Origin of the sequence: Enterobacter cloacae complex sp. 2024EL-00711, assembly GCF_047529885.1 — a bacterium.
GTDB lineage: Bacteria > Pseudomonadota > Gammaproteobacteria > Enterobacterales > Enterobacteriaceae > Enterobacter > Enterobacter ludwigii.
The window spans coordinates 1-104,619 of the sequence record NZ_JBLIZC010000011.1 but is presented as its reverse complement, the minus strand read 5'-3'; the positions used below and the strand labels follow the sequence as shown (position 1 = coordinate 104,619).

The 104,619-nt window shown below is 55.4% G+C and carries 95 protein-coding genes and 1 riboswitch; of the genes, 50 read left to right on the top strand and 45 right to left on the bottom strand.

Annotated elements, in window-relative coordinates:
• Positions 1-290: 290 nt before the first annotated feature.
• A complete protein-coding gene (gene murI, locus ACMVME_RS21410; RefSeq protein WP_014172170.1) occupies positions 291-1,142 on the bottom strand; it encodes a glutamate racemase in 852 nt (283 codons plus the stop codon).
• Positions 1,087-2,937 carry a TonB-dependent vitamin B12 receptor BtuB gene (gene btuB / locus ACMVME_RS21405; protein ID WP_414743494.1) on the bottom strand — a complete coding sequence of 617 codons (1,851 nt, stop codon included), beginning with the start codon at positions 2,935-2,937 and terminating at the stop codon, positions 1,087-1,089. The genes murI and btuB overlap by 56 nt, the downstream gene beginning before the upstream one ends.
• Positions 2,938-3,002: 65 nt before the next feature.
• Positions 3,003-3,179, bottom strand: a riboswitch (cobalamin riboswitch).
• A 104-nt stretch (positions 3,180-3,283) separates the two neighbouring features.
• On the opposite strand from btuB, the gene trmA reads away from it, so the two are divergent.
• The gene (trmA, locus tag ACMVME_RS21400; protein ID WP_032679233.1) at positions 3,284-4,384 is read left to right on the top strand and encodes a tRNA (uridine(54)-C5)-methyltransferase TrmA; all 1,101 of its coding nucleotides are present in this window, start codon (positions 3,284-3,286) and stop codon (positions 4,382-4,384) included.
• A gap of 41 nt (positions 4,385-4,425) precedes the next feature.
• On the opposite strand, the gene ACMVME_RS21395 is transcribed toward trmA, so the two are convergent.
• Both ACMVME_RS21395 and fabR read right to left on the bottom strand, forming a co-directional pair.
• Complete coding sequence (locus tag ACMVME_RS21395; RefSeq protein WP_014172173.1) at positions 4,426-4,785, bottom strand: YijD family membrane protein; 360 nt, start codon at positions 4,783-4,785, stop codon at positions 4,426-4,428.
• Between the two features lie 9 nt (positions 4,786-4,794).
• Complete coding sequence (gene fabR / locus ACMVME_RS21390; protein WP_008501784.1) at positions 4,795-5,433, bottom strand: HTH-type transcriptional repressor FabR; 639 nt, start codon at positions 5,431-5,433, stop codon at positions 4,795-4,797.
• A gap of 196 nt (positions 5,434-5,629) precedes the next feature.
• Between fabR and sthA the strand changes: the two genes are divergently transcribed.
• Positions 5,630-7,030 carry a Si-specific NAD(P)(+) transhydrogenase gene (gene sthA, locus ACMVME_RS21385; RefSeq protein ID WP_014172175.1) on the top strand — a complete coding sequence of 467 codons (1,401 nt, stop codon included), beginning with the start codon at positions 5,630-5,632 and terminating at the stop codon, positions 7,028-7,030.
• Here the strand turns inward: sthA and oxyR are convergent.
• The 4 genes from oxyR to argC form a co-directional block, all read right to left on the bottom strand.
• A complete protein-coding gene (oxyR, locus tag ACMVME_RS21380; RefSeq protein ID WP_014172176.1) occupies positions 7,013-7,930 on the bottom strand; it encodes a DNA-binding transcriptional regulator OxyR in 918 nt (305 codons plus the stop codon). The two genes, sthA and oxyR, sit on opposite strands and share 18 nt — an antisense overlap.
• A 326-nt stretch (positions 7,931-8,256) precedes the next feature.
• Positions 8,257-9,630, bottom strand: coding sequence for an argininosuccinate lyase (gene argH, locus ACMVME_RS21375; protein ID WP_014172177.1), 1,374 nt, complete (start codon positions 9,628-9,630; stop codon positions 8,257-8,259).
• A gap of 78 nt (positions 9,631-9,708) precedes the next feature.
• Entirely contained in the window at positions 9,709-10,485 is a 777-nt protein-coding gene (argB, locus tag ACMVME_RS21370) for an acetylglutamate kinase (protein ID WP_086462987.1), read from the bottom strand.
• 6 nt (positions 10,486-10,491) lie between these two features.
• On the bottom strand, positions 10,492-11,496 hold the full coding sequence (gene argC / locus ACMVME_RS21365) for an N-acetyl-gamma-glutamyl-phosphate reductase (protein ID WP_040018278.1): 1,005 nt from the start codon (positions 11,494-11,496) through the stop codon (positions 10,492-10,494).
• A gap of 88 nt (positions 11,497-11,584) precedes the next feature.
• Here argC and argE point away from each other — a divergent pair, with 88 nt between their 5' ends.
• From argE to gldA, 5 genes are all read left to right on the top strand, one after another.
• Entirely contained in the window at positions 11,585-12,736 is a 1,152-nt protein-coding gene (gene argE, locus ACMVME_RS21360) for an acetylornithine deacetylase (protein ID WP_020883942.1), read from the top strand.
• A 270-nt stretch (positions 12,737-13,006) separates the two neighbouring features.
• On the top strand, positions 13,007-15,658 hold the full coding sequence (gene ppc / locus ACMVME_RS21355; protein ID WP_014172182.1) for a phosphoenolpyruvate carboxylase: 2,652 nt from the start codon (positions 13,007-13,009) through the stop codon (positions 15,656-15,658).
• 63 nt (positions 15,659-15,721) lie between these two features.
• Complete coding sequence (locus tag ACMVME_RS21350; RefSeq protein WP_050737737.1) at positions 15,722-16,486, top strand: helix-turn-helix transcriptional regulator; 765 nt, start codon at positions 15,722-15,724, stop codon at positions 16,484-16,486.
• A 128-nt stretch (positions 16,487-16,614) separates the two neighbouring features.
• On the top strand, positions 16,615-17,277 hold the full coding sequence (fsa, locus tag ACMVME_RS21345) for a fructose-6-phosphate aldolase (RefSeq protein WP_020883944.1): 663 nt from the start codon (positions 16,615-16,617) through the stop codon (positions 17,275-17,277).
• 12 nt (positions 17,278-17,289) lie between these two features.
• The gene (gene gldA, locus ACMVME_RS21340) at positions 17,290-18,393 is read left to right on the top strand and encodes a bifunctional L-1,2-propanediol dehydrogenase/glycerol dehydrogenase (protein ID WP_032679239.1); all 1,104 of its coding nucleotides are present in this window, start codon (positions 17,290-17,292) and stop codon (positions 18,391-18,393) included.
• Positions 18,394-18,442: 49 nt separating this feature from the next.
• Here gldA and katG read toward each other — a convergent pair whose 3' ends face one another.
• From katG to metB, 4 genes are all read right to left on the bottom strand, one after another.
• Positions 18,443-20,623 carry a catalase/peroxidase HPI gene (katG, locus tag ACMVME_RS21335; RefSeq protein WP_068795440.1) on the bottom strand — a complete coding sequence of 727 codons (2,181 nt, stop codon included), beginning with the start codon at positions 20,621-20,623 and terminating at the stop codon, positions 18,443-18,445.
• 209 nt (positions 20,624-20,832) lie between these two features.
• Positions 20,833-21,723 carry a methylenetetrahydrofolate reductase gene (gene metF, locus ACMVME_RS21330; RefSeq protein ID WP_014172187.1) on the bottom strand — a complete coding sequence of 297 codons (891 nt, stop codon included), beginning with the start codon at positions 21,721-21,723 and terminating at the stop codon, positions 20,833-20,835.
• 226 nt (positions 21,724-21,949) lie between these two features.
• The gene (locus tag ACMVME_RS21325) at positions 21,950-24,382 is read right to left on the bottom strand and encodes a bifunctional aspartate kinase/homoserine dehydrogenase II (RefSeq protein ID WP_020883947.1); all 2,433 of its coding nucleotides are present in this window, start codon (positions 24,380-24,382) and stop codon (positions 21,950-21,952) included.
• A gap of 2 nt (positions 24,383-24,384) precedes the next feature.
• The gene (gene metB, locus ACMVME_RS21320; protein ID WP_014172189.1) at positions 24,385-25,545 is read right to left on the bottom strand and encodes a cystathionine gamma-synthase; all 1,161 of its coding nucleotides are present in this window, start codon (positions 25,543-25,545) and stop codon (positions 24,385-24,387) included.
• 276 nt (positions 25,546-25,821) lie between these two features.
• Between metB and metJ the strand changes: the two genes are divergently transcribed.
• Complete coding sequence (gene metJ, locus ACMVME_RS21315; RefSeq protein WP_007369220.1) at positions 25,822-26,139, top strand: met regulon transcriptional regulator MetJ; 318 nt, start codon at positions 25,822-25,824, stop codon at positions 26,137-26,139.
• A 48-nt stretch (positions 26,140-26,187) separates the two neighbouring features.
• On the opposite strand, the gene rpmE is transcribed toward metJ, so the two are convergent.
• Entirely contained in the window at positions 26,188-26,400 is a 213-nt protein-coding gene (gene rpmE / locus ACMVME_RS21310; protein WP_003862040.1) for a 50S ribosomal protein L31, read from the bottom strand.
• A 200-nt stretch (positions 26,401-26,600) separates the two neighbouring features.
• On the opposite strand from rpmE, the gene priA reads away from it, so the two are divergent.
• The 7 genes from priA (at position 26,601) to rraA (ending at position 34,569) form a co-directional block, all read left to right on the top strand.
• Positions 26,601-28,796, top strand: a complete 2,196-nt coding sequence (priA, locus tag ACMVME_RS21305; protein ID WP_047742291.1) for a primosomal protein N' — start codon at positions 26,601-26,603, stop codon at positions 28,794-28,796.
• A gap of 119 nt (positions 28,797-28,915) precedes the next feature.
• Positions 28,916-29,941, top strand: a complete 1,026-nt coding sequence (gene cytR, locus ACMVME_RS21300; protein ID WP_020883949.1) for a DNA-binding transcriptional regulator CytR — start codon at positions 28,916-28,918, stop codon at positions 29,939-29,941.
• A gap of 93 nt (positions 29,942-30,034) precedes the next feature.
• Complete coding sequence (gene ftsN, locus ACMVME_RS21295; RefSeq protein ID WP_014172193.1) at positions 30,035-31,036, top strand: cell division protein FtsN; 1,002 nt, start codon at positions 30,035-30,037, stop codon at positions 31,034-31,036.
• A 94-nt stretch (positions 31,037-31,130) separates the two neighbouring features.
• Entirely contained in the window at positions 31,131-31,661 is a 531-nt protein-coding gene (gene hslV / locus ACMVME_RS21290; RefSeq protein WP_014172194.1) for an ATP-dependent protease subunit HslV, read from the top strand.
• 9 nt (positions 31,662-31,670) lie between these two features.
• Positions 31,671-33,002, top strand: coding sequence for an HslU--HslV peptidase ATPase subunit (hslU, locus tag ACMVME_RS21285; RefSeq protein WP_014172195.1), 1,332 nt, complete (start codon positions 31,671-31,673; stop codon positions 33,000-33,002).
• A gap of 68 nt (positions 33,003-33,070) precedes the next feature.
• Positions 33,071-33,991 carry a 1,4-dihydroxy-2-naphthoate polyprenyltransferase gene (menA, locus tag ACMVME_RS21280; RefSeq protein WP_014172196.1) on the top strand — a complete coding sequence of 307 codons (921 nt, stop codon included), beginning with the start codon at positions 33,071-33,073 and terminating at the stop codon, positions 33,989-33,991.
• A gap of 92 nt (positions 33,992-34,083) precedes the next feature.
• Positions 34,084-34,569 carry a ribonuclease E activity regulator RraA gene (rraA, locus tag ACMVME_RS21275; RefSeq protein WP_014172197.1) on the top strand — a complete coding sequence of 162 codons (486 nt, stop codon included), beginning with the start codon at positions 34,084-34,086 and terminating at the stop codon, positions 34,567-34,569.
• A gap of 59 nt (positions 34,570-34,628) precedes the next feature.
• On the opposite strand, the gene zapB is transcribed toward rraA, so the two are convergent.
• A complete protein-coding gene (gene zapB / locus ACMVME_RS21270; protein WP_008501806.1) occupies positions 34,629-34,868 on the bottom strand; it encodes a septal ring assembly protein ZapB in 240 nt (79 codons plus the stop codon).
• Between the two features lie 398 nt (positions 34,869-35,266).
• On the opposite strand from zapB, the gene ACMVME_RS21265 reads away from it, so the two are divergent.
• From ACMVME_RS21265 to fpr, 4 genes are all read left to right on the top strand, one after another.
• Positions 35,267-36,112: an MIP/aquaporin family protein gene (locus ACMVME_RS21265; protein WP_014885705.1), complete on the top strand. Its 846-nt coding sequence runs from the start codon at positions 35,267-35,269 to the stop codon at positions 36,110-36,112.
• A gap of 21 nt (positions 36,113-36,133) precedes the next feature.
• Complete coding sequence (gene glpK / locus ACMVME_RS21260; protein ID WP_014172201.1) at positions 36,134-37,642, top strand: glycerol kinase GlpK; 1,509 nt, start codon at positions 36,134-36,136, stop codon at positions 37,640-37,642.
• 109 nt (positions 37,643-37,751) lie between these two features.
• Positions 37,752-38,762, top strand: a complete 1,011-nt coding sequence (gene glpX, locus ACMVME_RS21255) for a class II fructose-bisphosphatase (RefSeq protein WP_040018287.1) — start codon at positions 37,752-37,754, stop codon at positions 38,760-38,762.
• A gap of 96 nt (positions 38,763-38,858) precedes the next feature.
• Positions 38,859-39,605 (top strand): ferredoxin--NADP(+) reductase, encoded by a 747-nt coding sequence (gene fpr, locus ACMVME_RS21250; RefSeq protein WP_068795441.1) that lies wholly within the window; start codon positions 38,859-38,861, stop codon positions 39,603-39,605.
• Here the strand turns inward: fpr and ACMVME_RS21245 are convergent, their stop codons facing one another.
• A complete protein-coding gene (locus ACMVME_RS21245; protein ID WP_025202755.1) occupies positions 39,606-40,025 on the bottom strand; it encodes a DUF805 domain-containing protein in 420 nt (139 codons plus the stop codon).
• Positions 40,026-40,137: 112 nt separating this feature from the next.
• Between ACMVME_RS21245 and ACMVME_RS21240 the strand changes: the two genes are divergently transcribed.
• Both ACMVME_RS21240 and tpiA read left to right on the top strand, forming a co-directional pair.
• Positions 40,138-40,734, top strand: coding sequence for a DUF1454 family protein (locus tag ACMVME_RS21240; RefSeq protein ID WP_032680074.1), 597 nt, complete (start codon positions 40,138-40,140; stop codon positions 40,732-40,734).
• 111 nt (positions 40,735-40,845) lie between these two features.
• Positions 40,846-41,613, top strand: coding sequence for a triose-phosphate isomerase (tpiA, locus tag ACMVME_RS21235; RefSeq protein WP_014172206.1), 768 nt, complete (start codon positions 40,846-40,848; stop codon positions 41,611-41,613).
• A 33-nt stretch (positions 41,614-41,646) separates the two neighbouring features.
• Here tpiA and ACMVME_RS21230 read toward each other — a convergent pair whose 3' ends face one another.
• The 6 genes from ACMVME_RS21230 to cpxP form a co-directional block, all read right to left on the bottom strand.
• Positions 41,647-42,951 carry an SLC13 family permease gene (locus ACMVME_RS21230; protein WP_068795442.1) on the bottom strand — a complete coding sequence of 435 codons (1,305 nt, stop codon included), beginning with the start codon at positions 42,949-42,951 and terminating at the stop codon, positions 41,647-41,649.
• 73 nt (positions 42,952-43,024) lie between these two features.
• Positions 43,025-43,768, bottom strand: coding sequence for a CDP-diacylglycerol diphosphatase (locus ACMVME_RS21225; RefSeq protein WP_025202751.1), 744 nt, complete (start codon positions 43,766-43,768; stop codon positions 43,025-43,027).
• A gap of 109 nt (positions 43,769-43,877) precedes the next feature.
• Positions 43,878-44,867 carry a sulfate ABC transporter substrate-binding protein gene (locus ACMVME_RS21220; RefSeq protein WP_032680073.1) on the bottom strand — a complete coding sequence of 330 codons (990 nt, stop codon included), beginning with the start codon at positions 44,865-44,867 and terminating at the stop codon, positions 43,878-43,880.
• A gap of 208 nt (positions 44,868-45,075) precedes the next feature.
• Positions 45,076-46,038, bottom strand: coding sequence for a 6-phosphofructokinase (gene pfkA / locus ACMVME_RS21215; protein WP_014172210.1), 963 nt, complete (start codon positions 46,036-46,038; stop codon positions 45,076-45,078).
• Positions 46,039-46,211: 173 nt separating this feature from the next.
• A complete protein-coding gene (fieF, locus tag ACMVME_RS21210) occupies positions 46,212-47,105 on the bottom strand; it encodes a CDF family cation-efflux transporter FieF (protein WP_020883958.1) in 894 nt (297 codons plus the stop codon).
• Between the two features lie 153 nt (positions 47,106-47,258).
• Positions 47,259-47,765 (bottom strand): cell-envelope stress modulator CpxP, encoded by a 507-nt coding sequence (gene cpxP, locus ACMVME_RS21205; RefSeq protein WP_020883960.1) that lies wholly within the window; start codon positions 47,763-47,765, stop codon positions 47,259-47,261.
• A 150-nt stretch (positions 47,766-47,915) separates the two neighbouring features.
• Here cpxP and cpxR point away from each other — a divergent pair, with 150 nt between their 5' ends.
• Complete coding sequence (gene cpxR, locus ACMVME_RS21200; protein ID WP_014172213.1) at positions 47,916-48,614, top strand: envelope stress response regulator transcription factor CpxR; 699 nt, start codon at positions 47,916-47,918, stop codon at positions 48,612-48,614.
• A complete protein-coding gene (gene cpxA, locus ACMVME_RS21195) occupies positions 48,611-49,984 on the top strand; it encodes an envelope stress sensor histidine kinase CpxA (RefSeq protein WP_010436910.1) in 1,374 nt (457 codons plus the stop codon). The genes cpxR and cpxA overlap by 4 nt, the downstream gene beginning before the upstream one ends.
• A 54-nt stretch (positions 49,985-50,038) precedes the next feature.
• Here the strand turns inward: cpxA and yiiM are convergent, their stop codons facing one another.
• Complete coding sequence (gene yiiM / locus ACMVME_RS21190) at positions 50,039-50,713, bottom strand: 6-hydroxyaminopurine reductase (protein WP_068795443.1); 675 nt, start codon at positions 50,711-50,713, stop codon at positions 50,039-50,041.
• A gap of 70 nt (positions 50,714-50,783) precedes the next feature.
• Positions 50,784-51,404, bottom strand: coding sequence for a superoxide dismutase [Mn] (gene sodA, locus ACMVME_RS21185; RefSeq protein ID WP_014833772.1), 621 nt, complete (start codon positions 51,402-51,404; stop codon positions 50,784-50,786).
• 289 nt (positions 51,405-51,693) lie between these two features.
• Here sodA and rhaT point away from each other — a divergent pair, with 289 nt between their 5' ends.
• The gene (gene rhaT, locus ACMVME_RS21180) at positions 51,694-52,728 is read left to right on the top strand and encodes an L-rhamnose/proton symporter RhaT (protein WP_020883962.1); all 1,035 of its coding nucleotides are present in this window, start codon (positions 51,694-51,696) and stop codon (positions 52,726-52,728) included.
• On the opposite strand, the gene rhaR is transcribed toward rhaT, so the two are convergent.
• Positions 52,729-53,577, bottom strand: coding sequence for an HTH-type transcriptional activator RhaR (rhaR, locus tag ACMVME_RS21175; protein ID WP_014172216.1), 849 nt, complete (start codon positions 53,575-53,577; stop codon positions 52,729-52,731).
• 73 nt (positions 53,578-53,650) lie between these two features.
• Positions 53,651-54,487: an HTH-type transcriptional activator RhaS gene (gene rhaS, locus ACMVME_RS21170; RefSeq protein WP_025202747.1), complete on the bottom strand. Its 837-nt coding sequence runs from the start codon at positions 54,485-54,487 to the stop codon at positions 53,651-53,653.
• A gap of 301 nt (positions 54,488-54,788) precedes the next feature.
• Here rhaS and rhaB point away from each other — a divergent pair, with 301 nt between their 5' ends.
• The 4 genes from rhaB to rhaM all read left to right on the top strand — a co-directional run bounded on the left by rhaB (position 54,789) and on the right by rhaM (position 58,796).
• Positions 54,789-56,258 carry a rhamnulokinase gene (gene rhaB, locus ACMVME_RS21165; protein ID WP_068795444.1) on the top strand — a complete coding sequence of 490 codons (1,470 nt, stop codon included), beginning with the start codon at positions 54,789-54,791 and terminating at the stop codon, positions 56,256-56,258.
• Complete coding sequence (rhaA, locus tag ACMVME_RS21160) at positions 56,255-57,514, top strand: L-rhamnose isomerase (protein WP_068795445.1); 1,260 nt, start codon at positions 56,255-56,257, stop codon at positions 57,512-57,514. Before rhaB ends, rhaA begins: the two co-directional genes overlap by 4 nt.
• Before the next feature lie 109 nt (positions 57,515-57,623).
• Positions 57,624-58,454, top strand: coding sequence for a rhamnulose-1-phosphate aldolase (rhaD, locus tag ACMVME_RS21155; RefSeq protein ID WP_014172220.1), 831 nt, complete (start codon positions 57,624-57,626; stop codon positions 58,452-58,454).
• Positions 58,455-58,481: 27 nt separating this feature from the next.
• Positions 58,482-58,796 carry an L-rhamnose mutarotase gene (gene rhaM / locus ACMVME_RS21150; RefSeq protein WP_063157185.1) on the top strand — a complete coding sequence of 105 codons (315 nt, stop codon included), beginning with the start codon at positions 58,482-58,484 and terminating at the stop codon, positions 58,794-58,796.
• Between the two features lie 36 nt (positions 58,797-58,832).
• Here rhaM and ACMVME_RS21145 read toward each other — a convergent pair whose 3' ends face one another.
• The 4 genes from ACMVME_RS21145 to ACMVME_RS21130 all read right to left on the bottom strand — a co-directional run bounded on the left by ACMVME_RS21145 (position 58,833) and on the right by ACMVME_RS21130 (position 63,932).
• On the bottom strand, positions 58,833-60,098 hold the full coding sequence (locus ACMVME_RS21145; RefSeq protein WP_068795446.1) for an MFS transporter: 1,266 nt from the start codon (positions 60,096-60,098) through the stop codon (positions 58,833-58,835).
• A 44-nt stretch (positions 60,099-60,142) separates the two neighbouring features.
• Positions 60,143-62,266 (bottom strand): alpha-galactosidase, encoded by a 2,124-nt coding sequence (locus tag ACMVME_RS21140; RefSeq protein WP_068795447.1) that lies wholly within the window; start codon positions 62,264-62,266, stop codon positions 60,143-60,145.
• A gap of 104 nt (positions 62,267-62,370) precedes the next feature.
• Positions 62,371-63,366, bottom strand: a complete 996-nt coding sequence (locus ACMVME_RS21135) for a substrate-binding domain-containing protein (protein WP_014172224.1) — start codon at positions 63,364-63,366, stop codon at positions 62,371-62,373.
• Between the two features lie 17 nt (positions 63,367-63,383).
• Positions 63,384-63,932 (bottom strand): helix-turn-helix domain-containing protein, encoded by a 549-nt coding sequence (locus ACMVME_RS21130; protein ID WP_014172225.1) that lies wholly within the window; start codon positions 63,930-63,932, stop codon positions 63,384-63,386.
• A 104-nt stretch (positions 63,933-64,036) separates the two neighbouring features.
• Here ACMVME_RS21130 and ACMVME_RS21125 point away from each other — a divergent pair, with 104 nt between their 5' ends.
• Entirely contained in the window at positions 64,037-64,696 is a 660-nt protein-coding gene (locus ACMVME_RS21125; RefSeq protein ID WP_047742324.1) for an AzlC family ABC transporter permease, read from the top strand.
• The gene (locus ACMVME_RS21120) at positions 64,696-65,019 is read left to right on the top strand and encodes an AzlD domain-containing protein (RefSeq protein ID WP_032680064.1); all 324 of its coding nucleotides are present in this window, start codon (positions 64,696-64,698) and stop codon (positions 65,017-65,019) included. The genes ACMVME_RS21125 and ACMVME_RS21120 overlap by 1 nt, the downstream gene beginning before the upstream one ends.
• 40 nt (positions 65,020-65,059) lie before the next feature.
• On the opposite strand, the gene ACMVME_RS21115 is transcribed toward ACMVME_RS21120, so the two are convergent.
• On the bottom strand, positions 65,060-65,272 hold the full coding sequence (locus tag ACMVME_RS21115) for a DUF1471 domain-containing protein (RefSeq protein WP_020883972.1): 213 nt from the start codon (positions 65,270-65,272) through the stop codon (positions 65,060-65,062).
• Between the two features lie 114 nt (positions 65,273-65,386).
• Positions 65,387-66,223 carry a formate dehydrogenase accessory sulfurtransferase FdhD gene (gene fdhD, locus ACMVME_RS21110; protein ID WP_252070275.1) on the bottom strand — a complete coding sequence of 279 codons (837 nt, stop codon included), beginning with the start codon at positions 66,221-66,223 and terminating at the stop codon, positions 65,387-65,389.
• Between the two features lie 383 nt (positions 66,224-66,606).
• Here fdhD and fdnG point away from each other — a divergent pair, with 383 nt between their 5' ends.
• From fdnG to ACMVME_RS21085, 5 genes are all read left to right on the top strand, one after another.
• Entirely contained in the window at positions 66,607-69,657 is a 3,051-nt protein-coding gene (gene fdnG, locus ACMVME_RS21105; RefSeq protein WP_088202997.1) for a formate dehydrogenase-N subunit alpha, read from the top strand.
• Between the two features lie 12 nt (positions 69,658-69,669).
• On the top strand, positions 69,670-70,572 hold the full coding sequence (gene fdxH, locus ACMVME_RS21100; protein ID WP_014172231.1) for a formate dehydrogenase subunit beta: 903 nt from the start codon (positions 69,670-69,672) through the stop codon (positions 70,570-70,572).
• Complete coding sequence (gene fdoI, locus ACMVME_RS21095) at positions 70,569-71,204, top strand: formate dehydrogenase cytochrome b556 subunit (RefSeq protein ID WP_113657036.1); 636 nt, start codon at positions 70,569-70,571, stop codon at positions 71,202-71,204. Before fdxH ends, fdoI begins: the two co-directional genes overlap by 4 nt.
• Complete coding sequence (gene fdhE, locus ACMVME_RS21090; RefSeq protein ID WP_040018302.1) at positions 71,201-72,130, top strand: formate dehydrogenase accessory protein FdhE; 930 nt, start codon at positions 71,201-71,203, stop codon at positions 72,128-72,130. Before fdoI ends, fdhE begins: the two co-directional genes overlap by 4 nt.
• A 265-nt stretch (positions 72,131-72,395) precedes the next feature.
• Entirely contained in the window at positions 72,396-73,310 is a 915-nt protein-coding gene (locus ACMVME_RS21085) for an alpha/beta hydrolase (protein ID WP_014172234.1), read from the top strand.
• Between the two features lie 28 nt (positions 73,311-73,338).
• Here the strand turns inward: ACMVME_RS21085 and fabY are convergent, their stop codons facing one another.
• The 6 genes from fabY to ACMVME_RS21055 form a co-directional block, all read right to left on the bottom strand.
• Entirely contained in the window at positions 73,339-74,280 is a 942-nt protein-coding gene (gene fabY / locus ACMVME_RS21080; protein ID WP_020883976.1) for a fatty acid biosynthesis protein FabY, read from the bottom strand.
• Between the two features lie 44 nt (positions 74,281-74,324).
• On the bottom strand, positions 74,325-74,762 hold the full coding sequence (dtd, locus tag ACMVME_RS21075; protein ID WP_014172236.1) for a D-aminoacyl-tRNA deacylase: 438 nt from the start codon (positions 74,760-74,762) through the stop codon (positions 74,325-74,327).
• Positions 74,759-75,640 (bottom strand): virulence factor BrkB family protein, encoded by an 882-nt coding sequence (locus ACMVME_RS21070; RefSeq protein ID WP_014172237.1) that lies wholly within the window; start codon positions 75,638-75,640, stop codon positions 74,759-74,761. The genes dtd and ACMVME_RS21070 overlap by 4 nt, the downstream gene beginning before the upstream one ends.
• Positions 75,634-76,233 (bottom strand): glucose-1-phosphatase, encoded by a 600-nt coding sequence (gene yihX, locus ACMVME_RS21065; RefSeq protein ID WP_014172238.1) that lies wholly within the window; start codon positions 76,231-76,233, stop codon positions 75,634-75,636. Before yihX ends, ACMVME_RS21070 begins: the two co-directional genes overlap by 7 nt.
• Before the next feature lie 122 nt (positions 76,234-76,355).
• On the bottom strand, positions 76,356-77,156 hold the full coding sequence (locus ACMVME_RS21060) for a DeoR/GlpR family DNA-binding transcription regulator (RefSeq protein WP_020883978.1): 801 nt from the start codon (positions 77,154-77,156) through the stop codon (positions 76,356-76,358).
• Between the two features lie 34 nt (positions 77,157-77,190).
• Complete coding sequence (locus ACMVME_RS21055; RefSeq protein WP_068795450.1) at positions 77,191-78,087, bottom strand: sugar kinase; 897 nt, start codon at positions 78,085-78,087, stop codon at positions 77,191-77,193.
• Positions 78,088-78,242: 155 nt separating this feature from the next.
• Between ACMVME_RS21055 and yihU the strand changes: the two genes are divergently transcribed.
• The 7 genes from yihU to ompL all read left to right on the top strand — a co-directional run bounded on the left by yihU (position 78,243) and on the right by ompL (position 86,980).
• The gene (yihU, locus tag ACMVME_RS21050) at positions 78,243-79,133 is read left to right on the top strand and encodes a sulfolactaldehyde 3-reductase (protein ID WP_068795451.1); all 891 of its coding nucleotides are present in this window, start codon (positions 78,243-78,245) and stop codon (positions 79,131-79,133) included.
• A gap of 17 nt (positions 79,134-79,150) precedes the next feature.
• The gene (gene yihT, locus ACMVME_RS21045) at positions 79,151-80,026 is read left to right on the top strand and encodes a sulfofructosephosphate aldolase (protein ID WP_025202734.1); all 876 of its coding nucleotides are present in this window, start codon (positions 79,151-79,153) and stop codon (positions 80,024-80,026) included.
• A 14-nt stretch (positions 80,027-80,040) separates the two neighbouring features.
• The gene (gene yihS / locus ACMVME_RS21040) at positions 80,041-81,282 is read left to right on the top strand and encodes a sulfoquinovose isomerase (protein ID WP_014172243.1); all 1,242 of its coding nucleotides are present in this window, start codon (positions 80,041-80,043) and stop codon (positions 81,280-81,282) included.
• Positions 81,283-81,298: 16 nt separating this feature from the next.
• Positions 81,299-83,323, top strand: a complete 2,025-nt coding sequence (locus ACMVME_RS21035; protein WP_068795452.1) for an alpha-glucosidase — start codon at positions 81,299-81,301, stop codon at positions 83,321-83,323.
• Positions 83,324-83,368: 45 nt separating this feature from the next.
• Positions 83,369-84,751, top strand: coding sequence for an MFS transporter (locus ACMVME_RS21030; RefSeq protein ID WP_014172245.1), 1,383 nt, complete (start codon positions 83,369-83,371; stop codon positions 84,749-84,751).
• A 43-nt stretch (positions 84,752-84,794) separates the two neighbouring features.
• Complete coding sequence (locus ACMVME_RS21025; RefSeq protein ID WP_414743493.1) at positions 84,795-86,219, top strand: MFS transporter; 1,425 nt, start codon at positions 84,795-84,797, stop codon at positions 86,217-86,219.
• A 74-nt stretch (positions 86,220-86,293) separates the two neighbouring features.
• The gene (gene ompL, locus ACMVME_RS21020; protein WP_020883984.1) at positions 86,294-86,980 is read left to right on the top strand and encodes a porin OmpL; all 687 of its coding nucleotides are present in this window, start codon (positions 86,294-86,296) and stop codon (positions 86,978-86,980) included.
• Between the two features lie 83 nt (positions 86,981-87,063).
• Here ompL and typA read toward each other — a convergent pair whose 3' ends face one another.
• Positions 87,064-88,887, bottom strand: a complete 1,824-nt coding sequence (gene typA, locus ACMVME_RS21015) for a ribosome-dependent GTPase TypA (RefSeq protein ID WP_014172248.1) — start codon at positions 88,885-88,887, stop codon at positions 87,064-87,066.
• Positions 88,888-89,274: 387 nt separating this feature from the next.
• Here typA and glnA point away from each other — a divergent pair, with 387 nt between their 5' ends.
• The 4 genes from glnA to ACMVME_RS20995 all read left to right on the top strand — a co-directional run bounded on the left by glnA (position 89,275) and on the right by ACMVME_RS20995 (position 93,564).
• Positions 89,275-90,684 (top strand): glutamate--ammonia ligase, encoded by a 1,410-nt coding sequence (gene glnA, locus ACMVME_RS21010; protein WP_014172249.1) that lies wholly within the window; start codon positions 89,275-89,277, stop codon positions 90,682-90,684.
• A 185-nt stretch (positions 90,685-90,869) separates the two neighbouring features.
• Positions 90,870-91,919: a nitrogen regulation protein NR(II) gene (gene glnL / locus ACMVME_RS21005; protein WP_014172250.1), complete on the top strand. Its 1,050-nt coding sequence runs from the start codon at positions 90,870-90,872 to the stop codon at positions 91,917-91,919.
• Between the two features lie 11 nt (positions 91,920-91,930).
• A complete protein-coding gene (gene glnG, locus ACMVME_RS21000; protein ID WP_328705052.1) occupies positions 91,931-93,343 on the top strand; it encodes a nitrogen regulation protein NR(I) in 1,413 nt (470 codons plus the stop codon).
• Between the two features lie 110 nt (positions 93,344-93,453).
• Positions 93,454-93,564: a YshB family small membrane protein gene (locus tag ACMVME_RS20995; RefSeq protein ID WP_032670298.1), complete on the top strand. Its 111-nt coding sequence runs from the start codon at positions 93,454-93,456 to the stop codon at positions 93,562-93,564.
• A gap of 64 nt (positions 93,565-93,628) precedes the next feature.
• On the opposite strand, the gene hemN is transcribed toward ACMVME_RS20995, so the two are convergent.
• Complete coding sequence (gene hemN / locus ACMVME_RS20990; RefSeq protein WP_049021822.1) at positions 93,629-95,002, bottom strand: oxygen-independent coproporphyrinogen III oxidase; 1,374 nt, start codon at positions 95,000-95,002, stop codon at positions 93,629-93,631.
• Positions 95,003-95,190: 188 nt separating this feature from the next.
• Positions 95,191-95,706 carry a Der GTPase-activating protein YihI gene (yihI, locus tag ACMVME_RS20985; protein WP_014172254.1) on the bottom strand — a complete coding sequence of 172 codons (516 nt, stop codon included), beginning with the start codon at positions 95,704-95,706 and terminating at the stop codon, positions 95,191-95,193.
• Between the two features lie 578 nt (positions 95,707-96,284).
• On the opposite strand from yihI, the gene yihA reads away from it, so the two are divergent.
• A complete protein-coding gene (gene yihA, locus ACMVME_RS20980; RefSeq protein ID WP_014172255.1) occupies positions 96,285-96,914 on the top strand; it encodes a ribosome biogenesis GTP-binding protein YihA/YsxC in 630 nt (209 codons plus the stop codon).
• A 312-nt stretch (positions 96,915-97,226) separates the two neighbouring features.
• Here the strand turns inward: yihA and polA are convergent, their stop codons facing one another.
• Positions 97,227-100,019, bottom strand: coding sequence for a DNA polymerase I (gene polA / locus ACMVME_RS20975; protein WP_032679270.1), 2,793 nt, complete (start codon positions 100,017-100,019; stop codon positions 97,227-97,229).
• A 322-nt stretch (positions 100,020-100,341) separates the two neighbouring features.
• Complete coding sequence (locus ACMVME_RS20970; RefSeq protein ID WP_370978182.1) at positions 100,342-100,620, bottom strand: hypothetical protein; 279 nt, start codon at positions 100,618-100,620, stop codon at positions 100,342-100,344.
• On the opposite strand from ACMVME_RS20970, the gene ACMVME_RS20965 reads away from it, so the two are divergent.
• A complete protein-coding gene (locus tag ACMVME_RS20965; protein WP_232937915.1) occupies positions 100,517-101,368 on the top strand; it encodes an acyltransferase in 852 nt (283 codons plus the stop codon). The two genes, ACMVME_RS20970 and ACMVME_RS20965, sit on opposite strands and share 104 nt — an antisense overlap.
• A gap of 24 nt (positions 101,369-101,392) precedes the next feature.
• Here ACMVME_RS20965 and dsbA read toward each other — a convergent pair whose 3' ends face one another.
• The 3 genes from dsbA to ACMVME_RS20950 all read right to left on the bottom strand — a co-directional run bounded on the left by dsbA (position 101,393) and on the right by ACMVME_RS20950 (position 103,375).
• Positions 101,393-102,016: a thiol:disulfide interchange protein DsbA gene (gene dsbA, locus ACMVME_RS20960; RefSeq protein WP_020883990.1), complete on the bottom strand. Its 624-nt coding sequence runs from the start codon at positions 102,014-102,016 to the stop codon at positions 101,393-101,395.
• Positions 102,017-102,043: 27 nt separating this feature from the next.
• The gene (locus ACMVME_RS20955) at positions 102,044-103,030 is read right to left on the bottom strand and encodes a serine/threonine protein kinase (protein ID WP_014172260.1); all 987 of its coding nucleotides are present in this window, start codon (positions 103,028-103,030) and stop codon (positions 102,044-102,046) included.
• Between the two features lie 75 nt (positions 103,031-103,105).
• The gene (locus ACMVME_RS20950) at positions 103,106-103,375 is read right to left on the bottom strand and encodes a YihD family protein (protein ID WP_010436801.1); all 270 of its coding nucleotides are present in this window, start codon (positions 103,373-103,375) and stop codon (positions 103,106-103,108) included.
• Positions 103,376-103,443: 68 nt separating this feature from the next.
• On the opposite strand from ACMVME_RS20950, the gene mobA reads away from it, so the two are divergent.
• Together mobA and mobB are read left to right on the top strand one after the other, a co-directional pair.
• The gene (gene mobA, locus ACMVME_RS20945) at positions 103,444-104,028 is read left to right on the top strand and encodes a molybdenum cofactor guanylyltransferase MobA (protein ID WP_068795455.1); all 585 of its coding nucleotides are present in this window, start codon (positions 103,444-103,446) and stop codon (positions 104,026-104,028) included.
• Positions 104,025-104,528 carry a molybdopterin-guanine dinucleotide biosynthesis protein MobB gene (gene mobB, locus ACMVME_RS20940; RefSeq protein WP_014172262.1) on the top strand — a complete coding sequence of 168 codons (504 nt, stop codon included), beginning with the start codon at positions 104,025-104,027 and terminating at the stop codon, positions 104,526-104,528. The genes mobA and mobB overlap by 4 nt, the downstream gene beginning before the upstream one ends.
• Positions 104,529-104,619 lie beyond the last annotated feature (91 nt).

Below are 104,619 nucleotides of genomic sequence, written 5' to 3'. Positions count from 1 at the left end.
CATGTCACTTTGAGTGCCCACACAGATTGTCTGATAAATTGTTAAAGAGCAGTTGCGACGCGGCTTACAGCTCACCGCCGCGAGGTCACGTATATTACGTTTTCCTCATTCAGAGTCAAGCATTTATTTTTGCTTTTCTCTGTTGGTGTTCATCTCTGAACCCCGCTAACCCGGCGGCTTGTAAGCCGTTGTTCCGTGTCAGTGGAGGCGCATTATAGGGAGTTCTCAGACGTTGACAACCCCTCTTTTAAAAAAAACGTTCAACCGTCTCTTTTTTGCTCAAAATCGTGCTACAGCGCCAGTTTTTCGAGCGTTTCAAAGCCATAACGGCGTAAAACGGGCAAAAGTTGCTCGGTCTCGTTGGTGATGGCCATACAAAAAGCGATGTTTGCATCGGCAGATTTTGCATCCGGGGCTTCATGTTCCAGCAACCAGGCCGTACGTCGGGCTATAGCCGCCCCCGAATCCACCAGCCGCGTGCCCTCAGGCAGAACTTCTAATAACTCTTCCTGTAATAGAGGGAAATGGGTGCACCCCAGCACAACGGTGTCCGGTGGCTCCGGCATCCGCAGCCACGGGCGGAGAATACGGCGCAACTCTTCGAGCGGCACTGCCTTTCCGTGTAGCTTCGCTTCGGCGATCTCGACCAGTTCCGCCGAACCGAGCATCGCAATCTGGCATTCGTTGGCAAAGCGGTCGATTAACTCGCGCGTATAAGGTCGCTTCACCGTGCCTCGCGTTGCCAGTAAACCAACAATGCCGTTTGCCGTCAGACGCGCGGCAGGCTTTATTGCAGGAACAACGCCCACAACCGGGAACTGGAATTTTTCGCGCAATGCAGGAAGCGATACTGTACTGGCCGTGTTACAGGCGATGACCGCCAGCGAGAGGGGATAACGCTTTTGTACCGCGCTGACGATTTCAACCACACGCTCAACAATAAAGTCTTCACTCTTTTCCCCATACGGGAACGCGACGTTATCAAAGGCGTAAATGTAATGGAGATCCGGCAGGAGATGTCGGATCTCATCATAGACCGAAAGCCCACCGACGCCGGAATCAAATACCAGCACGGTGGGACGCGGATTAGAAGGTGTAGCTGCCAGACAAGGTGTATTCCCGTCCTGCAGTTTGGTAGCCATAAACTGTCTCGTAATCTTTATCGAACAGGTTGGCTATTTTACCACGAACTGTAAGGTGAGAGGTGACAGGATATGAAACTGCGACATCCCACAGGCTTACGCCGCCCATTTTCACACGTTCTGCAGAATAGGTATTGGGATCGACCGCAACGTCATAGCGTGTACCCAAATAACGATAGGAAACGTTCCAGTCAAGATCCCATACCTGCCAATCAAGCTGATACTTAACCTGTTGCTTAGAACGGCGAGCCAGAACTTCATTGGTTTTGGTGTTACGTGGGTCAACATAGTCATAGGAAATCTGGTGCCCTATCGGACCTGTTTCAAACTGCGCCGTGGCTTCAATACCTTTGATACGGGCTTCGTCCACATTGTAGTAACGGTAGTTTGCGTCGTAGCCAATGAGGTTATCAATGTCGTTACGATAACCTGTTACGCGCCAGTTAACCGGCCCCGTCAAACCTTCAAAGCCCCCTTCCCACTGTTTACTCTCTTCAGGCTTAAGGTCAGGATTGCCATATTTCTCACTGTGAATCTGGCTCATTGTCGGTGCTTTATAAGCCGTGCCATATGAACCAATAATCCGGTAACCATCGATAAACTCCCACGCAGCACTGGTTTGCCACGTAGCATGATTGCCAAAATTCGAGTTATCATCGTTACGTGCCGCAGCTTCTAGCGTGAGGCTATCAAATTGCTGCATCGCCGAGAGGAAGACGCCCGTATTGCGCTGCTCATAGCCGTTATCCATAGTACTAGAACCAGCCTGAGTTTTTTGTTTCTGCCAGTCCAGGCCCGCACCTATATTACCATGACCTACTTCAAGGGAATTTAACCACTGTGTGGTGTACTGCTTCACATCGTCCGTCGTTGCGGAATCTGAATAACGCCCTTTCTTCGGGTCATAGTTCTGATCTTTGCTGCGACCATAACCTATGGCCAACTGCGATTTAAATATCCCCTGACTGTAGCGCAGGCCCGTATCCCAGTTTTGACTGTAGAGTTGGCGCGTATCCGGTCGTCCATCAACGTTAAAGTTAGCATCGTAATGGTCATAGCCGTCATACGCAGTGCGATTGTCGTAACCAAAGCCGCGGAAAAAACCACTTACGCTATCGGTAATTTGCTGTTCCACAGAACCGTAAAGTGACTTACTCATAAAACCGTCACGATCCGGTTGACGCGGAGCATCTTTCGCACCGATATCGAAACCACGGGTATAAGTGTAATTACCCGCCATGGTGATTTTGGTTTTTTCCAGTACTTGCTGGAAAGAACCATCATAGGTCTGATACCCCTTAGAACCTACGCCTGCAGAAATTTCTGCACCCGGTTTATCTCGCCCTGTGATGATATTAATCACGCCACCAATCGCGTCAGAGCCATACAGCGCAGAACGCGGACCGCGAATATATTCGATGCGTTGAATCAGCGATGTTGGAATTTGGCTAAGGTCAGGAACATTGCTGATCCCTGCATTGTTTAGAGGAATACCATCAATCAACACCAGAACATGGCGGGATTCCGTACCGCGAATAAATGTTGAAGAGGTTGCGCCCAGGCCGCCACTTTGCGCGATATCTACCCCGGGTAAACGCGACATCACTTCAACAACACTCTTTGCCTGCCAGCGATCAATATCCTCGCGCGTCACCACAGACGTTGGTGCAAGAACGGTATTAACAGGTTGCTCAAAACGGTTTGCTGTCACCACCAACGAGTCGGCGCTATCCTGCGCCCAGCCCGAAAATGCCGTGACGGACAACGCCGTCAACAGCGATACTTTTTTAATCATTGTTAAAGCATCCACAATATAAGAAGGATGCCGCAGGCTTCATCTATAGCACGCGATGACGAAACCAAATGCGACGTGATCCCGGCAGGTCTTCGGGCTAGGTGGCGTTTTGCGGATGAAGACTTCCCATTTTCACAGTGTCTACAATTCTCATCCCGCCAGTCTTTACCGCTGCGCGTCAGCTCCAGATTTTCACTGGATTCCCTTTTCACTCTCAGGAGACCGGAAACAGAATGCTACAATTAGACACGTATAGATGTCCAGATAGCTATTGGCCATTAAATCTGGACATCCACTGCACAATCCCTACAATCCCCGCGTAATTCTTTATCACTCAGGACGCATCATGACCCCCGAACACCTCCCAACAGAACAGTACGACGCACAGCTGGCAGAGAAAGTTGTCCGCCTGCAAAGTATGATGACGCCTTTCAACGCGCCCGTTCCTGAGGTGTTCCGCTCGCCCGTTAGCCACTACCGCATGCGTGCGGAGTTCCGCATCTGGCACGACGGTGACGACCTGTACCACATCATTTTCGATCAGCAGACGAAGTCCCGCATTCGGGTCGACAGCTTCCCGGCGGCGAGTGAACTCATCAACCAGCTCATGACGCTGATGATCGACGGCGTACGCAACAACCCTGTGCTGCGCCACAAGCTGTTCCAGATTGATTATCTGACCACACAAAGCAACCAGGCGATTGTCTCTCTGCTGTATCACAAAGCGCTGAATGACGAATGGCGCGAGCAGGCAGAAGCGCTGCGCGATGCCCTGCGCGCGCAGAACATCAACGTTCACCTGATTGGTCGTGCGACAAAAACCAAAATCATGCTGGATCAGGATTTCATCGACGAACGTCTGTCGGTGGCGGGAAAAGAGATGGTGTACCGCCAGGTTGAGAACAGCTTTACCCAGCCAAACGCGGCAATGAACGTACAGATGCTGGACTGGGCGCTGAAGGCGACCGAAGGGTCAAAGGGCGATCTGCTAGAGCTGTACTGCGGGAACGGCAACTTCTCCCTGGCGCTGGCGCGTAACTTTGAGCGCGTCCTGGCGACGGAGATTGCCAAGCCGTCCGTTGCCGCTGCACAGTACAACATTGCCGCCAATCACATCGACAATGTGCAGATCATTCGTATGTCTGCAGAAGAGTTCACGCAGGCCATGAATGGCGTACGCCAGTTTAATCGCCTGGAGGGGATCGATCTGAAGAGCTACCAGTGTGAGACGATTTTTGTCGATCCGCCGCGCAGTGGCCTGGACAGCGAAACCGAGAAGATGGTGCAGGCGTACCCGCGTATTTTGTACATTTCCTGTAACCCGGAAACGCTGTGCAAGAATCTCGAAACATTAAGCCAGACGCACAATGTTGAACGTCTGGCTCTCTTCGATCAGTTCCCGTATACGCACCATATGGAGTGCGGCGTACTTCTTACCGCGAAGTAACGTGATAGCAGGCAGGTCAACCTGCCTGCAACCCCACTCTCTTACTCCGGCAGCCCGTGCTTGCGGCTACGCATGCGCGAGCCAATCCAGAACACCAGTGCCACAGAAAGTACCGCAGGCAGGAAGTTAGAACCGATATCCGGATACTCTGCACGCACCACGGTGCTATACAGCAACACGCCAAGAATAAAACAGGCCGCGGCCAGCCCAGGCAACCCGACCGGCATGGTGCGGTTCAGGTAACGCTGATGCAGACAGTACACCGTCAGCACCAGTGCAATGAGCGGGAAAATAGAAAATGGAACGATCGAGCTGAACACAGCCGCAAACGTGCCATTAATTGATAAGCCAGCGATCAATGCCAGCAACAGCGTACCCTTATCCTGACCTGACTGTTTCATTACTCACCTTCACTCTTCGGTTTGATGTGCCAGTTTCTCTTGTTCACGGCGATACCAGTAGTACGCGCCTTTGGAGATCATCCTGAGCTGTAATACCAGTCGCTCTTCGAGCTGCTTGCGTTGTTCGATGCTGACATCCAGCGCTTCGGCACCCGCGCTGAAAACAATCGTCACCATCGCCTCAGCCTGTGCTTCAGTGAACGCACGCGGCATATGGTTTTCGAGTTCAAGATAGTCGGCAAGTTCCGCGATAAAATGCTGAATTTCACGCGCCACAGCGGCACGGAACGCGGCTGATGTTCCGGAACGTTCCCGCAACAGCAGGCGAAACGCGTTGGGGTTATTGCCAATAAATTCCATAAAGGTCGACACAGAGGTGCGGATCACGCTCCCCCCTTTAGCGATACGCTGCCGCGCCTGGCGCATAAGCTGACGCAGCATCAGCCCGCTCTCGTCGACCATGGTCAGACCCAGTTCATCCACATCACGGAAATGACGATAGAAGGACGTTGGCGCAATCCCGGCCTCGCGCGCAACTTCACGCAGGCTTAAACTGGCAAAACTACGCTCGGCACTCAGTTGACTGAATGCGGCTTCCACCAGCGAACGCCGGGTTTTCTCTTTTTGTTGTGCTCTTACGCCCATCACGATAGTTGAATCCTTCCAAAGGCCTGATGGCACTATACCAGAGAATAAAATTAATCTGTTTGCCTGGCTTTGTGAATGATTGTTTACGTACGGTTTGTGCTCCACTGCCGGAAAAAAGCACAACGATAATTGGGTTACTCGGGCAATGATGTTATGATTCTGTTGCTTTTATGTATAAGAACAGGTAAGCCTTACCATGCCACATTCCTACGATTACGACGCAATTGTGATAGGTTCCGGCCCCGGCGGCGAAGGCGCTGCTATGGGACTGGTGAAACAGGGAGCCAGAGTAGCGGTGATAGAGCGCTACCATAACGTTGGCGGCGGTTGCACCCATTGGGGCACCATCCCTTCCAAAGCCCTCCGCCATGCCGTTAGCCGCATTATTGAATTTAACCAGAACCCTCTTTACAGCGACCACTCCCGACTTCTTCGTTCCTCCTTTGCTGACATCCTGAATCATGCGGATACCGTTATTAACCAGCAGACACGGATGCGCCAGGGGTTTTATGAGCGTAACCACTGTGAAATTTTGCAGGGCAATGCGCACTTTGTTGATGAACACACCCTGGCACTCGAATGCCACGACGGGTCAGTCGAAACCATCACGGCGGAAAAATTTGTCATCGCCTGTGGTTCACGCCCGTACCATCCGGCAGACGTGGACTTCTCCCACCCGCGCATTTACGACAGCGATTCCATCCTGAGCCTGCACCACGAACCCCGTCATGTGATTATCTATGGCGCAGGGGTGATTGGCTGCGAATATGCGTCGATCTTCCGGGGTATGGACGTGAAAGTTGATCTGATCAACACCCGCGACCGCCTGCTGGCCTTCCTCGATCAGGAAATGTCAGACTCGCTCTCTTACCACTTCTGGAACAGTGGCGTGGTGATTCGCCACAACGAAGAGTACGAGAAAATTGAAGGCTGCGACGATGGTGTGATCATGCATCTGAAATCGGGCAAGAAGCTGAAAGCAGACTGCCTGCTGTACGCCAACGGCCGTACCGGTAACACTGATTCTCTGGCTCTGGAAAATATCGGACTCGAAACCGACAGCCGCGGTCAGCTGAAGGTGAACAGCATGTACCAGACAGCCCTGCCGCATGTGTATGCCGTCGGTGATGTTATCGGTTATCCAAGCCTGGCTTCTGCAGCATACGATCAGGGACGCATCGCGGCGCAGGCGCTGGTGAAAGGCGAAGCGACGGCACATCTGATCGAAGATATTCCGACAGGTATTTATACCATCCCGGAAATCAGCTCCGTCGGGAAAACCGAGCAGCAGCTGACGTCAATGAAGGTGCCTTACGAGGTGGGTCGCGCACAGTTTAAACATCTGGCGAGGGCGCAAATCGTGGGAATGAGCGTGGGTACGCTGAAGATCCTGTTCCATCGCGAGACGAAAGAGATCCTCGGTATTCACTGCTTTGGTGAACGCGCGGCGGAGATTATTCATATCGGCCAGGCGATCATGGAGCAAAAAGGTGGTGGTAACACCATCGAGTACTTCGTTAACACCACCTTCAACTACCCGACCATGGCGGAAGCCTATCGGGTCGCGGCACTGAACGGCTTAAACCGCCTGTTTTAACGCATTGTCAAAATGGCCATCCATCGAACCACGGATGGCCTCTGCCAGCTGCTCATAGCGGCTGCGCAGCGGTGAACCCGGACGATAAACCAGACCAATGGTACGACGTGGCTCTGGTTTAATGCATGGCAGATAAACCACGCCGTCACGTTTACGTTCGCGCGGCACGGCCAGTGCCGGAAGCAATGTGATCCCACTGCCCGCCGCCACCATATTACGCAACGTTTCAAGGCTGGTTGCGCGGAAATGGGTATCCTCGTCAGCACCCGCTTCGAAGCAGAAGCCCATCGCCTGATCGCGCAGGCAGTGACCATCTTCCAGCATCAGCAGTTTTTCACCGGCCAGATCGGCCATCGGCACGCGATCGCGGTTCGCCCACGGGTGATCTTCATAGATCGCCAGCATCATGGGCTCATCAAACAGCGGCACTTCGATAAAAGCTTCGCTCTCTTTGACCAGCGCCAGAATGGCACAGTCGAGCTTGCCGCTGTCTAACTGCGCCAGCAGCTGATGGGTTTGCGCTTCATGCAGATACATTTCGAGTTTCGGGAACGTCTGATGCAGCATTGGAATGATGTGCGGCAACAGGTACGGGCCAACGGTTGGGATCAGGCCAATATGCAACGGGCCGGACATCGCCTCCCCCTGCTGGCTTGCCATTTCCTTGAGCACTTTGACCTCGCGCAGCACGGTGCGCGCCTGATCCACCAGCAGCAGACCTGCCTGGGTGAACAGTACCTTACGACTGGTGCGCTCCAGCAGCATCACGCCCAGCTCGTCTTCCAGCTTGCGGATCTGGCCGCTCAGGGTAGGCTGGCTGACGTGGCAGGAATCTGCCGCGCGGCGAAAATGGCGGTGCTCGGCTAGTGCTACCAGGTATTCAAGATCACGAATATTCATTATTCATCCTCCGTCGCCACGATAGTTCATGGCGATAGATAGCATAGCAACGAACGATTATCCCTATCAAGCATTCTGTTGAATAATACACCACATAGACGAGGCGGCACGTGTTTGACCCTTGACGTCCCCGCACCGTCAGCGAGTTTCTCTCAAAACTCGAACAACTAAAGCCAACGTGAACTTTTGCGGACCCCGTGGTCCGCTTTTTTTTTGCGTAAAAAAGGCCGGGGATAAAAGCAAAATGGCAACCGAAGTTGCCATTTATAGTGTTTACGCCCTCTCCCCGTGGGAGAGGGCGGGGTGAGGGCACCAGCCCGCACTCATCAAACCAGCCGGTTTTTCGCATCCGCAATCGCCTGCGCGACCTGCTTCGGTGACACGCCGCCTTTCGCTGCACGCTTATCCAGACAAGACTGCAACGCCAGAATCGGATACACATCATCACCGATAACCGCACTGAATTTCTGCAGGTCGGTCAGCGGCAACGCTTCCAGTGCCTTACCCTGACGAATGGCTTCAACCACCGCTTCACCGACAATATGGTGCGCTTCACGGAACGGTACGCCTTTCGCCACCAGGTAATCGGCAAGCTCGGTCGAGTTTGCATAGCCCTGCTGCGCCGCTTCCTGACAACGCGGGCGTTTCACCTGAATGCCATCCAGCACCAGCGCGCCCATATGCAGGCAGTCCAGCCAGGTATCGAGCGCGTCGAACAGCCCTTCTTTGTCTTCCTGCATATCTTTGTTATACGCCAGCGGCAGCCCTTTCAGGGTCATCATCATGCCGGTCAGCGCGCCCTGCACACGGCCACACTTACCGCGGATAAGCTCCAGCGCATCCGGGTTTTTCTTCTGTGGCATCAGGGAGGAGCCTGACGTCACGCGGTCAGACAGCTCAACAAACCCGGCTTCACCGGAGTTAAAGAAAATCAGGTCTTCGGCGAAGCGCGACAGATGCACCATGCCGATAGACGCATTGGAAAGCAGCTCCAGCACGTGATCACGGTCAGAGACGCTGTCCAGGCTGTTACGGGTGGCTGAAGCAAAGCCCAGCCAGCCTGCCAGCTGGTCACGGTCGATTTCATAGGCCGTCCCTGCCAGCGCACCGCTGCCCAGCGGGCTCACGTCCAGACGCTTCAGGGTATCCTGCAGACGGCTTTCATCACGCGCCAGCATCTCAACGTAGGCCAGACACCAGTGCGCAAAGGTTACCGGCTGCGCGCGCTGCAGGTGGGTATAACCCGGCATCACCGCATCCTGGTTGTTCTGCGCGGTTTCCACCAGCGCGCCCTGCAGCTGACGGTTGGCTGCCAGCAGTTCACCAACGGTATCTTTACACCACAATTTCAGATCAGTCGCGACCTGGTCGTTACGGCTACGCCCGGTATGCAGTTTTTTACCCAGTTGGCCGACTTTATCGATGAGTTTCCCTTCCACCCAGCTGTGAATATCTTCCGCATCGCTGGCGAGGATCTGCTGCGGGTCAAGACGCACCTCTTCCAGCAGGTTATTCAGCGCCTCTTCCAGCTGCAGCTGTTCGTCTGCGGTCAGAACGCCCACGGTGACCAGCGCTTTGGACCAGGCCACAGAGCCGACGATATCCTGCTCGGCCAGGCGGTAGTCGAAGCGCAAAGAGTCGTTGAACTGTTTGAACCGTTGATCCGCTGCCTGTGTAAAACGCCCACCCCAAAGTGCCATAACATGCTTCCTTAATATCTTTGAATTTCATTGCCCGGCTGCGCTGCGCTGACCGGGCCTGCAGAATCGGTAAATTGCTTACGCCAGAATACGCGTGCCAATCGGCGTGCCGTTAAACAACGCCGGGAGTTGCTCCGCGTGGCGCCAGGAGGCGATGTCCACCGGACGTCCGAGCGTACGCGCAGCATCCAGCGCCGCATTGACTTTGACGATCATGCCGTCGGTAATAATGCCCTGCTCGATAAGCTGTTCGGCTTTCGCTGCGGTCATTTCCGCAATACGCTGGCCTTTGCCGTCGAGAATACCGCTTACGTCAGAGAGCAGAATCAGGTCCGCGCCCAGCGTAGCCGCCAGAGCCGTTGCCGCCTGGTCTGCATTGACGTTCATCAGTTCGCCCTCTTCGGTCACCCCGATAGAGCTCACCACCGGCAGGAATCCTCCTTCCAGCAGCATGTTAATCAGCTTAGGCGAACCAGGCTGTGCCAGTCCAACGTGTCCGAGCTCTTCGTCGAGCTGGGTCACTTTTACGCTGTCACCATCGCCCAGGCACAGGCCGACAGAGGCGATATGGTGTTTCTTCGCCCACGCCAGCAGCGTTTTGTTCGCCGTCCCCGCCAGGGCACCGGTTATAATGTCAATCTGGTCAGCAGGCGTGACGCGCAGGCCATTTTTCTTTTTCACCGGCAGGTTGAGCCCTTTCATCAGCTCATCAACCACGCAGCCGCCACCGTGCACAATCACCAGCGGACGTTGGTGTGATTCGCGATAGTTCACCAGCGCGGTAAAAAGACGCTCCAGCGCTTCTTCGCTGTCCAGCAGTACACCACCGAGTTTGATAATTAATGGGTTCATCATCACACCTTAAATAAGAGCCTGGGTTTCCGGGAAACCGAAACGAATATTTGCACACTGCATTGCCTGTGCGGCAGCGCCTTTGAGTAAGTTATCTTCCGCAGCCACCACAATCAGGTGCTCACCCTGCACGGCAAAACCGATGTCGCAGAATGGCAGGCCAACCACGTTTTTCAGCGCCGGCACGCCTTTGTCGTACAGACGCACCAGCGGTTTGTCCGCATAGGCCTGCGTAAAGGCTTCGCTCACCTGTTCGTGGGTCACGCCGGGTTTCAGGCGGCAGGTGATGGTTTCGAGGATCCCACGCGGGAAGCTGCCCAGATGCGGCGTGAAGATAACATCCGCACCCAGATGCGTCGTGATTTCAGGGTGATGGCGGTGATTGAACACGCCATACGGCTGAAGGCTCACTTCGCAGAAGCTGTTGGCAATAGCGGCTTTACGCCCCGCGCCGCTGACACCACTGGTGGCGTTGATCACCGGCCACTGGTTCAGATCCAGCAGGTCTGCGTCGATCAGCGGCTTCAGAGAAAGCTGTGCCGCCGTCGGATAACAGCCCGGCACGGCAACCAGATCCGCTTCTTTCAGTTTATCTGTGCTCCACTCCGCCAGGCCGTAAACCGCTTTTTCCAGCAGTTCAGGGTGTTGATGGGTGAAACCGTAATATTTTTCGTAGAACGCGCAGTCATTCACACGGAAGGCGCCGGAGAGGTCGAACACCACACAGCCGGCCGCCAGACAGTGCGGAACCAGGTCGTGGCTGACTTCGTGCGCGGTAGCTAAAAACACCACGTCAACGCCGTCGGTGAACGCGCGGATGTCAGACATTGGCTGCAGCGGCAGATCAACAATGCCTTTAAGTTGCGGATGCAAATCGGAAATTAACTTTCCTGCATCATTGCTTTGCGCTGACACGGTCAAAGCGGTTATGGTCATATGAGGATGGCGATTCACGTAGCTTACAAGCTCTGCGCCCGCATAACCGCTAGCGCCTACAATCAGCGTATTCAACATCGGGTTCCTTTATGCTCAACGTTAATGTATTTTTATTCACATTTATTGCATGAATATTGATACTATCACGACCTAAGGTGTGTCAACAATGAAAATGAACTTACCGCCATTTATCGAGATTTACCGCGCCCTGATTGCCACACCCTCCATCAGTGCGACCGAAGAAGCGCTGGATCAGAGCAATGAGTCTTTAATCAATCTGCTGGCAGGTTGGTTTAGCGATATTGGGTTTAACGTTGAGGTTCAGCCCGTCCCCGGAACACGCCATAAATTTAACCTGCTCGCCAGTACCGGACAGGGTGCCGGCGGCCTGCTGCTGGCCGGTCATACCGATACCGTACCCTTTGACGATGGCCGCTGGACACGCGATCCGTTCACCCTGACCGAGCATGACAACAAGCTTTACGGTCTGGGCACCGCCGACATGAAAGGCTTTTTTGCTTTTATCCTCGATGCACTGCGTGACGTGGACGTGACAACGCTGAAGAAACCGCTCTACATTCTGGCCACTGCCGATGAAGAGACCAGCATGGCCGGCGCACGCTACTTCTCTGAAAACACCTCGATTCGCCCGGATTGCGCCATTATTGGTGAACCAACGTCACTGCAGCCAATCCGCGCCCACAAAGGCCATATCTCCACGGCGGTGCGCGTGCTGGGCCAGTCTGGCCACTCCAGCGATCCGGCGCGCGGCGTCAACGCCATCGAACTGATGCACGACGCCATCGGCCGCATCATGCAGTTGCGCGACTCGCTGAAAGAGCGTTATCACTACGACGCATTCACCGTGCCTTATCCGACGCTGAACCTCGGCAGCCTGCACGGTGGTGATGCATCCAACCGTATCTGCGCCTGCTGCGAACTGCATATGGATATCCGTCCGCTGCCGGGCATGACGCTGAGCGATCTCGACGGCCTGTTGACCGAAGCGCTGGCGCCGGTCAGCGAGCGCTGGCCGGGCCGCCTGACGGTCTCCGAGCTTCATCCGCCGATCCCTGGCTACGAATGTCCGCCGGATCATCAACTGGTTGAAGTCGTGGAAAAGCTGCTCGGCGAGAAAACCGACGTGGTGAACTATTGTACCGAAGCACCCTTTATTCAGACCCTGTGTCCTACGCTGGTGCTTGGCCCGGGTTCCATCAACCAGGCTCACCAGCCGGATGAATATCTGGAAACGCGCTTTATCAAACCGACCCGTGAACTGATTACTCAGGTCGTGCATCACTTCTGCTGGCATTAAAATGCCCCTGAGGGTTCCCTCTCCCGGTGGGAGAGGGTCAGGGTAAGGGCAACAAATCCCGCGATCTTCGTCACATTCCCATAAGCATCTCTTATCTGACGCAAAGCGAATTAAATTTCGTAAATTACCCACATTTATTCGTTTGCTGAACCGTTTTCGCAGCAATTGACGACGGGGGTTTTACGTGGCTTTATAAAGGGAGATGACAAAATATTGTCCAAAAGATTTTCGATTGGGCATAAACAAAAATGATGGGGTGACTGGGTTTTTATGAACGAACAATATTCCGCGTTGCGTAGTAATGTCAGTATGCTCGGCAAAGTGCTTGGAGATACCATCAAAGATGCGTTGGGGGAAAACATCCTCGACCGCGTTGAAACCATCCGCAAGCTGTCAAAATCTTCCCGTGCAGGTAACGAGGCCAGTCGTCAGGAGCTGCTCACCACCTTGCAGAACCTTTCTAACGATGAGCTGCTGCCCGTTGCCCGCGCCTTCAGCCAGTTTCTGAACCTGGCAAACACCGCTGAGCAATACCACAGCATTTCGCCGAATGGCGAAGCTGCCAGCAACCCGGAAGTCATTGCCCGTACGCTTCGTAAACTGAAAGACCAGCCAGACCTCAACGAAGACATCATCAAAAAAGCGGTGGAGTCCCTTTCGCTGGAGCTGGTTCTGACCGCTCACCCAACCGAAATCACTCGCCGCACCCTGATCCACAAAATGGTGGAAGTGAACAACTGCCTCAAGCAGCTGGATAACAAAGACATTGCTGACTACGAGCGCAACCAGCTGATGCGCCGTCTGCGCCAGCTGATTGCCCAGTCCTGGCACACCGATGAAATTCGTAAGCATCGTCCAAGCCCGGTCGACGAAGCCAAATGGGGCTTTGCGGTGGTGGAAAATAGCCTGTGGGAAGGGGTGCCGAACTACCTGCGTGAGCTGAACGAGCAGCTGGAAGCGAATCTGGATTACCGCCTGCCGGTCGATTTTGTGCCGGTACGCTTCACCTCCTGGATGGGCGGCGACCGTGACGGCAACCCGAACGTCACCGCGGAAATTACCCGCCACGTGCTCCTGTTGAGCCGCTGGAAAGCAACCGACCTGTTCCTGAAAGATATTCAGGTATTGATCTCCGAGCTGTCGATGGTAGAGGCCACGCCTGAACTGCGCGCGCTGGCCGGCGAAGAAGGTGCCAGCGAGCCGTATCGTTTCCTGATGAAAAAACTGCGTGGCCAACTGATGGCGACGCAGGCCTGGCTGGAAGCGCGTCTGAAAGGCCAGCGCCTGCCAAAGCCGGAAGGCCTGCTGAGCCAGAACGAGCAGCTCTGGGAGCCGCTGTATGCCTGCTATAAATCGCTGCAGGCCTGCGGAATGGGCATCATCGCGAATGGCGAACTGCTCGACACCCTGCGCCGCGTGAAGTGTTTCGGCGTGCCGCTGGTGCGTATTGACGTCCGTCAGGAAAGCACCCGTCATACCGAAGCGCTGGGCGAACTGACCCGCTATCTCGGCATCGGCGACTATGAAAGCTGGTCTGAAGCGGACAAACAAGCCTTCCTGATCCGCGAACTGAACTCCAAGCGCCCCCTGCTGCCACGTAACTGGGAGCCAAGCAACGAAACCCGCGAGGTGCTCAACACCTGTAAAGCGATCGTTGATGCGCCGAAAGGATCGGTGGCTGCCTATGTGATCTCCATGGCGAAAACGCCGTCTGACGTGCTGGGCGTTCACCTTCTGCTCAAAGAAGCCGGTATCGACTATGCCCTTCCGGTTGCACCGCTGTTTGAAACCCTTGATGACCTGAACAACGCCAACGACGTCATGACGCAGCTGCTGAATATCGACTGGTACCGCGGCTTTATTCAGGGCAAACAGATGGTGATGATTGGCTATTCCGACTCCGCAAAAGACGCGGGCGTCATGGCGGCATCCTGGGCGCAGTATCAGGCACAGGATGCGTTGATCAAAACCTGTGAAAAAGCGGGCATCGAACTGACGCTGTTCCACGGACGCGGCGGCTCGATTGGCCGTGGTGGCGCGCCAGCGCATGCGGCACTGCTGTCACAACCGCCGGGAAGCCTGAAAGGCGGCCTGCGTGTGACCGAACAGGGCGAAATGATCCGCTTCAAGTACGGCCTGCCGGAAGTGACCATCAGCAGCCTGTCGCTCTATACCAGTGCAATTCTGGAAGCGAACCTGCTGCCACCACCAGAGCCGAAAGAGTCCTGGTGCCATATCATGGACGAGCTGTCAGATATCTCCTGCGATCTGTACCGCGGCTACGTGCGTGAAAACAAAGATTTTGTGCCTTACTTCCGTTCAGCTACCCCTGAGCAGGAGCTGGGTAAACTGCCGCTGGGTTCACGCCCGGCTAAACGCCGCCCGACCGGTGGTGTAGAGTCTCTGCGTGCCATCCCGTGGATCTTCGCCTGGACCCAAAACCGTCTGATGCTGCCCGCCTGGCTGGGCGCAGGTGCGGCGCTGCAGAAAGTGGTGGAAGATGGCAAACAGAACGAACTGGAAACCATGTGCCGCGACTGGCCATTCTTCTCCACCCGTCTGGGTATGCTGGAGATGGTCTTCTCGAAAGCAGACCTGTGGCTGGCGGAATACTACGATCAGCGTCTGGTGAAGCCTGAGCTGTGGACGCTGGGTAAAGAGCTGCGCGAACTGCTGGAAGACGACATCAAAGTGGTGCTGGACATTGCTAACGACTCGCACCTGATGGCGGATCTGCCGTGGATTGCCGAGTCCATCCAGCTGCGTAACATCTACACCGACCCCCTGAACGTCCTGCAGGCGGAGCTGCTGCACCGTTCACGTCTGGCGGAAGAAGAAGGTAAAGAGCCGGATCCACGCGTCGAACAGGCGTTGATGGTGACGATTGCAGGCGTTGCGGCAGGTATGCGTAACACAGGCTAATCCATTGGCTTCATACAGGCCCGGCAGCGCTAACGCTGCCGGGCGATATCCGGTATTCACGCCATGCACCACGACATCAGCACCCTTCTGACCGACCTCATTAATGGCACCGTCGCGCTACGTGACGTACGGTTTTTCACCCCGCCCGACCCACACTCCCGCACAACGCCTTGCCTGGTCATTAACCTCGATAATGCCTGCGAAGCGTGGTTTTCTTCCTCTGCGGAGGGGTTACTTCATACCGGTCACGCGCTCAGCATCAGCTTCGGTAAACAGCAGCTGTCGCTTCGTCTTTATCGGGATAACGTGCTTATACAGCACCAGCAGGTTGCCCGGCGCGGCCCCCGAACCGGAGCGTTTCTCCTGCAAACGCTGGCCGAACTGCAGATGCAGCCTGATGAACAGGAAACGGCCAGACTGGTGGTACTGAGTATGCTCAGCCACTGTCGCGATCTTCTTGGCAGCGACATTCATACTGACAGCCGCAGTCGTGCTTTGTTTGAAGCCATCCGGCGCTATCTCGATGAACATCACGCCTCACCGCTGACCCGCGATTCCGTGGCGCGGGCGTTTTATATTTCACCCAACTACCTTTCACATCTGTTTCAGAAGACCGGGAACGTGGGGTTCAATGAATACCTGACCCAAACGCGTCTGGAACACGCGCGCCAGTTGCTCAAGGGTTATGATCTAAAAATCAAAGACATTGCCGCCCGCTGCGGCTTTACAGACAGCAACTACTTCTGCCGCCTCTTTCGTAAACATACCGAACGCTCCCCTTCCGAGTACCGCCGCCAGTATCACAGCCAGCTGACTGCCAAAAACTAGCATTGTGATCGCCCTCTCACTTCACTAAGCACATTACATTTGTCCAGTATTTGGCAAAATTGACCTGTATCCCCGGCCAGCAGCCCCACCTTATCCTTAAGTTAACCTTTCTGACTTAAGGAAAAATAATGGAACTGTATCTGGATACCGCCAACGTGGCAGAGGTTGAGCGCCTGGCGCGCATTTTTCCGATTGCCGGCGTCACCACCAACCCGAGCATTGTAGCCGCCAGCGGCGAAACCCTCTGGAACGTACTGCCGCGTCTGCAAAACGCCATCGGGCCACAGGGTACGCTGTTTGCCCAGACCATGAGCCGTGAAGCCGAAGGGATGGTGGCAGAAGCCAAGCGCCTGAGTAACGCCATTCCTGACATCGTGGTGAAAATCCCGGTGACCGCGCAGGGCCTTATAGCGATAAAAATGCTGAAAAAAGAGGGCATAACCACGTTGGGCACGGCCGTTTACAGCGCCGCCCAGGGTTTACTGGCCGCGCTGGCGGGAGCGAAATATGTCGCACCGTATGTTAATCGCGTCGACGCTCAGGGCGGGGACGGCATTCGTATGGTACAGGAGCTGCAATCCCTGCTCGAACGCCACGCGCCCGAAAGCAACGTGCTGGCCGCCAGCTTCAAAACACCACGTCAGGCGCTGGACTGCCTGCTCGCCGGATGTGAAGCAATCACGCTTCCTTTAGATGTAGCGCAACAAATGCTCGGCACCCCGGCGGTAGAGTCAGCCATAGAGAAGTTTGAGCACGACTGGAAAAACGCGTTTGGTAACCTCAACCTCTAAGGGAGATCTGTTATGGACCGTATCATTCAATCGCCGGGGAAATATATCCAGGGCGCTGATGTTCTCACCCGTCTCGGCGACTATCTGAAACCACTGGCAACACGCTGGTTGGTTGTGGGCGATAAGTTTGTGCTGGGTTTTGCACAAGAGACCTTGCTTGAGAGTTTCAAAAAAGCGGAAATTCATGCTGAAATCGCGCCCTTCGGTGGCGAATGTTCGCAAAACGAAATCGATCGCCTGAAAAAACGGGCCGACGGCGCCGACTGTATGGCGGTGCTCGGTATCGGCGGCGGGAAAACGCTGGATACCGCCAAAGCGCTGGCGCATTTTATGGACGTGCCTGTTGCCATCGCCCCGACTATCGCTTCCACCGACGCCCCGTGCAGCGCCCTTTCTGTCATTTATACCGACAGCGGTGAATTCGATCGCTACCTGATGCTGCCGCATAACCCGAACATGGTGATTGTCGACACCCGGGTGGTGGCTGGCGCTCCGCCGCGTCTGCTGGCCGCCGGGATAGGCGATGCCCTTGCCACCTGGTTTGAAGCGCGCGCCTGTTCCCGTAGCGGCGCGATCACCATGGCGGGCGGAAAATGTACCCAGGCTGCGCTAGCCCTCGCCGAGCTGTGCTACAACACGTTAATTGAAGAGGGTGAGAAAGCGATGCTCGCGGCCGGGCAGCACGTGGTCACACCGGCGCTGGAGCGCATCATTGAAGCCAATACCTATCTGAGCGGCGTTGGATTTGAAAGCGGTGGACTGGCGGCCGCGCACGCCATTCACAACGGAATGACCGCCGTGCCGGAGGCACATTCGTTCTATCACGGTGAAAAAGTGGCGTTTGGGACGCTGACGCAACTGGTGCTGGAAAATGCCCCGGTAGAGGAAATTGAAACCGTCGCGGCGCTGTGTCACAGCGTAGGTTTGCCCATCACGCTGGCACAACTGAACATTAAAGAGGATATTCCGCTTAAAATGCGGTTGATTGCCGAGGCAGCCTGCGCAGAGGGTGAAACCATTCACAACATGCCAGGCGGGGTGTCACCGGATCAGGTTTACGCGGCGCTGCTGGTGGCCGATCAGTACGGGCAACGGTTCCTGCGGGAGTGGGCGTAACCGGTATTGCCGGATGGTAAAAAAATCCCCGCCGAAGCGGGGATTGTATTTACTGCAGATCAAACCGATCCAAATCCATCACCTTCGCCCAAGCGGCAACAAAGTCGCGGACGAATTTCTCATGGGCGTCGCTGCTGGCGTAAACCTCGGCCAGCGCGCGCAGCACGGCGTTCGAACCGAATACCAGATCGGCACGCGTGGCGGTGTATTTCACTTCACCGCTGGCGCGATCGCTGCCGGCAAACAGCTCGTTTGATTCATCGGTCGCTTTCCACTGGGTATTCATGTCCAGCAGGTTCACGAAGAAATCATTGCTCAGCACGCCTTCACGATGGGTGAACACGCCGTTCTGACTGCCATCGAAGTTCGCCCCCAGTACGCGCAGACCGCCAATCAGCACCGTCAGTTCTGGTGCAGTGAGCGTCAGCTGCTGGGCCTTATCAATCAACAGAGACTCGGTAGTGGAGGCATCAACCTGTGCACGGTAGTTACGGAAGCCATCGGCAATCGGTTCGAGCAGGTTAAACATCTCGATATCCGTCTGATCCTGGCGCGCATCAACGCGGCCCGGCGTGAACGGTACATTGACGTAAACGCCGGCCTCTTTCGCCGCCTGTTCAACACCCACCACACCTGCCAGCACGATGATATCGGCCAGTGACGCTTTGTTGGTGGTACGCTGAATAGCTTCCAGGGCGGGTAACGCGCGAACCGCTGCGGCGTTAACTTCCCAGTCGCGCTGGGGTGCCAGTGCCAGACGCGCACCGTTGGCGCCGCCACGCTTATCGCCACCGCGGAAGGTCGATGCAGACGCCCAGGCAACGGAAACCAGGTCGCTCACGGACAGACCCGAGGCAATGATTTCCGCTTTCAGACTCTCGATGTCCTCATTGGTCGGGTTGAACACCGCCTGCGGCAGTGGATCCTGCCAGATGAGATCTTCTTTCGGCACTTCCGGACCAATGTAACGCGCTTTTGGCCCCATATCACGGTGGGTCAGCTTGAACCACGCGCGCGCAAAGGCTTCGTTAAAGGCCTGCGGATCGTTCAGGAAGCGGCGGGAGATTTTCTCGAACTCGGGGTCAAAACGCAGCGTCAGATCGGTGACCAGCATCGTCGGTTTGCGCTTTTTCGACGGGTCGAACGGATCAGGCATAATGTCTGGTGCATCCACGGCTTCGAACTGAATCGCACCCGCCGGGCTGCGGGTCTGCACCCACTCGTATTTGAACAGGTTCTCGAAGAAGTAGTTACTCCACTGGGTCGGCGTTTGTGACCAGATGACTTCCAGCCCGGAGGTGATCGCATCTGCGCCAACGCCGGTACCGTGCGTACTGGTCCAGCCCAGACCCTGCGCTTCAATTGGCGCGGCTTCCGGGTCGGCGCCGACATGGGTCGCCTCACCTGCACCGTGGGTTTTACCGAGGGTATGACCGCCTGCAATCAACGCAACGGTCTCTTCGTCGTTCATCCCCATGTTGCCAAAGGTGGCACGGATCGCCGCGGCCGCTGACAGTGGTTCACCGCTGGCGTTTGGCCCTTCCGGGTTAACGTAAATCAGCCCCATTTCGGTGGCTGCCAGTGGGCGCTTCGCCAGTGCTTCCGGGTCACGGTGGGTGAGCCAGGCTTTTTCATCACCCCAGTTCACGTCCATATCCGGTTCCCAGACATCTTCTCGCCCGGCCCCAAAACCAAAGGTACGGAAGCCAGAGTTCTCCAGCGCCACGTTACCGGCAAGGATGAAGAGGTCAGCCCAGGAAATTTTTTGACCGTATTTTTGCTTGATAGGCCACAGGAGACGGCGCGCTTTATCCAGACTTACGTTATCTGGCCAGGAATTCAGGGGGGCAAAGCGCTGTTGACCGCGCCCTGCGCCACCGCGACCGTCAACGGAGCGATAGGTACCTGCGCCGTGCCAGGCCATACGGATAAACAGGCCCGCATAGCTGCCCCAGTCGGCTGGCCACCACGGCTGAGAGTCGGTCAGAAGTGCTTTGAGATCGCCCTTGAGCGCTGAGTAATCGAGTTTGCTGAATTCTTTGCGGTAGTCAAAGTCTTCACCCAGAGGGTTAGAACGGTTGGAATGTTGATTAAGAAGATCGACGCGGAGTTGTTTTGGCCACCAGTCGCGGCTGCCTGTGCCTGCCCCCGCGCTGTGATCGACGCTGCCCTGATGGAACGGGCACTTGCCGATTGATGCCACATTATTGCTGTCGTCTGACGTGCTCATCGCTATGCTCCCTTTTACAGTGTTACGGTTACGATATACGCCCTTGTTGATAAGGTATAGTTGAGATAACCCACAGATTCGATAGTTAATTCCGTTTAATTTCCCATTGAAAGTATGTGCGTTCTGTACGTCAAAGGCAGCATTGCTGATATGGCGGGGAAATAAAACCCTTATAAATCAAAAAACCCTCCGAAGAGGGCTTCTATTTGTTATGCGCCAGGCCGAACACCCAGCGTATGGCAAATGGCGTAACTCATTTCCGCGCGGTTGAGCGTATAGAAGTGGAAATCCTTCACCCCTTCACGACTCAAGATCTTCACCATGTCCATCGCGATGTTTGCGCCCACCAGCTTGCGTGTTTCCGGGTCATCGTCCAGCCCTTCGTACATTTTAGACATCCAGTGCGGAATGCGCACATTGGTCATATCGGCAAATTTCTTCGCCTGTTTGAAGTTAGAGACCGGCAAAATTCCCGGGATAATTTCGACGTCGATGCCCGCGGACACACAGCGGTCACGAAAGCGCAGGTAGCTTTCCACATCAAAGAAGAACTGGGTAATGGCGCGGTTCGCACCGGCGTCCACTTTACGCTTCAGGTTAAGCAGATCCGCCTGGGCGCTTTTCGCTTCCGGGTGAACTTCAGGGTAAGCGGCAACGGAAATGTCGAAGTCTGCGACCTCTTTCAGCAGCGCGACCAGATCGGTGGCGTACATGTCCGGTTTACCGCTCCCCGGCGGCAGGTCACCGCGCAGGGCGACGATATGGCGAATACCGTTGTTCCAGTAGTCCTGGGCAATGGCACGCAACTCATCGCGCGTCGCGTCGATACAGGTCAGGTGCGGAGCCGCTTCCAGACCCGTACGGTCCTTAATACCTTTAATGATGCTGTGCGTACGGTCACGCTCACCGGAGTTGGCACCGTAGGTGACGGAGACAAACTTCGGTTTCAGGCTGCTCAGGCGATCGATAGAGCTCCAGAGGGTTTGCTCCATTTCACTGGTGCGCGGCGGGAAAAATTCAAAAGAGACGTTAATCTGACCATTTACTTCGGCCAGGCTCTGATTCAGGGCTTCCCGCTGGTTGGCGTGAAAAAAGCTCATACCTTACCTCATCAATCGCGTGTCATTGTGTGTTGTGTTTCGAACTTCTATACGTTTAGACGTCCAGATGTAAAAATGACGGAAAAGCGGAGGGACGTCAACAGAAATAATCGCCAGGAATGGTGAGGAATGCTCAGGGAAGATGAAGGGAGTTCATGATGGCGGGTGAGTGCGGTCTGATGCCCTCACCCTGTCCCTCTCCCACCGGGAGAGGGAACAAGAAGGATTACAGCAGTTTAGCCAGACGGTTGATGTCAGACTGGATGGCCCCGGCGGTCACATCGCGCCCCGCACCCGGGCCACGGATCACCAGTGGGTTATCACGGTACCAGCGGCTTTCAATGGCGAAAACATTATCGCACGGCAGCAGTGCCGCCAGCGGATGTTCAGGACGAACCGCCTCGACACCCACACGTGCTTTTCCGTTCGCTTCGAAACGCGCCACGTAGCGCAGCACTAGCCCCATCTCGTTTGCCGCTTCCAGACGTTGCACCATCTGCTCGTTCAGCTCTTCGCCGTTCTCGAAGAAGTGGTCGACAGAGTCGTCCTCACAGCCAGCAGGCACCAGCGACTCAACGCGGACGGCATCAGGTTCGATGTCATAACCGGCTTCGCGCGCCAGGATCACCAGCTTACGCATAACGTCTTTACCGGAGAGGTCAACGCGTGGATCAGGTTCAGTTAAGCCCTGCTGCCATGCCTGATCCACCAGGTCAGTGAACGGCACGGTGCCATCAAACTGCAGGAACAGCCAGGAGAGCGTGCCGGAGAAGATGCCACTTAGCGCCAGAATGCTGTCGCCGCTTTCAATCAAATCACGCACGGTATGGTTAACCGGCAAGCCAGCGCCCACCGTGGCGTTATACAGCCAGTGACGGCCTGTCTTTTCAAACGCGTCGTGGATTTGACGGTACTTGTCCGTGCTGCTCGCCCCCGCCAGCTTATTGGCGCTAATAACATGGAAACCGTGGCTGGCGAAATCAAGATACTGATCGGCAAGCTGTTCACTGGCGGTCACGTCCAGCACCACCAGATCGTCATACGGGTGCGCGCGCATCCAGAGGAACAGCGACTCTTCGTCCTGTTCAACCGCTTCATCGTTAAAGAAGGCCAGCGCCCGGCTGGCATCCAGCCCTTCGTAGTTCAGCAGGCTGCGGCGGCTGTCCACCACGCCCGCGAGAATAAATTCAAACCCGGTACGCGCTGAGAGGGTCACCTGCTCACGAGCGAACAGCTCCAGCCAGCGTGAGCCGATGTTTCCTTTGCCAAACAGCACCAGTCCAATACGTTTCTCCGCACGGAACAGAGAGGTATGCAGCCCCTGAATCAGACTCTCGGTGGGTCCTTTACGCAGTACGGCCACAAGGCTAATGCCCTCTTCCGACTGCCAGGTGAATTCAACCGGCTGGCCTTTCAGCTGCTGCCAGAAACGGTGGCAGTGCAGCGGGTTGCGGGTAACGCCCGCCCCCACCATCGCCACCAGCGCCAGACCCTGACGCAGGCGAAGCTCGCCCGGCAGGCCCGCTTCATCAAGAATTTTCAGGGCGCTGTCCGCCACTTCGGCGGTGTAGCAGAACTGCAGCAGTTGGCGATCGTTATGCACGCCAACGGCGAGCGGACGCACCTGGGCGCGTTTGAGGATCAGGTCGATGTCTTTGTGTGCCAGTTTGAAATCCTGGCCCGCCGGGACCTGGAACTCAATCAGGCAGATGTCGTCATGGCTGGTCACAATTCGCGCCCCCGTACCGGACGCCAGGACGCGTTCGATGCGGGTAGAGCCTTGATCCGGGGTGTAACTACAGCGCAGCTGCAGGTCGATGTCGCTCCCGGAAACCGGCTGTAGCGTACGCGCATGCAGAACCGGTGCCGCCAGGCGTGCCAGCTCGCTGGCCTCGTCCAGACGCAGCAGCGGCAGCAGGCAGGCATCTTTCACTTTACGCGGGTCAGCACTGTAGACACCGGCCACGTCGCTCCAGATGGTGACGCGGGAAACGCCTGCCAGCGCACCAATTTGCGTCGCTGAGTAGTCAGAGCCGTTACGTCCCAGCAGCACGGTTTCACCGGCACTGCTGCGGCTGATAAAGCCGGTCACCACAATACGTTTGCCCGGATGCTGAACCAGCAGCTGTTGCAGCAGCGGATATGACAAACCTTCATCCACCTGCGGCTGAGCGGCGCGTTCGGCGCGCAGGAAGTCACGCGCGTCAAGCCAGGCCGCATCCACGCCCAGGTGTTGCAGCACGGCCGCCATCAGGCGCGCAGACCACACTTCACCGTGGCCGACCACCTCGGCATACACCGCGTCGGTAATACCGCTGTCCAGCAGGGCAGCCAGACGCTCAAGGTCATGCGTAAAGGCGCTAATCAATCCGTCCGCGACGTCCGCAGGCAGTAAGCCGGCAATCAGCTCACTCTGGTAACGACGTAAGGACTGTTGCACCTGATGCGCAGAGAGGCGATCGGTCTGACTCAGTTTGAGCCAGCTAATCAACTGGTTGGTGGTGCTGCCAGCCGCGGAGACAACCATCATGTCCCCCGGCTGCGAATACTCTGTCATGATCCCTGCGACACGCAGGTAACACTTCACATCAGCAAGACTACTACCACCAAACTTGTGCAGTTGACGACCCTTCGCCCCTGCCTGCGCTATCACACTCATGATTACCCCTTGGCTGCGACCCGGAAGCCATTTTCCAGATCGGCAATTAAATCTTCAGAATCTTCAATACCGGTCGAGATACGCAGCAGCGTCTCAGAAATACCGGCGGCGGCACGTGCTTCTGGTGCCATACCTGCGTGCGTCATGGTCGCGGCGTGGGAGATCAAGCTTTCAACCCCACCTAATGATTCCGCCAGCGTAAACAATGACAGCCCGCTCAGGAAGCGACGCAGCGTTTGCTCGTCACCGTCCAGTTCAAAACTTAACATCGCGCCAAATCCCTTTTGTTGACGCGCGGCAATCTCGTGCCCCTGGTTTTCCGGCAGCGACGGGTGATAGAGCTTTTTCACCAGCGGCTGGGTCTTCAGAAAATCGACAATCGCCTGAGCATTTCGCTGCGCCACTTCCATGCGCGGCGACAGCGTGCGGATACCGCGCAACAACAGGTAGCTGTCGAAAGCGCTCGCAGTGACGCCAATGTTATTGGCCCACCATGCCAGTTCGGTGACAACGTCGGGATCTTTTGCAATCACCACGCCCGCTACCACATCAGAATGACCGTTCAGATATTTTGTGCATGAATGCAATACCAGATCGGCACCCAGCGCAAGCGGGTTCTGAAGAGCCGGACTGAGGAAGGTATTATCCACTACACTTATCGCTCCCGCATCCCTTGCGCGCTGACAAATTTTCGCAATATCGACGACGCGCAACAATGGATTGCTTGGACTTTCCACCAGCACCAGCTTCGGTTTCTCTGCCAGCGCCTGTTTCAGCGCCTGTTCGTCGTTTTGATCGACAAACAGCACGCGGTAGCACCCGCGTTTTGCGAGGCTGTCAAACAGACGATAGCTACCACCGTAACAGTCGTGCGGTGCCACCAGCAGGTCGCCCGGCTTCAGAAATACCGTCGTCACCAGGTGAATCGCAGACATCCCGGTGTTGGTTAACACGGCGCCTGCACCGCCTTCCAGCTCCGCCAGCGTGCGCTGGGTCACGTCACGCGTCGGGTTGCCGCGACGGGAGTAGTCATGCGCACGGGGTTCATTAAAACCGGTAAAATTGTAAGTACTGGAAAGATGAATTGGCGGGACAACACAGCCGTACTGCTCGTCATCATTTAATCCGCTACGCACTGCGATGGTGGCCTGTTTACGCGTCATGGTGAAGGCTTCCTGGCTAAAAGAGGTGAAAAGTCAGGCACCAGAGTAAACACTGAAAGTATGGACGTCAATACATCTGGACATCTAAACTTCTTTGCGTATAGATTGAGCAATGCGCAAATAGCCGTTAAAATTATATGCTTTAGTGCACGCTGCAGCGGCAATATCCGTGCCACGGTATCGTCTCTACGGTAAACTACGCTGGATTACGGTCAAAACTGGCGATGACGGGTTTTGCACCTTTAGATTAATGACTGAGAGGATTAAAGGTATCTCATGGCTGAATGGAGCGGCGAATATATCAGCCCATACGCTGAGCACGGTAAGAAGAGTGAGCAAGTAAAGAAAATTACGGTTTCCATTCCTCTGAAGGTGTTGAAGATCCTCACCGATGAACGTACGCGTCGTCAGGTGAACAACCTGCGCCACGCGACCAACAGCGAACTGCTGTGCGAAGCGTTTCTGCATGCGTTTACCGGTCAACCGTTGCCAAACGATGAAGATCTGCGCAAAGAGCGTAGTGATGAAATTCCGGAAGAGGCGAAGGTGATCATGCGTGAACTGGGTATCGACCCGGATACGTGGGAATACTGAGAAGCGGATACAAAAAAGGCACCTTGCGGTGCCTTTTTTTCGGGAAACTTACTTAGCGCCCGGGATGCTGAAACGCTTGTTGAAGCGGTCAACACGGCCACCGGTTGCAACATCACGCTGCTTACCAGTGTAGAACGGGTGGCATTTGCCGCACACGTCCAGGTTCAGATCGTGACCCACGGTAGAGCGGATCTGGATAGAGTTACCGCAAGAACAGTTTGCAGTAATCATTTCGTATTTCGGGTGAATATCTTTTTTCATGGGAGAACCTCAGTTAAGGCCGCGTCGCTCTTCCAGCCCTAACGCCAGACACCACGCGATGTTGAATGTAAGTTCTTTGGCGTAAAGTACACCAAAGGCGGCGAATCATACAGAATTTGACCAACGTATGCAAACTGATCCGCACGCCGCTTTCACTAATGTGTATACTAACGCGCCACTTTTCAAGTCAGGAAGATTCGATGCCCGTCGCTCACGTTGCCCTGCCCGTTCCGCTTCCCCGCACCTTTGACTATCTGCTGCCTGACAGCATGAGCGCCAAAGCGGGCTGTCGCGTGACCGTGCCATTTGGCAAACAGCAGCGTATTGGGATTGTGGTGTCGGTGAGCGATAAGAGCGAATTGCCGCTCAATGAGCTGAAAGCCGTCGCAGAGGTACTGGACAGCGAGCCCGTTTTCTCCACCAGCACCTGGCGGCTCCTGCTGTGGGCGGCAGATTACTACCATCACCCTATCGGCGATGTCCTGTTCCACGCCCTGCCTATTATGCTTCGTCAGGGTAAAAGTGCCAGCCACGCTCCCCTCTGGTACTGGTTTGCCACTGAAGAGGGCCAGGCGGTCGATATCAATAGCCTGAAACGCTCGCAGAAACAGCAGCAGGCGCTGGCGGCCCTGCGTCAGGGGAAAATCTGGCGACATCAGGTTGACGAGCTTGAGGTGAGTGAAACGGCGCTACAGGCCCTGCGCAAAAAAGGGCTGAGCGAACTGGCAAGCGAGGCGCCTGCCCTTTATGACTGGCGGGACAGTTTCTCCGTTTCAGGGGATCGTCTGCGACTCAACACCGAGCAGGCCACCGCCGTAGGAGCCATTCACAGCGCCTCCGATCATTTCTCCGCCTGGCTACTGGCAGGGGTCACCGGCTCCGGCAAAACAGAAGTGTATCTCAGCGTACTGGAAAACGTGCTTGCGCAGGGTAAACAGGCGCTGGTGATGGTTCCGGAAATCGGCCTTACGCCACAAACCATCGCCCGTTTTCGCGAGCGGTTTAATGCGCCGGTTGAAGTGTTACATTCGGGCCTGAACGACAGCGAGCGCCTCAGCGCCTGGCTGAAAGCCAAAAACGGCGAAGCGGCGATTGTGATTGGCACCCGTTCCTCGCTGTTTACGCCGTTTAAAAACCTCGGCGTTATCGTCATCGATGAAGAGCATGACAGCTCCTATAAGCAACAGGAAGGCTGGCGCTATCACGCCCGCGATCTGGCCGTTTATCGCGCCCACAGCGAGCAAATCCCGATTATTCTTGGCTCCGCGACGCCCGCCCTCGAAACGCTGCATAACGTTCGCCAGCGTAAATACCACATGCTGCGCCTGACGCGGCGCGCAGGGAACGCGCGCCCTGCTATTCAGCATGTGTTGGATCTAAAAGGCCAGCAGGTGCAGGCGGGGTTAGCGCCTGCGCTTATCACCCGGATGCGCCAGCATTTGCAGGCCGGTAATCAGGTCATTTTGTTCCTTAACCGCCGCGGGTTTGCCCCGGCGCTGCTGTGTCACGACTGCGGCTGGATTGCCGAATGCCCGCGCTGCGACCACTACTACACGTTCCATCAGGCCCAGCGCCATTTGCGCTGCCACCACTGCGACAGCCAGCGGCCGGTACCACGCCAGTGTCCGTCATGTGGCTCAACGCATATCGTGCCGGTCGGTCTGGGGACGGAGCAACTGGAGGAGGCCCTTAAGCCTTTCTTCCCTGACGTTCCTCTTTCCCGCATCGACCGTGACACCACCAGCCGCAAAGGGGCGCTGGAACAGCAGCTGGCGGAAGTGCATCGCGGTGGCGCACGCATTCTGATTGGCACGCAGATGCTGGCCAAAGGGCACCACTTCCCGGACGTAACGCTGGTCGCCCTGCTGGACGTAGACGGCGCGCTGTTTTCGGCCGATTTTCGCTCAGCAGAACGTTTTGCCCAGCTTTATACCCAGGTTGCCGGACGTGCCGGTCGCGCAGGCAAACAGGGTGAGGTGGTTTTACAGACCCACCATCCTGAACATCCGTTACTGCAAACCCTGCTGCATAAAGGCTATGACGCGTTTGCGGAGCAGGCGCTGGCAGAACGCCAGACGATGCAGCTTCCGCCGTGGACCAGCCACGTCATCATTCGCGCAGAAGATCACAACAACCAGCAGGCACCGCTTTTCCTGCAGCAGTTGAGAAACCTCCTGCAGGCCAGTCCGCTGGTGGATAACCCGCTGTGGATACTGGGGCCGGTGCCGGCGCTGGCACCAAAGCGTGGTGGACGTTTCCGCTGGCAGATTTTGCTCCAGCACCCTTCGCGCATCCGCCTGCAACATATCGTCAGCGGCGCGCTGGTGCTGATCAATACCCTACCGGAAGCGCGCAAAGTGAAGTGGGTGCTGGACGTTGATCCTATCGAAGGCTGAAGACGGATCGAAAAATTTAACGCTCCTCACACTTTTTATGAAAATTCTGTAACCGATTCCATTAACTATCTGTAAAAATGGTGGCGTCAGAAGTTCGGTGTTCAGGCGAGGAGAAGACGTTGAAGTCCAGGAAAGAGGTTGCCACGGCGACCATGAAAGACGTTGCCCAGAAAGCACAAGTCTCTACGGCAACCGTGTCCCGCGCATTAATGAACCCGGATAAAGTCTCCCAGGCGACCCGTAACCGGGTAGAGCAGGCTGCGCTGGAAGTGGGCTATTTCCCGCAGGCGATGGGACGAAACGTTAAACGCAATGAGTCGCGCACCATCCTGGTGATTGTGCCGGACATCTGCGATCCCTTCTTCAGCGAGATTATTCGCGGTATCGAAGTGACGGCGGCAGAGCAAGGTTATCTGGTGCTGATTGGCGACTGTGCTCACCAGAACCAGCAGGAAAAAACCTTTATCGACCTCATTATCACCAAGCAGATCGACGGCATGTTGCTGCTTGGGTCTCGCCTGCCGTTTGATGCCAGCATTGAAGAGCAGCGCAATTTACCGCCGATGGTGATGGCCAACGAGTTTGCACCCGAGCTGGAGCTGCCGACGGTACATATTGATAACCTGACCGCCGCGTTCAACGCCGTCAACTATCTTCAGGAGCTGGGGCACAAGCGTATTGGCTGCATTGCCGGGCCGGAAGAGATGCCATTGTGCCACTACCGCCTGCAGGGCTACGTTCAGGCGCTGCGCCGTACCGGCGTCACCGTCGATCCGCACTACATTGCTCGCGGGGATTTCACCTTTGAAGCCGGTGGACAGGCGCTGGAGAAGCTGCTGGATCTGCCCGAGCCGCCGACCGCGGTGTTCTGTCACAGCGATGTGATGGCACTGGGGGCATTATCGTATGCGAAGCGCCGCGGCCTGCGCATACCGAAAGATTTGTCGATCATCGGATTCGATAATATTTCGCTGTCAGAATTTTGCGATCCTCCACTCTCGACCGTGGCGCAGCCGCGCTATGATATTGGGCGTGAAGCGATGCTTCTTCTGCTGGATCAACTGCATGGTCAAACAGTTAACAGCGGCTCGCGGTTGCTGGACTGTGAATTGATTGTGCGCGGTTCTACCCAGGCATTGACTTAAAGTAAATGTCTTTCAGACACCCTTATCTGGTCAAAGCCCCGCCGCTTAAGTAACATGGCGGGCTGACGAACGAATAAATACAGCGAAACGATAGTGGCACAACGAGATTATGTACGTCGCGGCCAGCCGGCACCTTCGCGACGCAAAAAGAGTAGCTCAAGGAAAAAGCAACGTAACCTGCCTGCTGTCTCGCCAGCGATGGTCGCTATTGCTGCGGCTGTAGTCGTGGCCTTTATTGGTGGTCTGTACTTTATCACGCACCATAAAAAAGAAGAGTCCGAGGCGCTTCAGGCCAGCAAGGTTGCCGGAAACGGCCTTCCGCCGAAGCCTGAAGAGCGCTGGCGCTATATCAAAGAGCTGGAAAGCCGTCAGCCTGGCGTACGTGCGCCGACCGAGCCTTCAGCGGGTGGTGAAGTGCAAAATGCCAGCCAGTTGACGGATGAACAGCGTCAGTTGCTGGCACAAATGCAGGCCGATATGCGCCAGCAGCCTACGCAGCTGAACGAAGTGCCGTGGAACGAGCAGACGCCGGAACAGCGTCAGCAAACGCTGCAGCGTCGTCAGGCGCAGCAGCAGCTCCAACAGCAACAGCAGCAACAACAGCAGTGGGCGCAAACCCAGCCAGTGCAGCAGCCGAAAACGCAGCCACGGGTGACGGAACAGCCGTATCAGCAGCAAACGCGAACGGCGCAGTCCCAGCCAGTGCAGCAACCGCCGAAGGCCCAGCCGCAGAAACAGGCGGCTCAGCCGTATCAGGATCTGCTGCAGACGCCGGCGCATACCACTGCGCAGCAGCCGAAAACGCAGCAGGCCGCACCGGTAACCAAAGAGACCGATGCGCCGAAGCAGACTGCGGAGAAAAAAGACGAACGCCGCTGGATGGTGCAATGTGGTTCATTCAAAGGTGCTGAGCAGGCGGAAACGGTGCGCGCACAGCTGGCTTTTGAAGGGTTTGATTCACGCATTACCACCAATAACGGCTGGAATCGCGTGGTGATTGGCCCGGTCAAAGGCAAAGAAAATGCCGACGGAACCATTTCCCGTTTGAAAGTGGCGGGACACACAAACTGCATTCGACTCGCTACCGGGGGTTGAAACCCCCAAATTCCCCCCCATCTATCATTCTATTCAGCCCTGAGCACAGGCTCAGGGCTTCTGTTTCCCGATTCTGTAACCAGGGGGTCTGCTCGTGACAACAATAGTAAGTGTACGCCGTAACGGCCACGTGGTAATCGCCGGTGATGGCCAGGCCACGCTGGGTAATACCGTAATGAAAGGCAACGTGAAGAAAGTTCGTCGTTTATACAACGACAAAGTGATCGCCGGTTTTGCAGGCGGCACAGCTGACGCCTTCACGCTGTTCGAACTGTTTGAACGCAAACTGGAAATGCACCAGGGTCACCTGGTGAAAGCCGCCGTTGAGCTGGCGAAAGACTGGCGTACCGATCGCATGCTGCGCAAACTTGAAGCGCTGCTGGCGGTGGCCGATGAAACCGCTTCGCTTATCATCACCGGTAACGGTGACGTCATTCAGCCTGAAAACGACCTGATTGCTATTGGCTCTGGTGGCCCGTACGCCCAGGCTGCAGCCCGTGCGCTGTTGGAAAATACCGACATGAATGCGCGCGATATCGCGGTGAAGGCGTTGGATATTGCAGGTGATATCTGCATCTATACCAACCACAACCACACCATCGAAGAATTACCGTCTAAAGCGTAAGGATCTCCCATGTCTGAAATGACCCCACGCGAAATTGTCAGCGAACTGGACAAACATATTATCGGCCAGGACAACGCCAAGCGTTCCGTGGCTATTGCCCTGCGTAACCGCTGGCGCCGCATGCAGCTCGAAGAAGAGCTGCGCCATGAAGTGACGCCAAAAAACATTCTGATGATCGGCCCGACCGGTGTCGGTAAAACCGAAATTGCCCGTCGTCTGGCGAAACTGGCTAATGCCCCGTTTATCAAAGTCGAAGCCACCAAGTTCACCGAAGTGGGCTATGTGGGTAAAGAAGTGGACTCTATCATTCGCGATCTGACCGACTCGGCGATCAAAATGGTGCGCGTCCAGGCGATTGAGAAAAACCGCTACCGCGCCGAAGAGATGGCGGAAGAGCGCATTCTTGACGTCCTGATCCCACCGGCGAAGAACAACTGGGGCCAGGCTGAACAGCAGGCTGAGCCGTCAGCGGCACGTCAGGCGTTCCGCAAAAAACTGCGTGAAGGCGAGCTGGACGACAAAGAGATTGAGATCGATCTTGCTGCTGCCCCTATGGGTGTGGAAATCATGGCACCGCCTGGCATGGAAGAGATGACCAGCCAGCTGCAGTCCATGTTCCAGAACCTGGGCGGCCAGAAGCAGAAAGCGCGTAAGCTGAAAATCAAAGACGCCATGAAGCTGCTGATCGAAGAAGAAGCGGCGAAACTGGTGAACCCGGAAGAGCTGAAGCAGGATGCTATCGACGCGGTTGAGCAGCACGGTATCGTGTTTATCGACGAAATCGACAAAATCTGTAAGCGTGGCGAATCCTCAGGCCCGGATGTCTCCCGTGAAGGCGTTCAGCGCGACCTGCTGCCGCTGGTTGAAGGCTGCACCGTCTCCACTAAACACGGTATGGTCAAAACAGACCACATCCTGTTTATTGCCTCTGGCGCATTCCAGGTGGCGAAACCGTCTGATCTGATCCCGGAACTGCAGGGTCGTCTGCCGATTCGCGTGGAGCTGCAGGCGCTGACCACTGAAGATTTCGAACGCATCCTGACCGAGCCAAATGCCTCTGTGACCGTACAGTACAAAGCGCTGATGGCAACCGAAGGTGTGAACATCGAGTTCACTGAAGACGGTATCAAACGCATCGCCCAGGCCGCCTGGCAGGTCAACGAAACCACCGAGAACATCGGTGCCCGTCGTCTGCACACCGTGCTGGAGCGCCTGATGGAAGATATCTCTTATGATGCGAGCGACCTGAACGGTCAAAGCATTACCATTGACGCAGAATATGTGGGTAAACACCTGGATGCGTTAGTGGCAGATGAAGATCTGAGCCGTTTTATCCTATAATCGCGGTTACTGCATTCTCATCACGTTTAATGGGGGCTAATGCCCCCATTTTTATTGGCTAAATTACTATGACTGACATCAGCCGTACTCAGGCGTGGCTCGAAAGTCTGCGCCCTAAAACTCTTCCTCTGGCCTTTGCCGCCATTATCGTCGGTACGGCGCTTGCCTGGTGGCAAGGCTATTTCGATCCGCTGGTTGCCGGGCTGGCACTGATTACCGCCGGTCTGCTGCAAATTCTCTCCAATCTCGCCAACGACTATGGCGATGCGGTTAAAGGCAGCGACAAACCCGACCGTATCGGGCCACTGCGCGGTATGCAGAAAGGGGTCATTACCCAGGCGCAGATGAAGCGCGCGCTGATCATCACCGTGGCGCTGATTTGTCTTTCCGGCCTGGCGCTGGTAACGGTCGCGTCTAAAACCCCCAGCGATTTCATTGGGTTCCTGGTACTGGGTCTGCTCGCCATTATTGCCGCCATTACCTATACCGTCGGTACCCGCCCTTACGGGTATATTGGGCTGGGTGATATCTCCGTGCTGGTGTTCTTCGGCTGGCTGAGCGTGATGGGGAGCGGGTACTTACAGGCACATACCCTGATCCCGGCCCTGTTCCTGCCGGCAACCGCCTGCGGCATGCTGGCGACGGCGGTGCTTAACATCAACAACCTGCGCGATATCGACAGCGACCGTGAGAACGGCAAAAACACACTGGCCGTGCGTCTGGGGCCCGTTAATGCACGCCGTTATCATGCGTGTCTGCTGCTGGGCGCTCTGCTGTGCCTGGCGCTGTTTAACGTTATCTCGCTGCACAGCATATGGGGCTGGCTGTTTGTACTCGCCGCACCGCTGCTGATTAAGCAGGCGCGATTCGTCATGCGTGAACTCAGCCCTGCGGCCATGCCGCCAATGCTGGAGCGTACGGTAAAAGGGGCACTGCTGACTAACCTGTTGTTCGTCATCGGGATTGTCTTAAGTCAGACGCTGGGTTAACTGACAAATATCAATTAACAATTGATGATTTTGCCAACAACGCATTTAGCACGATATACTGAACACATTCGCAGCAACTGAGCGTTAAACCTATGAAATACGATACCTCCGAGCTTTGTGACATCTACCAGGAAGATGTCAACGTCGTTGAACCGCTGTTCTCCAACTTTGGTGGGCGGTCGTCGTTTGGCGGACAAATCGTCACGGTGAAATGTTTCGAGGATAACGGGTTGCTCTATGATCTGCTCGAACAGAACGGCCGTGGCCGCGTTCTGCTGGTTGATGGCGGGGGCTCCGTACGTCGTGCCCTCATTGATGCTGAGCTCGCCCGTCTTGCCGTACAGAACGAGTGGGAAGGCATCGTGGTGTATGGCTCAGTGCGCCAGGTGGACGATCTCGAAGACCTGGACATTGGCATTCAGGCTATCGCGGCCATTCCGGTGGGTGCTGCGGGTGAAGGTATCGGCGAAAGCGACGTGCGCGTCAATTTCGGCGGCGTGACCTTCTTCTCTGGTGACCATCTCTATGCCGATAACACCGGGATTATCCTTTCCGAAGATCCGCTGGATATCGAGTAATAAAAAAGCCGGGTGGCGGCGACGCCTTACCCGGCCTGTTCTGCATTTCCCGAAAGAAATTACACTTCTTCCATACGCCCCAGCAGCGCCTGCAGACGATCCTGCCAGCCATTCTGCTGTTCACGCAGCTGGTTGTTTTCGCGCTCCAGTTCTTCACGGCTGTGCTGGGCGTTCTGAACTTCCTGCGCCAGGCTGTTGTTCTTCTCTTTCAGCTCTTCAATTTCCATCTGCAGCAGCGTGATGGTGTCAATCGCCTGCTGTACTTTCGATTCCAGTTTCTCAAACACTTCTAAAGACATGATCCTACCTCTCCTGAATTGCAAGGCGACGCTTTAACGTAAACGCGCACAACAGATATGCCGATTGTATGAAGCCCCGTCGCCCCTGTCCAGCGGCAGACCGCGCAGATCGTGGTTTGCAACACTTTTCGGCCTCGTCCTGGTGCGTTCGCGGCATATACCCCTAAATTGTTAACTCATTCGTTAATGAAATGATTCAGCTCACATTTTGCTATTGGTGTAAAAATGCGCTTTATGGCGCGAAAACGCTCATTTTATTGACGCAGACCACACATTTTGATTTCGATATTTCTCGTTTTTGCTCGTTAACGATAAATTAACACTATGTCTACAGGGCATCGTGGCTGTCACGGGCGGTCATGCTAACAATAAACATCAATTTCTTCAGGATTCCGATTATGAGTCAGACATCAACCTTAAAAGGCCAGTGCATTGCCGAGTTCCTTGGTACCGGGTTGTTGATATTCTTCGGAGTGGGCTGTGTTGCTGCACTGAAAGTGGCGGGTGCCAGTTTCGGTCAGTGGGAAATCAGTATTATCTGGGGTCTGGGCGTGGCGATGGCCATCTACCTGACCGCAGGGGTTTCCGGCGCACATCTTAACCCGGCGGTGACCATCGCGCTGTGGCTGTTCGCGTGCTTCGACGGACGCAAAGTTGTTCCCTTCATCCTTTCTCAGTTTGCCGGCGCGTTTTGCGCAGCGGCGTTAGTTTACGGGCTTTATTACAATCTTTTCATCGACTTCGAACAGACACATCATATGGTGCGTGGCAGTGTCGAAAGTCTGGATCTGGCAGGCATCTTCTCAACCTATCCCAACCCGCATATCAATTTTGTGCAGGCGTTCGCAGTTGAAATGGTGATTACCGCTATTCTGATGGGCGTTATCCTGGCGCTGACCGACGACGGAAACGGCATTCCGCGCGGCCCGCTGGCACCGCTGCTGATTGGCTTGCTGATTGCGGTGATCGGTGCATCCATGGGCCCGCTGACCGGGTTTGCGATGAACCCGGCGCGTGATATCGGACCTAAAGCTTTTGCCTTTATCGCAGGATGGGGCGACGTGGCCTTCACCGGCGGTAAAGATATCCCTTACTTCCTGGTACCGCTGTTTGCACCGGTTGTCGGGGCTGCGCTGGGTGCATTTAGCTACCGCAAATTAATTGGTCGCCATTTACCGTGCGACACCTGTGTGGAAGAGGAGAAGGAAACGACTTCTACCGCACAACAAAAAGCTTCGCTGTAATCTGACTACGGGACACATACCATGACCGAAAAAAAATATATCGTTGCGCTCGACCAGGGCACTACCAGCTCCCGCGCTGTCGTAATGGATCATGACGCGAATATCGTCAGCGTGTCACAGCGCGAATTTGAGCAAATCTATCCTCGTCCAGGCTGGGTCGAACACGACCCTATGGAGATCTGGGCTTCACAAAGTTCCACGCTGGTAGAAGTGCTGGCGAAAGCCGATATCAGTTCCGACGAGATTGCCGCTATCGGTATTACCAACCAGCGTGAAACCACTATCGTCTGGGAGCGCGAAACCGGTAAGCCTATTTACAATGCCATCGTCTGGCAGTGCCGCCGTACGTCAGAAATCTGCGAACAGCTGAAGCGCGACGGTATGGAAGACTATGTGCGTAGCGCAACCGGTCTGGTCGTTGACCCGTATTTCTCAGGTACCAAAGTGAAATGGATCCTCGACCACGTTGAGGGTTCACGTGAACGTGCAAAACGCGGTGAGCTGCTGTTCGGTACCGTCGACACTTGGCTTATCTGGAAGATGACCCAGGGGCGTGTCCACGTCACTGATTACACCAACGCCTCGCGCACCATGCTGTTCAACATCAATACCCTGGAGTGGGATGACAAGATGCTGGACGCGCTGGATATCCCGCGCGCGATGTTGCCAGAAGTCCGTAAATCTTCTGAAGTTTACGGTCAGACCAATATCGGCGGCAAAGGCGGCACGCGTATTCCAATTGCCGGTATTGCCGGTGACCAGCAGGCGGCGCTGTTTGGCCAGCTGTGCGTTAAGGAAGGGATGGCGAAAAACACCTACGGTACCGGCTGCTTTATGCTGATGAACACCGGTGAGAAAGCGGTGAAATCAGAAAACGGCTTGCTGACCACCATCGCCTGCGGCCCACGCGGTGAAGTGAACTATGCGCTGGAAGGTGCGGTGTTCATGGCAGGTGCGTCTATTCAGTGGCTGCGTGACGAGATGAAACTCATCAGCGATGCGTTTGACTCCGAGTATTTCGCAACCAAAGTGAAGGACACCAACGGTGTGTATGTGGTTCCGGCCTTTACCGGTCTGGGTGCCCCCTACTGGGACCCGTATGCACGCGGCGCGATTTTCGGCCTGACCCGTGGGGTAAACTCGAACCACATTATCCGCGCGACGCTGGAATCCATCGCTTATCAGACGCGCGACGTACTGGAAGCAATGCAGGCTGACTCCGGCATTCGTCTGCACGCCCTGCGCGTGGACGGCGGCGCCGTTGCCAACAACTTCCTGATGCAATTCCAGTCCGACATTCTGGGCACCCGCGTAGAGCGCCCGGAAGTACGTGAAGTCACCGCGCTGGGTGCGGCGTATCTTGCAGGTCTGGCTGTCGGCTTCTGGCAGAATCTGGATGAACTGCAGGAAAAAGCGGTTATCGAACGCGAATTCCGCCCTGGCATCGAAACCACTGAGCGTAACTACCGCTACAGCGGCTGGAAGAAAGCGGTGAAACGCGCCCTGGCGTGGGAAGAGCACGAGCAGTAATTTCTCCCCTCACCCGTCCCCTCACCCCGCCGGGGAGAGGGGACCGACCGCACCCACCCCCACTCTGTGATAAACTTCGTGCAATTCCTTTTGATTGCACGAGTACCTCATGAAACGTGAACTGGCTATCGAGTTTTCCCGCGTTACCGAAGCTGCCGCACTGGCGGGCTATAAATGGCTCGGCCGTGGCGACAAAAATACCGCAGACGGTGCGGCTGTCCATGCCATGCGCATTGTGCTTAACCAGGTCAATATCGATGGCACCATCGTCATTGGCGAAGGCGAGATCGACGAAGCGCCAATGCTCTATATCGGTGAGAAAGTGGGCACCGGCAAAGGTGATGCCGTGGATATCGCGGTTGACCCGATTGAGGGTACCCGCATGACGGCAATGGGCCAGGCCAACGCGCTGGCCGTGCTGGCGGTAGGGGACAAAGGCTGTTTCCTCAACGCACCGGATATGTACATGGAAAAGCTGATTGTCGGCCCCGGTGCCAAAGGGGCTATCGACCTGAGCCTGCCGCTGGAAGAGAATCTGCGTAACGTTGCCAGGGCGCTGGAAAAACCGCTTAGCGCGCTCACCGTGACCATTCTGGCGAAACCGCGCCACGATGCCACCATTGCCCAGATGCAACAGCTCGGTGTTCGCGTCTTTGCCATCCCGGATGGCGACGTGGCAGCGTCTATCCTGACCTGCATGCCAGACAGCGAAGTGGATGTGCTTTACGGCATTGGCGGCGCGCCGGAAGGTGTGGTCTCCGCCGCGGTGATCCGCGCTCTGGATGGCGACATGCAGGCCCGTCTGTTGCCCCGTCACGAAGTCAAAGGCGACAGCGAAGAGAATCGCCGTATTGGGGAAGAAGAGCTGGCACGCTGCGAAGCGATGGGTATCGAAGCCAACAAGGTGCTTGCGCTGGATGACATGGCGCGCAGCGACAACGTTGTCTTCTCCGCAACCGGCATCACCAAAGGTGACCTGCTGGATGGCATCACCCGTAAGGGCAATATGGCCACCACCGAAACCCTGCTGATCCGCGGTAAATCACGCACCATTCGCCGCATTCAGTCTGTTCACTATCTGGATCGTAAAGACCCTGACGTGCAGGCGCACATTCTGTAAAACCGTTTGATCGATAGAGCTTTCCGGCCCATATGGGCTGGAAATCTTCACCACAAGTCCGGAAGATAGAACAGAGAAAAAGCACAGGAGAAAATCATGGCGGACTGGGTAACAGGTAAAGTCATAAAGATACAGTTCTGGACCGATGCGCTATTTAGTCTCACCCTGCATGCTCCCGTCCACCCGTTTACGGCCGGGCAATTTGCGAAGCTGGGACTGGATGTGGACGGCGAGCGCGTGCAGCGCGCCTATTCCTACGTTAACGCCCCCGATAACCCGGATCTCGAGTTCTATCTGGTCACCGTCCCGGACGGCAAACTCAGCCCACGCCTTGCCGCGCTTAAGCCCGGTGACGATGTGCAAATTGTGAGTGAAGCGGCCGGTTTCTTCGTGCTGGACGAAATCCCGGACTGCGACACCCTCTGGATGCTGGCAACCGGCACGGCCATTGGCCCCTATCTCTCTATTTTGCAGTACGGCAAAGACCTTGAGCGCTTTAAAAACATCGTGCTGGTTCACGCCGCGCGCTATGCCGCAGACTTGAGCTATCTTCCGCAGATGCAGGCGCTGGAAAAGCAGTACGGCGGGAAACTGAAAATTCAGACCGTGGTCAGCCGCGAAACCGCAGCAGGTTCACTGACGGGCCGCGTACCGGCATTGATTGAGAGTGGTGCACTGGAAGACGCAATTGGCTTGCCGATGAGCGCTGAAACCAGCCACGTCATGCTGTGTGGCAACCCGCAGATGGTTCGCGACACGCAGCAGCTTCTGAAGGATACCCGGCAGATGACGAAACATCTTCGCCGCCGGCCGGGCCATATGACTGCCGAACACTACTGGTGATCAGCGGTATTTCACCTCAAGGGTGTCTTTGCCGTATTTGTTTTCGCTCTGGGTGCCGATAAACGCGCCCAGATCGACCACCATCATGACAAAAATAATGGTTGGTAGCAGTCTGCCCACCACCCAGGGAAGGATGGACGGAAGTATCGACCAGTTCCCGGCCACCAGCATCCACGCCAGAATAATCAGAAAAGCCCACGCGCCGGAACGGCCGCGATCGTGCAGACGTTTCACCACCACGGCCGCGGTTGGCCACAGTAAACAGACCAGCGCAAACGCCGCCGTTTGTGTGCTGAGCCATGCGTTGAAGGCCACGAAAAACAGAAGCAGCATGGCAACGATCCACGTCGCCATCCAGATCCAGAAGTCACGGCGTCCAATACGCCCTTTGAATGAAAACAACCACTGCTGTATGGTCATGTAAGGTTCCTTATTATCATATAGCGCGCATTTTACCCTGGAGTTGTGACCTTTTGACAAGCCGACCAGATATCGATTTAATCATGAGCACTTACGGCCAGGGGCAATGTTGATGAAAAGTTCGGCACGTTCTCTTTTCCTGTGTTTAGTGATGCTCATCGCGGGTGTCCCCCTGCACGCCGCCGAAACCACTGCCCCGACGACAGCCCCCTATCTGCTGGCAGGTGCGCCCTCGTTCGATCAGTCAATCAGCCAGTTTCGTGAAACCTTCAATAAAACCAACCCCACGCTACCGCTGGATGAATTCCGCGCCATTGACAGCTCCCGGGATACGCCAACCCTGACCCGGGCTGCGAGCAAGATTAACGAGAATTTATATGCCTCCACTGCGCTGGAGCGCGGCACGCTAAAAATCAAAAGCATGCAGATAACCTGGCTGCCGATTCAGGGGCCAGAGCAGAAAGCCGCTAAGGCAAAAGCGCTCGAGTACATGAGCGCGATACTGCAGGCTTTTACGCCCGCACTGACCAAAAAGCAAAGCCAGCAAAAGCTGCAAAAACTCCTCACCGCCGGTAAAAACAAGCGTTACTACGCCGATACCGAAGGGGCCATACGCTATGTGGTGGCAGATAACGGCGAAAAAGGACTGACCTTCGCTGTTGAACCGATTAAGCTGGCACTATCAGACACACTCGGAGGGGCGAATTAATGACAAAAAGCAAAGCCTTTCGAGGGAAAATCTCTATACTGATTCACAGACCATGCTGCCCGACAGGGCGGCCATATTCCTTAATTCGCTAATTTAGCGTGGAGAATTGAAATGCGACATCCTTTAGTGATGGGTAACTGGAAACTGAACGGCAGCCGCCACATGGTAAACGAACTGGTTGCGAACCTGCGTAAAGAGCTGGCGGGCGTGACGGGCTGCGCGGTTGCTATCGCTCCGCCGGATATGTACCTGGATCTGGCTAAACATGCCGCTGATGGCAGCCACATTATTCTGGGCGCACAGAACGTTGACGTTAACCTGTCAGGCGCATTCACCGGTGAAACCTCTGCTGAAATGCTGAAAGATATCGGCGCGAAATACATCATCATCGGCCACTCTGAGCGTCGCACTTACCACAAAGAATCCGACGAATTTATCGCGAAGAAATTCGCGGTGCTGAAAGAGCAGGGTCTGATCCCGGTTCTGTGCATTGGTGAAACCGAAGCCGAAAACGAAGCAGGCAAAACGGAAGAAGTGTGTGCTCGTCAGATCGACGCCGTGCTGAAAACACAGGGTGCTGCAGCATTCGAAGGCGCGGTTATCGCGTACGAACCCGTCTGGGCGATCGGTACCGGCAAATCAGCGACCCCTGCGCAGGCACAGGCGGTTCACAAATTTATCCGTGACCACATTGCTAAAGCGGACGCGAAAGTGGCTGAGCAGGTAATTATTCAGTACGGCGGTTCCGTTAACGCATCCAACGCTGCTGAGCTGTTCACCCAGCCAGACATCGATGGCGCGCTGGTTGGCGGTGCATCCCTGAAAGCTGACGCTTTCGCGGTGATCGTTAAAGCAGCAGAAGCGGCTAAACAGGCGTAAAAACCGACTTCCCTCCCCCACCGGGGAGGGAAATTACACTTTCCCCAGCACGCTAAACCACAGATAATCCAGCGGCAGCAGCACCAGATACGTTGCAATCGCCAGCGCCAGACAGAGCAACATCCCCGCCTTTGCAGGCACCTTCCCTAAACCCATTGCCACCACAATCGGCGACGCCTGATACGGCAGCAGCGGCGTGGAATACCCCAGTACCTGAATCATGATCACCGACAACAGCGGGAAACCGGTGGCGTCCGAAAAACTCTGTGCCAGCGTGGTGTACAACGCCGGTACACCGTTCGCGGTCATAATGAAGTTGAGCGCCGTGGTAATACCGGTAAGCGCCAGGAAGCTGGTGAACGGTCTGCTGGCATCAAGCGGCATAATCCGCAATAACGCCTCCCCCACCGCGGAACCGATACCCGTTTGGGTCACTACAATCGCCAGCCCGAGAATCCCCGCCACGTAAATGCAGGTGCGCATGTTCACTCCCGCAGAAAACTCTTCACCGGTGATAAACCCAATGCGTGGCAGCATGACGATAACCGATGCCGCAAGGCCCGTCCACGCCGGTCCAACGCCGTGCCAGCTCTCTGTCACCCACATCCCCAGCACCACCGCCAGCAGCCAGGCGAGACGCTTTTCATCCCGGCCCATCGGTTCAGACGGCGTAAGATCGGTGGCCGGTTTCGGGCTGCCGGGGAACAACCAGCAGATCAGGCCGATCAGAATGCCCCCTTTCAGGATCCCGAGGACGGGTGTATGCAGCAGCAGATACGGGACATAGTTCAGATGGATCCCGTACGAGCCCTCCGCGGCGCCACTCATCACCAGATTCGGCACGTTGGCAGGCAGGATGGTCGCCGAGAGCTGGAAGGTTCCGAACCCGACGGCCAGCGCCAGGCCATACCACGCGCGGGAACCGTCGGGGATGGCGGCCCTTTTGGCCATGGCGGCGACAATCGGCATCAGCAGCGCGATACGGCCCATATTCGACGGCATCACAAACGCCAGCGCGTAGCTCAGCCCCACCACGCTTGCCACCATCAATACCCACGAATCCGTGAGTTTTGCCGACAGCGCCCGTGCGGCCCTGTCCGCCAGACCGGTTTTACGGATTGCCACCCCCAGCACGAAGCCGCTAAACACTAACCAGAATGCAGACGAGGCAAAACCACCAAAAATCACCTCCGCCGGGGCGATTCTGGCGGTCATCGCTGCCGTGAAAAACAGCAGCGCGGTGATAAATTCCGGCAATAGCGACGTCGCCCACAGCACGATGGTGACGCCGACTATCAATGAGGGCACAAACAGAGGATGCGTTAACCAGAGCGACATTCCTGTCTCCTGTCGTTTTTTTCAGCAAGTCTACGGCGACAGGCAAGACGAGTAAACGCTATTTATGGTGAGGTCACTTCAGGATATCGCATTGATGATCCTGCAATTCCTCAGCCGACGCGCGATTCAGGGTCAGCAAGTTACGTTCGGTCGCCAGTAAGACAAACGATCCATCCGACTGCTGCGCCATGGCCAGCGCGAAGCGCCCCATATGGTCACGCGCTTCCGGCAGCTCTTCAGCCAGCATCATAAACGGACTGCGCTGTACCAGCTCATTTTCCGTCACGCGACGGGCGAGGTACTCATGCCCTTCCAGCCCGCCCGGGAACGGTAACCACTGGGTACTGATTTGCCCCTGCGCAGCATTAAGCTTCTCGCGCACGTCCGGGCGCAGGCAGGAGATATGGATATGAAAATGGTTCTGCGTACGGCCTGTCGGGGAGTTAATGGTGAGCGAAATTGCGCTGTCCGGCACCTCGGCCCCGCGCTTCATGCTCATAAAGTTGCGTGACTGCCAGGCCAGCCAGAAGAAGTTGGGCGTATTCGGCTCGGTCAACAGCGGGCTTTCGGTTCCTTTGATACGGTAAGTCGGCATCAGGAGATACTGCAGCGGCCCGTTGCGGTCTTTAAACACCACATAACCCGCATCAGGCTTTACCTGCGCGCACGGGGCCGGGTTACGGTGCTGGAGTTGATTCGGCAGACACTGGTCGAGAACGATATGACGCAACGCATTCGGATTACCCGCTTTCATCCAGTACCAGCCACCCGCGGCAAGAATGATGACAACCAGAATCAGTAATAGTATTTTTTTCACAATGCGTTCCCTGTTTTCGATAGTGGCGAAAGAGTAACGCAAAATGATGACCAAATAAAAAACCCGGCGGATTTCTCGCGCCGGGTCACCGTGCCTGTCCTGCTAACGTTTAGCGCTTGCTGATCTGGTCGAAAGTTCCGCCGTTAGAGAAGTGCTCTTTCTGCGCTTTCGCCCAGCCGCCGAACTCTTCATCAATGGTGAAAAGCTTCAGTTTCGGGAAGACGCTTTCATATTTCTTCGCCACCGCCGGATCGCGTGGACGATAGTAGTTTTTCGCCGCAATTTCCTGGCCTTCTGGCGAGTAGAGATACTTCAGGTACGCTTCCGCCACCGCTTTGGTCTCTTTCTTCTCAACCACTTTATCAACCACAGAAACGGTAGGTTCGGCGAGGATAGATTCGCCTGGCGTAACGATCTCGAACTTGTCTTTACCCAGTTCGTGGGTGGCGAGCAGGGCTTCGTTTTCCCATGCGATCAGCACGTCGCCAATCCCACGCTCAACGAAGGTGTTCGTGGCACCACGTGCGCCAGAGTCCAGCACCTCAACGTTTTTATACAGCGCTTTCACGAACGCCTGGGCTTTCGCCTGGTCACCGTTGTTGTGATGCAGCGCGTAGCCCCAGGCCGCCAGGTAGTTCCAGCGTGCGCCACCCGAGCTTTTCGGGTTCGGGGTGATAATGGAAACGCCCGGCTTAACCAGATCGTTCCAGTCATGAATTTGTTTTGGGTTGCCCTTACGCACCAGGAAAACAATGGTCGAGGTGTAAGGCGCTGAGTTGTCTGGCAGGCGTTTGATCCAGTTTTTATCGATACGCCCACGCTCGGCGATGGCGTCGACGTCATAGGCCAGCGCCAGGGTAACCACGTCGGCCTCAATCCCGTTGATGACTGAGGTCGCCTGCTTACCGGAGCCACCATGAGACTGACGCACCACCACGTTGTCGCCGGTTTCCTGTTTCCAGTGTGCCGCGAAGGCTTTGTTGTACTGCTCGTACAGCTCACGCGTCGGGTCGTATGACACGTTTAGTAACTGGATGTCCTTAGCCAGAACGCTGGTCGATGCCAGCAATAATGTTAACCCCACGCCCCATTTATTCATCGCCCGGATCTCTTGTGTAGTGTTTTGATGCTTGCAGCGTGCCAGAAAGCTAACCAATGATTAAAGAATAAAAAAAGATTGGCTATAACGTAGAGGAATAAAAACGAGCAGGCATAAAAAAACCGGGTGGCGATATCGCCTTACCCGGTCTTTATGAGCGTGGACTGCGGACCCGGTTAACTCAGCGCGACCGGGGGAAAGTCACCGCTTAGTACAGTTTTTTTGCGCAGTCCAGCCAGTCACCCTTGAACGGACGCTTCATGTTTTCAATGGCGTCGATGATGTCATGGTGAACCAGTTTTTCGTTCTGAATACCCACGCAACGACCGCCATGACCCTGCAGCAGCAGTTCAATGGCGTATGCACCCATACGTGATGCCAGGATGCGGTCGTATGGACCCGGGGAACCCCCACGCTGGATGTGGCCCAGAACGGTAGCGCGCGTTTCACGTTTGGTTTCGGTTTCGATGTACTTCGCCAGCTCGTCAACGTCACAGATATGCTCGGTGATGGCTACGATGGCGTGTTTCTTGCCTTTTGCGATACCCGCTTTGATTTCAGCCACCAGATCTTCACGGCTGAATTCCACTTCCGGAACCACTACGAACTCACAACCGCCGGCGATGGCCGCAGCCAGCGTCAGGTCACCACAGTAACGGCCCATCACTTCCACGATGGAGATACGTTGGTGGGAAGAAGAGGTGTCGCGCAGGCGGTCAATCGCTTCAACAACGGTGCCCAGTGCGGTGAAATAACCGATGGTGTAGTCAGTGCCTTTGATGTCGTTGTCGATCGTACCCGGCAGCCCGATGCACGGGAAGCCCATTTCAGTCAGACGTTTTGCACCCATGTACGAGCCGTCACCACCAATAACAACCAGTGCGTCGAGGCCACGTTTTTTCATGTTCTCAATAGCCACTTCACGGACGTGTTCATCACGGAATTCCGGGAAGCGCGCAGAACCGAGGAAGGTACCGCCACGGTTGATCATGTCGGACACGCTGTAACGGTCGAGCTGAACCATGCGATCTTCATACAGGCCCAGATAACCATCATAGATACCAAAAACTTCCAGGCCTTCCGTCAGCGCTGAACGGACAACCCCACGAATTGCCGCGTTCATGCCCGGCGCATCACCGCCGCTTGTCAACACACCGATTTTCTTAATCATGACTACCTCTGAACTTAGGAATGCAAAATTGAAATCTGTTGCCGGAAGAATTTATCGACCAACGAATACTGCAAATAGTATATCAATCACTTCCAGCTGAATTGATTCAGGTCAGACCAAATGGCGGTAATTTATACACAAAATGCTGGCCTGGCTCACTTTTTTACAACCAATTACGAAAGCTCAACATGTCCGGGTACAACCGAGCAGGGATCCTGGTGAATAATGACGTCTGAACCAGGAAAACGCTGCAAAATCGCCTGCTCGACCTGCTCAGCAATAACGTGAGCCTGAACCAGTGGCAGGTTGTCTTCCATTTCAATATGAATCTGAATAAAGCGGGTCGGCCCTGACTGCCGCGTTCGAAGATCGTGTGCACCTCTGACACCAGGCCAGGAGGTCACGATAGAAAAAATTTCATTACGTTCTGAGTCCGGGAGGGCGCGGTCCAGAAGCGATTGCACCGCTTCATACCCCATCCGTAAGGCGCTATATAAAATATAGATGCCAATCCCTAACGCAAACAACGCATCGGCCCGATGCCAGCCATACCAGGCCAGACCGAGCGCAATAAGAATAGCGCCATTCATCATAACATCAGATTGATAATGAAGCATATCCGCCCGTACAGCCTGGCTTTGCGTTTTGCGAACAACCCAGCGCTGGAACGTTACCAGAACAAGTGTGCATATAAGTGCCACAATCGTCACGACCACGCCCACGCCGGGATCGTTCATCGGTGACGGCGAGACGAGATGCTGAATACCGGTTAAAAACAGAAACAGCGCGGAGCCGGAAATAAACATGCTTTGCGCCAGCGCGGCCAGCGATTCGGCTTTCCCGTGCCCAAACGTATGTTCTTCATCCGCCGGTTGCAGCGAGTAACGCACAACCAGCAGGTTCGTCAGCGAGGCGGCAATATCCATCAACGAGTCCACCAGCGCCGCGAGAATACTGACTGAGCCGGTATACCACCACGCAAAAATTTTAATCACTAACAGGCTTGAAGCCACGATGGTTGCTGCAATCGCTGCCCGACTTACCAGTCTTCCATAGGATTGATTCATAAACGCTCCTGTCATGTCATGCCGCTAGTATAACGGAAGCATGGGGAGTCAAAGGATGAATAAACGGTTAACAAAGCAGAATGAAGGGCAAAAAAAACCCCCACATCATGTGGGGGAAGACAGGGATGGTGTCTATGGCAAGGAAAACAGGGTTTACTGGTTACTACGGGTACTGCTATTGCTACTGAAAAACGTTGTTTCTGAGCTTCGCTGCATCCGTGCAACCTCACGCAACTGGTCCATTCGCTGCTGATGTCTTGTGTTCAAAACCGCTTGCTGCTCGGGCGTTAGCAGGTGGAACATCTGGTTGCGGACCTTCGCCATCTCTACCTGGCGGGCAACCTGCTCCTGTGCCATTTTTTCGGCCTGAGCGCGTACAGCGCTTTCGTCAAATTTTTCTGCGGTGACAAGGCGGTGCATTGTCTCCATTTCGCTAACATTAACAGGGGGCTGGTCGTGTCGTGCCCTCTGCATCAGATCTCGCATCTGTTGACGCTGATGTTCGGTTAAACTTATGCCATCAAACATATGGCTTTGGCTGCTGTGCTGCGTTGCCCCCTCCGTTGAGGGCCCGTTATCGCCGGGGATAGCTACAGCGGCCTGGCTTAATGTACTGAACGCCAGCGTTGAGGCCATGACGGCAGCGGTAACTTTGCGCATCACTTGCTCCCAAAATCTTTCGTGTCGCGATTCAACGAGAGACAGTCTACGATTCAGGCTGCAAACATGCGTCAGGGGGTGTAAAACAACGTAAAGTCATGGATTAGATAGCCTTGATGTCGTAATTTCTGCCTCGGAGGTATTTAAACAATGAATAAAATCCTGTTAGTTGATGATGACCGAGAGCTCACATCCCTTTTAAAGGAGTTGCTCGACATGGAAGGTTTCAACGTTCTGGTTGCCCATGATGGCGAGCAGGCGCTGAGTCTCCTTGACGACAGCATCGATTTACTTTTGCTCGACGTTATGATGCCGAAGAAAAACGGCATTGATACGTTGAAAGAGCTTCGCCAGACACACCAGACGCCCGTAATTATGCTGACCGCTCGCGGCAGCGAACTTGACCGTGTACTTGGCCTTGAGCTGGGCGCGGATGACTATTTACCAAAGCCGTTTAACGACCGTGAACTGGTTGCCCGTATTCGCGCTATCCTGCGTCGCTCTCACTGGAGCGAACAGCAGCAGAACAGCGACAACAGTTCACCGACGCTGGAAGTCGACTCCCTGAGCCTGAATCCGGGCCGTCAGGAAGCGAGTTTTGACGGTGAAACGCTGGAACTGACTGGCACCGAGTTCACCCTGCTGTACCTGCTGGCCCAGCACCTCGGCCAGGTGGTATCGCGTGAACATTTGAGCCAGGAAGTGCTCGGCAAACGCCTCACCCCGTTTGATCGCGCCATCGATATGCATATCTCGAACCTGCGCCGCAAGCTGCCGGAACGCAAAGACGGGCACCCGTGGTTTAAAACCCTGCGTGGTCGCGGTTATCTGATGGTTTCCGCTTCATGATAGGAAGCTTAACAGCCCGCATCTTCGCCATTTTCTGGCTGACGCTGGCACTGGTTTTAATGCTCGTTTTGATGTTGCCAAAACTCGACTCACGCCAGATGACGGAGCTTCTCGACAGCGAGCAACGTCAGGGCGTGATGATCGAGCAGCACGTGGAAGCCGAGCTGGCAAACGACCCGCCGAACGATTTAATGTGGTGGCGCAGGCTGTTTCGCGCTATCGACAAATGGGCACCGCCAGGCCAGCGCCTGTTGCTGGTGACCAGCGAAGGGCGCGTGATTGGCGCCGATCGCAATGAAATGCAGATCATCCGTAACTTCATTGGTCAGGCGGATAACGCCGACCATCCTCAGAAGAAAAAATACGGTCGGGTTGAGATGGTGGGCCCCTTCTCCGTCAGAGATGGCGAGGATAATTACCAGCTTTACCTGATCCGCCCGGCGAGCAACTCCCAGTCCGATTTCATCAACCTGCTGTTTGACCGTCCGCTTCTGCTGCTGATTGTCACCATGCTGGTCAGCTCACCGCTGCTGCTGTGGCTGGCGTGGAGTCTGGCGAAACCGGCGCGTAAGCTGAAAAACGCGGCGGACGAAGTGGCGCAGGGTAACCTGCGACAACACCCTGAACTGGAAGCCGGTCCACAGGAGTTCCTTGCCGCGGGGACCAGTTTTAACCAGATGGTGAGCGCCCTCGACCGCATGATGACGGCACAGCAACGCCTGCTGTCGGATATCTCGCACGAGCTGCGCACGCCGCTCACGCGCTTACAGCTCGGCACCGCGCTGCTGCGTCGCCGCAGCGGTGAGAGCAAAGAGCTGGAACGTATTGAAACGGAAGCGCATCGTCTGGACAGCATGATTAACGACCTGCTGGTCATGTCGCGCAATCAGCAGAAAAATGCGCTGGTGAGCGAAACGGTGAAAGCCAACCACCTGTGGCATGAAGTGCTGGATAACGCGGCGTTCGAAGCGGAGCAGATGGGGAAATCCTTTACCGTCAACTTCCCGCCGGGGCCATGGCCGCTGTACGGTAACCCCAACACGCTGGAAAGCGCGCTGGAGAACATCGTGCGTAACGCCCTGCGCTATTCGCACACGAAGATTGAAGTAGCCTTCTCGGTGGATAAAGACGGGATCACCATCATCGTTGATGACGATGGTCCTGGGGTAAGCCCGGAAGACCGCGAACAGATTTTCCGTCCGTTCTACCGTACCGACGAGGCGCGTGACCGTGAATCTGGCGGCACGGGGTTGGGTCTGGCGATTGTGGAAACCGCCATGCAGCAGCATCGCGGCTGGGTGAAGGCCGACGACAGCCCGCTGGGTGGGTTGCGGTTAACGCTGTGGCTGCCGTTGTATAAACGTTCGTAGCCGTTTAGCCGGGCGGCGGTATCGCTGACCCGGCTTGCCTCTCCTGCGGGGAAACTATTTCCCCCACAATCTCCGCGAATTATCTTCGATCTTGCAACTTAAACGGCGTTTCTGCATCGTTCGGGTCCAGCTCGTGGACAGCCCTGCAGCGGACAAAAGCCGATGGTACTGGTCGTCATCAAACGGCATATGCCAGGCGATCGCGCAGGCGTCATATACCGAGACATCACTCAGGCGCGATGCCAGCACCAGCGGCTCATCTGCCGATACCTGACCTGCCAGCACCACCCGATATAACCAGCCCGTTTTACCCGCGCTCTGCAGTCGGGCAGACATGTCGCTGATGCCGAAATGATAGTTTAGTTTGAAGCACGGCGAGCGCGGCTGCGTCACCTGAATCAGGGCATCGCCCCAGCGGTAGATATCGCCGATAAAGACGTTTTTCTCGGTCAGCCCTTCCGTTGAGAGATTCTCACCAAACGCGGGCGCGACAAACATATCCGCCTGTTCGGGAAACTCGGTTATCCAGTGCTGATAGTGTTCCCGCGGATAGTGGCACAGCGCGCGGTCAGGCCCGCCATGGATTTTCTTTTCGGCCTGCTCATCGCCCACCAGCCCGAGGTCGGTTAACGTCAACTCGCCGTCGACCTGAATTTTGGCGATGGCGCTCGGGCGGCTGCCGTCGTACTCCCTTACCTTGCCTGTAAAGACATTCACCGGAAAATGCATCGCTGCTCCTTTCTGCAGATACAAAAAAAGCGAGTCATCAGACTCGCTTCTCACAGGCGTCAATGCAACCTTATTTTTTCGCGGCGAAACGCGCTGCTGCTTCGTCCCAGTTCACCACGTCCCAGAAGGCTTTGATGTAGTCCGGGCGACGGTTCTGGAATTTCAGGTAGTAAGCGTGTTCCCACACGTCCAGACCCAGGATAGGGAAACCGGATGCGCCAGAGATTGCTTCACCCATCAGCGGGGAGTCCTGGTTAGCCGTTGAAACAACCGCCAGTTTGTCACCTTTCAGAACCAGCCACGCCCAGCCAGAGCCGAAACGGGTCGCAGCGGCTTTTTCGAATTCCGCTTTGAAGTTGTCTACAGAACCGAAATCGCGCTCGATAGCCGCTTTCAGGTCGCCCTGCAGGGTGGTACCGGTTTTCAGGCCTTTCCAGAACAGGCTGTGGTTAGCGTGACCACCTGCGTTGTTACGCAGAACGGTTTTCTTGTCAGCTGGCAGCTGGTCCAGTTTAGTGATCAGCTCTTCAACAGGCAGGCTAGCGAACTCTGGCAGGCTTTCCAGCGCGGCGTTCGCGTTGTTCACATAGGTCTGGTGGTGTTTGGTGTGATGGATTTCCATCGTCTGCTTGTCGAAATGCGGTTCCAGTGCGTCGTAGGCATACGGCAGGGATGGCAGTGTATAACTCATAATCCTCTCCATTATTGTCGGGCGGCACAGCTGTTAATGCCGCGTAAGCAGTTGGTTCATTATAGTTAATTAAATGATATTGAAAATGATTATCAATGCCGTAGTTTTTATAAGGTTATTCGGTTTTCGGTTATTGCTGAAATTGTGAGTCTGCTCACCCGGTTAACGCGTTGATTGCCATTCAAAACCAAAGTGCGGCAACCTTCCGAAGGTTACCCGACTGCTTAATTTTTACACTCATCGAGTCGGTGGGAAGCCACCGACATATAAAAACGATGAGGATGTAAACATGAATCATGCGATTACGATGGGTATTTTCTGGCATCTGATAGGCGCGGCCAGTGCAGCCTGTTTCTATGCCCCGTTTAAACAGGTCAAACAGTGGTCATGGGAAACCATGTGGTCCGTCGGCGGTGTAGTCTCGTGGATAATTCTTCCCTGGACCATCAGCGCCATGCTGCTCCCGGATTTCTGGGGCTACTTCTCCTCCTTTAACGCCTCCACCCTGCTGCCGGTCTTTCTCTTTGGCGCCATGTGGGGCGTCGGTAACATTAACTATGGCCTCACCATGCGCTACCTCGGCATGTCGATGGGCATTGGCATCGCGATTGGTATTACGCTGATTGTCGGCACTCTGATGACGCCGATCCTCAACGGCAACGTCGACGTGCTGATCAACACCAAAGGCGGCCAGATGACGCTGCTGGGCGTGCTGGTGGCCGTCATTGGCGTGGGCATTGTCACCCGCGCAGGGCAGCTGAAAGAGCGCAAAATGGGCATCAGAGCCGAAGAGTTCAACCTGAAGAAAGGCCTGCTGCTGGCGGTGATGTGCGGGATCTTCTCCGCAGGCATGTCATTCGCGATGAACGCCGCCAAACCGATGCATGAAGCTGCTGCCGCACTGGGCGTCGACCCGCTGTACGTGGCACTGCCAAGCTACGTGGTGATCATGGGTGGCGGAGCGGTGGTTAACCTCGGTTTCTGTTTTTTCCGTCTGGCAAACGTGAAGACCTTGTCACTGAAAGCCGACTTCTCGCTGGCTAAACAGATGATTATCGGGAACGTGCTGCTCTCGGCGCTCGGTGGGCTGATGTGGTATCTCCAGTTCTTCTTCTACGCGTGGGGTCACGCCAGTATTCCGGCGCAGTATGACTATATGAGCTGGATGCTGCACATGAGCTTCTACGTGCTGTGCGGTGGGCTGGTGGGTCTGCTTCTGAAAGAGTGGAACAACGCCGGGCGTCGCCCGGTGGGCGTGCTGAGTCTGGGGTGCGTGGTGATCATTATTGCGGCCAACATTGTGGGCCTCGGCATGGCGAACTGATTACGCCGCGTTACGACTGCGATGACGCCACTGAACCGGCGTCATCCCCACCTCGCGGTTAAAGACCACCGAAAAATAGTTACTGTCCTCAAAGCCGCAGCGCATCGCCACATCGCTGACCATCAGTTCCGTATGCTGAAGCAGGTACTGGGCATGGCAGATGCGCAGCTGGCGCAGATAGTGGTTCACCGTCATCCCGGTCTGGGTGCGGAATTGCTGGCGCAACGCGCGCTCGCTGCACTGCGCCTGCTCGCAGAATTTCTCCAGCACAAAGCTTTTGTTAAGGCTGCCCGCCAGGGTGGTAATGAGCTTATCGAGCAGGGCTTCCTGCGCGGTAGCCGACGGGTTATCAATGGCGTAGCGATGGCGCGTCAACGTCATGACCAGCTGGGCGAAAAGCAGTTCTGCCATCTGGTGAGCCTCAGGATCGCTTTTCTGGCTCTCCTGCTCCAGCTGAGAAATCACCTGTCGCACCTGCGTCATGCCGTTACTGCTCAGTCGCCAGTGCGCCGCGCACTTCGTATCATTAAAACCCGGAATGTAAGCCGCCCAGTCGACGTTGAGTTTCAGCCTGTCAGGGCAGTAAATCACGTTCTGCAGGACCAGGTCGTTGACCGAAGCGTAGGCGTGTTTGTCTTCAGCACGGATGTAAAACAGATCCCCACGCGTAATGCGGTAGGGCCGGTCGTTGAGGATATGCAAGCCATTGCCCCGCCACACCAGCACCAGCTCGCAGAACTCATGAGTGTGCTCGGCAAAGACGTTTTGCGGATAGCGATCCGCCACCGCGACGGCCTGGCCGGCGGAGGCAAAAAAATCCACTTTGCGAAGCATTAACTGAGCAACCACGACACCACCTCGACAGCAAATAACCTGACATTATTAGCGTTTTTGCCCACGGGAAACGGTGACAACCCTCGCGTTACTGCAGTGACGCGTCCTTTCCCTGGCGAATATCGCGCGGTGACCAGCTAAATTCCCGGCGAAACAGGGTCGAAAAGTGGTTACTGTCGCCGAAACCGCAACGATAGGCGATATCCGTGACGCTCTCATCGGTATGACGCAGCAGATGGCGCGCTTTAATCAGGCGCAGACGGTTCAGATAGCGCTGGGGCGTCAGCCCGGTTTGCTGCTTCAGCTGACGATGCAAGGTCCGGAGCGACAGCGAAAAATCATCCGCCAGCGTTTCCCAACAGACATCCTCGGCGAAATGGTCCTCCAGCCAGGCCATCAGTTGAGTCAAACGCGCATCGTTATTCCCCAGCCCGGCCACCATGCTACTGCGACGCAGCAGCACCAGCAGCTGCATAAACAGCAGCTCACGCGTGGCGATGACGTGGGTCTCCTGTCCCTCGTCGCGCTGTTCCATCTGGCTCACCAGCTGACGCACCTGCTGCAGCGTGGACTGATTCACCCGCCAGTGTGAAGGATAGATGCCGTCCTTCTCCTGCGGCAGGAGATGGTTCAGCCCGGACAGGAACTGGAACGCATCGGGCGAACGGTAGAGCACGTTAGTCAGGCACAGGTTGTCGGTATGTTCATATAAGTGCCGGTCATGATCGCGCACAAAGCAGACCGTCCCACCACTGATGGTATACGGCTGGCCGTTAAACACATGGATCCCCGTTCCATGTTCAACAATCACAATTTCGTGAAAATCATGATGATGCTCAGGAAACGCCACCTGAGGGAGTCGCGGTTCAATCGCGACAGACGACCCACCCGAAGGAAAAAAATCCACGCTGTGCAGTACGGTCATAACGGCCCCCACCAATGAGAAATGTTCTCAAAATAGTAATTAAGGCCCCGTCCCCTCACCTTAAATTTTCGACCGTAAACCTCGCAAAAACTGTCCGTTTTTCAAGAAACAGGCTGAAAGATCAGGAAATGCGGGAAGCGTCACACTGCCTGCAAACCCCGTCACGCCTGGAAACTGTGAACTCCCTCACGTTCACCTTTGCTTTCTTGCCAGCCCCGGAAAACCGCTGTCACTGGCGAGAAGGTGGTGATGGGTTCCTTTTTTTACACTCACCGCTAATGACTTTAAGAAGGACACAACCATGACTTTTCGCCATTGCGTGGCTGTCGATCTCGGTGCATCCAGCGGCCGTGTAATGCTGGCCACTTATGACGGCAAGCGGCAGACGCTTTCGCTTCGCGAGATGCACCGCTTTGTTAACTGCCTGCAAAAGCAGGACGGCTGTGAGGTCTGGGATATCGACAGCCTTGAGGCAGCGATCCGCACCGGACTGCAGAAGGTCTGCGATGCGGGGATCCGTATCGACAGTATCGGCATCGATACCTGGGGCGTCGATTATGTACTGCTGGACAGCAACGGTGAACGCGTTGGTTTGCCGATAGCCTATCGCGACAGCCGCACCGACGGCCTGATGGCGCGAGCGATTGCCGGGCTTGGCAAAGAGAATATTTATGGCCGCAGCGGCATTCAGTTCCTGCCATTCAATACGCTCTATCAACTGCGCGCGCTGGTCGAACAGCAGCCGGCGCTGGTTCCCCACGTGGCGCATGCGCTGCTGATCCCGGACTACTTCAGCTACCGCCTGACCGGCAACATGAACTGGGAATACACCAACGCCACCACCACGCAACTGGTGAACATCAACTCCGATAACTGGGATGAACACCTGCTGGCCTGGACCGGGGCTTCCCCCTCCTGGTTCGGTACGCCGACGCATCCTGGCAATGTGATCGGGCAATGGATGTGCCCGCAGGGTAATGCGATCCCGGTGGTGGCGGTTGCGAGTCACGATACCGCCAGCGCCGTCATTGCGTCACCGCTTGCCGGTAACGACGCGGCCTACCTCTCTTCCGGGACCTGGTCGCTGATGGGCTTTGAGAGCAAAACCCCCTACACCAGCGATGCCGCGCTGGCCGCGAACATCACCAACGAAGGCGGTGCCGAAGGGCGCTACCGCGTGCTGAAGAACATCATGGGTCTGTGGCTGCTCCAGCGCGTGCTTAAAGAGCAGAACATTACCGACCTGCCCGCGCTTATTGCCGACACCGAAAGACTGAAAGCCTGCAGTTTCCTGATCAATCCTAATGATGACCGCTTTATCAACCCGGCGGACATGAGCGCCGAAATCCAGGCCGCCTGCGTCGACGCCGGGCAGCCCGTGCCATCGAAACCGGCAGAGCTGGCACGCTGTATTTTCGACAGCCTCGCCCTGCTGTATGCCGAGATCCTGAGCGAGCTGGCCGACCTTCGCGGCCGGCCGTTCACTCAGCTGCATATTGTCGGTGGCGGCTGCCAGAACCAGCTTCTGAACCAGCTCTGCGCCGATGCCTGCGGGATCACCGTGGTGGCGGGCCCGATTGAAGCGTCGACGCTCGGCAATATTGGCATTCAGCTCATGACCCTGGACGAACTTGCCAGCGTGGACGATTTCCGCACGGTGGTCTCGGCGAACGCCACGCTGACCACGTTCATCCCCAATCCCTGCCATGAAATTGCCCGCTATCGGGCGCAGTTTCAGCAAAACCGACTGACTAAGGAGCTTTGCGCATGACCACTCAACTTGAACAAGCCTGGGACCTGGCTAAACAGCGTTACGCCGCCGTCGGCGTGGATGTCGATGAGGCGCTGCGCCAGCTCGATCGTCTGCCGGTCTCCATGCACTGCTGGCAGGGCGACGACGTTGCCGGTTTTGAAAACCCGGGCGGCTCGCTGACGGGGGGCATTCAGGCCACCGGCAACTATCCGGGCAAAGCGCGTAACGCCACCGAGCTGCGCGCCGACCTGGAGCTGGCGCTGAGCCTGATCCCGGGGCCTAAGCGGCTGAACCTGCATGCTATCTATCTGGAATCTGACACGCCGGTCGCGCGTAACGAGATCAAACCTGCGCATTTTAAAAACTGGGTGGCGTGGGCGAAAGCCAACCAGCTGGGCCTGGATTTCAACCCATCCTGCTTCTCACACCCGCTGAGCGCCGACGGTTTTACCCTTGCCCACGCGAACGACGATATCCGCCAGTTCTGGATTGACCACGTAAAAGCCAGCCGCCGCGTCTCCGCGTACTTTGGCGAGCAGCTCGGCACGCCGTCGGTGATGAACATCTGGATCCCGGACGGCATGAAAGACATCACCGTTGACCGTCTGGCCCCGCGTCAGCGCCTGCTGGCGGCGCTGGATGAAGCCATCAGCGAAAAACTGAACCCGGCGCACCACATCGACGCCGTAGAGAGCAAGCTGTTCGGTATTGGTGCGGAAAGCTACACCGTGGGCTCGAACGAGTTTTACATGGGGTACGCCACCAGCCGCCAGACCGCGCTGTGCCTGGATGCCGGCCACTTCCACCCGACGGAGGTGATCTCCGACAAAATCTCCGCCGCCATGCTCTACGTACCCCGCCTGCTGCTGCACGTGAGCCGTCCCGTACGCTGGGACAGCGACCACGTGGTGCTGCTGGATGACGAAACCCAGGCCATTGCCAGCGAAATCATTCGCCACGACCTGTTTGACCGCGTGCACATTGGCCTCGACTTCTTTGATGCCTCCATCAACCGCATCGCGGCATGGGTGATTGGCATCCGCAACATGAAAAAAGCCCTGCTGCGTGCGCTACTGGAGCCCACCAGCGCCCTGAAGCAGCTGGAAGAGAACGGCGATTACACCGCGCGCCTGGTGCTGCTGGAAGAGCAGAAAACCCTGCCGTGGCAGGCGGTGTGGGAGATGTACTGCCAGCGTAACGACACCCCAGCGGGCAGTCAGTGGCTGGATAACGTGCGGATGTATGAGAAAGACGTGCTGAGTCAGCGCGGATAAATATGCCCTCACCCTCTTCCTGTGGAAGAGACCACTTTTACCCCCTCTCCCTGTGGGAGAGGGCCGGGGTGAGGGAAACGCTCACCACGATCACGGGAAATGAAACACTATGCAGACCATCACTAACGCCTGGTTCGTCCAGGGCATGATTAAAGCCACCTCCGACGCCTGGCTGAAAGGCTGGGACGAGCGCAATGGCGGTAACCTGACGCTGCGCCTGGATGATGCCGACATTGAACCGTTCGCCGCCGAGTTCCATCAGAAGCCGCGCTATATCGCCCTGAGCCAGCCAATGCCGCAGCTCGCCAGCACGCCGTTTATCGTTACCGGTTCCGGTAAATTCTTCCGTAACGTGCAGCTCGACCCGCAGGCCAACCTCGGGGTGGTGAGAGTGGACAGCGACGGCGCAGGCTATCACATCCTCTGGGGGCTGACGGACGATGCAGTGCCCACGTCTGAACTCCCGGCGCACTTCCTCTCTCACTGTGAGCGTATCAAGGCAACCCACGGCAAAGACCGGGTGATCATGCACTGTCACGCCACCAACCTGATCGCCCTGACCTACGTGCTGGAAAACAGTAGCGACTACCTCACGCGGAAGCTGTGGGAAGGCAGCACCGAATGTCTGGTGGTTTTCCCCGACGGGGTCGGCATTCTGCCGTGGATGGTGCCGGGTACCGACGAAATCGGCCAGGCCACCGCCATCGAAATGCAGTCCCACTCCCTGGTGCTGTGGCCGTTCCACGGGGTATTCGGCAGCGGGCCGACGCTCGACGAAACGTTTGGTCTGATTGATACCGCCGAGAAGTCCGCCGAGGTGCTGGTGAAGGTCCTGTCGATGGGCGGCATGAAGCAGACCATCACCCGGGAAGAGCTGATTGCACTCGGTAAACGCTTTGGCGTCACGCCGATGCAGTCGGCACTGGATTTGTACCCATAGCGGCCCGCGAAAGCGGCTGGAGGCATGATGATCCGCAAAGCATTTGTGATGCAGGTGAATCCTGACGCGCACGACGAGTACGCGCGTCGCCATAACCCCATCTGGCCAGAGCTGGAGGCGGTATTAAAAGAGCACGGTGCGCACCACTACGCTATCTATCTCGATGAGGCGCGTAACCTGCTGTTTGCGAGCGTTGAAATTGAATCGGAAGCGCGCTGGAACGCGGTGGCAAAGACCGACGTTTGTCAGCGCTGGTGGAAATACATGGGTGAGGTAATGCCCTCGAACCCCGACAACAGCCCCGTGAGTGCCGAACTGAAAGCGGTGTTTTACCTGCCCTAAGCGTTAATGCTGCCGCATCCGCGGCAGCGTCCTGCGTTAGTTTGCCTCCACCGCAGCGCGGCGCGCCGCAATCTCCTGCTTACTGCTCAGCGTAAAGGCCGAGACCACCGTAATCGCCAGTACAAAACAGCCCAGCATCAGGTAGGTCTCCTGGAAACCGATCCGGTCATACATATTCCCGGCAAAAGCAGAGAGGAAAATCGCCGCCGACTGTTTGGCAAACTGGAAGCCAATCAGATAGATAGTGGCCGACAGACGGGTATCGAACACGCCGGTGATGTATTTGAACGCCCCCACCAGCAGGAACGGAACCTCCAGCGCGTGCAGCATCTTCAGGGCAACGACCTCCACCGCGGTGGTGGCGAACGACGAGCCGATAATGCGCGTCGCCATAATCAGCCCGGCAATCAGCAGCGTATTCTTCGCGCCGATACGGTTGATGATCCACGGCGAGCAGAACATGATGATCGCGTTGCAAATTTCCCCCGCCGTGGTGGCAAAACCAAAGGCTCGCGTTCCCTCCTGCGGCGTTGCGAAGAAGGTTTTAAAGAAGGTGGCAAACTGCTGGTCAAAAACGTCATACACGCAGGCCACACCGATGACGTACAGAATGAACATCCACATTCTGCGCTGACGGAACAGGTTAAAGACCGTCCTGGCGGTGATCTGCGGCTGGTTGGCCCCCAGCGCATTCATCACCTGCGCAGTCTGGTTTGGCTTCGGTTTCGCAACCACCAGCAACAGCATCAGCAGCAGCGCAGCCGCTGATCCCATCCAGAAGACATACGACGGGTCGATGCCAAACAGAATACCGCCCGTTGAAGCGCACAGCCCCCAGCCGAGACAGCCGAACATGCGCGCCTTGCCGTATTCAAACAAGCTGTTACGGCTCACGCGTTCGATGTAGGCCTCAATCGCGCCTGAACCTGCGGAGAAGACAAAACCGATATACAGACCGCCGCTCAATGCCCCCAGCCAGATACTGCTTTTCAGCAGTGGCGCAAAGACATACAGGAAGAACGGCGCGAACAGAAACAGCAGCACCGTGATAATCCACAACAGGTGTTTTTTCAGCCCCAGCTTATCCGAAATGACCCCAAGTACGGGCTGGAAGGCGATGGCCGAAAGCGAGATACAGGAGAATACGATCCCGGTATGGGTTTTGTTCAGGCCGATGACATCCGACAGCCAGATCGGCAGAAACGGAAAGCAGGTGGCCATAATGAAGAAGTAGAGAAAGAAGAACAGCCCGAAGATCCAGAAGTTAGGGTTGTCTTTGTGGGTACAGGTTGTTGTGTTCATTATTTTTATCCTCAACGGAGGGCCAGTCTCCCGGCCCATCACCCTTACACGCGTTCAACGCCAATCAGAATGGCGGTTTCCGGGTCCAGAATCGGCAGTGCGATCCCCGCCTGCATCAGCCACTCACCGCTGGCCGTCTGGGACGTTTCCATCCACGCCGGTAGCTTGCGCATGGTGTGCCCGCCCTCACCAGCGAGTCGAATGTTGGGGTGATCGAGCAGCGTGATGCGGTACTGCGCCTGCGCGTCGAGCCCCGGCATGCGCAGCGGCATCATGAGCGTGTAATCCGGCATGGCCAGTTGGCTGACCATAAACAACCCCTGCGTTTTGTCTTCGCTCACTATACCCTGTGCCAGCGTGCTGGCATCCGGCATATCCACGCGCCACTGGGTACCGTGATGGATGACTTCCCGCCACTGCTTGTGCAGCGCGGCGTAATGGCGATAGCCTTCACGCTCCTGAGCATCGACGGTGAGCGGATCAAGCTCCAGTCCCATGTGGCCAAACAGTGCCGTCAGGCCGCGGAAAGCAATGCTGTGCTGGCGGAAGGTGGCGTGACATTTATGATGACCGATATGCGCGCCCATCACTTCCGGCGGGAAGAAGTAGCTCATGCCACGCTGGATGGTATTGCGCTCCAGCGCGTCGTTGTTGTCAGAGGCCCAGAAGCGGTGACTGCGGGTCAGGACTTCATAATCGATTCGCCCGCCGCCCGAGGAGCAGGACTCAAATTCGATGTGCGGGAAACGCTCGCCCAGCACGTCTAACAGACGATAAAACTGCCGCGTCTGCGCATCCGCGGCGGCTTTGCCGTGGTGCCCGGGCTGTACCAGTTCGCGGTTCATATCCCACTTAACGTAGTCGATGGCATGTTCGCCCAGCAGCCAGCTCATGCGCTCGACCAGATAATCAAAAGCCTGCGGAATATTCAGATTGAGCACCAGTTGATGACGGCCCGTTGCCTGGGTGTAGCCCGGCAGCGCCAGCACCCAGTCGGGATGGGCACGATACAGATCCGAGTCCGGGTTAATCATCTCCGGCTCAATCCAGATACCAAATTCCATGCCGCGCTTTTTCACATGGTTAATCACCGGCGTCAGCCCGTCCGGGTATTTTTTCTCGTCCAGGTACCAGTCACCCAGCGCCGCGTGGTCATCGTTACGGCCTTTGAACCAGCCGTCGTCGATGATAAAACGCTCCACGCCCAGCGCCGCAGCCTCATCGGCCATGCGCATGATGTACGCCGGGTCATGGCTGAAGTAGATCCCCTCCCAGGTATTGAGATGTACCGGGCGCGGTTTGTTTTCAGGGAAGCGGATAACGTTGTCGCGCAGATACCGGTGGAACGACTGGCTCATGCCGTTCAGACCCCGTGCGGAGTAGCTTGCATACAGGCGTGGCGTCCAGAGCGTTTCCCCCTCTTCAATCGCCATTTCTCCCGGCAGGTAGAGGGCTTCGGCCTGCAGATAGCGGCGTCCGTCGGTTTTGACTTCCGCACGCAGGCGGTGGTTGCCGCTCCAGCCCAGATGCACGCCCCAGACGTCGCCGTGCATTTCGTTAAATGAGGACGTACCGGCGATCAGCGCCGGGAAGTGTTCGTGAGAGGTCCTGCCGCGGCGGTTTTCAATCACAACGCTGTCGTGTTCAAGCTTCACGCGATGCGGCTGGAACTCACGGATCCAGCGTCCGTGGAACGCCATCACGTCCTGCGCGCGTTCAGCGACCGGTAGCGTCACGGCGAAACGATCAACCTGCCACGCCTGCGCCCGCAGGTTAGTTAAACCGTGACGCACCACCAGTACCCCGCTTGCATCCAGTGCCAGCTCGCTGGTCAGACGCAACCCGGCATGTTCATCTTCCGCCGTTAAGGTCAGGGTTTGCCCCTCGTGCTGCACATGGGTGGTTTTAAAGACAGGCGACCCGTCCAGTCCCTGGCGGTGCCCTTCAATACCGGGCGAACCAAACAGACCGTGTCCCAGCTCCGCCATCAGCGTCACCGGGGCGTCAACGTCGAGCCTGCCGTTCGCCACCGGACGAGCCAGACTTACCACATCTTGCGGTGAAAAGTGGTGAAGGTGCGGCCCCCAGTAGAGAATTTCGGCGAACGGGTGCGTGGTGATCACCAGGTCAACCGCCTTACTTTCGAGTCGAAAAATGGAATCGTGCATCAGACCTCTCCTGTCATCGGGATGATCTGAGTGTTGATCCGAAACGTTTCGGATACAAACCAAAACGTTTCGGATCTGTGATCGGCTTTGGAATTTTGCTGTGTTTAGGCCGTCTGGCCCGGGAAGAACTCTGGCTGCCAGAGCACCTGAAGCTGAGCGATATCGTCGCCGTTAATCAACTGACGCACCATGTCAGCGATCTGTTTCCCGACGCCCTGGCGGGTGGACTGAATAACCGCCGCCACATCAACATCGACAATGCTGTCCTGCGGTAAGCCGTCGTAAACCACCAGCGAAACGGCGTTTTCACCGCAGAGAAGACCCCGCTGCGCCAGCGCCATGGCCGCGCCGTCGCCGTGAGTGTTGCAGTCGGTAATGATGGCCGTGGGGGGCTGCGGCAGGGAGAGAAGTTCATTCGTCGTGGCGTAACCCACGCGGCGCGAAGGCGGCATGGCGCGCAGCCATTCGCTGGATAACCCGGCTTCGCGTAGCGCATCCAGATAACCCTGGCGGCGCTGGGTGATGAAGGCCTGATTGTTGCTTTCACCCAGCAAGGCGATGCGGCGATGTCCCTTTTCAATCAGCCAGCGGGTGGCATTGTACGTGCCGGCATAGTTGTCGAAATCAAACCACGCATAGGGCTGCGGCAGCTGGCTGCGCCCGAGCGCGAGAAAGGGAAAACCGGCGGCCTGAAGCTGTTCCAGCCGCGGGTCATGATCCAGCGTGTGCGCCACAATCAGCGCATCCACGCGACGACTTTGCACCATACGCATATAGCTGTGCTTGTCCGCCAGATCATCATCGGCAATCAGCAGGAGATCGATTTCATGTCGCGCCAGTTCGTGGCTAATTTCGCCGACCATGTCCATAAAGACGCTGTTATTGAGCGGAACAGGATGCACCGGAAAAACCAGACCCACGGCGTCGATTTTGCCCATCTTCAGGCGACGCGCGAAGGTGTTTGGCCGGTAGCCACGGCGCTGAGCCTCCGCTTCGACGCGGGCGCGCGTCTCGCGGGAGACATCGTCATACCCGTTAAGGGCGCGGCTGACGGTGGTAACAGACAGCCCCAGTTCTTTGGCAATGGCTTTAAGCGACATGATTTTCCGTATCTGCGTTAATTTTGTTCAGCCACCAGAAGCGCGTGCGTATCCGGCTCGAGGGCCTTAAAGATATGCGGCTGGTCAGCGGGATAGCAAATGTAATCCCCCGGGCCAAGCTCTTCCGCCGCGTCGATCAGACCAACCAGCGCTCTACCCTGCGTCACAATAATATGCTCCACTGAGCCTGCCGGATGTGGCTGAGAAATGCGGTCGGCACCCGGCTGGGTGAGTAACAGGTAGATGTCACGACGCGCGCCCGGCGGGCACGCCGCCAGCAAAATGGCTTCATAATTGGCCTGTCCGGCAACCACCTTCGTTCCTTCTCCACGGCGGATCACCTGAGTGGTCGGCTGCTGCGGTTCAAGCAAACGGGCAAAAGGAATGTCCAGCGCCACACAGAGTGACCAGAGCGTCTCCAGGCTGGGATTCCCGTTGCCGGATTCCAGCTGCGACAGCGTGGATTTAGCGATCCCGGCACGGCGCGCGATTTCCGCCAGTGAAAGTCCGGTTCGCAGGCGTTCTCGCACCAGACTTTTAGCGATCACGCTGATTGGCTGCGTCATAAAAACGGCCCCTTTGTTCTATAAATCGAACGAATCGTTCGACTTGAAAAACGGTTCTGATGCGTTCATTATAATGGAAATACGTTCGATATGGCTAAAATAGTATGAAGCATCCTCTCTCCAGCCTGAAAGGCGACACGATAAAAGCAATCATCCTGGTGTGTCTCGCGGTAGGCGTCGTCGGGATGTCCTATGGCTCGCTGGCAATGGCCTACGGTTTCCCGGTCTGGGTCCCGTTTTTACTCTCCATTACCGTGCTGGCGGGTGCCTCTGAATTTATGTTTATCGGCATTGTGGCAAGCGGCGGTAACCCTCTGGCGGCGGCGGCTGCCGGATTACTGGTTAATGCACGTCATGTACCGTTTGGGGTGACGGTGCGTGAACTGGTGGGTAAACGTGGCCTGAGTTTTCTGGGTTGCCACATTATGAACGACGAAAGCGTGGTGTTCGGGTTGTCGCAAAAAACGCCCGAACAGCGTAAGGCGGCATACTGGCTATGCGGTTTAGGCGTGGCGATCGTCTGGCCGCTGGGTACATTGCTGGGCACCATGGTTGGCAAACTGTTGCCGGACCTTGAAACCATCGGGCTGGATGCGGTATTCCCGGCGATTTTACTGGCGTTAGTGGTGCCGGCTTTTAAAAATCGCACCACCCTGATCCGCGCCTGCAGCGGTGCTGCGTTGTCACTGGCCGCCGTGCCGTTTGCCCCGGTGGGTTTACCGGTTCTGCTCTCTTTACTGGGTCTTGCTGCGAGGAAAAAATAATGGGGAATATGACGGTCTTTATTCTCGGTATCGCCGTGCTTTCCGTGGGAACCTATTTAATGCGTCTCGGCGGGGCAAAACTCGGCAACCGACTGGCGCTGTCAGACCGCTCTCAGGCTCTGCTTTCAGATGCGGCAACGGTTTTGCTGTTTTCCGTCGCGCTGGCGACCACCTTCTATGAAGGTGAGCATTTTGCCGGTATGGCGCGCGTACTGGGCGTGGCGTTTGCAGTATTTCTGGCATGGCGAAAAATGCCATTAATTGTGGTGATCGTGGCGGCAGCGGTCGTGACTGCATTGCTGCGTCTGGCGGGTATCCAATAAAAAAAGCGCCCCGGGGGCGCTCTTTCGACGGTGTGGCAGCTTATTTGTTCAGTTCAGCGGTCATGTGTACGCGGTTACCCGTAAACGCCTGGGTAATTTTGTAAGATGACGCGCCCGCTTCCTGAGCCTGTGCAGCAATTTTGGCTTCTGCGCCATCAATGGTAGTGGCGGTTGCGGTCACAGTCTGTGCAGCGAAAGAACCGAAAGATGTAGCCAGAGCGATTACTGCGACAAAAGTTTTGATGCTTTTCATGATATAAACCCTTTCAATTAGTTGTTTGTTTAAGGCACCGTGCCTTGATGAGATAAATAGTAGACCTCATCATGAACAACTAAAAGCGGAAGGATTTGCTATTCTTTTTCAAATTTACTGATCAACTATTAATCGCTGCGGATGGGTATAAATCGTCGCCCTTCCCGGCTTACAGAACCCCACCAGCGTCAGGTTACAGCGCTCCGCTACTTCTACCGCCAGCGTGGTCGCGGCCGATACGGCAAAAAGGATTTCAACGCCGCACATCGCCGACTTTTGCACCATCTCGTAGCTGGCGCGGCTGGAGACCAGTGCCGCCCCCTGCTGCCAGAGGTCGCTTTCGCGCGCCCGGCGGCCCATCAGTTTATCCAGCGCCACATGGCGGCCGACATCCTCATGTCCGCCGGCAATATCGCCCGATGGCAGAACCCATGCCGCTGCATGCGTGCATCCGCTCAGCTGGCCGACAGGTTGCACGTCATTCAGATGTTCAAGGGCATGGTCGAGATGGGCCAGATTGAAGGTCTGGGTAAACGGCAGAGGTGCGACAGGCTTACCGATATCATTGAGCTGCTCTACCCCGCAAACCCCACATCCGGTACGCCCGACCAGCGCGCGTCGCCGCTCTTTGAGCCCCATAAAGCGGCGGCTTGAGAGTTCGATTTGCACTTCAAGGCCGTTGCAGGCCTTCACCACATCCATGCCGTAAATTTCTTGCGGGTGCTCAATGATGCCTTCCGAGAGGGAAAAGCCAATCGCGAACAGCTCCAGATCTTTCGGCGAGGCCATCATCACCACATGGGAAATACCGTTGTAAACCAGAGCAACGGGCACTTCCTCCGCCAGAAAATCAGGCGTGGTGTGGGTAATGTGGGGCGGTCTGTGTACCGACAGTTCCACGATACCGGCAGGCAGTGGCGACGAGTGGGTAACACGGTTTTGTTTAGACACAGCGGTATTCCTGAACAACCACGGAGGTGAGCCTGCTATTGCATCACAAACCGCAGGCCATACGCATAGTATGGATCAACTTTTCAGCACCCATCCTCATCAAGTTTACCTACTCATTTGGGAGAGGCGCAACCGAGGCGGTGATACAGCCCTTTAACATGCCGGGGCAATAATGTGACTTGTGTCACACTTTATAATCAACACAGTGATAATACGTTCACTTTGTATTAACGCCATTGGAACAGGCGTACCGACATTGTGGTATTCTGATGATATCCCTCGTAGAACTGAGGGATTAACGCAAATTTTTCTCCTTTGCGGTCACCGTTCAACCGCGAAGTCAAAACTACATATGTAAGCAATGTCGAAACAAGGAGTGACCCATGCAGGTCAGCAGAAGGCAGTTCTTTAAGATCTGCGCTGGCGGTATGGCAGGCACCACGGCGGCGGCACTGGGTTTTGCACCCGGTGTAGCGCTGGCGGAGACGCGGCAATATAAACTGCTGCGCACCCGTGAAACCCGTAATACCTGTACGTACTGCTCTGTCGGTTGCGGGCTGTTGATGTATAGCCTCGGCGACGGTGCTAAAAACGCCAAAGCGTCTATCTTCCATATCGAAGGTGACCCGGACCATCCGGTCAACCGCGGCGCGCTGTGCCCGAAAGGTGCCGGCCTGGTTGACTTTATCCACTCCGAAAGCCGCCTGAAATTCCCTGAATATCGTGCGCCAGGTTCCGATAAATGGCAGCAAATCAGCTGGGAAGACGCATTTGACCGCATCGCTAAACTGATTAAAGAAGACCGCGATGCCAACTTTATTGCGAAGAACGCTGAAGGCGTCACCGTCAACCGCTGGCTCTCCACCGGGATGCTGTGTGCGTCTGCTTCCAGTAACGAAACCGGCTATTTAACCCAGAAATTTACGCGTGCACTCGGTATGCTCGCGGTCGACAACCAGGCGCGTGTCTGACACGGACCAACGGTAGCAAGTCTTGCTCCAACATTTGGTCGCGGTGCGATGACCAACCACTGGGTCGACATCAAGAACGCCAACCTTATTGTGGTGATGGGCGGTAACGCCGCTGAAGCGCACCCTGTCGGGTTCCGCTGGGCGATGGAAGCCAAAATCCACAACGGTGCGAAACTGATTGTGATCGATCCCCGCTTTACGCGTACTGCGTCAGTGGCGGATTTCTACACCCCTATTCGTTCAGGTACTGACATCACTTTCCTGTCAGGCGTATTGCTGTACCTGATGACCAACGAAAAATATAACCGCGAATACACCGAAGCCTATACCAACGCCAGCCTGATCGTGCGTGAGGATTACCACTTCGAAGATGGACTGTTCAGCGGTTATGACGCCGAAAAACGCAAATACGACAAGACCAGCTGGAACTATGAGTTGGACGAGAAAGGCTTTGCGAAGCGTGATACGACGCTGCAGCATCCGCGCTGCGTGTGGAACCTGCTGAAAGAGCACGTTTCCCGCTACACGCCGGACGTTGTCGAAAACATCTGTGGTACGCCGAAGGAAGACTTCCTGAAGGTGTGCGAGCTTATCGCCGAAACCAGCGCGAAAGACAAAACGGCGTCGTTCCTCTACGCGCTCGGCTGGACCCAACACTCTGTCGGCGCGCAGAACATCCGTACCATGGCGATGGTTCAGCTGCTGCTCGGCAACATGGGGATGGCTGGCGGCGGCGTGAACGCCCTGCGTGGTCACTCCAACATTCAGGGTCTGACCGACCTTGGTCTGCTGTCTCAAAGCTTGCCTGGTTACATGAACCTGCCAAGCGAAAAACAGACCGACCTGCAAACCTACCTCACAGCCAGCACGCCTAAACCGCTGCTCGAAGGTCAGGTGAACTACTGGGGCAACTATCCGAAGTTCTTCGTCTCGATGATGAAAGCCTTCTTCGGTGACAAAGCGACAGCTGAAAACAGCTGGGGCTTTGACTGGCTGCCGAAGTGGGACAAAGGTTACGACGTTCTGCAGTACTTCGAGATGATGCATCAGGGCAAGGTGAATGGCTATCTGTGCCAGGGCTTTAACCCGGTCGCCTCATTCCCGAACAAGAACAAGGTGGTTGAATCGCTGTCGAAACTGAAATTCCTGGTGACGATTGACCCACTCAACACCGAGACGTCGACCTTCTGGCAGAACCACGGTGAGTCGAATGACGTTGACCCATCGAAGATTCAGACTGAAGTGTTCCGTCTGCCTTCTACCTGCTTCGCGGAAGAGAACGGTTCCATCGTGAACTCTGGCCGCTGGCTGCAGTGGCACTGGAAAGGCGCGGACGCCCCGGGCATCGCCATGAACGACGGCGAGATCCTGGCCGGTATCTTCTTACGCCTGCGTAAGATGTATGCGGCAGAAGGCGGTGCGAACCCGGAACCGGTGCTGAACATGACCTGGAACTACTCGACGCCGGAAAACCCAGCGCCGGAAGAAGTGGCGATGGAGAGCAACGGTAAAGCGCTGGCAGATGTTATCGACCCGGCTACCGGGACGGTGCTGGCGAAGAAAGGCGATCAGCTCAGTACCTTCGCGCACCTGCGTGATGACGGCACGACCGCCAGTGGCTGCTGGATCTTTGCCGGTAGCTGGACGCCGAAAGGTAACCAGATGGCCAACCGCGATAACGCTGACCCGTCAGGCCTCGGCAATACGCTGGGCTGGGCCTGGGCATGGCCGCTGAACCGCCGCATTCTCTACAACCGTGCTTCCGCTGACCCGCAGGGTAATCCGTGGGATCCGAAGCGTCAGTTGCTGAAATGGGACGGCGCGAAATGGGGCGGTGTGGATATTCCGGACTACAGTACTGCCCCTCCAGGCAGCGATGTCGGGCCGTTTATCATGCAGCCTGAAGGGATGGGACGCCTGTTTGCTATCGATAAGATGGCGGAAGGGCCATTCCCGGAACACTACGAGCCGTTTGAGACGCCGCTGGGCACCAACCCGCTGCACCCGAACGTGGTCTCTAACCCGGCAGCCCGCATCTTTAAGGGCGATTTCGACGCGCTGGGTAAAAAAGACAAGTTCCCGTATGTGGGCACCACTTACCGTCTGACCGAACACTTCCACTACTGGACCAAGCACGCGCTGCTTAACGCTATCGCGCAGCCGGAACAGTTTGTGGAGATCGGCGAGAAGCTGGCGAACAAGCTCGGCATTGCCCATGGCGATACCGTGAAGGTCTCTTCTAACCGTGGCTACATCAAGGCCAAGGCGGTGGTGACCAAGCGTATTCGCACGCTGAACGTTCACGGTCAGCAGGTGGATACCATCGGTATTCCGATTCACTGGGGTTATGAGGGCGTGGCGAAGAAAGGGTTCATTGCGAACACCCTGACGCCGTTCGTCGGTGATGCGAACACGCAGACGCCGGAGTTTAAGGCCTTCCTCGTGAACGTGGAAAAGGTGTAACGGAGACGACTTATGGCTTATCAATCTCAAGACATTATCCGTCGTTCCGCGACTAACGGTTTCACGCCCGCGCCTCAGGCGCGGGACCACCAGCAGGAAGTGGCGAAGCTTATCGACGTGACCACCTGTATCGGCTGTAAAGCCTGCCAGGTGGCCTGTTCTGAGTGGAACGACCTCCGTGATGAAGTGGGTCACAACGTCGGGGTGTACGACAACCCGGCTGACCTGACCGCCAAGTCCTGGACGGTGATGCGTTTCTCGGAAGTGGAACAGAACGACAAACTGGAATGGCTTATCCGCAAAGACGGCTGTATGCACTGTGCGGATCCGGGCTGCCTGAAGGCATGTCCGTCAGAAGGGGCTATCATTCAGTATGCTAACGGTATCGTCGACTTCCAGTCCGAACAGTGCATTGGCTGCGGCTACTGCATAGCGGGCTGCCCGTTCGATGTCCCTCGCATGAACCCGGAAGACAACCGCGTCTACAAATGCACGCTGTGCGTAGACCGCGTAAACGTCGGCCAGGAGCCTGCGTGCGTGAAAACCTGTCCGACGGGCGCTATCCACTTTGGTTCCAAAGAGGATATGAAAACGCTGGCGGCTGAACGCGTGGGCGAACTGAAAACCCGTGGCTACGACAACGCAGGCCTGTACGATCCGGCCGGCGTGGGCGGCACGCACGTGATGTATGTGCTGCACCACGCAGACAAGCCGAATCTGTATCACGGCCTGCCGGAGAACCCGGAAATCAGCGCGACCGTGAAGTTCTGGAAAGGCATCTGGAAACCGCTGGCAGCGGTGGGTTTTGCTGCCACCTTCGCAGCGAGCATCTTCCACTATGTCGGTGTTGGTCCGAACCGCGCGGAAGAGGAAGACGACAACCTGCATGAAGAGAAAGACGAGGTGCGCAAATGAAAAAACGTGACACCATCGTGCGCTATACCGCGCCGGAACGCATCAACCACTGGGTCACCGCCTTCTGCTTCATGCTGGCGGCGATAAGCGGGCTGGGGTTCTTCTTCCCCTCCTTCAACTGGCTGATGCAGATCATGGGGACACCACAGCTGGCGCGTATACTGCACCCGTTTGTTGGCGTCATCATGTTCGCGTCGTTCATCATCATGTTTTTCCGATACTGGCACCATAACCTAATCAATCGGGATGATATCTTTTGGGCGAAGAATATTCGTAAGATCGTCGTCAACGAGGAAGTGGGTGATACCGGGCGTTATAACTTCGGCCAGAAGTGCGTATTCTGGGCGGCGATTATCTTCCTGGTCCTGTTGCTGGTGAGCGGCGTGATCATCTGGCGTCCGTATTTTGCGCCTGCTTTCTCAATCCCGGTGATCCGATTCGCGCTGATGATGCATTCATTTGCCGCAGTGGCGTTAATTGTGGTTATCATGGTGCATATTTACGCCGCCCTTTGGGTGAAAGGCACCATTACCGCGATGGTGGAAGGCTGGGTAACCAGTACGTGGGCGAAGAAACATCACCCGCGCTGGTACCGAGAGGTCCGCCAGAAACAGGAAAAGTCATCTGAATGAGTATTCGCATAATCCCGCAAGATGAGCTGGGTTCGAGCGAGAAACGCACGGCGGAATATATTCCGCCGTTGTTATTCCCCAGACTCAAGAACCTCTATAACCGCCGCGCAGAGCGTCTGCGCGAGCTGGCAGAGAACAACCCACTGGGCGATTTTCTGCGTTTTGCCGCGCTGGTTGCCCATGCGCAGGAAGTGGTGCTGTACGACCACCCGCTGCAAATTGACCTGACCGCGCGCATCAAAGAGGCCAGCGAGCAGGGTAAGCCTCCGCTGGATATCCACGTTCTGCCGCGCGATAAGCACTGGCATACGCTGCTGCACTCCCTGATTGCCGAGCTGAAACCCGAGATGAGCGGTACCGCGCTGGCGGTCATTGAGAATCTGGAAAAAGCCTCCGATCAGGAGCTGGAAGAGATGGCGAGCGCGCTGTTTGCGTCCGATTTCTCCCTGGTCAGCAGCGACAAAGCGCCGTTCATCTGGGCGGCGTTGTCGCTTTACTGGGCGCAAATGGCCAGCCTGATCCCGGGTAAAGCACGCGCCGAATACGGTGAAGCGCGTCAATTCTGCCCGGTATGCGGCTCAATGCCGGTGTCCAGCATGGTGCAGATCGGTACCACTCAGGGGCTGCGTTATCTGCACTGCAACCTGTGTGAAACCGAGTGGCACGTGGTGCGCATTAAATGCAGCAACTGCGAGCAGACGCGCGATCTCAACTACTGGTCGCTGGAAAATGAAGACGCGGCGGTCAAAGCTGAAAGCTGCGGCGACTGCGGTACCTACCTGAAGATCCTTTATCAGGAAAAAGACCCGAAAGTCGAAGCCGTCGCCGACGATCTCGCCTCGCTGATTCTGGACGCCAAAATGGAGCAAGAGGGCTTTGCCCGCAGCTCTATTAACCCGTTCCTGTTCCCGGGTGAAGGGGAGTAATCCCTACTCACAGTGCCGGGCAACGTTGGTTTGCCCGGCCTGTATCTGGTTGACTGAAACATCCTCGCCTTCCTCTCGCATATCTTCCAGCATCACTGTGCAGGCAAACTACACGTGCGTTATTCAGGACTAAAGCCAAATTTAACATCCATGTTTACTTTTACGAGCCGCTTTCCAGAATCGTTTTCAGCCTCATTTTCCCTGTTTAACTCGACAACAAACTGAGTTATAACACTGTATATTCATACAGATTAAAGGGACCCACATGGCACTCGAAAAAGGGATTGATACGCTGGTTCAGGCGTTCATCGCAGCAGGACGCCCTTCTGCGCGTAGCCAAAGTATTGATGACCGGAGAGCAGGCTATATTGCCAGCACGGCGCTTGCCGGTGAGACAGAAACGCGCGTTGACGTAGAAACGCTGAGCCTCGAAGGCATCACATATCGCGTCTTCTCTCCGCCAGATGCTGCTGAAAAGCTGCCGACCGTTATCTACTACCACGGGGGATGCTTCATAAGCGGCGGCTTCGATACTCACGATAATCAACTGCGCCAGTTAGCGTTTTATGGCAACTGCCGCGTCATTGCGATCCAGTACAGACTTGCTCCTGAACATACCTACCCTGCCGCCCATGATGATGCAGAAAGAGGCGCACATCTGGTCTGGCAATACGCGGATATGTTTGGCGTGGATAAAAACCGTATCACCCTGTGCGGGGACAGCGCAGGAGGCCATCTGGCACTGGTGACGGCCCTGCGGCTCACGTCTTCCGGACTCTGGCAGCCTGCGCAGCTCATTCTTATCTACCCGATGCTGGATGCCACGGCCTCTTTTGAAAGTTATACCCGTAACGGCGCGGATTACGTCATCACCCGCGATACGCTGCTGAGCGGATATGAGCTCTATCTGGCCAACACGGAACGCCAGCATCCTGAAGCGAGCCCGCTCTGGCGAAAGGATTTTAGCGGCCTGCCTCCCGTGCACATCATTACTGCCGAGTTTGATCCGCTTTGCGACGAAGGTGAAGCGCTATATCAGCGCCTGACTGAGCAAGGCGTCACGTGTACGGCTCAGCGGTGGCTGGGGGTTATCCATGGATTTTTCCAGCTTGGCGGGGTCAGCCCGTCTGCGCGCGATCTTCTGAGGGATATTGCCAGACGGATCGGCGCGGGGAATTAGCCCGGCAATCATGCCGGGACGCCGGAGCCTACTCTTCTTCGTTTCCACCCTCTTCAAACGCGCCAAACGGCTTCGCAGGAAGAACGATGTAGGTACCTTCAAAGACGGCACCCGGCGTTTCATCGCCGAACAGCTCAACGCGCATCTGTACGCGCGCTTTACGCCCGCGCGCCAGGCGGTCGAGATCGCCACCAAGTGCGCCAAGATCGGCAACGGCGCTCGGCTTACCACTGATCGGCGCGCTGTAACGTATATGGGCATCGGCCAGAATAATGGTGCCGCCAAGATGGCGTTCGCGGAGCATCAGCCAGATAAGCCCCCAGCCGGTCAGCGTGGCGAGTGAAAACAGGCTGCCGGCAAACAGGGTGTGATGGGGGTTCTGATTGCCGATTTCCGGCATGGTGGTAATGAATTTTTGCCCGGTGTACTGCTGAATACGCACGCCCATTTTTTCACTCAGGGGAATGTGCTGATACCAGGCCTGCTGGAGCTGCCCACACCAGTCGGCGCGATGGAGAATATCATCCAGCGTAGCGATGGGTTTGATCATCAAAAAGTGACGAATCGGCGTGGTTTGCGGGGCGGTGATTTCACCCTGGTTAACAAAACCAAGTTTGGCGAAGAATTCGACGGCGTCTTCGCGGGCGCTACAGGTGACGCGTTTAACCCCTTCCTGACGGGCGACGGACTCAAGGGTCATCGCCATCAAGGTGCCGAGGCCTTTATCCTGCACGGAAGGATGAACCGCCATAAAGCGGATTGAAGCTTCGTTATCGGCATTGATGTACAAACGCCCGACGGCGACGAGGTTACCCTCTTCGTCCATCACCATCTGGTGGTGGGCCATCGCATCCCAGGCGTCGCGCTCAGACCCTTTTGGCTGATGTAATGGCTTGCGTAACATTTCCCAGCGGAACTGGTAATAGGCTTCTAACTCTTCTTCCGTTTGCGGTACTCGAAGGTGATACATAGCTGTACTCTCTCTTGTTACCCGCGGCCACGCCGCCAGTTGGCTCATACCTGGAGCCAGAATGTGACGGGGCCATCGTTCACCAGCGATACCTGCATATCTGCAGCGAATCGTCCGGTTTGCGTATTCATGTCCTGTTGACGACAACGCGCCACAAAGTACTCGTAAAGGGCTTCTGCACGATCCGGTGCGGCACCTTTAGAGAAACCCGGGCGCATGCCGCGCTCGGTATCGGCCGCCAGCGTAAACTGGGAGACCACCAGCACGCTGCCACCCGCCTGCTGAACGTTCAGGTTCATCTTACCATCCGCATCGCTGAAAATGCGGTAGCCCAGCACGCGCTCGCACAAGCGGTTGGCTTTCTGTTCGTCATCATCCTTTTCGACACCTAACAACACTAAAAGTCCTGGGCCAATTTCACCCGTCACCTCTCCCTCCACGGTGACGCTGGCACGGGTTACGCGCTGTATCAATGCAATCATGGTTGGTCTGCTTCTTGTTGTTTTTCAGCTTCTGCTGCTTTTTTAAGTTCGCGGTATACGCCGAGAGTGACAGTTATTTCGGCACCAAGCAAGACGATACACCAGGTCCAGTAGACCCAGACAAATAAAATGGGGATCACCGCCAGCACGCCGTAAATCAGCTGATAAGACGGGAACATGGTGATGTAAAGGGCAAACCCTTTTTTGCCCAGTTCAAAGAGCAATGCCGCGACCAGCGCGCCCACGACCGCATCGCGGTTAGGCACGCGCGTGGTCGGTACCACGCTGTAAAGCAGCCAGAAAGAGAGCCACGATAAAATCAGCGGGAAGATACGCAACAGGTTATCGATAACGCCGTTGAGATCGCTGGCCCAGCGCAGCGAAAGCAGATACGAACTGATAGCCAGACTCGCTCCGGCCAGCAAGGGCCCCAGCGTTAAGATCATCCAGTACACCGCAAAGGAATAAACCTTGGGCCGCGCCTTTTTACTCCGCCAGATGGCATTCAGCGCGTTATCTATGGCGTACATCAATAACAGCGCCGTGACGATCAGGCCACACGCCCCAACCGCCGTCATTTTGCTGGAGTTAGCGACAAACTGTTCAATGTAGTTCTGTATGACGTCCCCGGTGGCGGGAATAAAATTCGCAAAGACAAAGTGGCGAAGCTGCAGGCTGACATCTGCAAACATTGGAAAAGCGGAAAATAGCGCAAAAATGACGGCCACCAGCGGCACAAGCGAGAGCAGTGACACGTAGGCGAGGTTACCCGCCAGCGTGGTCATGTTGTCCTCATCAATGCGATGCCAGAGCAGTTTCAGCCACGCCCTGAGCGGACGAGTATGATGCGTGGCTTTTTGATGAACGGTTTTTAGCATAACTGCTTCGCAAAATAGTTTGGTATCGTCTCCTTTCCGGTCACCAGAATTGACGTGATACCCAACTGGTTAGCTCCCTCTATATTATCGGCATTGTCGTCGAAAAAGACCGCATCGGCCGCGGTGAATCCTTCCGCCTGCAGAACCGCCTGATAGATACGCGCTTCGGGTTTACGCATCCCCATCTCCTGGGAGAGGTAGATTTTATCGGCCGCCGCCTGCACCTCAGGATACTCGTCAGGCCAGAACGTGGTATGCAGACGGTTAGTATTCGACAGCACCACAACCCGATGCCCCTGCTCGCGGAGTTTATGCATAATGGCGATCACGTCCGGGCGGATCGCGACGAATACTGCCTGCCAGCCATGGGAAAACTGCTCGTAACTTAACGGCACATCCATTTCATGACACAGACGTTCAGCAAATTCTTCATCGCTAATTTCGCCGCGCTCGTGCTGATGGAATGTCTCGCCCATGGCGAAACTCTGCTTTAACGTCGCCAGCGGGACACGGCTAAAGTCGCTCCATGCGCCCAGCACCCGATTAAAATCGATATCGACGATTACATTTCCTAAGTCAAAGATATAAAGCATTTTTTATCTCCTGCTCGCCGTGGAAAAGTAACTGTAGCGGGAAAGATAAGGTTTGGCTATGCGCCAGATTCAGCTTACAGAAAGGAAAGGCCCGAGCCTGAATATCGGGCCATTAAGAAGGGTTAGCCTGCCTGCTGTTCGTCGCCTGAATTCACCTCAACGACTTCAACCTTGCTGGATTTGAGATGATTTTGCAGCGCAGATCCCGGTAGCTCATCGGTGAAGAGCGCGGTTGCCTGCGACACGTTACCAATTTCAACGGCAGCAGAGGCGTGGTATTTCGTATGATCGGCCGCCAGTAAAATATGTCGCGCGTGGGCCATCATGGTTTTCACCACGCTGGCTTCATTAACGTCAAACTCCATCATCGCACCGTCGTGTTCAATTGCTCCGACGCTGGTCACCAGGTAATCGGCACGGAAGCCTGACACGAACGCCGTCGCCGCAGGCCCGATAATGCCTCCGTTATGCGGACGCAGCGTACCGCCGGGCACCATCACTTCAAAGCGCGGGTTCTTATACAGAATATGCGCCACCCGCAGGCTGTTGGTGATGATGCGCAGATGATTATGGTTGAGCAGCGCCCGGGCAACGTGCTCCACCGTCGTCCCGATAGTAATGAAGATGGTTGAACCATCGGGAATGTAGTCGGCAATCGCTTCGGCAATGGCCCGCTTCTCTTCGGTCAAGGAGACTTCACGTTGCTCAAATGCGGTGTTCACCACGCTGGATGCCCTGCCCGCGCCGCCATGATGACGCGTGATCAGCCCCTGCTCACTCAGCTTGCGGATATCCCGGCGCACGGTTTGCGTTGAGACGTCCAGCAGTTGCGCCAGTTCATCAATGTTCATATAGCCGCGGTCAGCAATCAACGTAAGCAGTTGATCGTGCCGCGGGTTGCCGGTCAGTTCGGTAAGGCTCATGGGCTGTCCTCTGAAAACCATCACGCCCCGCATTTTATACAAAAAGTGACAAAAAAGAGCGGGTTTGATCACAGTCAGGTATACCCGCCCGTCCGCCGGGCCGGGTACATTTCAGTGCCGCAACCGCGCTCGCGAAACGTACCGCGTCTGGTGACGCCCCCTGCTGCGCCAGACTCACCGCCAGCGCGCCGTGAAAGACATCCCCTGCACCTGTGGTATCCACCACGTCGACCGCAAATCCCGGCTGATGACGAAGCGCGCCCTGCTCCAGCCAGTAACACCCTTCACGCCCTTGCGTGACGTAGACATGTCCATTTGTGAGCGTTTGTGCTTTTCTCAGCGCGTTTTCCGTATCGTCCAGCTGGCTTAAACGCCGCAAACCCGGCGCGGAGAAGGCCGCGTGATCGCTTAAGGCGACCAGTTCAGCAATGTCCTGCGGGGTGACATCGGCATCAAGCAGCGTGCTGACGCCCTGCTGGCGGGCAAGGGTGAACGCCTGTTTAGCCCCTTCGTGCCAGCGCACGTCGGCTAATACGATATTCCATTGCGAAAAATCGATATCCTGCAACCATGCCGCCGTAGCCGGGAGATCGGGGCTGGGGTAGTTAGCAATAACACGCTCCCCGTGGCCATCCACCAGCACGGCCGATTGCGATGAACGGGCTCCTTTCACCATCCGCGTATAGCGCGTGTTTACCCCCAGGGACTCCAGCTCCGCGAGCAGTCTTCTGCCGGTATCGTCATCACCCACCCGGCCAATAAAGTCCACCTCAGCCCCCAGTTTCGCTGCCGCCACCGCCGCAGTCGCCGCAGGACCGCCGCCCACCTCCGTATAGTCTTTTGCGACATATTTTCCACCTTCTTTCGGTAAATCATCGAGATACCAGATGCGATCCAGCACGGTAATGCCGACACAAACGATGCGAGTCATGGTGATTCCTTCTGCGTTTTCTGATGCTCTCATTTTAATTTCACGAAATGTTTAAAAAGTGACCCCTGTCAATTTTTTGACTATAAATTACAAATACGATCAAAAACAGACAACACAAACGCTCAATAATTGACACGATGTGACAGGAGAGAAGCATGTCAGCAATTGCCTTTATCGGGTTAGGACAGATGGGTGCGCCCATGGCAACGAATCTGCTTAAACAGGGCCACCAGCTTCACGTTTTTGATGTAAACCCGCAGGCGATACAGGCTCTGGTGGCGCGTGGAGCCCGGGCTGCAGCCACGCCTGCACAGGCAGTAAAGGAAGCCGAATTTGTCATCACCATGCTGCCAAACGGAGACCTGGTTCGCACAGTCTTGTTTGGTGAGCAGGGCGTCTGCGAAGGGTTATCCCGCGAAGCGCTGGTCATTGATATGTCCACCATTCACCCGCTACAGACCGATGCCCTGATCCACGACATGGCTGAACGTGGTTTCAGCATGATGGATGTGCCTGTCGGACGCACATCGGACCATGCCGTCGCCGGAACATTACTCCTTCTGGCTGGCGGCACCGCGCAGCAGGTTGAACGTGCCACGCCGGTGTTAATGGCGATGGGCAATGAACTGATAAACGCAGGTGGGCCAGGCATGGGCATCCGCGTGAAGCTTATTAACAACTACATGAGCATTGCCCTGAACGCGCTGTCCGCTGAAGCCGCCGTGCTGTGTGAAGCCCTCGGCCTCTCTTTCGATGTGGCGCTCAGCGTTATGAGCGGTACGCCAGCAGGCAAAGGCCACTTCACCACCTCATGGCCTAACAAGGTGCTCAAAGGCGATCTTACACCGGCCTTTATGATCGACCTCGCGCATAAAGATCTGGGGATCGCGCTGGACGTGGCAAACCAGCTCCACGTCCCGATGCCGCTGGGCGCCGCCTCCCGTGAAGTCTACAACCAGGCGCGGGCCGCCGGACGCGGGCGCGAAGACTGGACAGCCATTCTTGAACAGGTTCGCGCATCCGCCGGGCTGAAAAAAACACACTGATACGAAAGGACTGAGGAATGACGATGTACACCCTGAAAGATATCACCCGACCTTCCGGCGGTTTTGCGATGCTGGCCGTTGACCAGCGCGAAGCGATGCGCCTGATGTTTGCTGCGGCTGGCGCACCGGTACCGGTCACCGATCGGCATCTCACCGACTTTAAGGTCAACGCGGCCAAAATTCTGTCGCCGTATGCCTCCGCCATTCTTGTCGATCAGCAGTTTTGCTACCAGCAGATCGTTGAGCAACAGGCCGTTGCCAAAAGCTGCGCGATGATTGTGGCAGCAGACGAATTTATTCCGGGGAACGGGATCCCCGTTGACAGCGTCGTCATCGATAAAAACGTTGATGCCCAGGCGGTCAGGCGCGATGGCGGCAAAGCGCTGAAGCTACTGGTGCTGTGGCGTAGCGACGAAGATCCGCAGCAGCGTCTGGAGATGGTGAAAGCGTTCAATCAGCTGTGCCATGACAATGGACTACTTAGCATTATTGAGCCGGTAGTCCGCCCGCCGCGTCGCGGCGCGACGTTTAATCGTGAACAGGCCATTATCGACGCGGCAAAAGAGCTGGGAGACAGCGGAGCTGACCTTTACAAAGTGGAGATGCCCCTGTTCGGCAAAGGCTCTCAGCAGGAATTGCTGACTGCCTCGCAAAAACTGAACGAGAACATCGCCATGCCGTGGGTGATCCTCTCATCCGGCGTGGACGATAAGTTGTTCCCAAGGGCGGTGAGTGTTGCGATGCAGGCGGGCGCATCCGGCTTTTTAGCCGGCCGCGCCGTCTGGTCATCAGTGATTGGCCTGCCGGACACGGAACTGATGCTCCGTGATATTTCTGTGCCGAAACTGCAGCGTTTGGGTGAGATCGTCGACGAAATGATGGCTCGCCGTTAAGAAAGGACCCGAACATGAAATGGTTTAACACCCTAAGCCATAACCGCTGGCTTGAACAAGAGACTGACCGCATTCTCGATTTCGGTAAAAACGCCGCCGTGCCGACCGGTTTTGGCTGGCTGGGCAATAACGGTCAGGTGCGCAGCGATATGGGCACGCATCTGTGGATCACCGCCCGTATGCTGCACGTTTATGCCGTGGCGGCAAACATGGGACGTCCCGGCGCATATGCCCTGGTGGAGCATGGCATCAACGCCCTGAATGGTCCGCTGCGTGACCCGCAATATGGCGGCTGGTACGCCTGTATTAACGATGAAGGCGTTATGGATGCCTCCAAGCAGGGCTATCAGCACTTCTTTGTTTTGCTGGGCGCAGCCAGCGCCGTCACCACCGGCCATCCACAGGCTCGCAAGTTACTGGACGATGCCATTGAGGTGATTGAGCGTTATTTCTGGAGCGAACAGGAACAGATGTGCCTGGAATCCTGGGATGAGGCCTTCAGCAAAACCGAAGAGTACCGTGGCGGCAACGCCAATATGCACGCTGTCGAAGCCTTCCTGATTGTGTATGACGTGACGCATGACCGTAAATGGCTCGACCGCGCCCTGCGCATTGCCTCGGTGATCATTCACGACGTGGCACGCAAGGGCGAGTACCGGGTTAATGAGCATTTCGATACACAGTGGAACCCCATCCGCGATTACAACATTGATAACCCCGCTCACCGTTTTCGCGCCTACGGCGGTACGCCAGGCCACTGGATCGAGTGGGGCCGCCTGATGCTGCACCTGCGCGCTGCGCTGGAAGCGCGTTTTGAAACACCCCCCGCATGGCTGCTGGAAGATGCAAAAGGGTTGTTCCACGCCACAATCCGCGACGCCTGGGCACCCGATGGTGCCGACGGTTTTGTCTATTCCGTTGGCTGGGACGGTAAACCCATCGTTCGCGAGCGCGTGCGCTGGCCGATTGTCGAAGCGATGGGAACGGCCTATGCGCTCTATACCGTCACCGGCGAGGCGCAGTACGAAGCCTGGTATCAGAAATGGTGGGATTACTGCATCAAATACCTGATCGACTACGAGAACGGTTCATGGTGGCAGGAGCTGGATATCCATAACGAAGTGACCACCAAAGTCTGGGACGGCAAGCAGGATATTTATCATCTGCTGCATTGCCTGGTGATCCCTCGCTTACCGCTGGCGCCAGGGTTAGCCCCGGCCGTTGCCGCCGGATTACTGGATAGCCAGGCCAAATAATAAAAACGGAGATCTTATGCGTACCCTACACAATATTATTCTTAAAAGCAGTGAACATGGTTTCACCCTGAGCTGGCAGGATCGTCTGATTCTGTCCCACACCGCCGACACCCCGTGCCTGTGGATCGGTGCGGGTGAAGCCGATATCGAGATGTTTCGCGGCAACTTCAGCATCAAAGACAAACTCAACGAAAAAATTGCCCTGACCGAGGCCACCGTCGCGCCGCAAAATGCGGGCTGGGCGATTCGCTTTACCCGGGGTGACGCCGTCAGCGCCACGCTACTGGTGGGTATGGATGCCGAAGGACGCCTGGAGCTGAAACTCAAAAATGATGCCACCAGCCATAACCGCATCTGGCTGCGGCTGGCGGCCCAGCCCGAGGATCATATCTATGGTTGCGGAGAGCAGTTCTCCTACTTCGACCTGCGCGGCAAGCCGTTCCCGTTGTGGACCAGCGAGCAGGGCGTGGGCCGTAATAAGCAGACCTACGTCACCTGGCAGGCAGACTGCAAAGAGAACGCGGGCGGCGATTACTACTGGACCTTCTTCCCGCAACCCACCTTTGTGAGCACCCAGAAGTACTACTGCCACGTGGATAACAGCTGTTATATGAATTTCGACTTCAGCGCGCCGGGGTTCCACGAGCTGGCCTTCTGGGAAGATAACGCCACGCTGCGCTTCGAATGTGCGCAAACGTATGTCGATCTGCTGGAAAAACTGACCGGGTTACTGGGCCGTCAGCCCGAACTGCCGGACTGGGTTTACGACGGGGTAACGCTGGGCGTTCAGGGCGGCACCGACGTGTGCCAGCAAAAGCTCGACACCATGCGCAACGGCGGTGTGAAGGTGAACGGTATCTGGGCGCAGGACTGGTCCGGCATCCGGATGACCTCCTTTGGCAAACGCGTGATGTGGAACTGGAAGTGGAACAGCGATCTGTATCCGCAGCTGGATACACGTATCCCGCAGTGGAAGCAGGAGGGCGTGCAGTTCCTCTCCTATATCAACCCTTACGTGGCCAGCGACAGAGACCTCTGTGAAGAGGCGGCGAAACGCGGTTATCTGACCAAAAACGCCGACGGGCAGGACTATCACGTCGAGTTCGGCGAGTTCTACGCGGGCGTTATCGACCTGACGAATCCGGAAGCCTACGACTGGTACAAAGAGGTCATCAAAAAGAACCTGATAGCGCTGGGCTGTGGCGGCTGGATGGCTGATTTTGGTGAATATTTGCCGACTGATACCTTCCTGCACAACGGCGTGAGCGCGGAAATCATGCACAACGCCTGGCCTGCGCTATGGGCGAAATGTAACTACGAGGCGCTGGAAGAGACCGGCAAGCTCGGCGAGATCCTGTTCTTTATGCGCGCGGGTTATACCGGCAGCCAGAAACACTCGGTGATGATGTGGGCCGGCGATCAGAACGTCGACTGGAGCCTGGACGACGGTCTGGCGTCAGTGGTTCCTGCGGCACTCTCACTGGCAATGACCGGGCACGGGCTGCATCACAGCGACATCGGCGGTTATACCACGCTGTTTGAGATGAAACGCAGCAAAGAGCTGCTGCTGCGCTGGTGCGACTTCAGCGCCTTCACACCGATGATGCGTACCCACGAGGGCAACCGCCCTGGCGATAACTGGCAGTTTGATGGCGACGGCGAAACCATCGCCCACTTTGCGCGTATGACGACCGTCTTCACTACCCTGAAGCCCTACATCAAAGCCGCCGTTGCGCAGAACGCGAAAAGCGGCCTGCCGGTGATGCGTCCGCTGTTCCTGCATTACGAAAACGATGCGCGCAGCTACACGCTGAAATACCAGTATCTGTTTGGCCGCGATCTGCTGGTGGCACCGGTCCATGAAGAAGGCCGTCGTGACTGGACGCTCTATTTGCCTGAGGACACCTGGGTGAATGCCTGGACGGGTGAAACGCATGAGGGCGGTGACATCACCGTTGACGCTCCGCTCGGCAAACCGCCGGTGTTTTATCGTCAGCAAAGCGAATGGGCAGACCTGTTTAGCACCTTACGTCATATCTGATAAGGCTCGCCCGCAGGGAAACCTGCGGGCAGATGGAGAACAATAATGCGTCAACACGCTTCCGATCCGGCAACGCTACGCCTGCCGTTTAAAGAGAAACTCGCCTACGGGATGGGCGATCTCGGCTCTAACATCCTTCTGGATATCGGCACGTTGTATCTGCTGAAGTTCTACACCGACGTTCTTGGCCTGCCTGGCACCTACGGCGGGATCATCTTCCTGATTGCCAAGTTCTTCACCGCCTTCACCGATATGGGCACGGGTATCATGCTCGATTCCCGACGCAAGATCGGTCCTAAGGGCAAATTCCGCCCGTTCGTGCTGTATGCGGCGTTCCCGGTGACGTTACTGGCCATCGCAAACTTTGTCGGCACGCCGTTTGAAATCACCGGCAAAACGGTGATGGCGACCGTGCTGTTCATGCTTTACGGCCTGTTCTTCAGCATGATGAACTGCTCCTACGGTGCGATGGTGCCGGCCATTACCAAAAACCCGGACGAGCGCGCTTCGCTGGCCGCCTGGCGTCAGGGCGGCGCCACGCTTGGCCTGCTGCTCTGTACCGTCGGGTTTGTGCCGGTAATGAACCTGATTGAAGGCAATGACCAGCTTGGGTATATCTTTGCCGCGACCCTCTTCTCGCTGTTCGGACTGTTCTTTATGTGGTGGTGCTATAAGGGCGTGACCGAGCGTTACGTTGAAATGCAGCCCGCCAATCCAGCCCAGAAGCCCGGCCTGCTGCAGTCGTTTCGCGCCATCGCCGGTAACCGACCGCTGTTTATTCTCTGCATCGCCAACCTGTGCACGCTGGGGGCCTTCAACGTTAAGCTCGCCATTCAGGTTTATTACACGCAGTACGTGCTGAACGACCCTATTCTGTTGTCCTACATGGGCTTTTTCAGCATGGGCTGCATTTTTATCGGCGTCTTTATGATGCCCGGCGCGGTGCGTCGCTTCGGCAAGAAAAAGGTCTATATCAGCGGGCTGCTGATTTGGGTGGCAGGCGACCTGCTCAACTACTTCTTTGGCGGTGGTTCGGTGAGCTTTGTGGCGTTCTCCTGTCTGGCCTTCTTCGGCTCAGCCTTCGTGAACAGCCTCAACTGGGCGCTGGTGTCCGATACCGTGGAGTACGGCGAGTGGCGTACCGGCGTGCGATCCGAAGGGACGGTCTATACCGGCTTTACCTTCTTCCGGAAGGTCTCACAGGCGCTGGCCGGCTTCTTCCCCGGCATCATGCTCACGCAAATCGGCTATGTGCCAAACGTGGTGCAATCCGCCGGAACGGTTGAAGGGCTGCGGCAGCTGATATTTATCTACCCCAGTCTGCTGGCCATCATCACCATCGTGGCGATGGGCTGTTTCTACAACCTCAACGAGAAGATGTATGTGCGCATCGTGGAAGAAATTGAACTGCGCAAACGTACAGCATAACTGACTTGAGAGAGCGCCCTGCGGGGCGCTGTGAGGATCGACCATGACACACAAGAGTGATCCGTTAACCCTGAAGCTGAGCCTGCGCGAAAAGTGCGCCTACGGGATGGGCGATTTTGGCTCTAACCTGATGCTCTGTATTGGCACGCTGTATCTGCTGAAGTTTTATACTGATGAACTGGGCATGCCCGCTTTTTATGGCGGCATTATTTTCCTGGTGGCGAAGTTCTTTACCGCATTCACCGACATGCTGACCGGTGTGTTGCTGGATTCGCGGCGTAACATCGGTGCCAGAGGCAAATTCAGGCCGTTTATTCTTTATGCCGCGGTGCCGGTTGCCCTGGTGGCCACGGCGCAGTTTGTGGCCACCGATTTTAGCCTGACGGTGAAAACCGCTATCGCCACCCTGCTCTTCATGATGTTTGGCCTCTGTTATAGCCTGATGAACTGCTCTTACGGCGCGATGGTTCCCGCCATCACTAAAAATCCGAACGAGCGGGCGCAGCTTGCGGCCTGGCGCCAGGGCGGCGCAACGGTTGGGTTATTGCTCTGCACCGTAGGGTTTATGCCACTCCAGGCGCTGTTTGTCAGCCAGCCCTCCCTCGGCTATCTGGTGGCCGCACTGGTGTTCGTCACCGGCGGTCTGTTCTGCATGTGGTGGTGCTACAGCGGTGTGAAAGAGCGCTATGTGGAGGTCACGCCCGATCATCATAAGCCTGGCATCCTGAAATCCTTCTGTGCCATTTTCCGCAACCCGCCGTTGCTGGTGTTGTGTATCGCCAACCTCTGCACCCTCGCCGCGTTTAATATCAAACTGGCGATTCAGGTCTACTACACCCAGTACGTGCTAAACGATCTGCATCTGCTGTCGTGGATGGGTTTTTTCAGTATGGGCTGCATTCTGGTTGGCGTGTTTCTGGTGCCTGGCGCGGTTAAGCGCTTCGGCAAGAAGCCGGTCTACCTTGGCGGGCTGACGCTGTGGGCCGTGGGCGACGTGATGAACTTCCTCTGGGGAACCAGCTCCCTGCTCTTTGTGCTCTTTTCCTGCATGGCCTTTTTCGGTACGGCATTCGTAAACAGCCTCAACTGGGCGCTGGTGCCCGATACCGTGGATTATGGCGAGTGGAAAACAGGCATTCGCGCCGAAGGATCGGTTTATACCGGTTATACCTTCTCGCGCAAAATCTCCGCCGCCCTCGCCGGTTTCCTGCCGGGCATTATGTTGACGCAGATTGGCTACATTCCACACGCCGTGCAGAGTGCGGGCACGCTACTGGGGCTCCGTCAGCTAATTTTTCTCTGGCCGTGCGGCCTGGCGATCGTTGCCGCGATAACCATGGGACTCTTTTATAAACTCAACGAAGCACGCTTCGCCTTTATTATTGAGGAGATTGGAAAACGGAAAAAACAACCCGCAAAACCCCCTGAGTTAACCACCAACAATAAAGCGTCAGCAGTCACTTTATAACAATAAATCCGGCCCTGATTCCCTTCCTGTGTAACAGGAGGGTGGCCTTTCTGTACCTCATACATGGACTGATTATGAAAAGAATCGTTACTGCACTGGTTGTGTCGTCTGTGTCCTGCTCGGCAGTTGCCGGCGCCTATGTCGAAACGCGCGAAGCCTATAATACGGCCTCTGAACTGCACGAAGTGATCCTGCGTGCTGGCTATAACTTCGATAAGGGCGCGGGGCTGATGTTCACTAACGCCTATAACGTGGGAAAATGGGACGAGCTTAAGCACAGCTATAACGAAATTGAAGGGTGGTATCCGCTTTTTAAACCGACCGATAAACTCACCTTTCAGCCTGGCGGTTTACTGAATGACAGCAGCGCCGGGTCCGGAGGCGCTATCTATCTGGATACCAATTATAAATTTCTCGACTGGTTTAATCTGACCTTCCGCTATCGCTATAACCACAACAATTACGATACGCCGGACTACAACGGCCAGATGGATAAAAACGACACTCACGAATTCGCTAACTACTGGAATTTCAAGGTCACGGATGCGTTTTTCTATACCTTTGAACCGCATTTTTTCCAGCGCGTGAACGATTACCACAGCAAAAATGGCAAAGACCATCACTGGGAAATCACCCACAAATTTAGCTATAAAATCGATAAAAACTGGCTGCCCTATCTCGAGCTCCAGTGGCTGGACAGATGGAATGATTACAACCGCGAGCAGTACCGTATCCGCCTGGGGTTAAGGTATTCGTTCTGATAATAAAAAAAGCCGCTGATCGCTCAGCGGCTTTTTACGTGCCGGGTGGCGCATGCGCTTACCCGGCCTACGGATTGACCGTATTACTCTTCTTTCGCACCGCGCATTGCACGTTTACGATCGTTCTCGGTCAGGTGACGTTTACGGATACGGATAGACAGTGGGGTCACTTCTACCAGTTCGTCGTCATCGATGAACTCCAGAGCTTGCTCCAGGGTCATCTTGATCGGTGGAACCAGAACCGTTGCTTCGTCAGTACCGGACGCACGCATGTTGGTCAGTTTCTTACCGGTCAGGCAGTTTACAGTCAGGTCGTTAGAACGACTGTGAATACCGATGATCTGGCCTTCATAAACTTCAGCACCGTGACCCAGGAACAGCTTACCGCGATCCTGCAGACCGAACAGCGCAAACGCAACCGCTTTACCCTGACCGTTGGAGATCAGAACGCCGTTGTTACGCTGGCCAACTTCACCCGGACGCACGTCGTCGTAGTGGCTGAAGGTGGAGTACAGCAGACCGGTACCGGACGTCATGGTCATGAACTCTGAACGGAAACCGATCAGACCACGGCTTGGGATCACGTAGTCGAGACGTACGCGGCCTTTGCCATCTGGATTCATGTTTTTCAGGTCGCCTTTACGCTCACCCAGAGCCTGCATAACAGAACCCTGATGCTGCTCTTCAACGTCCAGCGTTACGTTCTCGAACGGCTCTTGTTTACGGCCGTCGATTTCGCGGAAGATAACTTTCGGACGGGAAACCGCCATTTCGAAACCTTCACGACGCATGTTTTCGATCAGAACAGACAGGTGCAGCTCACCACGACCAGAAACGCGGAATGCGTCAGCATCCTGAGTTTCTTCAACGCGCAGCGCAACGTTGTGCACCAGTTCTTTGTTCAGGCGGTCAAGGATCTGACGAGAGGTAACGAATTTACCTTCTTTGCCACAGAACGGAGAGGTGTTGACGTTGAAGAACATGGTTACCGTTGGTTCATCAACGGACAGGGCTGGCAGCGCTTCCACATTCTGCGGGTCGCAGATGGTGTCAGAGATGTTCAGCTCGCCCAGACCGGTAATCGCGATGATGTCGCCCGCTTCAGCCAGTTCGCTGTCGATACGCTCCAGACCCAGGTGAGTCAGCACTTTGCCCACTTTACCGTTACGGGTTTTGCCTTCGCTATCGATGATAGTAACCTGCTGGTTCGGCTTCACTTTACCGCGTTTGATGCGGCCGATACCGATAACGCCAACGTAGTTGTTGTAGTCCAGCTGGGAGATCTGCATCTGCAGCGGACCATCAAGATCAACATCCGGAGCCGGTACGTGATCAACAATCGCCTGATACAGCGGAGTCATGTCTTCCGCCATATTTTCGTGATCCAGACCCGCGATACCATTCAGCGCCGAAGCGTAAATGATAGGGAAGTCCAGCTGCTCGTCGGTCGCGTCGAGGTTAACGAACAGGTCGAACACCTGATCAACAACCCAGTCAGGACGCGCGCCCGGACGGTCAACCTTGTTGATAACAACAATAGGTTTCAGGCCATGGGCAAATGCTTTTTTGGTCACGAAGCGCGTTTGCGGCATTGGGCCGTCAAATGCGTCAACCACCAGCAGCACGGAATCCACCATGGACATCACGCGCTCAACTTCACCACCGAAGTCGGCGTGCCCTGGGGTATCAACGATGTTGATACGGTAGTCATTCCATTTGATAGCGGTGTTTTTCGCGAGGATAGTAATCCCACGCTCTTTCTCCAAATCGTTGGAGTCCATCACACGCTCTTGAGTTTCGGCACGAGCATCAAACGTACCGGACTGCTGCAGCAGCTTATCAACCAGGGTGGTTTTACCATGGTCGACGTGCGCGATGATGGCGATGTTACGCAAATTTTCGATCACAACTTTGCCTCAGGCATTAGAAATAGCGCGTTATTGTACACGGATTAATCGCACTACAAAACAGGATCACAAACATCCCCCGCAAACAAGTATTGCAGAGATGCTTTGTGATCGCTTTCACGGAGCGTAAAAAGGGCACTTTAACGAAAATTGCACCAATATGGTGCTCAGTGTTCACACTGAAGCACTATACTGGTGCAACATAACCATTGTGGTGCAGCACTTTTGCACTATGGTGCGCATGATAACGCCTTTTTGGGGTGTTTTAAAAGTTGGCACAGATTTCGCTTTATAAAAATACGGCAAAAAAATGGCACACAGCCAGCCCAAGACAGAAATTGAAGACCTCGTTACCACGACGACAATGACCAATCTGGAGAGTTAAGTATGTCCGCTGAACACGTTTTGACGATGCTGAACGAACATGAAGTGAAGTTTGTTGATCTGCGCTTCACCGATACCAAAGGTAAAGAACAGCACGTCACTATTCCTGCTCATCAGGTAAACGCCGAATTCTTTGAAGAAGGCAAAATGTTTGACGGCTCCTCCATTGGCGGCTGGAAAGGTATCAACGAATCTGACATGGTTCTGATGCCTGACGCTTCCACTGCGGTCATTGATCCGTTCTTCGAAGAACCAACCCTGATCATCCGTTGCGACATCCTTGAGCCAGGCACACTGCAGGGCTACGACCGCGACCCACGCTCCATCGCGAAACGCGCTGAAGAATACCTGCGTTCAACCGGTATCGCAGACACCGTACTGTTCGGGCCAGAGCCAGAATTCTTCCTGTTTGATGACATCCGTTTCGGTGCCTCTATTTCTGGCTCCCACGTTGCCATCGACGATATCGAAGGTGCATGGAACTCCTCCACCAAATACGAAGGTGGTAACAAAGGTCACCGTCCTGGCGTTAAAGGCGGTTACTTCCCGGTTCCTCCGGTCGACTCCGCTCAGGACATCCGTTCCACCATGTGTCTGGTGATGGAAGAGATGGGCCTGGTGGTTGAAGCTCACCACCACGAAGTGGCGACTGCGGGTCAGAACGAAGTGGCAACCCGCTTCAACACCATGACCAAAAAAGCAGACGAAATTCAGATCTACAAATACGTTGTGCACAACGTTGCGCACCGTTTCGGTAAAACCGCGACCTTCATGCCAAAACCAATGTTTGGCGATAACGGTTCCGGTATGCACTGCCACATGTCTCTGTCCAAGAACGGAACCAACCTGTTCTCTGGTGACAAATATGCCGGTCTGTCTGAGCAGGCTCTGTATTACATTGGCGGCGTAATCAAACACGCTAAAGCGATCAACGCCCTGGCGAACCCAACCACTAACTCCTACAAGCGTCTGGTCCCAGGCTACGAAGCACCGGTAATGCTGGCGTACTCTGCGCGTAACCGTTCTGCTTCTATCCGTATCCCGGTGGTGGCGTCTCCTAAAGCGCGTCGTATCGAAGTTCGCTTCCCGGATCCAGCTGCTAACCCATACCTGTGCTTCGCAGCACTGCTGATGGCGGGTCTGGACGGTATCAAGAACAAGATCCACCCAGGCGAAGCTATGGACAAAAACCTGTACGACCTGCCGCCAGAAGAAGCGAAAGAGATCCCACAGGTTGCAGGCTCTCTGGAAGAAGCCCTGCAGGCGCTGGACGCAGACCGCGAGTTCCTGACTGCGGGTGGCGTGTTCACTGACGACGCTATCGATGCTTACATCGCCCTGCGTACTGAAGAGAACGACCGTGTGCGTATGACGCCACACCCGGTTGAGTTCGAACTGTACTACAGCGTTTAAGTTTCAATGAGTTTCGCGCGCCCTTTTACGCGCGATCTCACAAGCTTTTATTTGTTGCCGTGGAAACTTTCAGCCCATCTCCGGATGGGCTTTTTTCTCCACCAACAAACTGATCTCACGCGCTTTTTACGACGAAAAAGCTATACTGCACTAAATTAGTGCAACCAACTCCAGGAGACTGCTGAATGGCAACTGGCACGCTGCCCGATGCTGGGCAGATCCTCAATTCTTTGATTAACAGTATTTTGCTGGTCGACGACGAGCTGGCCGTACATTACGCCAACCCGGCGGCGCAGCAGCTGCTCGCCCAGAGTTCACGCAAACTGTTTGGCACCCCGCTTCCGGAATTATTGAGTTATTTCTCGCTGAATATTGGCCTGATGCAGGAAAGTCTGCAGGCCGGTCAGGGCTTTACCGATAACGAAGTCACGCTGGTGATCGACGGGCGCTCACATATTTTATCGCTTACCGCACAACGGCTTCCTGAAGGGCTGATCCTGCTTGAAATGGCGCCGATGGATAATCAGCGCCGCCTGAGCCAGGAACAACTTCAGCATGCCCAGCAAATTGCCGCCCGTGACCTGGTGCGAGGCCTGGCGCATGAAATCAAGAACCCGCTGGGTGGCTTACGCGGTGCGGCACAACTCCTGACCAAAGCGCTGCCCGACCCTGCGCTGGCGGAGTACACCAACGTCATCATTGAGCAGGCAGACCGCCTGCGTAACCTGGTTGACCGTCTGCTCGGGCCACAACAGCCCGGCATGCATGTCTCAGAAAGTATTCATAAAGTGGCTGAGCGGGTTGTGAAACTCGTCTCGATGGAGCTGCCGGAGAACGTCACGCTGGTCCGTGACTACGACCCAAGCCTGCCGGAACTGGCGCACGACCCGGATCAGATTGAGCAGGTCTTGCTGAATATTGTGCGTAATGCCCTGCAGGCGCTGGGGCCGGAAGGGGGCGAAATTATTTTGCGCACCCGCACCGCGTTCCAGCTCACACTGCACGGCGTGCGCTATCGTCTGGCTGCCCGCATCGACGTTGAGGACAACGGGCCGGGTATTCCGTCGCATCTTCAGGACACCCTGTTCTACCCGATGGTCAGCGGTCGCGAAGGCGGTACCGGCCTGGGGTTATCCATTGCCCGTAGTTTGATCGATCAACACTCTGGAAAAATTGAATTTACCAGTTGGCCGGGACATACCGAGTTTTCGGTTTTCCTGCCGATTAAAAAATAAAGGTGACGTTTATGCAACGAGGGATAGTCTGGGTAGTCGATGACGATAGCTCCATCCGTTGGGTGCTTGAACGCGCGCTCACAGGGGCAGGATTAAGCTGCACGACGTTTGAGAGCGGCAGCGAAGTGCTCGACGCACTCACCACCAAAACGCCGGATGTGCTGCTTTCGGATATTCGCATGCCGGGAATGGACGGGCTGGCGCTTTTAAAGCAGATCAAACAACGCCATCCTATGCTTCCGGTCATCATAATGACGGCGCATTCCGACCTGGACGCCGCGGTGAGCGCCTATCAGCAAGGGGCGTTCGATTACCTGCCCAAACCGTTTGATATCGACGAAGCGGTCGCCCTGGTTGAGCGCGCGATCAGCCACTACCAGGAGCAGCAGCAGCCTCGTCACACGCCTGACTTCGGGCCCACGACGGACATCATTGGCGAAGCGCCGGCCATGCAGGATGTGTTTCGTATCATTGGCCGTCTGTCACGCTCGTCCATCAGCGTACTGATTAACGGTGAATCGGGAACCGGTAAAGAGCTGGTAGCGCATGCCTTACATCGCCACAGCCCGCGGGCAAAAGCACCGTTTATCGCCCTGAATATGGCCGCCATCCCAAAGGATTTAATTGAATCCGAACTGTTTGGCCATGAGAAAGGGGCTTTTACCGGCGCGAATACCATTCGCCAGGGTCGCTTCGAGCAGGCTGACGGTGGAACACTCTTCCTGGATGAAATCGGCGATATGCCGCTGGATGTCCAGACCCGTCTGCTGCGCGTGTTGGCCGACGGACAGTTTTATCGCGTAGGTGGCTATGCGCCGGTGAAGGTTGACGTGCGCATTATTGCCGCGACGCACCAGAATCTGGAGCAGCGCGTCCAGGAAGGTAAATTCCGTGAGGATTTATTCCATCGCCTGAACGTGATCCGCGTTCATTTGCCACCGCTACGTGAACGCCGTGAAGATATTCCCCGCCTGGCGCGTCATTTTCTGCAGGTCGCTGCCCGTGAGCTGGGCGTGGAAGCCAAGCAGTTGCACCCGGAAACCGATGCCGCCCTCACCCGTCTGGCGTGGCCGGGCAACGTGCGTCAGCTGGAAAACACCTGTCGCTGGTTGACCGTAATGGCCGCCGGACAGGAAGTCCTGATTCAGGATTTACCGGCTGAACTGTTTGAAGCGACTGTGCCAGAAAGCAGCACCGGACATGCATTGCCGGACAGCTGGGCGACGCTGCTGGCACAGTGGGCCGATCGCGCGCTGCGTTCCGGTCATCAAAACTTGCTGTCTGAAGCCCAGCCCGAGATGGAGCGCACGCTGTTGACCACCGCACTCCGCCATACACAGGGCCATAAGCAGGAAGCGGCACGCCTGCTGGGATGGGGACGTAATACCCTGACGCGTAAGCTGAAAGAGCTTGGCATGGAGTGATCTTTACCCTTGTGTAAAGGTTATTAATTGAGCGCAAATTGCTGCTATTTTGCGCTTTACTGTATCAATGATTTTTGTATGATCGTGCCCGGAAAGTGAGGGTGATCATCATGCTGGAAACATTAGTGAATATGCTCTCAAGTGGAGCAGCCGAAAGCCACACGCCACAAACAGCCGTTGCTGCTGTGCTGTGCGCGGCGCTGGTTGGGCTGTTTAGCTAGAGAGTCGCTAAAAAAAAAGCCGGGTAGCGGCTTCGCCTTACCCGGCCAAATATGTTGGCACGTCTTAAATGACGCGTGAGAACTGCTGCAGACGCGCTTTCTGACGCAGATAGGCGTCGAAGCACATGCAGATATTACGAATCAACAGGCGCCCTTTGGGTGTCACGTCAATTGCACGTTCTGAAACATCCACCAGCCCATCTTTTGCCAGAGGCGCTAACAGCTTCAGGTCATCAGCAAAGTAATCGCTGAAATGCAGATCCCACTGCGCTTCCACGTCGCTGAAATCAAGACGGAAGTTACAGATGAGCGCCTTAATCACATCACGACGGATGCAGTCATCGCGCGTTAACGCGATACCACGCCACAGCGCGTTGCCCGCGTCATCTACCTGCTGATAGTAAAGCTTCAGCTCTTTCTGGTTCTGCGCGTAGCAGTCCCCGATCATGCTGATGGCGGAGACGCCCATCCCCAGCAAATCGGTGTCGCCCTGGGTGGTGTAGCCCTGAAAATTTCGGTGCAGTACGCCTTCGCGCTGGGCAATAGCCAGCTCGTCATCCGGACGAGCAAAGTGATCCATGCCGATGAACTGATAACCGGCTTCGGTCAGCGAGGCGATGGTTTCCTGCAGAATATCCAGCTTCTGTTGGGCAGAAGGCAGGTCAGCATCTTTGATTTTGCGCTGAGCGGCAAACAGCGTCGGCAGATGCGCATAGTTAAAGACGCTCAGGCGGTCCGGGTTGAGTTCGGCCACGCGTTTCAGCGTGAAGGCGAAGCTCTCCGGCGTTTGCTTAGGCAGGCCGTAAATCAGGTCGATATTGGTCGACGTAAAGCCGATATCGCGGGCGTGGTTGAGTAAGGCAAAGATAAACTCTTCATCCTGCTCACGGTTCACCAGCCGCTGCACCTCTTTGTTGAAATCCTGCACACCCATGCTCAGGCGATTGAAACCTTCAGCGCGTAAGTGATCCAGTACATCAAGCTCAATTTCGCGCGGATCGACCTCGATCGAGATTTCAGCATCGTCGTTAAAACGGAAGTTATTGCGCAGGAGCGTCATTAAACGGCTGATCTGCGCTTTATTCAGATACGTTGGCGTCCCCCCACCCCAGTGAAGCTGGCTGACGTGACGGCCGGCAAACAGTGGGGCACGGTGCAGAATTTCCTGCTCCAGCGCATCCAGATACTGATCGGCTTTATGTTGCTGACGGGTAACGATTTTATTGCAGCCGCAGAAGTAGCAGAGCTTGTGGCAGAACGGAATATGGACATAGAGCGACAGCGGTCGCTCGGGGTAGCGCGCGACAGCCTGCTGAAACGCCGCCTCGCCGAAACTATCGGAGAACTCCAGCGCGGTGGGGTATGACGTATAACGCGGCCCGGAATAGTTATATTTCTGGATTAGGGCCAAATCCCAGTCGATAGTTGGTACAGACATGCTCACTCCTTCCGTTGGTGTCGCGTTCGCATACGGCGGCCCGTTCTGGTCCCATCTCGGGCCATCACTCGGGTGCGCAGCCACTTCTGTCGCCGCGACAACCGCCGTAGTTTAACGAATAACCACACCAGATAACATATAACCGGAAGGGTTATTAGCAGGACTATCGTCCCTGCCGGATGCAAATGTTAGTTTCCACCTTTCAGAAGACGCATCATATCTTCCTGCTTTTCGTCTTCTTCTTCGTCTTCGTCATCGTCGTAAGACAGACCCAGCTTCTGCATCAGCTCATCAATGCGGTCCAATTTGGCATCAACCCATGACTGCTCTTCGGCGGTCAGGGTTTCACCCTCTTCAAGACGTTCCAGCAGCGCGTCCAGGCGCTCATCGTTCTCCAGCAAATCCAGCTCAGCCTGCGGTGAAAGCATAGGTTTCTCGCTCTTTGGTTTGTGCTGCTTAGTGACCGGGGTGTCTGTCACGCCCAGTGGAACAGGTGTTTTACTGCCAATACGTGGGTCTTTCTGCTGCTTGTTTTTCGCAGAAGCGCCAGAAGCATCACCACCGTTTGCACGGCTACCCGCAGCATGACCGCGATGTTTTTTATCGCGTTTGCGATCGCGCGATTCCTGGTTCAGTTCTTCGCGCGTTTTGCGGTGTGCTTTTGCAGGGCGTTTGGCACCCGCAGCGGAGGTCGGTTTTTTCATGATGTTTTATCTTTAAGTCGTTTTCTTCAGTATAGAATTGCGGCGAAATCTAGCAGAAAGCAAGCAAAGAAAAAAGGCGACAGAGCAATCTGTCGCCTTTTTTCCTGACTCACAACCCTTAACGGGTCAGACATTCCGTGTTTGCCAACAACAAACCCTGTTTATCCCTTGGCTAATACCGTCCGTGATACGGTTCCGTTTCCTGTTAAAACGCCTCCAGGCGTTGGTCATCCTGACAATCCTGCGTCTTCGCCTCCTGGCGCTCCTGACCCTAATCCTTAAGTCTGTTTCCTGTTGGCTTCCTCGCCCTGACGCACACTTTACCCTGTTCAGTTAAACTGACAAGCAACGAAACGGCACAAAAACGGATTTTCAGATAATTACCCGAGAATAAGCTTATGATTTAAAACAATTTGGCTTTTTTAACGCCTGCGAATTCTCTGAAATCTCCCATAGTATTCATAGCCGATCTCTCACAACCGCCAGGGTTTTAACCTACAGGCACTGCGCAATCAAAAAAGTCTTTTGCCGGCATTCAGGTATAATCCCCCTCAGATTACGATTTTGGAGACGACCACGTGACTACCTGGAACTACCAACAGACGCATTTTGTCACCAGTGCGCCCGATATCCGCCACCTTCCTTCTGATACTGGCATTGAAGTGGCTTTTGCTGGCCGCTCTAACGCGGGGAAATCCAGCGCCCTGAATACGCTGACCAATCAGAAGAGCCTGGCGCGTACCTCAAAAACACCTGGCCGTACTCAGCTGATTAACCTGTTTGAAGTGGCAGAAGGCAAACGCCTTGTCGACTTACCGGGATATGGTTACGCGCAAGTACCGGAAGAGATGAAGATCAAATGGCAGCGTGCGCTGGGTGAATACCTGGAAAAACGCCAGTGCCTGAAAGGTCTGGTGGTGCTGATGGATATCCGCCATCCCCTGAAAGATCTTGATCAGCAGATGATCGACTGGGCTGTCTCAAGTGAGATAGCCGTGCTGGTACTGCTGACTAAAGCGGATAAACTGGCGAGCGGCGCGCGTAAAGCGCAGGTGAATATGGTTCGCGAAGCGGTGCTGGCTTTTAACGGCGACGTACAGGTGGAGCCGTTCTCCTCGCTGAAAAAGCAGGGTGTCGACAAGCTGCGTCAGAAGCTCGATAGCTGGTTCAACGAGCTGGAACCCGCGACGGAAGCGGAAGAAGAGTAATACTGAGCGCGGCGATGTCCGCGCTTTTTTTTGCCTGGATTTTTCTTTGCCGCAATAAAAAACGCCCCAGTCATTACTGACTGGGGCGGCTAAAATATTCAGCCAAATCCGATTACGTGAAGTAAAAGGTCTGAAAGATAGAACATCTTACCTCTGTACCCTACGCGAATAACTCTACCCCTTTTTTTGCTGTAGAAAAAGCACTTTTTGTAGTTTTTTTTCATTCTTTACATAGGGAATTCTAATGATCGTCACAAAACGCACTTTGTTATGTTGCTAACTTACATAAAAAGCGCGTTATTGGCAGAACCCTTAGTGAGCTTGATCCCAGTTTTCACCGCTGCCCACTTCCACCAGCAACGGCACGTCAAGCGTCATGCTGCTTTCCATCAGTTCGTGGATCTTCTTCGACACGGTGTCCAGATCATCTTTGTGGACTTCGAATACCAGTTCATCGTGTACCTGCATGATCATCTTCACGCGTGGCTTCTCTTTTTCCAGCCAGGCATCAACCGCAATCATCGCGCGCTTAATAATGTCTGCCGCCGTCCCCTGCATCGGGGCGTTGATGGCAGCACGTTCTGCACCGGCACGACGCGCGGCGTTGCTGGATTTGATGTCCGGCAGATAGAGGCGACGGCCATCCAGGGTTTCGACGTAGCCTTTCTCCTTCGCCTGCGCACGGGTGCGTTCCATATATTCCAGCACGCCCGGATAACGCTCGAAGTAGAGATCCATATACTTCTGCGACTCTTTACGCGGAATGTTGAGCTGGCGCGAAAGGCCAAAGGCGCTCATGCCGTAGATCAGACCAAAGTTGATCGCCTTCGCACTGCGACGTTGCTCATGAGTCACGCTGTCCAGCGGCAGTCCAAAGACTTCAGCCGCCGTTGCACGGTGGATATCCTTTCCTTCCGCAAAGGCCGTCAGCAGCCCCTTGTCGCGTGACAGGTGCGCCATAATACGCAGCTCAATTTGCGAGTAGTCGGCCGAGACGATCAGGTAGTCGTCTGGCGCGATAAACGCCTGACGGATACGACGGCCTTCTTCATTGCGTACCGGGATGTTCTGCAGGTTTGGATCGGTCGAGGAGAGACGACCGGTCGCCGCCACAGCCTGATGATACGAGGTATGCACGCGGCCCGTTTTAGGGTTGATCATCAGCGGAAGTTTATCGGTATAGGTAGACTTCAGCTTCGCCAGACCACGGTACTGGAGAATCACTTTTGGCAGCGGGTAATCCAGCGCCAGTTCCTCAAGCACTTCTTCAGACGTTGATGGCGCGCCGCCAGGGGTTTTCTTCAGCGGCTTAATTCCCTGTTTTTCAAACAGGATGGTCTGAAGCTGTTTCGGAGACGAAAGGTTAAACGGTTCGCCGGCAAGCTCATGCGCCTTCTGCTCAAGCTCGGTCAACCGCTGCGCCAGTTCTCCAGAGTGGTTATGCAGCACCGTCGGATCAATTTTTACGCCGTTGCGCTCAATGCGCGAGAGCACAGGCACCAGCGGCATCTCAATGTGCTGGAACACGTTCAGCGGACCTTCGTGCTTCTGCAGTTTTGGCCACATCTTCAGGTGCAGTTGCAGCGTGACATCGGCGTCTTCGGCCGCGTAGCGACCCGCTTCTTCCAGGGCAATCTGATTGAAGGTGAGCTGGTTTTTACCTTTTCCGGCAATCTCTTCAAAGGTAATGGTCTTATGCTTGAGCCAACGGTCGGATAAGGAGTCCATATCATGACGACCCGCCACGCTGTCGAGAATGTAAGATTCCAGCATGGTATCGAACGCAATGCCGCGCAGCTCAATGCCATAGTTTTGCAGAATGCCGCGATCATATTTGAGGTTTTGCCCAACCTTAAGCGCCTTGTCATCTTCCAGAATCGGCTTCAGCAGCTCCAGCACACGCTCACGCGGGATCTGATCAGGTGCATCGAGGTAATCATGTGCAACGGGCACATAGGCCGCCATTCCCGGCTCCGTCGCAAATGACAGGCCGACCATATTGGCGGAGATGTTATCGAGGCTGTCGGTTTCCGTATCGAAGGCAAAGAACGGCGCTTTTTTGAGTTTCTCAATCCACGCCACCAGCTGTGACTCTTCAAGGAGGGTTTCGTAATTGTCGAAAGAGAGCGCGATGGCCTCTTCTTCTGCCAGCTCTTCGGCATCAACGACAATCGTCTCCTTTGGCTTAGCGGCCGGTTTGGCCCCTTTTGCCTGCAGCCATTTACCGGCTTCCACGTCAGTGGTCCAGCGCTTGAATTCGTATTTCTTAAACAGGCTTAGCAGTTCGTCTGCGGAAGGCTGCTGCACTTCCAGCTGCTCACAACCCAGTTCCAGTTCAACATCGGTTTTAATGGTTGCCAGCTTATAGGAGAGATAAGCCACCTCTTTGTTCTCTTCCAGCTTTCCGGCCATGGTTTTTGCACCACGGAAGGAGAGCCCGGCGATTTTGTCCGGCTCCGCGTACAGCGTATCCAGCCCGCCCAATCCCTGAAGCAGCGCCTGGGCGGTCTTTTCACCCACGCCAGGTACACCTGGGATGTTATCCGAGGAGTCGCCCATCAGCGCGAGGAAGTCGATAATCAGCTCTGGCGGCACGCCATATTTTGTAACCACCTCTTCAGGCCCCAGGATGGTGTTGGTCATGGTGTTAATCAGGGTGATACCCGGCGTTACCAGCTGCGCCATATCTTTATCCCCTGTACTGATCAGTACCGGACGACCCATTTTTTCTGCTTCACGTGCCAGCGTACCTATTACGTCATCGGCTTCGACCCCAGAGACGGCCAGCAGCGGCAAGCCCATCGCTTTTACCATCGCGTGCAGCGGTTCAATCTGCGCACGCAGATCGTCAGGCATTGGCGGACGGTGAGATTTGTAATGCTCAAAAAGCTCGTCGCGGAAGGTTTTACCTTTCGCATCAAACACCACTGCCGCATGGGTTGGCTGGTACTGAAGGATCAGGCTGCGCAGCATGTTTAGCACGCCGTACATTGCGCCGGTAGGTTCCCCTGCGCTATTGGTCAGAGGAGGAAACGCATGATACGCCCGATACAGGTAAGAAGAGCCGTCGACGAGAATAAGAGGGTTTTCTGGGATCTGAACCATAATGTCCGTGCCTTTAATCAATTTATGCGTAAAGGATGCCACAGAAGGATGAAAACATCAGTTATTAGCGCCAGATACAGGAAAAGATTTTGCGATCGTGAGGATCGCTCGCAAAAATAAATCTGTGGATAAGTTTGTGCATACTTTTACGTCACAGGAATAACAGACGCTAAAAGTACATACCTCATAATAAATAGATTCTATATATCATAGAGTTATTATGTTTCAATTGATCTTTATGGCCAATTGATGACAATTTAGTCTATGTGGATATAAGCCCAGGGCCGCATGCCGTTATAGCGAAATCTTCTGCTCCCGGGCGTCATCCCGCAACGCCTGGCATGAAAGCACCCTTATTTTGTCTGATTTCTGATAAAATCAGCGCCCTGCACCGGATAGCCGGTCGCTCACTTACAGCTAACCATCTGAAAAAGCTCATCATGTCGAGATTGCTCGCAGCAATAACATTACCTTTAAGCATCATTTTAACTATTCTGGTGACTGTCGCCTGTTCTGTGCCGATCATTATTGCCGGAATCATTAAGTTGCTGCTGCCCGTGCCCGTGGTATGGCGAGCCGTATCCGCATTTTGTAATTTCATGATGTACTGCTGGTGTGAAGGACTGGCGTTCCTGTTGTACCTGAACCCACACCTGAAGTGGGATGTGGAAGGGCTTGAAGGCCTCAACAAAAAGAACTGGTACCTGCTTATCTGCAACCACCACAGCTGGGCAGACATCGTGGTGTTATGCGTGCTTTTCCGCAAACATATCCCGATGAACAAATACTTCCTGAAACAGCAGCTCGCCTGGGTGCCTTTTATCGGTCTGGCCTGCTGGGCGCTTGATATGCCGTTTATGAAACGCTATTCGCGCAGCTATTTGCTTCGTCATCCGGAGCGCCGTGGTAAAGATGTAGAAACCACCCGCCGCTCCTGCGAAAAATTTCGCGCGCATCCGACAACCATTGTGAACTTCGTGGAAGGCTCGCGCTTTACGGAAGAGAAGCGTCAACAAACTCGCTCTCCTTATCAGCACCTGCTGCCGCCCAAGGCTGCGGGCATTGCGATGGCGCTTAACGTGTTGGGCGCGCAGTTCGATAAATTACTCAACGTCACGCTCTGCTATCCGGAAAACGACAGGACACCCTTCTTCGATATGCTCAGCGGCAAGCTGACGCGGATCGTTGTACGCATCGAGCTGGTGCCGGTTGATGACGGGTTGCACGGGGATTACGTTAACGATAAGAATTTCAAACGTCTTTTCCAGCGTTGGCTCAATACGCTCTGGAATGAGAAAGATGAACAGATAGAAAAGATTAAATCTTCATACAAAAACGCCGGTCAGTGACCGGCGTTTTTTTCTTTATTGATCTTACTTCTTCTCGACCAGATATTTCACGGTATCCGCGTACTGCTGTACGAAGATATCCATGCTGCTGGTGTCCATGCCCTGCGTGTTCAGCTGATATTTGCCGTTAACATACATCGCCGGAACGCCCTGCAGCTGAAGGTCTGCGGCGGCTTTTTCCTGCTGGGCTACCAGAGATTTCACCACAAAGCTGTTCCATGCCGCGTCGTATTCTTCACCTTTCACACCGGCATCCACGAAGACTTTACGGATATCTGCAGTCGTCTGAACTGTCTGGGTTTTCTGGACTGCTTCAAACATTGGTGCAGTGATCTTATCTTCCACGCCCAGCGCGATAGCTACCGCCCATGCCTGAGTCAGGTCTTTACCCAATGGGCCCAGGAACTCAACGTGATACTTGGTCATTTTGGTGCCTTCTGGCAGCTTTTTCTTCACGTTATCGGAAACATGCAGCACCTGCTCGAACTGATAGCAATGTGGGCAATAGAACGAGAAGAACTCCAGAACCTGTGGCTCGCCAGCGACTGGCTTTTCCAGCGTCGTATACTGTTTGCCGTCGGTAAACTGCGCAGCAGAAGCGCTAAATGCCAGAATCATACCTGCCAGCGCCAGCCAAATTTTTTTCATGATTAACTCTCTCCTGGGTGTGTCCAATTAATACATCGGCGTTAATTGCAGAGGGGGCTCCTTAAGAACCTTAACCTGCTCAGTAAATGTGGATATCTGGCTGCGCCAGTAATCCTCTCCGGTAAGCCACGGGAAATTACGGGGAAATGCAGGATCGTCCCAACGCCTGATTAACCATGCGAGATAATAAACAAAACGCATCGCGCGTAAAGGTTCAATCAGGACAATTTCGTCTGAATTAAAAGGGCTAAACTCTTCATAGGCCTCAATAATCGTTTCAAGCTGCATCCGTTGCTCAGCTTTATCGCCATTGAGCAGCATCCACAGGTCCTGAACCGCTGGCCCCATACGTGCATCATCGAGATCGACGAACAGCGGGCCATCACGCCAGAGAATATTACCAGCGTGACAATCGCCGTGCAGACGCAGAACGGAAATTTCATCGCGCCAGCAGGTTTTCACCGCATCAATAAGTTTATCGGTCGCGTTGAGGAAATTATCCTTAAGCGCTTTGGGGATTAGCGCCGAGGTTTCAAATACCTGACGAGGTTCAAGCAGGTATTCCTGAATACCGATTGTCGGACGGGCAATAAAGTCTTCTTTGCGTCCCGTCTGGTGAATGCGTCCCAGATATCGGGCAACCCACTCCATCTGATCGATATTATCCGCTTCAAACTGGCGGCCCCCCAGGCTTGGGAATACGGCGTAGTAAAACCCTTCGTGGGTGAGCAGCGTTTGGTTATTAAATTTAAGCGGCGCGGCAACGGGAACATCATCATCCAGCAGATCGTGAGCAAACTGGTGCTCTTCCTGAATTTGTTCTGCGGACCAACGTTGAGGGCGATAGAACTTTACGACAAAGCGCTGACGATCCTCGTCCTGAAACTGATAGACGCGGTTTTCGTAGCTATTTAAGGGGGTTAGCCCGGAATCCACCCGAATACCCTGTTCAAACAGCGCATCCATAATGGTATCCGGGTGTAATGTCTGGAAAGTAAAAGCCTGGTCGTTCATCCGATCATCCGGAAATTATACGAATGATTCAGGATATCATCTTGTGGCGATTTCGGTGCCGCCGCTTACAAGCTTTTACTCTTTAATTACGCCACGTGCGCGCAGCAACGCGGTTTTAAAATCTTCCTCATAATCTTTCTGAATACCAGGAATAACAGCGTCTTTGGCAGAGTCGCGCATTTTGAGATGGTAGATCAGGATATCGTCAGAAAGGTCTGTCAGTTCGCCGTCAAAACCTGACTCTTTCGCCAGTTTCTGTAAAAATTGCATCAGATTAAGCTCTGGTTCTTTTTGCCAGGCCGGCTGGAGGAGTTCAATGACTTCATTCAGACGTTTACATTTCATGGTGGTGCTCCTTTCATTGAGAGTGACACGTTAGCAGGGTCAATCCCACAATAAAAGAGGCGATATTCATGAATCATGGCCAGCAAATAATCGGCGTTGTTCTGGCGGGTGGCAGGGCAACCCGAATGGGGGGGAAAGATAAAGGTCTTCAGCTCCTTAACGGTAAGCCACTCTGGCAGCATGTCGCTGATACGCTTGCGGGCCAGGTCATGACAATGGCCATCAGCGCTAACAGGCATAGAGATGTTTATCAGCGTAGCGGGTATCCCGTTTACGAGGATACCCAGGAGAATTACCCCGGGCCGCTGGCCGGTATGCTTTCGGTTATGCAGCAGTCGCACGGAGAGTGGTTTATCTTCTGTCCGTGTGATACTCCGTTTATTCCGTCTTGTCTTGTCGAACGCATGGTACGGCTTCGTGGTAGCGCACCCGTTGTCTGGGCCCATGACGGTGAGCGCGACCACCCTGCTGTTGCGTTGATCCACCGTTCGTTAGTTCCGGCGTTACAGGAGTACCTGACGGCAGGAGAGCGCAGGGTGATGGCTTTTATGCGCCAGTCAGGCGGCCATCCCGTCGATTTTAGCGATCTGAAGTCGGCGTTTATAAACGTCAATACCACAGAAGATTTGCAGATGATGCAGGAGAAAAAATGATACCTGTTTTGGCCATTTCAGCCTGGAGTGGTACCGGGAAAACGACGCTGCTGAAAAAACTGATCCCTGCGCTTTGCGCTAAAGGTGTTCGCCCCGGATTAATTAAGCATACGCATCACAATATGGATGTCGATAAGCCGGGAAAAGACAGCTATGAGCTGCGTAAGGCGGGAGCAGCCCAAACGATGGTGGCGAGTGATCAGCGCTGGGCATTGATGACTGAAACACCGGATGAAGCGCCGCTGGATCTCATGTATCTGGTTAGCCGGATGGATCTCTCTACTCTGGATCTGGTGCTGGTTGAGGGGTTTAAGCATGACGCGGTGGCGAAGATCCTGCTGTTCAGAAGCCATGCCGGGCATGATGTTCACGAGCTGACGCTCGATGAGCATGTAATTGCAGTCGCCAGTGACGTAGCCCTGGATCTGGAGATACCGGTACTGGATTTGAATAACGTTGAGGAGATCGCCGCGTTTATTTTGAATTGGTGTGCTGTCTGATGCTCTCTCCGGCAGCGGGAAAAACCCAAAGCAAAAAACCCCGCACCATACGGTACGGGGTTCTTTTAATTGATGCCTGGCAGTTCCCTAC

Bases quoted from the DNA above. Each gene is read 5' to 3' on its own strand.
- murI (WP_014172170.1), bottom strand. From the start codon at position 1,142: ATGGCTACCAAACTGCAGGACGGGAATACACCTTGTCTGGCAGCTACA.
- btuB (WP_414743494.1), bottom strand. From the start codon at position 2,937: ATGATTAAAAAAGTATCGCTGTTGACGGCGTTGTCCGTCACGGCATTT.
- trmA (WP_032679233.1), top strand. From the start codon at position 3,284: ATGACCCCCGAACACCTCCCAACAGAACAGTACGACGCACAGCTGGCA.
- ACMVME_RS21395 (WP_014172173.1), bottom strand. From the start codon at position 4,785: ATGAAACAGTCAGGTCAGGATAAGGGTACGCTGTTGCTGGCATTGATC.
- sthA (WP_014172175.1), top strand. From the start codon at position 5,630: ATGCCACATTCCTACGATTACGACGCAATTGTGATAGGTTCCGGCCCC.
- oxyR (WP_014172176.1), bottom strand. From the start codon at position 7,930: ATGAATATTCGTGATCTTGAATACCTGGTAGCACTAGCCGAGCACCGC.
- argH (WP_014172177.1), bottom strand. From the start codon at position 9,630: ATGGCACTTTGGGGTGGGCGTTTTACACAGGCAGCGGATCAACGGTTC.
- argB (WP_086462987.1), bottom strand. From the start codon at position 10,485: ATGATGAACCCATTAATTATCAAACTCGGTGGTGTACTGCTGGACAGC.
- argC (WP_040018278.1), bottom strand. From the start codon at position 11,496: ATGTTGAATACGCTGATTGTAGGCGCTAGCGGTTATGCGGGCGCAGAG.
- argE (WP_020883942.1), top strand. From the start codon at position 11,585: ATGAAAATGAACTTACCGCCATTTATCGAGATTTACCGCGCCCTGATT.
- ppc (WP_014172182.1), top strand. From the start codon at position 13,007: ATGAACGAACAATATTCCGCGTTGCGTAGTAATGTCAGTATGCTCGGC.
- ACMVME_RS21350 (WP_050737737.1), top strand. From the start codon at position 15,722: ATGCACCACGACATCAGCACCCTTCTGACCGACCTCATTAATGGCACC.
- fsa (WP_020883944.1), top strand. From the start codon at position 16,615: ATGGAACTGTATCTGGATACCGCCAACGTGGCAGAGGTTGAGCGCCTG.
- gldA (WP_032679239.1), top strand. From the start codon at position 17,290: ATGGACCGTATCATTCAATCGCCGGGGAAATATATCCAGGGCGCTGAT.
- katG (WP_068795440.1), bottom strand. From the start codon at position 20,623: ATGAGCACGTCAGACGACAGCAATAATGTGGCATCAATCGGCAAGTGC.
- metF (WP_014172187.1), bottom strand. From the start codon at position 21,723: ATGAGCTTTTTTCACGCCAACCAGCGGGAAGCCCTGAATCAGAGCCTG.
- ACMVME_RS21325 (WP_020883947.1), bottom strand. From the start codon at position 24,382: ATGAGTGTGATAGCGCAGGCAGGGGCGAAGGGTCGTCAACTGCACAAG.
- metB (WP_014172189.1), bottom strand. From the start codon at position 25,545: ATGACGCGTAAACAGGCCACCATCGCAGTGCGTAGCGGATTAAATGAT.
- metJ (WP_007369220.1), top strand. From the start codon at position 25,822: ATGGCTGAATGGAGCGGCGAATATATCAGCCCATACGCTGAGCACGGT.
- rpmE (WP_003862040.1), bottom strand. From the start codon at position 26,400: ATGAAAAAAGATATTCACCCGAAATACGAAATGATTACTGCAAACTGT.
- priA (WP_047742291.1), top strand. From the start codon at position 26,601: ATGCCCGTCGCTCACGTTGCCCTGCCCGTTCCGCTTCCCCGCACCTTT.
- hslU (WP_014172195.1), top strand. From the start codon at position 31,671: ATGTCTGAAATGACCCCACGCGAAATTGTCAGCGAACTGGACAAACAT.
- menA (WP_014172196.1), top strand. From the start codon at position 33,071: ATGACTGACATCAGCCGTACTCAGGCGTGGCTCGAAAGTCTGCGCCCT.
- rraA (WP_014172197.1), top strand. From the start codon at position 34,084: ATGAAATACGATACCTCCGAGCTTTGTGACATCTACCAGGAAGATGTC.
- zapB (WP_008501806.1), bottom strand. From the start codon at position 34,868: ATGTCTTTAGAAGTGTTTGAGAAACTGGAATCGAAAGTACAGCAGGCG.
- ACMVME_RS21265 (WP_014885705.1), top strand. From the start codon at position 35,267: ATGAGTCAGACATCAACCTTAAAAGGCCAGTGCATTGCCGAGTTCCTT.
- glpK (WP_014172201.1), top strand. From the start codon at position 36,134: ATGACCGAAAAAAAATATATCGTTGCGCTCGACCAGGGCACTACCAGC.
- glpX (WP_040018287.1), top strand. From the start codon at position 37,752: ATGAAACGTGAACTGGCTATCGAGTTTTCCCGCGTTACCGAAGCTGCC.
- fpr (WP_068795441.1), top strand. From the start codon at position 38,859: ATGGCGGACTGGGTAACAGGTAAAGTCATAAAGATACAGTTCTGGACC.
- ACMVME_RS21245 (WP_025202755.1), bottom strand. From the start codon at position 40,025: ATGACCATACAGCAGTGGTTGTTTTCATTCAAAGGGCGTATTGGACGC.
- ACMVME_RS21240 (WP_032680074.1), top strand. From the start codon at position 40,138: ATGAAAAGTTCGGCACGTTCTCTTTTCCTGTGTTTAGTGATGCTCATC.
- tpiA (WP_014172206.1), top strand. From the start codon at position 40,846: ATGCGACATCCTTTAGTGATGGGTAACTGGAAACTGAACGGCAGCCGC.
- ACMVME_RS21230 (WP_068795442.1), bottom strand. From the start codon at position 42,951: ATGTCGCTCTGGTTAACGCATCCTCTGTTTGTGCCCTCATTGATAGTC.
- ACMVME_RS21220 (WP_032680073.1), bottom strand. From the start codon at position 44,867: ATGAATAAATGGGGCGTGGGGTTAACATTATTGCTGGCATCGACCAGC.
- pfkA (WP_014172210.1), bottom strand. From the start codon at position 46,038: ATGATTAAGAAAATCGGTGTGTTGACAAGCGGCGGTGATGCGCCGGGC.
- fieF (WP_020883958.1), bottom strand. From the start codon at position 47,105: ATGAATCAATCCTATGGAAGACTGGTAAGTCGGGCAGCGATTGCAGCA.
- cpxP (WP_020883960.1), bottom strand. From the start codon at position 47,765: ATGCGCAAAGTTACCGCTGCCGTCATGGCCTCAACGCTGGCGTTCAGT.
- cpxR (WP_014172213.1), top strand. From the start codon at position 47,916: ATGAATAAAATCCTGTTAGTTGATGATGACCGAGAGCTCACATCCCTT.
- cpxA (WP_010436910.1), top strand. From the start codon at position 48,611: ATGATAGGAAGCTTAACAGCCCGCATCTTCGCCATTTTCTGGCTGACG.
- yiiM (WP_068795443.1), bottom strand. From the start codon at position 50,713: ATGCATTTTCCGGTGAATGTCTTTACAGGCAAGGTAAGGGAGTACGAC.
- sodA (WP_014833772.1), bottom strand. From the start codon at position 51,404: ATGAGTTATACACTGCCATCCCTGCCGTATGCCTACGACGCACTGGAA.
- rhaT (WP_020883962.1), top strand. From the start codon at position 51,694: ATGAATCATGCGATTACGATGGGTATTTTCTGGCATCTGATAGGCGCG.
- rhaS (WP_025202747.1), bottom strand. From the start codon at position 54,487: ATGACCGTACTGCACAGCGTGGATTTTTTTCCTTCGGGTGGGTCGTCT.
- rhaB (WP_068795444.1), top strand. From the start codon at position 54,789: ATGACTTTTCGCCATTGCGTGGCTGTCGATCTCGGTGCATCCAGCGGC.
- rhaA (WP_068795445.1), top strand. From the start codon at position 56,255: ATGACCACTCAACTTGAACAAGCCTGGGACCTGGCTAAACAGCGTTAC.
- rhaD (WP_014172220.1), top strand. From the start codon at position 57,624: ATGCAGACCATCACTAACGCCTGGTTCGTCCAGGGCATGATTAAAGCC.
- rhaM (WP_063157185.1), top strand. From the start codon at position 58,482: ATGATCCGCAAAGCATTTGTGATGCAGGTGAATCCTGACGCGCACGAC.
- ACMVME_RS21145 (WP_068795446.1), bottom strand. From the start codon at position 60,098: ATGAACACAACAACCTGTACCCACAAAGACAACCCTAACTTCTGGATC.
- ACMVME_RS21140 (WP_068795447.1), bottom strand. From the start codon at position 62,266: ATGCACGATTCCATTTTTCGACTCGAAAGTAAGGCGGTTGACCTGGTG.
- ACMVME_RS21135 (WP_014172224.1), bottom strand. From the start codon at position 63,366: ATGTCGCTTAAAGCCATTGCCAAAGAACTGGGGCTGTCTGTTACCACC.
- ACMVME_RS21130 (WP_014172225.1), bottom strand. From the start codon at position 63,932: ATGACGCAGCCAATCAGCGTGATCGCTAAAAGTCTGGTGCGAGAACGC.
- ACMVME_RS21125 (WP_047742324.1), top strand. From the start codon at position 64,037: ATGAAGCATCCTCTCTCCAGCCTGAAAGGCGACACGATAAAAGCAATC.
- ACMVME_RS21120 (WP_032680064.1), top strand. From the start codon at position 64,696: ATGGGGAATATGACGGTCTTTATTCTCGGTATCGCCGTGCTTTCCGTG.
- ACMVME_RS21115 (WP_020883972.1), bottom strand. From the start codon at position 65,272: ATGAAAAGCATCAAAACTTTTGTCGCAGTAATCGCTCTGGCTACATCT.
- fdxH (WP_014172231.1), top strand. From the start codon at position 69,670: ATGGCTTATCAATCTCAAGACATTATCCGTCGTTCCGCGACTAACGGT.
- fdoI (WP_113657036.1), top strand. From the start codon at position 70,569: ATGAAAAAACGTGACACCATCGTGCGCTATACCGCGCCGGAACGCATC.
- fdhE (WP_040018302.1), top strand. From the start codon at position 71,201: ATGAGTATTCGCATAATCCCGCAAGATGAGCTGGGTTCGAGCGAGAAA.
- ACMVME_RS21085 (WP_014172234.1), top strand. From the start codon at position 72,396: ATGGCACTCGAAAAAGGGATTGATACGCTGGTTCAGGCGTTCATCGCA.
- fabY (WP_020883976.1), bottom strand. From the start codon at position 74,280: ATGTATCACCTTCGAGTACCGCAAACGGAAGAAGAGTTAGAAGCCTAT.
- dtd (WP_014172236.1), bottom strand. From the start codon at position 74,762: ATGATTGCATTGATACAGCGCGTAACCCGTGCCAGCGTCACCGTGGAG.
- ACMVME_RS21070 (WP_014172237.1), bottom strand. From the start codon at position 75,640: ATGCTAAAAACCGTTCATCAAAAAGCCACGCATCATACTCGTCCGCTC.
- yihX (WP_014172238.1), bottom strand. From the start codon at position 76,233: ATGCTTTATATCTTTGACTTAGGAAATGTAATCGTCGATATCGATTTT.
- ACMVME_RS21060 (WP_020883978.1), bottom strand. From the start codon at position 77,156: ATGAGCCTTACCGAACTGACCGGCAACCCGCGGCACGATCAACTGCTT.
- ACMVME_RS21055 (WP_068795450.1), bottom strand. From the start codon at position 78,087: ATGACTCGCATCGTTTGTGTCGGCATTACCGTGCTGGATCGCATCTGG.
- yihU (WP_068795451.1), top strand. From the start codon at position 78,243: ATGTCAGCAATTGCCTTTATCGGGTTAGGACAGATGGGTGCGCCCATG.
- yihT (WP_025202734.1), top strand. From the start codon at position 79,151: ATGACGATGTACACCCTGAAAGATATCACCCGACCTTCCGGCGGTTTT.
- yihS (WP_014172243.1), top strand. From the start codon at position 80,041: ATGAAATGGTTTAACACCCTAAGCCATAACCGCTGGCTTGAACAAGAG.
- ACMVME_RS21035 (WP_068795452.1), top strand. From the start codon at position 81,299: ATGCGTACCCTACACAATATTATTCTTAAAAGCAGTGAACATGGTTTC.
- ACMVME_RS21030 (WP_014172245.1), top strand. From the start codon at position 83,369: ATGCGTCAACACGCTTCCGATCCGGCAACGCTACGCCTGCCGTTTAAA.
- ACMVME_RS21025 (WP_414743493.1), top strand. From the start codon at position 84,795: ATGACACACAAGAGTGATCCGTTAACCCTGAAGCTGAGCCTGCGCGAA.
- ompL (WP_020883984.1), top strand. From the start codon at position 86,294: ATGAAAAGAATCGTTACTGCACTGGTTGTGTCGTCTGTGTCCTGCTCG.
- glnA (WP_014172249.1), top strand. From the start codon at position 89,275: ATGTCCGCTGAACACGTTTTGACGATGCTGAACGAACATGAAGTGAAG.
- glnL (WP_014172250.1), top strand. From the start codon at position 90,870: ATGGCAACTGGCACGCTGCCCGATGCTGGGCAGATCCTCAATTCTTTG.
- glnG (WP_328705052.1), top strand. From the start codon at position 91,931: ATGCAACGAGGGATAGTCTGGGTAGTCGATGACGATAGCTCCATCCGT.
- ACMVME_RS20995 (WP_032670298.1), top strand. From the start codon at position 93,454: ATGCTGGAAACATTAGTGAATATGCTCTCAAGTGGAGCAGCCGAAAGC.
- hemN (WP_049021822.1), bottom strand. From the start codon at position 95,002: ATGTCTGTACCAACTATCGACTGGGATTTGGCCCTAATCCAGAAATAT.
- yihI (WP_014172254.1), bottom strand. From the start codon at position 95,706: ATGAAAAAACCGACCTCCGCTGCGGGTGCCAAACGCCCTGCAAAAGCA.
- polA (WP_032679270.1), bottom strand. From the start codon at position 100,019: ATGGTTCAGATCCCAGAAAACCCTCTTATTCTCGTCGACGGCTCTTCT.
- ACMVME_RS20970 (WP_370978182.1), bottom strand. From the start codon at position 100,620: ATGAAATTACAAAATGCGGATACGGCTCGCCATACCACGGGCACGGGC.
- dsbA (WP_020883990.1), bottom strand. From the start codon at position 102,016: ATGAAAAAAATTTGGCTGGCGCTGGCAGGTATGATTCTGGCATTTAGC.
- ACMVME_RS20955 (WP_014172260.1), bottom strand. From the start codon at position 103,030: ATGAACGACCAGGCTTTTACTTTCCAGACATTACACCCGGATACCATT.
- ACMVME_RS20950 (WP_010436801.1), bottom strand. From the start codon at position 103,375: ATGAAATGTAAACGTCTGAATGAAGTCATTGAACTCCTCCAGCCGGCC.
- mobA (WP_068795455.1), top strand. From the start codon at position 103,444: ATGAATCATGGCCAGCAAATAATCGGCGTTGTTCTGGCGGGTGGCAGG.
- mobB (WP_014172262.1), top strand. From the start codon at position 104,025: ATGATACCTGTTTTGGCCATTTCAGCCTGGAGTGGTACCGGGAAAACG.